We start from the raw sequence: 112,921 nt of genomic DNA, 5'->3' as shown, positions 1-112,921 counted from the left end.
AGCAACACGGCTGAAACCTCCGCGCCCTAGTGACGGCACATTGGCCGGGCATCCGATAGGCCCCGGCGATGGAATATGCCGCAGCCGCCGGACACCGTCCGGCCTGGATAGCCGCGTAGGCCGATGCCACCGTCCGGGCCGCCGAAGCGTAGGCGGCCGGAACATGCGCCATGGGGGCGTGCACAGCGAGGGATAGGGTGCCGTCGGTCGCGCAGGCGTCCGGCATGTGCTCTAGTCAGGCATGAACGAGAGTTCACCGATCCGCACCGACACGGCGCGCGCCTACCAGCCGGGCGAGGCGCCGGCGCGCGACGTCCGCACGCGGCGCTTCCGACCGATCCGCTGGCTCGTGATCCTGGCCCTGCTGGCGGGCGCGGGGGCGATCGTTCACCGCTGGTACGAGGCGCGCACCGAGAAGGCCGCCGAGCCGGCCACGGCCCACAAGGGCGGCGGCCGCGGCGGGCGGCATGGCGGCGGCGACATGGCGCAGGCGGTGGGCGTCGCCCCCGTGACGACCGGCGACATGCCGGTGGTGCTCCAGGGCCTCGGCACCGTGACGCCGCTCGCCACCGTGACGGTGAAGTCGCAGATCAGCGGCTACCTGATGGCGGTGAAGTTCCGCGAGGGCCAGACCGTCAAGGCCGGCGACGAGCTCGCCCTGGTCGATTCCCGGCCCTACGAGGCGCTGCTCGCCCAGTATCAGGGCCAGCTCGCCCGCGACCAGGCGCTGCTGCAGAACTCGAAGCTCGATCTGCAGCGCTACCAGACGCTGAACCGGCAGGATTCGATCTCGAAGCAGAACGTCGACACGCAAGCCGCCCTGGTCAAGCAGAACGAGGGCACCGTGGCGGCCGACCAGGCGCTGGTCGACCAGCAGAAGCTCAACATCGCCTACACCCACATCACCGCGCCGGTGGACGGGCGGGTCGGCCTGCGGCAGGTCGATCAGGGCAACTACATCTCGGCCGCCTCCACGGCGATCGTGGTGGTGACCCAGCTCCACCCGATCTCGGTGATCTTCACCCTGCCGGAGGACGACGTGGCCCGGGTGATGCGCCAGGTGCGGGCGGGAGCCAAGCTCGCGGTGCGCGCCTACGACCGGGGCGACGCCCACCAGATCGCGATCGGCACCCTCGACACCGTCGACAACCAGATCGACACGACCACCGGCACGGTGAAGCTGCGGGCGCAGTTCGACAACGCCGACGAGGAGCTGTTCCCGAACCAGTTCGTCAACGCCAAGCTCACCGTCGACACGGTGCGGGCCGCGACGCTGGTGCCGAATTCCGGCCTGCTGCAGGGCACGCCCGGCACCTACGTCTACCTGATGGATGGGGACAGCAAGGTCACGGTCCGGCCGATCAAGACCGGAGAGACCGACGGGACCAACACCGTCGTGGTCTCGGGCCTGAAGCCGGGCGACCGGATCGTCACCGACGGCACCGACCGGCTCAAGGACGGCGCCGAGGTCCGGATCACGGACGGCGCGCAGGCGGCGGGCGCGACCGGCGCGGTCACCGGGGCGGGCGACAAGCCCGGCGGAAAGCCGGCCGCCGGACCGGGCGGGGCGGCCGAGGCCGCCCCTCCGGCAGCGCCGGAGGGCGGCCGCCGGCACGGGCGCCGGTCGGCGCAGTGAGCCCGGCCAGGGCGCGCCTGCCATGAACCCGTCCCGCCTCTTCATCCTTCGTCCGGTCGCCACGACGCTGCTGATGCTGGCGATCCTGATCGTCGGCGGCGTCTCGTACCTGAACCTGCCGGTCTCGGCGCTGCCGGCCGTCGATTACCCGACGATCCAGGTCCAGACCTTCTATCCGGGCGCGAGCCCCGAGGTGATGACCTCCTCGGTCACGGCGCCGCTGGAGCGGCAGTTCGGCCAGCTCGCCAACCTCAACCAGATGACCTCGCAATCCTCGGCGGGCGCCTCGGTCATCACGCTGCAGTTCAACCTCGACCTGCCCCTCGACATCGCCGAGCAGCAGGTCCAGGCGGCGATCAACGCCGCCGGCAACCTGCTCCCCTCGGACCTGCCGGCGCCGCCGATCTACGCCAAGGTCAACCCGGCCGACGCCCCGGTGCTGACCCTGGCCCTCACGTCGAAGACCCTGCCGCTGACCCAGGTGCGCGACCTCGCGGAATCGCGGCTCGCCCAAAAGATCAGCCAGGTGGCCGGCGTCGGCCTGGTCAGCATCTCGGGAGGCCAGCGTCCGGCGATCCGGGTGCGGTTCAACGCCCGGGCGCTCGCCGCCTACGGGCTGAACATCGACGACCTGCGCACCACCATCACCAACCTCAACGTCAACACCCCCAAGGGCTCGATCGACGGGCCGAAGCAATCCTACGCGATCAACGCCAACGACCAGATCCGCGACCCGAAGGCCTACAACGCGGCGATCATCGCGTATCGCAACGGCGCCCCGGTGATGCTCTCGGAGGTCGCCGACGTGGTCGAGGGGCCGGAGAACACCAAGCTCGGCGCCTGGGCCGACACCACGCCCGCGGTCATCCTGAACATCCAGCGCCAGCCGGGCGCCAACGTCATCGCCACGGTCGACAAGATCAAGGCGCTGCTGCCGCAGATGCAGGCGAGCCTGCCGACCTCCGTCGCGGTGGCGCCGCTCACCGACCGCACCACCACGATCCGGGCCTCCGTGGAGGACGTGCAGTTCGAGCTGGGGCTTGCGATCGCGCTGGTCGTGCTGGTGATCTTCCTGTTCCTGCGCAGCCTGTCGGCGACGCTGATCCCGAGCCTGTCGGTGCCCCTGTCGCTGATCGGCGCCCTGTCGGTGATGGACCTGTACGGCTTCTCCCTCGACAACCTGTCGCTGATGGCCCTGACCATCGCGACCGGCTTCGTGGTCGACGACGCCATCGTGGTGATCGAGAACATCGCCCGCCACGTGGAGGCCGGCGATTCGCCCCTGGAGGCGTCCCTGAAGGGGTCGCGCGAGATCGGCTTCACCATCATCTCGCTCACCGTCTCGCTGATCGCGGTGCTGATCCCGCTGCTGTTCATGGGCGACGTGGTCGGGCGCCTGTTCCACGAATTCGCCATCACGCTGGCCGCAACCATCGTGATCTCCGCGGTCGTGTCGCTGACCCTGGTGCCGATGCTGTGCGCGCGCCTGCTCAAGCACGCGCCCGAGGCCAAAATCCGCCGCCGCGAGGGCGTGTTCGCGCGCGCCGGGCGGCGCGCCACCGACGGTACGATCGCCGCCTACGGCCGGGCGCTCCGGGTGGTGCTGAACCATCAGGGCCTGACCCTGCTGGTGGCGCTGGGCACCCTAGTGCTGACCGTCTACCTGTTCGTGGTTATCCCCAAGGGCTTCTTCCCGGTCCAGGATACCGGGGTGATCCAGGGCATCACGCAGGCGGACCAGTCCGTCTCCTACGCGGCCATGGCCGAGCGCCAGCAGCGGATGGCCGCGCTGATCCTGAAGGACCCGGACGTCGCCAGCCTGTCCTCGTTCATCGGGGTCGACGGCCAGAACGTCACGCTCAATTCCGGCCGGATGCTGATCAACCTCAAGCCGCGCGACCAGCGGACGGACTCGGCCGGCGCGATCATCCGACGGATCACGGAGGCGGCCCGGGCCGAGCCCGGCATGCGCCTGTACATGCAGCCGGTCCAGGACCTGACCATCGACACCGCGGTCTCGGCGACCCAGTACCAGCTCATCCTGGAGACCCCGAACCTCAACGATTTCGAGACCTGGGTTCCGCGCTTCACCGAAGCCCTGGCGAAATCCCCGGTGGTGGCCGACGTCGCGAGCGACCACCAGGCGCAGGGGCTCGCCGCCTACGTCACCATCGACCGTCCCACCGCCGGCCGCTACGGCATCACCCCGGCGACCATCGACAACGCCCTCTACGACGCCTTCGGCCAACGGATCATCTCGACCATCTTCACCCAGTCCAACCAGTACCGGGTGATCCTGGAGGCCGACCCGAACCTGCACACCACCCTGCGCAGCCTCGACACGATCTACCTGCCGTCCTCGACGGCCACCAACGGCCAGGTGCCGCTCTCCGCGGTGGCGCGGATCAGCGAGCGGCGGGCGCCCCTGCTGATCTCGCATCTCGGTCAGTTCCCGGCCACCACGGTGTCGTTCAACCTCGCCCCCGGCGCGGCCCTCGGGCAGGCCGTGGAGGCGATCGAGCAGGCCAAGGCCGCGATCGACCTGCCGCCCTCGTTCCGGGTGGTGCCGCAGGGCTCGGTCTTCGCGTTCCAGTCGGCGCTCAGCAACGAGCTGTTCCTGGTGCTCGCGGCGATCATCACCGTCTACATCGTGCTGGGCGTGCTCTACGAGAGCTTCATCCACCCGATCACGATCCTGTCGACCCTGCCGTCGGCCGGGATCGGGGCGCTGCTCGGCCTGATGCTGTTCGGCCTGTCCCTCGACATCATCGCGGTGATCGGCATCGTGCTCTTGATCGGCATCGTGAAGAAGAACGCGATCATGATGATCGACTTCGCGCTGCAGGCCGAGCGCGAGGACGGGCTCGATCCCCGGGAGGCGATCTTCCAGGCCTGCCTGCTGCGCTTCCGCCCGATCCTGATGACGACGCTGGCCGCCCTGTTCGCGGCGGTGCCGCTGATCCTCGGCACCGGCGTCGGCTCGGAGCTGCGCCAGCCGCTCGGCATCTGTATCGCCGGCGGCCTGATCGTCAGCCAGGTGCTGACCCTGTTCACGACCCCGGTGATCTATCTGGCCTTCGATCGGCTGGAGCGCCGGATCGCCGGGCGGCGGGGGCCCGCCCTCGAAAGCGGCGAGGCGGTACCATGAGGGGCCGGGACGATTCCGCGCCTCTCCCCCCCCCCTCTGCGGGGGAGGGTGGCCCCCGAAGGGGGTCGGGAGAGGGGAGCGACGGTGCAGGATGTGGCTCACTCCGTGCCGACGGGCGCCGCTTCGAAGCGATCTCGCCCCGCCTGCGCACCTTCGCGAAAGGCCAGCGCCGCGAGCGGACCCGTGCGGAGGATCTCTTCTGGCAGCAGGTGCGTGCCGGGCGCTTTCACGGACTCAAGTTCAGACCGCAAGTTCCGATCCCGCCCTATATCGCCGATTTCCTCTGTGCTTCCGCACGATTGATCGTCGAGCTGGACGGTGAACCGCACGAGACCGACGCGCGTCGTCGCCGTGACGCGCAGCGCGATGCGTGGCTGAAAAGCCGGGGCTTCGAGGTCCTGCGCTTCCCGAACGATCTCGTGCTCAGCAATCTCGGTCTGGTCCTCGACAGGGTCGGCGAGGCCGTCGAGGCGCGCGCCCTATCCCTCCCCCCTCTGCGGGGGAGGGTGGCCCCCGAAGGCGGTCGGGAGAGGGGAGCAACGGTGCAGGATCCGGCTATGGCCTTCATAAAGGCTGCGACCCATCCTGAAGCCGCGTCCCCTCTCCCGACCCCTGCTGACGCAGGGGCCACCCTCCCCCGCAGCGGGGGGAGGGAGATGCGCGGAGCCGGTTGCGCCTCTTCCGACAAGCACGCAGCGCTCCGCCAGGACCACCACGGGAGGCACCGCCCGTGAACATCTCCGAGCCGTTCATCCGCCGGCCGGTCGCGACCACGCTGCTCACGATCGGCGTGCTGCTCGCCGGCCTGTTCGCGTTCCTGAAGCTGCCGGTGGCGCCGCTGCCGCAGATCGACTTCCCGGTCATCCTGGTCCAGGCCCAGATGCCGGGCGGCTCGCCCGAGACCATGGCGACCACCGTGGCGGCCCCCCTGGAGCGGCGGCTCGGCGCCATCGCGGACGTCAACGAGATGACGTCCACGAACTCGCTCGGCTCCACCCGGATCGTGCTGCTGTTCGGCCTGAACCGGGACATCGACGGCGCGGCGCGCGACGTCCAGGCGGCGATCAACGCGGCGCGCGCCGACCTGCCGGCCTCGCTCCGGCAGAACCCGACCTACCGGAAGTTCAACCCCGCCGACACGCCGATCATCATTCTCGGCATGACCTCGGACACGCTGACCCGCGGCCAGGTCTACGATTCGGCCGCCACCGTGGTGCAGCAGAAGCTGTCGCAGCTGCCCGGCGTCGGCAACGTCGATATCGGCGGCTCGTCCCTGCCGGCGGTACGGGTGGAGCTCGATCCCACCGCCCTGTTCAACTACGGCATCGGCCTGGAGGGCATCCGGGCGGCGCTCGCCTCGGCCAACGCCAACTCGCCCAAGGGCGAGATCGACGCCGGCGGCCGGCGCTACCAGCTCTACGCCAACGACCAGGGCCGCAAGGCCGAGGATTACCGCGACATCATCGTGGCCTACCGCAACGGCGCCGCGGTGAAGCTCACGGATGTGGGCGAAGTGCTCGACGGCGTCGAGGACAAGCGCAACCTCGGCATCGTCAACGGCAAGGCCGGCGTGCTGCTGTTCGTCTACAAGCAGCCCGGCGCCAACGTGGTCGAGACCATCGACGCGGTGAAGAAGGCGCTGCCGCAGCTCACCGCGGCGCTGCCCGGCGGCATCGACATCAAGCTCACCGGCGACCGCAGCGCCACGATCCGGGCATCGCTCGCGGCCACCGAGGAGACCCTGCTGGTTGCGGTCGGCCTCGTGATCCTGGTGGTGTTCGCCTTCCTGCGCTCCGGCCGGGCGACCCTGATCCCCGCGGTGGCGGTGCCGATCTCGATCATCGGCACCTTCTCGGCGATGTACCTGCTCGGCTACTCGCTCAACATCCTGTCGCTCACGGCCCTGATCATCGGCACCGGCTTCGTGGTCGACGACGCCATCGTGGTGCTGGAGAACGTCCAGCGCCACATCGAGGACGGCAAGTCCCGGTTGCAGGCGGCACTGATCGGCGCCCGGGAGGTCGGCTTCACGGTGATCTCGATGAGCCTGTCGCTCATCGCGGTGTTCCTGCCGATCCTGCTGATGGGCGGCCTGATCGGACGGATCTTCCAGGAATTCTCCGTCACCCTGTCGCTGTCGATCCTGATTTCCTTGGTCCTTTCACTGACCACGACGCCGATGATGTGCGCCCGCCTTTTGCGGGCCGAGGGGCACGGGCGCGCGGCGGGACGCCGGCCGAACATCCTGATCCGCGGCTTGGAGGGCGGCTTCTCCTGGCTGCTCGACGCCTATGCCCGGACTCTGTCGGTGGCGCTCGCCCATCCGCGGCTGGTGCTGCTGAGCCTGCTCGCCACCGTGGGGCTCAACGTCTACCTCTACATCATCGTGCCGAAGGGGTTCTTCCCCGAGCAGGATACCGGCCAGATGATGGGCGGCGTCCAGGCCGACCAGCGCATCTCGTTCCAGTCCATGGAGACCAAGCTCCGGCAGGCCACCACCATCGTGGGCGCGGATCCGGCGGTGGAGAGCGTCGTCGGATTCACGGGCGGCCGCGGCACCAACTCGGCCAACGTGTTCATCGGGCTCAAGCCCATCGGCGAGCGGGCGCCGATCTCGGCCGTCATGGCGCGGCTCCGGCCGAAGCTCGCCCAGGTCGCGGGCGCGCGCCTCTACGTCTTCCCGCGCCAGGACCTGCAGATGGGCGGCCGCCAGAGCTTCGCCCAGTACCAGTACACCCTCCAGGGCGACACCGCCGAGGAGCTGTTCGCCGCCGCCCCGAAGCTGGTCGCCGCCCTCCAGAAGGACCCGACCTTCGCGGACGTCACCTCCGACCAGCAGGAGGGCGGGCTGGAGACCCGGGTGGTGATCGACCGCGCCACCGCGTTCCGGTACGGCATCACCCCGAATAAGATCGACAACACCCTGTACGACGCCTTCGGCCAACGCCAGGTCTCGACCATCTACAACCCCCTGAACCAGTACCACGTCGTGATGGAGATCGCCCCGCGCTACCTGGAATCCCCCGAGACGCTGAAGCAGATCTTCGTCTCGACCTCCGGGGGCAACGCGCCGGGCGCGGCCATCACCAACGCGGTGGCCGGCACCGTCGCGGCGGCGGGCGGCGTCAACACCAACGCGGCCACCGGCACCAGCAGCCCGGGCAGCGGCGCCGCGTCCTCCACGGGGGCCACGACCGCCACGGGGGCGGTCGGCGGCGCGTCCACCGGAGCCGCCGCGGCCGCCACCAGCACGGCCGATGCCGCTTCGAACGCCGCCGCGATCGCCTCCGACTCCGCCCGCAACGCCTCCTCCAACGCCATCGCGGCGAGCAAGGGCGGTGCCTCCTCGAGCGCGCCGGTCTCGGCCGCCAAGGAGACCATGGTGCCGCTCTCGGCCTTCGCCCGGATCGAGCCGGGCAGCGCCCCCGTCCAGGTGAGCCACCAGGGCCTGTTCGTCGCCACGACGATCTCGTTCAACCTCGCACCGGGCAAGAGCCTGTCGGACGCCACCGCGGCGATCGACCGGGCGATGGCGTCCCTGCGGCTGCCGGCGACGATCCACGGCGAGTATGCCGGCGCGGCCAAGAACTACGTGGCTTCGGCCTCGCGCCAGCCGCTGCTGATCCTGGCCGCGATCCTGGCGGTCTACGCGGTGCTGGGCATCCTGTACGAGAGCTTCGTGCACCCGCTGACGATCCTCTCGACCCTGCCGTCGGCCGGCGTCGGCGCGGTGCTGGCCCTGCTGGTGACCGGCACCGAATTCACCATCATCGCGCTGATCGCGGTGTTCCTGCTCATCGGCATCGTGAAGAAGAACGCGATCATGATGATCGACGTGGCGCTGGACGCCGAGCGGACCCGGGGGGCGAATCCCGTGGATGCGATCCGCGAGGCCTGTCTCGTGCGCTTCCGGCCGATCATGATGACCACGCTCGCCGCCATGCTGGGGGCCGTGCCGCTGATCCTGGCCACCGGCGAGGGGGCCGAGCTGCGCCGGCCCCTGGGCATCGCCATCGTGGGCGGATTGATCGTGAGCCAGATCCTGACCCTGTACACCACCCCCGTCGTCTACCTGACCCTCGACCGCCTCCGGCACCGGGTGCTCGCCCGCCGCCGCGGCGCCGGGCCCGGCGGCGCAGCGGCATTGCCGGCCGGAGAGTGATGCGTTCGTTTTCACGTGAAACACCGGCGGCCCCCACGCGCGCGCCTATGTCTTCGGGTTCTGCGGGCTCCCCTCACGCGTCGTCGACCGGTGAGGGGCAGGTCCCCTTTCCCGCACGGGAGGGGGGGACCGCTGTGGCCCGCTCGCTGCTGACGGAAGAGCGTCTTCCTTACGCAGAGGGGGGAGGGAGACGCGCCCGTAGCCTCGGGCTGCGCCATATCCTTCTCCTTCCTCTCATCCCGGCTCTGGCGGGCTGCGTCGTCGGCCCCGACTATGCCCGGCCCTCGGTCGAGACCCCGCTCGCCTACCGGGAGGGCGGCAAGCGGGAGGACAGCGCGGCTGTCGTGGCGGCGCGCAAGAAGGGCTGGCGCGAGGCCCGGCCCAACGACGCGGCGGAGCGCGGCGACTGGTGGCGGGTGTTCAAGGACCCGACCCTCGACCGCCTGATCCGCCTCGTGGATGTCGACAACCAGTCCCTCCGGCAGGCGGTGGCGAATTACCGGCAAGCCCGGGCCCTGGTCGCCTCGGCCCAGGCCGCCCTGTACCCGACCGTTGTCGGCGCCCCGAGCATCACCCGGACCGGCAGCGGCAACACCGCGCGCACCAGCGCCGCGCTGCTCGGACAGGCGAGTTGGGAACTCGACCTGTTCGGCGGCACCCGCCGGAACATCGAGAGCGAGGCGGCGCTGGCCCAAGCCGACGCCGCCACGATCGCCGCGACCCGGCTGACCATCCAGGCCGAGGTCGCGGCCGACTACCTGACCGTGCGCTACGCCGACGCCCTCCAGAGGGTGCTCGACGAGAACGTCGCGAACTTCAAGAAGACGCTCGGCATCACCGAGAACCAGTACGCGGCCGGGGTCGCGGCCCGCTCGGACGTGATCACGGCGCAGACCCAGGTCCAGACCATCGAGGCCCAGGCCATCGCGATCCGGCTGACCCGGGTACAGTACGTCAACGCCATCGCGACCCTGATCGGGCGACCGCCCTCGGAAGTGTCGATCCCGGTGGCCGGCATCGGCCGCAACCCGCCCACCGTGCCGGTCGGGATCCCGTCCGACCTGCTCGAGCGGCGGCCGGATGTTGCCCAGGCCGAGCGCCTGGTTCAGGGCCAGAGCGAGCGGATCGGCGTCGCGGTCGCCGCTTTCTACCCCACGGTGACGATCTCGGCCCAGGGCGGCATCTCGGGTCTGACCCGCAACGGCCTGTTCTCGGCCGCCAACCAGGTCTGGTCGGCGACCGCCGCGGGGACCGAGGTCCTGTTCGACGGCGGCGCCCGCACGGCGGCGGTGCGCTCGGCCGAAGCCGGCTACGACGCGGCGGTGGCCAATTACCGGCAGGTGGTGCTCGCCGCCCTGGCGGAGGTCGAGAACCAGATGGCGGCCCTGCGCATCCTCGGCCTGCAGCAGAGTGCCCAGGACGCGGCGGTCGAATCGTCCCGCAGGGCCGTGGAGATCACCCTCAACGAGTACCGGGCCGGCACGCAGAACTTCACCACGGTGGTGACCGCGCAGGGCCTGCTCGTGAGCAACGAGATCAACGCCCTCCAGGTCCGGCTCAACCGCTTCACCGCGGCGGTCACGCTGATCCGGGCGCTGGGCGGCGGCTGGGACGTCCGCGCCCTGCCGAGCGATGCCGAACTGAAGGGTCCGACCCTGCCGATCGACCGGGGCGGCCAGGCCGTCCGCCCGGACGAGTGAGGCGCACGATCCCGGACCCTGATGTGGGGCTTTGCCCAGGTATCAGGGGCTCCGCGCCCGTGCACCGCCGAAGGGCTGAGCCCTTCGGGATCCCGGATCAGCCGTGTTCCGCGTGTCCCGGGCAGGGCTGCACCTCCACCGTGACGTGGCTCAAACCGCGCACCCCGGCGAGCCGGGCCTTGTAGTGCGCGGGCGGCTGCGGGTTGTCGCTGACGAGCGCGATCACCGCGGCGCGGTGGCCCGGACCGACCTGCCAGAGGTGCAGGTCGCTCACCCGGTCGCCCTCCGTCTCCAGGCGGGCGCGGATGTCGGCCGTTGCGGCCGGGGACGGCCGGGCATCGAGCAGCACGAGGCCCGCCGTGCGCAGGAGGGTCCAGGACCAGGCCAGGATCACCACCGTGCCGACCAGGCCCATGGCCGGATCGAGCCAGGCGAGGCCGAGATAGCGCCCGCCCAGCAGGGCGGCGATCGCCAGGACCGAGGTCAGCGCATCGGCCATCACGTGGATGTAGGCGGCACGGAAGTTGGTGTCGTGGCCGCCATGACCATGACCGCCATGACCATGACCGCCATGGCTGTGGCCGCCCTGGGCGTGGCCGTGATCCCCGTGATCGTCGTGGTCGTCGTGCAGGAGCCAGACGCTGGCGAGGTTCACCACGAGGCCGAGGACGGCGATCGGGATGGCCGACCCGAAGCCGATCGGCGCCGGGTGGAGCAGCCGGACGAGGCTCTCGGCGCCGATCAGCAGGGCGATCAGGCCCAGGATGACCGCGCTGGCGAAGGCCGCCAGATCCCCGAACTTGCCGGTGCCGAAGCTGAATCGCGGATCCTCTGCGTGGCGCCGGGCGAAGCGGTAGGCCAGGGCCGCGATGCCGAGCGCCGCCGCATGGGTCGACATGTGCCAGCCGTCGGCGACCAGCGCCATCGAGCCGTACCAGGTGCCGCCGACGATCTCGACCACCATCGTGGCCGCGGTCAGCGCCACCACCGCCCAGGTCCGGCGCGCGTGCCGGTCATGACGGTCTCCCAGGAACACGTGGCCGTGGCTCCAGGGTTCGAGGGAGTGGGTATGCATGCGCGATTCTCCACCGCTGTCCGATCGCAGCAGCATAGAGAGACGCTGCCGGAACGGGCATTGCTACCGGTGGGTTGTCACGCCGATTTGCTGCAGTGCAGCCCGAAAGGAGCCAGGCATGGCCGAGCAGACGATAGCCCTCAAGGACGATGCGGCCAGCGGCACCAAGCCGGCGCCGCCCTGCACGCTGGTGATCTTCGGGGCCGGCGGCGACCTGACCAAGCGCCTCCTGATGCCCTCGCTCTACAACCTCGCCGGGGCCGGGCTCCTGCCGGAGGGTTTCTCCATCCTGGGCGTCGATCATTCCGACGGCACCGACGAGTCCCTCCGGGACAATCTCACCCAGACCCTGGAGGCGTTCAGCAAGGATCCGACCTCGGAGTTCCACGCCGACCACATCGACCCCAAGAGCTGGGGCTTCATCCGCGACCGGCTGCACTACCTGAAGGGCGATTTCGAGAAGCCCGAGACCTTCGCGGCGGTCAAAGACAAGGTGAAGGGCAGCGCGGTGTTCTACTGCGCGGTGGCGGCCCGGTTCTTCGGCACGATCGTGGACGGCCTCGGCCAGGCCGGCCTGCTCAAGCAGGAGGACGGCGACTTCCGCCGGGTGGTGATCGAGAAGCCGTTCGGCTCGGATCTCGCCTCGGCCCGGGAACTCAACGCCCGGATCCTGAAGCAGGCCGACGAGAGCCAGTTCTACCGCATCGACCACTTCCTGGGTAAGGAGACGGTCCAGTCGATCATGGCGTTCCGCTTCGCCAACGGCCTCCTCGAGCCGGTCTGGCGGCGGGAATACATCGACAGCATCCAGATCACCGCGGCCGAGACCGTGGGCGTCGAGGAGCGCGGCGGCTTCTACGAGCCGACCGGGGCGCTCCGGGACATGGTGCCCAACCACATGTTCCAGCTGCTCTGCATGGTCGCCATGGAGCCGCCGAACTCGTTCGGCGCCGAGGCGGTGCGCTCGGAGAAAGCCAAGCTCGCCCAGGCCGTCCAGCCGATCCCCCCGGAGGACGCGGTGCGCGGCCAGTACACGGCGGGCACCTCCGAGGGGCGCGACGTGCCGGGCTACCGCGACGAGCCGCACGTCGCCAAGGACTCGGTCACCGAGACCTACATCGCCCTCAAGCTCAACATCGAGAACTGGCGCTGGGCCGGCGTGCCGTTCTACGTCCGCACCGGAAAGCGCATGACCGGGCGGCGCACCGAGATCGCCGTGTTGTTCAAGCCGGCCCCGTTCAAGATGTTCGAGGACACCCCGAACGCCGACCTCGGACCCACGGTGATGCGGATCATGATCGACCCGGACCATGGGGTCGGCACCGAGTTCAACGTGAAGGTCCCGGGCCCGGAGATGAAGATCGGCCGGGTGAGCGCCGCGTTCCGCTACAAGGACTTCTTCGCCGACCAGCCGAATGTCGGCTACGAGACCCTGCTGTACGATTGCATGATCGGCGACGCGACCCTGTTCCAGCGGGCCGACAACATCGAGGCCGGCTGGTCGGCGGTGGATCCGCTGCTCCAGGGCTGGCCGCAGGCGGACGTGAAGCCCTATCCGGCCGGCAGCACCGGGCCCAAGGAGGCGGACGACCTCCTGGCCCGGGACGGCCGCCACTGGCTGGGTCTCGACGGCAAGACGGATTGAGGACCGCACAGCCATGCCGGATCCGACGGCCACGTCATCGGATCCGGTCGTTTTCGAGTTGGCCGCGACGTGTCGCCCTCCGACCGTCATGGAGATGTTCCGTCGAACAAAGGGGCGGCGACTTTGGGCGCGGCGACATTCACCTTTCCGGTCGATAAACCCTGACGAATGAATTCTCCCAGGTCGCACAGATCGCGACCATAATGGCGCGAAGCTCCTGCGTGACGTCATGCAGGCATACGTCAGGCCGCAGCGGGACGAGATCGAGCATGACGCTTGGTTGCGCCGGCAGGTTCAGATTGGACTGGATTCTGCCAATAGGGGCCGTGTGATCCCCGCCGAGGGCGTGGAAGCGCGGTTAGCTGCCGGGCGGGCAGCCACACGGCAACGGCTCGATTCCAAGACCAGCGGCTGCCATCGCGCCCGATGAGCGGTTCGCCGAGACGACCGCCCGCTTGGTGGATCGTCCCGCTCTCGGGCGTCCGGGCCGTGTCGCCGGCACACGCGATCTGATCGTCATCGCCGGTACATCATCGTCTACGACGTCGAAGATGTTTCCGTTCGAATGCTCCGGGTCTTGCACGCCGCTCTGCAAGGGCCGCCTCGGTCGCGTTGAGCGTCCGAGACCGAAGCCGATATCCGAAGCGATCTCAGCGTCGCTTGAACGGCAGCATCGCGGCCACGGCGAGCGCGTCGACCCGGTTGTTCAGCGGGTCGCTGGCATGGCCCTTGACCCAATGCCACGCCACCTCGTGGCGGGCGTTGGCCGTGTCGATCCGGCGCCAGAGATCCTCGTTCTTCACCGGCTTCTTGTCGGCGGTGCGCCAGCCCCGGGCCTTCCAGTTGTGGATCCAGCTGGTGATGCCCTGGCGCAGGTACTGCGAGTCCGTGAACAGGTCGACCCGGCAGGGGCGCTTGAGCGCCTCCAGGGACTCGATCGCCGCCAGGATCTCCATGCGGTTGTTGGTGGTGTGCGCCTCGCCGCCCGAGAGCTCCTTCTGGGTATCGCCGAAGATCAGGATCGCGCCCCAGCCGCCCGGGCCTGGATTCCCCGAGCAGGCGCCGTCCGTGTAGATCTTCACCCGCATGGGCTCGGTTGCGGTCTCGGTCGTCTCGGTGCTCATCCGTCCCTCAGGCCTGCCGCCCGTAATCCCGCGCGTCCCGCGCCTGGCGATGGAAGGTGAGCCGACGATCGAACTCCCGCGGGTCCTTGGGCTTCACCAGGGCGCCGGGCGGCACGTTCAGCCAATCGACCAGACGGGTCAGCATGAAGCGGAGCGCGGCGCCCCGGCACAGGATCGGCAGCGCCGCGACCTCGGCGGATTCCAGCGGCCGCACCGCTTCGTAGCCGGCAATCAACGCCGCGGCCATGTCCCGGTGGAAGGTACCGTCGGCCTCGAAGCACCAGGCGTTGAGGCAGACCGCGAGGTCGTACGCGAACGCGTCCGTGCAGGCGAAGTAGAAGTCGATCAGCCCGGAGAGGCTGTCGCCGATGAAGAATACGTTGTCGGTGAACAGATCCGCGTGGATCACCCCGCCCGGCAGGTTCTGGGGCCAGGCGGCTTCCAGCCGTGCGAGGTCGGCGCGGGTGCGCTCCGCCAGGCCCGGCGCCACCGAATCGGCCTGGGCCTCGGCCTGCGCGAAGAGCGGACGCCAGGACGCCACCGACAGGCTGTTCTCGCGCACCATCGCGAAATCGGCGCCGGCCGCGTGCAGCTCGGCGAGGGCCCGGCCGAGTTCCCGGCAATGCCCGACGCCGGGTGTCTTGACCGAGACACCCTCGAGGAAGCTGACGATGGCGGCCGGCCGACCGCAGAGCTCCCCGAGCGCCGTGCCGGCTCGGTCCCGCACAGGCTGCGGACAGGCGAGGCCGCGCGCGGAGAGGTGCTCCATCAGCCCGATGAAGAACGGCAGGTCCCCCGCCCGCACCCGCTTCTCGTAGAGGGTCAGGATGTAGCAGCCCTGGGTGGTCTGCAGGAAGAAATTGGAATTCTCGACACCCTCGGCGATGCCCTTGAAGGAGAGCAGGCTGCCGATGGAATAGGCGGACAGGAACTCGGAGAGCGCCGCGTCGGATACCTCGGTGTAGACGGCCACGTGTTCGCGCTCGGGTTTCTTCTTGGGCGTTTCAGGATCGTCGAAGGATCGCACAGCGACCCGACGGACCCGGTTTTCCGACCCGCTGCCTCATCCTGAGGTGCTGCGGAGCGGCTTCGAAGGAGCGCTCCAGACGGCCGCACGATCCCTGGAGGTCTCCTTCGAGCCCTCCGGTACACCCCATCACCTCGGGATGAAGGGGTTGGACGGGATAGGCCCCCTCCTGGGTCGGGGGCGGGATCCTGGCGCGGCCTACTCGGCCGCTTCGCTGCGCAGCTCGCGCGGCAGCGGGAAGACCATGTCCTCGACCACGGTCGAGACGGTGTCGACGATCACGTCGTAGCGCGCGGCGAAGGCCTCGATGATCTCCTCGACCAGCACCTCGGGGGCCGAGGCGCCGGCGGTGAGGCCGAGCTTGCGGATGCCCTCGAAGGCCGGCCAGTCGATCTCCTCGGCGCGCAGCACGAGGCGGGTGATCGGGCAGCCGACGCGCTCGGCGACCTCGCGCAGGCGCTGGGAGTTCGAGGAGTTCGAGGAGCCGACCACGATCAGGGCGTCCACCAGCGGGGCCACCTGCTTCACCGCCTCCTGGCGGTTGGTGGTGGCGTAGCAGATGTCGTCCTTGTGCGGCCCGGTGATGTTCGGGAACTTCTTCTTGAGCGCTTCGACGATGTGGCGGGTGTCGTCGACCGACAGGGTCGTCTGGGTGACCCAGGCGAGGTTGTTGGGATTCTCGGGCGTCAGGGCCTGGATCTGGTCCAGATCCTCCACCAGGGTGATCGAGCCCTTGGGCAGCTGGCCCATGGTGCCCACCACCTCGGGATGGCCGGAATGGCCGACCAGCAGCACGTGGCGGCCGCGCTTGTGGTGGATCTCGGCCTCGCGGTGGACCTTGGTGACCAGCGGACAGGTGGCGTCGATGGTCGTGAGCCCGCGGGAATCGGCGTTGGCCGGCACGGTCTTGGCCACGCCGTGGGCGGAGAAGATCACCGGGGCGCCGCTGTCGGGTACCTCGTCGAGTTCGCGGACGAACACCGCGCCCTTCCGCTTCAGGCTCTCGACCACGTACTTGTTGTGGACGATCTCATGGCGGACGTAGACGGGCGGCCCGTAGAGGGCGAGAGCCCGCTCGACCACGTCGATGGCCCGCACCACGCCGGCGCAGAAGCCGCGTGGGGCACAGAGCAGGATCTCCAGCGGCGGCTTGCCGGTGGTGCCCTGAGCGGGCGCGAGGGACGCGAGGTCTGCGGTCATGGTGTCGATGTGGCGAGGGCGGGGCTGTCCTGTCAACGGTCCTGGACTGCGAACCGGGCAGGAAGACGACCGCGGAGCGTCCCTGTAGCACGTTTGCCGCGCGTTTTGGACCCGGGGTGCCCGGATCCTCGACCTAGAGCCGGCGGATCCCGGTCACCGCCCCGAAACTGTTCTCCCGGATCCGGGCCACCGCGCCGGCCAGCGGCTCCGCCGCCACCGCCATGTGGTGGCCGTTGGCGTGGATCAGCGTCTCGGAGTCGCGCATCAGCCCGACATGGCCGCGCCAGAACACGAAGTCGCCCCGGCGCAATCCGTCGAGGGCGAGCGGCAGCGCCCGGCCCAGGGCCCGCTCCTGCATGTCGGCGTCGCGCGGGCAGGGGAGGCCGGCGGCGTCGAGGCAGAACTGCACGAGACCCGAGCAATCGAGCCCCAGGCTGGTACGGCCGCCCCAGAGATAGGGAATCCCTGCGAGCCGCTCGGCCGTGGCCGCGTAGTCGGGCTCGTGCTGCGCCAGCGGGGCGCAGTGGCGCGCGAAGACGTAGCCGCCGGGGGTCTCGAAATAGGCCCCGGCCTCGCCGGTGACGACGAGGCGCGCGCCGAGGCTGAGATGGGCGCGCACCGGCCGCTTCAGGTCGGGCTCGGGATACAGGAAGGTGCGCACCGCCGTGACCCTGTGGGTCGGCTCGGGTGCGGCGGGGCCGAGGCAATCGGCCGGCAGGTAGCCGACATAGCCGTCCCGGACGAGTTGCACGAAGGCGAACCCATCCTGTTCGGCGTAGAGGTCCACGGCGTCGCCGAGCAGCGCCTCGGTGTCGAGCCCGGCCTCCGCCGACGGCGCCCGGCGCAACGGCGCCGCCGGCGCCACGACCCGCCGCGGGGCGGCGGCGACGAAGCGCTCCGCCGTGACCAGGCCGCGCAACCGGATGTCGGCGATGTCCGGACGGGCCGGGGTGAGGCGGGGATCGAGTGATTCGGCCATGGCGCGCGAGCCTAGCGCATCGTCCGGGGGACCGGATCCCGGCCGATGCGCGCGGCCTCGGGTTTCCGCTCATCCCGGAGGTTCGGCCCACCCGTCGGCACGAGGCTCCGGACGGTCTCCGCCCGGTCCGGGACGGGGATCGCGATCCCCCCTTGGCACCCCGCGCGGGCCCGCGTTATTATGCCGCAGCGCAGCGCCGACCGGCGCGCGGATGATGTTCGCCCTGTGGAGCGGGGGTAACGGCGTGCCGTATGCGGTATTCCAGCCCAAGACATGTTCCCCGGACGGGCAGCCGCCGATTATGATGCACTGCACAACCGGCGCGGAAGGCGCTATGTCTGTTCGATGATGACCGCGAGTCGCCCCGTGAAGAAGACGCAGAAGAGCTTCGCCGACCTGCCGCCGATCCGCGTGCGCCGCGAGCCGCCCACGGTGAACGAGGCGGTCGCCGCCGCCCAGGACCTGGCCGACGATGTCGAGCAGCAGGTCGAGATCGCCGCGGGCCTGATCGGGCTTCCGGTCGACGAGGTCCGCCCGCACGTCCTGGCGGCCAAGAAGGCCAAGCCGGAGCGGATGCCGGAGCGGATCCTGACCCATGCCAGCCCCAGCCGGGCGCCCCGCACCGTGGTGGTCGAGCGTCGCACCCGCCCGACCGTGGTGATCGAGCGCCGCACCCGTCCGCTTGCCCCGCCGCGCTGACAGGGCCGGCGCCACCCCACCGTGCGGGCGTCGGCGCGGCGGCTTCAGCCCCGCGCGACGCAAAGTCCCCGACCATCAATCTGCGGTCTGGACCGACCAGGTGGCGTGGCGGATGCCCGGCGCCTTGGCGAGATCGGCCGTGACCGCATCCAGCTCGCTCGCCTTGACGGCGCTGGCCGTCAGCGTCGCGACCACGTCGACCGCGCCCCCGCCGCGCTCCTCGACCTCGACGTTGCTGACCGGATAGTTCGCCGCCTCCAGGCGCTCGACCAGCAGGTCCTGGGCGGGGCCGGCCTCGCCGGGCGCGGTGGTCACCTGGACCTCGTAGGTCGCCTCGGTGGAGGATTCGCGGATCGGGGCGCGGTTGATGGCGTTCACCAGGGGCCGGAGCGCCGTGTTGCAGGTCAGCACCGTGACGGTGACGAACACCGCCTCCAGCGGCAGGTCGGCGCCGCAGAACGCCCCCACGGCGGCGGAGCACCACAGGGTGGCGGCCGTGTTGAGGCCGCGCACGTTCATCCCCTCCTTCATGATCACGCCGGCGCCCAGGAAGCCGATGCCGGAGATCACGTAGGCCACCGTGCGGACCCCGCCGTCCGGGCCGGTCAGCCGCATGCCGAGATCGACGAAGGCCGAGGCGCCGATCGCCACCAGCACCGCGGTGCGCAGGCCGGCGGTGCGCTGCCGGTACTGCCGCTCGGCCCCGATCGCCGTGCCGAGCACGAAGGCGACGATCAGGCCGATGGCGGATTTGAATTCCTCGGGGATGGCGGCGTAGCTGGTCATGGCGGTCTCTTGCGAGGCGAGAGGTGACGAAACCGTGACATCATGGCCGGCTCGGCGCGCCGTCCGGGATAGCGGATCCGGGACGGCGCACCAGGCCCTTGGTTTTGCATCACCTTTTCCCGGAATCCGGCAACCGGCCCCCGGGATGACGCTCGGCACGGACCGAAGGCGGAACCGGCCGGGATTGACGGCCCCACCGGGCAGCGGGCACACCGGCCTCAACCTGAGGATCCCTCATGAATACGGGACCCGGGCCGAGGAGACGTGCAGGATGCAGGACACGGCCCCCGTGGCGGGTGTATTTCTCCGCGCCCGAGCGTTCTTCGCATGAGTGACGCCCTCGCCGAACGCCGTCCCGGAGCCGAACCGGACGCGGCCCTGCACGGGCGGGTCCTGGCCCTGCGCGACGGGTTGGAACGCGGCCTGATCGGCAGCGCCGGCCTGGTCGAGCGCCTGCTGATCGGTCTGCTCACCGGCGGCCACCTCCTGATCGAGGGCGCGCCGGGCCTCGCCAAGACCCGCGCGGTCAAGCGGCTGGCCGACGGGCTCGACGGCTCGTTCGCACGCATCCAGTGCACCCCGGACCTGATGCCGGCCGACCTCACCGGCACCACCGTCTGGCGCCAGGACAGCAGCAGCTTCGAGTTCCTGCAGGGACCCCTGTTCCACGCCCTCGTGCTGGTGGACGAGGTCAACCGGGCGCCGCCCAAGGTGCAGTCGGCCCTGCTCGAGGCGATGGCCGAGGGGCAGATCACGGTCTCCGGGCAGACCCACCCGCTCGCCGACCCGTTCATGGTCGTGGCGACCCAGAACCCGATCGAGCATGCCGGCACCTTCCCGCTTCCGGAGGCGCAGCTCGACCGCTTCCTGCTGCACGTCGTGGTCGAGATGCCCGACGAGGCCACCGAGCGGGCGATCCTCGACCTCGTGGAGGGCGAGATGACCCACCATGTCGAGGCCATGCCGGTGCGCCTGTCGCTGGCCGACGTGCGCGCCGCCCGGGAGGCGGCTCTGGCCACCTACGTGTCGCCGGCGCTCAAGGATTACCTGGTCCGCCTGGTGGCGGCGACCCGCACCGATGCGGCGGCGCCGGACCTGCGGGCGATGATCGAGCACCCGGCCTCGCCGCGCGGCACGCTCGCGCTGATGATGGCGGGCAAGGCCCGGGCCTGGCTGCGCGGCCGGGACCACGTCACCCCGGAGGACGTCACCGAACTCGCCCGGGACGCGCTCTCCCACCGCATCGGCCTGACCTGGCGCGCGGCCGCCGAAGGCAAGACCGCCCGCGGCCTGGTCGGCGAGCTGGTGCAGCGGGTCCGGGCGCTCTGAGGGTGTTCGGGTTTCTGAACGCGCGGCGCCCGAGCCCGTCCCCCGCAAGCGGGGACGGGACAGGTGTGGGTTCCGTCCGCATGGCCGAGTCCCGAGAAAACGGCGTCCATCTCTCGGGTGAGGCCCTGATGGGCCTGCGCCACTTGGCCCGGCGGGGCGCGGCGCCGGCGACCCGGACGCTCGCCGGCCTGCCCGGCGGCATCGTCACCAAGCGGCGCGGGCGCGGTTCCGAGCCGGAGGACGTGCGGCTCTGGTCCGAGGGCGACGACCGCCGGTTCATCGACCGCAACGCCACCGCGCGCACCGGGCAGCTGCACGTGCGCACCCATCACGACGAGCGCGACCGCGCCGTGGTGCTGCTCGCCGATTTCCGGCCCTCGATGCTGTTCGGCACCCGCCGGGCCCTGCGCTCGGTGGCCGCCGCCGAGGCCCTGGCGCTGCTCGGCTGGCGGGTGGCGGCCGATGGCGGCCGGGTCGGCCTCGCGGTGGCGGCCTCGGGGGGGCAGACGGTGCTGCGCCCGGCCGGCGGCGAGCGCGCCATGATCGCGGTGACCGGCGCCCTGGCCCAGGCGCATGCGGACGCCCTCGCGGCGGCCGGCGCCGCCGGGTCCGACGCACCCCTGGAGCCGACCCTCGGGCTCGCCCGCAGCCTGCTGCCCGCCGGCGGACACCTGGTCGTCGCCAGCGCCCTCGACGCCCCCGGCCCGGGCTTCGACGAGACGCTGACCCTGCTGGCCGAGCGGGTCGCGATCCGGCTGATCCTGGTGAGCGACGCCTTCGAGCGCGCCCGCCCGCCGGGCTTCTATCCCTTCGCGTTGGCGGATGGCCGGCGCGGCACCGCGCTCCCGACGGCGCTGCCGGGTGAGACCGCCGAGGCGCGGCTGGCCGATTATGCCCGCCGGGGCATCGCGGGGGTGCGCCTCGACGTCGAGGCCGGCCCGGAGGCCTACGCGCCGCTGATGGAGCGCCTCGATGCGGTGCTGTGAGGCTCGGGGCTCGTCCCGACAGATGGGTGCCGGCTTGCGGACCGAGACGAGGCGCAGACGAAACCCTGCCGCGTCGCCGCGTCTCCCACATCCGGGCCCGGCGCGATGAACCCCGTCGAGATCGCCCCGAGCCTCGACCAGCTCCGCGGCCTGCACCTGCCGGGGGGCGCCGCCGGGGCGGTGCAGGGGGAGGTCGTCGCGGCGGCGGCCTTGGGCTTCCTCGCCGCCCTGCTGGTCGGGCTCGTCCGCTACCTGCGCGGACGGGCCCGGGCGAGCCTGCGCCGGGCGGCGCTCGCCGAGCTCGCCGGCACCCGCGGCCTCGATCCGGCTTCCCGTCTCGTGGCGCAGGCGCGCCTGCTGCGCCGCCTCGCCCGGACGCTCGCGGGGGACGCCGCCGCCCGGGAGACCGGCGCGGCCTGGGCCGCCCGCCTCGACACGCTCCTGGCCACCGACTTCTTCACGCGCGGATCCGGCCGGGTCCTGGCCGACGGGCTGTACCGGCGCCAGGAACCCGACCTCGACGGGCTCGACGCCGAGCTGGGACGCCTGATCGGACGGTTGCGGACATGAGCGGCCTCCTCCCCGCCTGGCTCACGGCGCAGCTCTCGGCCTTCGACCTCGCGGCGCCCTGGATCCTGTTCGCCTTGCCGCTACCGCTGCTGGCCGCCCGCCTGCTCCCGGCCGAGACGGAGGGCGGCAGCGGCGCCCTGCTGGTGCCCGGGACCCTGGTCGGCACCGCCCGCTCCGGCGCCGACCTCGCCGCCCGCGGCCGCCGCCGGGCCGCCCTGGTCTGGACCCTCTGGGCCGCCCTGGTGGTGGCGCTCTCCGGGCCCCGCCTGGTGATGCCGGCCGCGGCCCTGCCGGCTTCCGGCCGTGAGATCATGATCGCCATGGACCTGTCCGGCTCGATGGAGCGCCGCGATTTCACGCTGGACGGCGAGACCGTGAACCGGCTCACCGCGGTCAAGCGCGTCGGCACCGACTTCATCCGGCGCCGGGCCGGGGACCGGATCGGCCTCGTGATCTTCGCCGACCAGGCCTACGTCGCCGCCGCCCCGAGCTTCGACACCGCGGCGGTCGCCCGCGCCCTCGACGAGGCGACCATCGGCATCAGCGGCCGTTCCACCGGCATCGGCGACGGCCTCGGACTGGCCCTGCGCCGGCTCGACCCGAAGGACCCCGGGCCGCGTGCCGACGGCCTGGCGGCGCCCTCCGCGAAGGCCGTGATCCTGCTCTCGGACGGCGCCAACAATGCCGGCCAGACCGCCCCCAAGGACGTGGCCGCCCTGGCCAAGGAGCTGGGCATCAGGGTCTACACGATCGCGCTCGGCCCCCGGGACATGGCCGATGCCGACGGCGAGCAGGACGTGGTCGACACCGAGACCCTGCGCGACATGGCCCAGGCCAGCGGCGGCGAAGCGTTCCGGGTCCGCACCACCGAGGATCTCGTCCGGGTCGCCGACGCGATCGACAGGCTGGAGGGCGGCCGCGCCCTCGCGCCCCCCCTGCCGCTGCGCCGGGATTTTTGGCCCTGGCCGGCGGCCCTGGCGCTCGCCGCCGCCGCGGCCCTGCTGGCGACCCGGAGGGGCGTATGATGCGTCCGAATACGGCCTCCCCAACCCACACCCTCTTCCTGAGGTGCCGCGTCGGCGGCCTCGAAGGAGGGCTCCAGCCAGCCGCACGATCCCTGGAAACCTCCTTCGAGGCCTCCGCTGCGCTTCGGCACCTCAGGATGAGGATGTGGGCGGCAGGACAGCCCGCATGAGCGCCCTCGGCGCCTTCGCGTTCCTGCGCCCCTGGTGGTTCCTGGCGATCCCGGTCGTGGCGCTGCTGGCGCTCCGCGCCGCCTGGCGGGCGGCGCCGCTCGGCGATTGGGGGCGGGCGGTCGATCCGGCCCTCATGGCCCATCTCGCCCGCGCCGGAGCCGTGATCGGCGGACGGCGGCAGGCGAACCGGGCCGCCGCCCTGGCCGCCGGGGCGATCGCGCTGGCGCTGACCGGCCCCGCGGTGGAGCGCGCCGATACGGCGACCTTCCGCAATCTCGACGCGACCGTGATCGTCCTGGACCTCTCCCGCTCGGTCACCGAGGGTGGGAACCTCCAGGGCGTCCGCCAGGCCGCCGCCGCGATCGCCGAGGCCGCCGGCACCCGGGCCGTGTCGCTCGTCGTCTATGCCGGCGACGCCTATCTCGCCGCCTCGCCGACCACCGATCGGGACAGCTTCGGCACGACCCTGTTCGCCCTCGATGCCGACACCGTGCCGGACCGCGGCAGCCATCCCGAGCGCGGGCTGGCGCTGGCCCGCCGGACGCTGGCGGAGGCCGACGTCGTCGCGGCGGACGTGGTGCTGATCAGCGACGGCGACGGCATCGGCGAGGCCGCCAACCGGGAAGCCCGCGCTCTGGCCGATCGCGGCTGGCGCCTCCAGGCCCTGTTCGTCCCCGCCGACAAGCCGCTGCCGCCGGGTGCCCCGAAGCCCGACCGGGCCGCCCTCGACGCGCTGGTCCGGGCCGGCGGCGGGGGCGTCGCCGACATCACCGAGCCCGGCCCGGTGCTCGACGCGGTCGGGGCGGGGACCGCCCAGCACCTCGCGGCCGGTGGCTACGGCGTGCTCGCCTACGCGGATCTCGGCCGCTGGCTGCTGCTGCTCGCAGCCCTGCCGGCCCTGGTCCTGTTCCGCAGGAGCGCGTGATGGAGCGGTTCTTGTCCAGGACCGGTCTCGCAGTCCCGATCCGCGCCGGCCTTCCCCCGGGCTGGCGGCGGTTCGCCCGGATGGCCGGGCTGGCGCTGGCCGGCCTCGGGCTCGTGGCTCTGCTCGCCGTCTCGCAGCCCCGCACCGGGTTCGGGCGGCTGCTGATGGCGCTCGGCCTGCCCGGGCTCGCCGCCGACCTGATCGTCGATCCGGCCTGGCGCGCCGCCGCCCTGTACCAGGCCGGCCGCTACGGCGAGGCGATCGCGCTGTTCCGCAACGGCGGAAAACGGGCCCGCTACAACCTCGGCAACGCCCTGGCGCGAGCGGGCGATTTCGAGGGCGCGCTCGCCGCCTACGACGAGGCCCTGCGCTTCGACCCGCGCGACGCCGACGCGCAGGCCAACCGCTCCCTGGTCGCCCGGATGGTCGCCGAGGTGATCGACCGCGGCCCCGGCGGCGGCATCGCCAACGGCACCGCGCAATACGGCGCCCGCTACAACAACACCGCCAACCAGGACCAGAACAACGACATCAACGCCGCCTCCAGCGGCGAGGGCCTGGCCGGCAACAAGGAGTCAAACGCCAGCGCGTCCCTGCCCGGCAACAGCAAGGTCGCCCGCCGCGGCAAGGCCGAGCAGCAATCGATCGACGCCGGCAAGGGCCAGGCCCGGGGCTCGGCCGGCGACGCGGCCGGGCGCGGCCGCACCGGCGGCGGTGCGGCCATGGTCGCGGAGGCGCCCGAGCGCGAGGTCCGCCGGGTGACCAAGAGCTTCGAGGCCCACGAGATCCGCCCCGACCGGCTCTGGCTCCAGACCCTGCCGGACGATCCCGGCCGCTTCCTCAAGCTGCGCCTGCGCGCCGAGCAGACCCGCCGGGTCGAAGCCGGCACCGCCATCCCGGCCGGGAGCAATCCGTGGTAGTGTTTTGGGACTTTTTCCGCCCGCGTCTGACTCCCCTGGCGCGCTGCCGGATGGCCACGTTACCGGATGCGGAGCGGGTCCCCTCTCCCGTACGGAAGAGGGAGCTCGTCGTGGCCTGCGCAACGCGATGTGAGCGTGCAGCAGCCGGCAGCCGGAAGCGACAGAGCCGCCTCCTGCTCCTGGCGCTCGCGCTCCTCGCCCCCCTTCCGGCGCAGGCCGAGATCGAGCCCGGCGACCTGACCCTCACGGTCACCGCGGAGTTCAACGGCAACAGCCCGCCCTTCGCCCGCGAGATGGTGCTGTTGAAGATCCATGGGGTCTACAAGCAGCCGATCCTGCTGGAGGAGGTCGTCCAGCCCACCCTCGCCAACTTCTCCTGGACGCAGCTCGGCCGCGACCATTGGAGCAAGACAAAGCTTCCGGACGGCCAGAGCGCCATCGCGTTCGACCGCACCGTGGCGGTGTTCCCGCACCACGCGGGCGACTTCATCCTCGAGCCCTTCACCCATAAGCTGACGGTCAACGACTTCGGAGAGCGGCGGATCGTCGAGGTGCGCTCGAAGCCGATCCCGTTCCCGGTGGCGGCCTGGACCGCCGCCGGAGGCGGCCCGGACGTCAAGGAACCCTGGTGGCTGCCCGCCCGCGACGTGGCGGTCACCGATTCCTGGAGCCCGGACCCCGAGACCGTGAAGCTCGGCGAGACCACCCGGCGGATCGTCACCTTGGAGGTCCAGGGCATGGTCGCCGAGGGCCTGCCGCCCCGGCCGGTGATGCGCACCCGGGGCATCCTCACCTTCGCCGGCCCGGTCACCCGCGAGACCCTGCTGACGCCCTCCGGGCCGGTGGCCCGGGCGACCTACCAGTGGGACGTGCGGCCCGGCGTGCCCGAGGTGATCCCCCTCGACGCCATCGCGATCCCGTGGTTCGACACCAACACCCGCACCATGCGCGAGGCCGAGATCCCGGCCCGGCAGATCGGCGGCGGCCTGCCCGACCGGGAGGGCGACCGGGCGCCGCCCCCGGTGCCGTCCCCGCTGGTCGCGGCCGCCGCGGCGCTCGCGGCCTTCGGCCTGGGGCTGGCCCTGATCGGGTACGGCGCGGGCCGGCCGCGCCTGCGCCTGTCCGGTACCGCCCGCCGGGCCCTGAACCGGGCCGCCCGCGCGGGCGATCCGACCGGGTTCCGCGCAGCCCTGGAGGCCGCCCGCCGGGAGTCGCCGGAACTCGCCCGGACCTGGCAGGCCCGGCCCGATCTCGCGGCGCGGCTCGCCGCCCTCGACCGGGCGGTGTTCGGCACCGCGGGCGCCCCCGTCCCGGACCTGCCGGCCCTGGCCCGGGCGCTGTCGCGGCCCGAATTCTCGGCGGGCGCGCCCGGTCCGGACCGGTTGGCCCCGCTCGACGGGCCGGCGGCCTGATCCGGGCTTCGGCGGCCCCTGCATAGCGTCCGGGCAGGTACGCTTCTTGTGCAACGGCTCAAGTTCTGAGCACGCATCAATGTTTTGCACCGTCTTGCGGGACCTGATTTCGCTTCGTAGTCTTTGCTATCCCAACAACAAAGACTTGATTCGAAACAACAGGGAGGACGCCATGACACGCGCCAATGACGTCAAGGACCGGTTCCGCGCCCGGCTGCAGGATGCCGACGCCCGCAGCAACGACTTCCGCCGGAAGCTGCTGGAGGAGGGCAACCGCGCCCTCGAGCCGGTGGTCGGCGTCCTGAGCCTGATGGCGGAAGTGCTCAACGAGGAGGACAACGTCCACGGCAGCATCACCGGCCTCGAGGCCAAGATCGACCAGGACAACTTCATCAGCCTGTGCGCCAAGCTGCGCGGGACCGACACCGAGCAGAAGATCAAGATCAAGTACGGCCCCGAGCTCGGCGGCAGCAACACCATCTCGGTCTCGGGCCTCAATCAGCGCTACAACGAGCGCCTGGTCCCGGGCGCGACCGGCGCCGCCCTCGGCCGCAGCGTCGGCAGCGACATCCACCTGGACGAGCATCGCGGGACCGACCTGGCCGAGGTGGTCCGCGAAGTCGTCGAGGATTTCTACGCGGCCCAGATCGAGCAGCGCAGCCACTTCGCCGCCGTGCAGTAACGCGACCGCTGATCGTGCGGCGGGGAGCCGGATTCCCCTCGGCCCCGTCCTCGGCTAATCCTGCCCGGGATGGGGATGGGGCTCCCCGATAACCGCCCGGCCGTCGCCAGGCCGGGCTGATGGCTCCTACCGCACGGGCGGCTCCGGACGTCCGCGGTGGGGCCGCGCGCCCGACGCCGCGAAGCGGACGTGACGGCATCGCCCGACCGAACAGGAAGGGCCGGCATGATCAACACCCTCATCGTCATCCTCGGGGCCGGGCTCGGCGGCGGGGCCCGCCACGGGGTCAACGTCGCGGTCACCCGTCTGCTGCCGGGCTTCGGGTTTCCCCTCGCCACGATCGTCATCAACGTGCTCGGCTCGTTCCTGATGGGCGTGCTGGCCGAGAGCTTCGCCCTGCGCGGGGCGGCCGGACACCCGGCGCGGCTGTTCCTGACCACCGGGGTGCTGGGCGGCTTCACCACCTTCTCGACCTTCTCGCTGGACGCGATCAGCCTATACGAGCGCGGCCATCTGGCCGCCGCGGCCCTCTACGTGACGGTCTCGGTGGCGGCCGGTCTGCTCGGCCTGCTGGCCGGCATCGCCCTGATGCGGACGGTTCTCAGCGGTGGCTGAAAATGGTCATGGTTTCGAAAGGTCTACGACCTTTTTCCGGGTCCAGGGCAGAGCTCTGGTATCCCGGGGCTGCGCCCCAATCCCCGCCAAAGGGCTGAGCCCTTCGGAACCCCGGACTTGCCTCAGTCGGCGATGAACTTCAGGCGGTGGTCGCGGTAGAGGTCGACGATCGCCGCGGCGGTCTCCTCGATCGAGCGACGGGTCACGTCGATGGTCGGCCAGCGGTTCTTGGTGAACAGCCGGCGCGACATGGTGATCTCGTCGGCCACCGCCGAGCGGTCGACATACATCGAGGATTCGTCGGCGTTGAGGCTCGACAGTCGGTTCTGACGGATCTGCACGATCCGCTCGGGCGAGGCGAACAGGCCGACCACCAGGGGCTTGCGCGCCCGCTCGATCGCCGGCGGCAGCGGCATGCCGGGCACCAGCGGCAGGTTCGTGGTCTTGAGCCCGCGGTTGGCGAGGTAGATCGAGGTCGGTGTCTTCGAGGTCCGGCTGACCCCAAGCAGGATCACGTCGGCATCCTCCAGGTCCTCCGGCAGGTTGCCGTCGTCGTGGGCCAGCGTGAAGTTCATCGCGTCGATGCGCTTGAAATACTCCGCGTTGAGCATGTGCTGGGCGCCCGGCCGGGCCGTGGTCTCGGCCCCGAGATAGGCGCGCAGCAGGTCGTGGACCGGCCGCAGCACCGACAGGCAGGGGGAGCTGGTCTCGCGGGCGACCTCTTCGAGCCGCTCGCCCAGGTCGCCGCCCACCAGGGTGTAGAGCACCAGGCCCGGCGCCGCCCGGATCTCCGAGATCACCCGGTCGAGCTGCGCCGCCGAGCGCACCAGCGGATAGACGTGCTCGATCGCCGAGACGCCCTCGTACTGCGCGGCCGCCGCCCGGCCGACGTTGATCAGCGTCTCACCGGTGGAGTCGGACACGAGGTGAAGGTGGAAGTAGCTCCGGCCCATCGGGTCGCCTTCGTCTCGCCGGGGGCGTTATCCACTGCCGGCCGCTAGGGAGTCGATGAGTGTGGATAGGATGCGGCTTCGGGCAGGTCCAGGGCGAAGGGGCCGCGCCTTATCGACTCCGCCGTTCACAGGTACGCCGTCGAGGCGCGCGGAATCCGGGCGCCTGGGAGAATCCGGGACGCAACAGGGGCGCGTACCGGACTCGGCGTTCGCAAGCCGCTGTTGGACTTGGCCGTTCTCGCAACATGGAGCGAATCCTTTAAAGCCTCGTTAACGGCGCGGCGGCGGGGACGGCCTGTGGATCCGATTGCACCATCGTGTTGAGGCCCCCCAATAGAAAAAACAGAGTCCTAGAATCTCTCTTTTCTTTTCGAGAGGGGCCTGTGTGGGGATCCGGCGCGCCTCGACTCGACAGGACGGCCGCTGACGGGCATGCGGAATGACGGGGACGGAATGGGAGCGACGATGACGGGGACGGAGCGCGGGTCCGGAGGCAAGTCCGAGCGGGCGGTGCTGCGCGTCCTCGAGGGCGAGGCGATCGGGCCGCCCCCCGCCTGGATGATGCGCCAGGCCGGCCGCTACCTGCCGGAATACCGGGCGAGCCGGGCCGAGGCCGGGTCCTTCCTCGACCTCTGCTACAGCCCGGACTTCGCCGTCGAGGTGACCCTGCAGCCGATCCGCCGGTTCGGCTTCGACGCGGCGATCCTGTTCTCGGACATCCTGGTCGTCCCCCACGCGCTGGGCCAGGACGTGCGCTTCGTCGAGGGCGAGGGCCCGCGCCTCGATCCCCTAGACGGCCGCGACGCCTTCGGGCGGCTGCGCGAGGCCGGCGATCCGGCGATTTTTTCGCACCTAGCCCCGGTCTTCGAGACGGTGAGGCGGCTGCGTGCCGAACTGCCCGGCGAGACCACCCTGCTCGGCTTCTGCGGCGCGCCCTGGACGGTGGCGAGCTACATGATCGGCGGGCGCGGCACCCCGGACCTCGCCCCCGCCCGGGCGCTGGCCGAGGGCGACACCGCCTTGGTCGACACCCTGATCGACCGCCTCGTGACGGTGCAGACCGAGTATCTCGTCCGCCAGCTCGAGGCCGGCGCCGACGCGGTGCAGATCTTCGAATCCCATGCCGGCACCCTGCCGCGCGCCGTGCCGGCCTCCGAGAATATCGTGGAGCCGGTGGGCGACGTGACCGAGAGCGCCCTGCCGGACGACGCGGCCGTGGACGCCCTGACGCGCTGGTCGCTCCGTCCGATCGCCCGGATGATCGCGGGCGTCCGTGCACGGGTCCCGCACGCCAAGATCATCGTGTTCGCCCGCGGCTCGGGCCTCGACGGCCATGCCCGGGTGGTGCCGGAGACCGGCGCCGACGCCGTGGGCGTGGATTGGGCGGTGGACCTGAAGGCCCTGCGCCGGCACGTGCCGGCCACGATGGTGACCCAGGGCAACCTGCATCCCGATACGCTGATCGCCGGCGGCGACGCCCTCGATGCCGGGGTCGACGCGGTGCTGGAGGCCACCGCCGGCCTGCCGCACATCTTCAACCTCGGCCACGGCATCACCCCGCAGACGCCGGTCGCCCATGTCGAGCGCATGCTCGCGCGGCTGCGCCGGTAGAGCCCGTGCTGTACGAATGGATCAAGGCCGGGCACGTCATCAGCCTGATCGCCTGGATGGCGGGCATGCTCTACCTGCCCCGGCTGTTCGTCTACCACGCGAGCCTGCCGCCGGGCTCGGAGGCGCAATCCGCGACCTTCAAGGTGATGGAGCGGCGCCTGCTCAAGGCGATCATGAACCCGGCCCTGATCGCCACCTGGGCGTTCGGGCTGGTGCTGGCCTGGATGAGCGGCTTCTACGCGAGCCCCTGGCTTCAGGCGAAGTTTGTGCTGGTGCTGGCGATGTCGGGCATCCACGGCTGGCTCGGCCGGATGGTCAAGGATTTCGCCGCCGACCGGAACACCCGCGGGCACAGGTTCTACCGGGTGCTCAACGAGGTGCCGACCCTCCTGCTGATCGGCATCGTCATCCTGGCGGTGGTCAAGCCGGGCTTCTGATCCCGGGATCCTGTGATCCGGGGTCCGTTGCGCCGTCGGGGCCGGAGCCTTTCACCGGCCGGGCCGTTGGGGGCCATGACCAAGCTATTCGCCCTCCTGCTGCCGATGGCGCTCCTCGCCGCCGCCCCCGCCCGGGCCGCGAGCTTCGCCTGCGACAAGGCCGAGACCCCCGACGAGAGGGCGATCTGCGGGCATCTCCCGCTTAACGACATGGATGTCGAGATGGCGACCCGGTTCGCCATCCTGAAGGATGTCCTGCCGATGGGCGGCCAGACCAAGCTGCGCGACGACCAGGAGGACTGGCTCAAGGAGCGCCACGCCTGCGGCGCCGACCTCGCCTGCCTGCGCGGCCTCTACGAGACCCGGTTGAAGGTGCTGCGCGGAGTGCTGGCGGAATTCGCCAAGCAGGGACCGCAATAGAAGCAGGGGCCGCAGCAGACGTTGTGTCGCCGGTTTGACGATCCTCGCACCGCAGGGCCGATCGATCCCGGCGTTCATGCGCGTGCGTGAACTCATCGCCGCCCGACCCAGGGTCTCGTCCGCGGGCGGGAAAATCCTCTCCGGCGTCGGGGTGGCGGGTCGGTTTTGCGGTCGCTCGGCGGGGTGATCCGCCGCCGAGCGGGAGACACGGCCGGTGCAGGCGAGAGTCAGGACGTCCGCGAGCCGGTCGGCACCATGGAGGGCGTTCTAGAGCCGGGCCAGCAGCCGCTCCGCCAGCGGGTTCTCGGCCGCGAAGGCGTAGTCGACCCGCCGGACCGTCACGGCCCGGGCGCCGGCCTCGACCAGGGCGCCCGCGAGCGCGAACACCGCGCCCTCGGGGCAGCGCATCACGATCTCGCCGTCGCCCCCGCGCGGGGCACCGTAGGGCAATTCGGCCTCGTGCAGGCCCGCGATCGTGGCGAGGTCGATCGCGCCGCTCTCCGGCAGGGCCGCCCGGACCTCCCGGGTGGTGCGGGCGCGCTCCTCGGCGGCGATGCGGCCGAGCACGGTGCGCAAAGCCGTCCGCTGGTCCTCGCCCCAGGGCGCCTTCAGCGAGGCGACCAGGTTGGCCTCGGAGCGCAGGATGATGCCGTCGTCTAGCACCTTCAGGGCGTTGGCGCTGAGCGTCGCGCCCGTGGTGGTGATGTCGACCACGATCTCGGCGGAGCCGGCGGCCGGCGCACCCTCGGTGGCCCCCAGGCTCTCGACGATCCGGTAATCGGCCACGCCCTTCTCGGCGAAGAACCGGCGGGTCAGGTTCACGTACTTGGTCGCAACCCGCAGGCGGCGGCCGTGGCGGGTGCGCATCAGCGCCGCGACCTCGTCGAGGTCGGACATCGCCCGCACGTCGATCCAGGCCTGGGGCACCGCCACCACCACGGTGGCGTTGCCGAAGCCGAGCGGGGTCAGGAGTTCGACCTGGCCGCGCACGTCCGGCAGGGTCTCGCGGATCAGGTCTTCGCCGGTCACCCCGAGATGGGCGGCGCCTGAGGCGAGCTGCGCCGCGATCTCCGAGGCCGAGAGGTAGCGGACCTCGACCCCCGGCACGCCGACGAGCTTGCCGCGGTAGTCGCGGGCGCCGGCACCCTGGGCGAGCCGCAGGCCGGCGCGGCCGAAGAACGCGCTGGCGTTCTCCTGGAGGCGTCCCTTGGACGGGACGGCGAGGATCAGCGGCATGGCGCCCGGTTCCGAGGGGGTCATCGGCCGGCTCCCGCCACGCGCTCGACCCAGAAGGTGCAGCCCACCGCGGGCAGGGGCGCCGGGCTGCCGAGATGCCCGAGCAGGCCGTCGTAGCGGCCGCCGCCGACCAGCATCGGGCCGTCGCCCTCGTTCACCTCGAAGATGAAGCCGGTGTAGTAGTCGAGGTTGCGGGCGAAGCCGCCCTGGAAGCGGAACCGCTCGATCGGCAGGCCGCGCGCCGCGATGAAGCCGGTACGCTCCTCGAACAGGTCGAGGGCGGCCGAGAGCGCGTCGTGGCGCAGGCCCGCATCGGCGACCAGCGCCCGCAGGTCGCGTGCGGCGGCGTCCGGATGGCCGGCGATGGCCCGGTAGCGGTCGAGCACGGCGCGGTTCTCGGGGTTGAGCCCGGCCCCGCCATTGGCCTGCGCGGCCGCCTTGCCGAGGAAACGCTCGGCGATCTCGCCGGCGCTGCGCCCACCCACCGCCGAGATGCCCGCGATGGCGAGCACGTCCTCCACGAAGGCGCGCACGCCCCGCGGGTCCTGGCCCTGGATCGCGGCGAGCAGGCCGGCATGGGGATCCTCGGGCCGGGCGCCCTCGCCGCCATTGGTGACGTCGTCGAGGGATCGCCCGGCGGCGAGCGCCCGCAGGGTCCGGCGCTTGGCCGCCGGCGGCACCGCCAGCCCGTCGAGCAGAGCCACGGTCAGACCCATATCGCCGAGCCGCACCGCGGGGTCGGTCCGGCCGAACAGCGCGAGGCCTTCGAGCGCCAGCCCCAGCACCTCGGCATCGGCGGCCGGGGTGTCGGTGCGGCCAATCGATTCGATGCCGGCCTGGAAGAACTCGTCCGGCTCGTCGGCGGCCAACCGGAAGACCGGGCCGCAATAGCTGTAATCGGCCGCCCGGCCATCGGCCTGGGCCCGGTGCAGGCGGCAGACGGGGATCGTGAATTCCGGCCGCAGGCACAGCTCGGTCCCGGCCGCGTCCTGGGTGACGAAGATGCGCCGGCGGATGTCCTCGCCGGACAGTTCCAGGAACGGCTCCACCGGCTGCAGAACCGGCGGCGTCACCGGGTGGTAGCCGGCCGCACTCAGATGCGCGAGCAGGCGCGTCCGCGCCGCGTCGCCCGCCCCCGTCTCACCGGCCTCCGGTCGTGTCATGGTGTCCATCCTCGCGGGCGCTCTGTAGCAACCGCAATCGCGCTTGGCGACACACACGCGCACCCGACCGGCGCGACGGTGTACGCAGGCCTGCCCGGACGGGGCGGGGTGCGTTTCCTCAGAGCGGCCGGGCGCTGCCGAGCCGGGCGCCCCGCGGGCGTCGTCCGGACTTGCGGCGGGTCAGCGTGGCCATGGCGGGGGCACCCGCGATCCCGGCGCTGAGCACCGGAGTGCTGCCGGTCCCCGGGGTGGCGACCGCGGTGGCGCTCGGCAGCCGGTCGGGCACCGAGCGGCCCGCCCAGGCCGAGGCCGGCGCGGCGAGCATCAGCGCGGCCGACAGGATCAGGGTCTTGGCCAGCATCCCCGGGTCTCCCAGCCGGTCCCGTCGCGGGTCCGACCGGGGACAACGCGGCCGGACCCGCCGCGTTCGATGCCGCGAGCGGACCAGCCTCAGCGCGCGCCGTCGACGCGCATACCGGTTCGGCGCAAGCGGGCGCGCTGAACCGGGGAACGGCCCTAAACGGCCGGAAAGTGCCGGGCCAGCACGGCGCGGACCTGCGCCACCATGTCGGCCTCGGGGCAGGAGACCTGCGCCGGGCGCGCGGCCTTCCACTCGGCGTTGCTGCCGATGCTCTCGGCCGCCCGCGCACCCTCGATCAGATCCTTGATCTGGACCTCGCCGGCCAGGCGCTCGTTCGAGCCCTGGATGATCGCCGCCGGGGCGCGGCGCCGGTCGGCATACTTCATCTGCGCCTTCATGCCGGCGGAGCCGAGATAGAGCTCGGCCCGGATGCCGTCGGCCCGCAGCAGCGCGACCAGCCGCTGGTAATCGGCCATGTTCTCGCGGTCGAGGACCAGCACCACCACCGGGCCGGGGGTCTCGGTGCCGGCGAGCAGCGGGCTCTTCACCAGCTGCAACGCCGAGAACAGCCGCGAGACGCCGATGGAGAAGCCGGTGGCCGGCACCGGCTCGGCCCGGAACCGCCCGACCAGGCCGTCGTAGCGGCCGCCGCCGGCCACCGAGCCGAAGCGCACGGTCTGGCCGTCCTCGTTGGTGACCGGGAAGGTCAACTCGGCCTCGTAGACCGGGCCGGTGTAGTATTCGAGCCCGCGCACCACGCTCGGATCGGCGCGGATCACGTCGTGGCCGTAACCGGCGGCGGCGCAGAGCCGCATGATCGCGTGCAATTCGGCGATGCCCTCGCGGCCGGTCTCGGACCCGCCCACCGCCTCGTGCCAGCCGGCGAAGAACTTCTCCCAGAAGGCCATCCGGTCGGCGCCGTCGCCGGCATCGGCCTGGAACGACACGTAGGCCAGGATCCGGGACACCGCATCGGCGTCGAGGCCCGCGCCCTTGGTGAAGTCGCCGCTCTCGTCCTTGCGGCCCGCGCCCAGGAGGTCGCGCACGCCGTCGACGCCGAGCCGGTCGAGCTTGTCGATCGCCCGCAGGACGGTCAGGCGCTGGCCGGCCTTGTCGGGGCCGGCGAGCCCGATCGCCTCCATGACGCCGTCGAGCACCTTGCGGTTGTTGACCTTGACCACGTACTGGCCGCCGAGCCCGAGCCGGTCCAGCGTGTCGGCCATCAGCATGCAGGTCTCGGCATCGGCCGCGACGCTGCCGGCGCCGACGATGTCGGCGTCGAACTGCATGAACTGGCGGAAGCGGCCGGGGCCCGGCTTCTCGTTGCGGAACACGAAGCCGGCGCGGTAGCTGCGGTAGGGTTTCGGCAGCGCGTCGTAGTTCTCGGCCACAAACCGGGCCAGCGGCGCGGTCAGGTCGTAGCGTAGGCTGAGCCAGGCCTCGTCGTCGTCCTGGAACGAGAACACGCCGGCATTCGGCCGGTCGAGGTCGGGCAGGAACTTGCCCAGCGCCTCGGTGTACTCGACGAACGGCGTCTCCAGGGCCTCGAAGCCGTAGAGCTCGAAGCTCTTGCGGATCGTCTCCAGCATCCGCCCCTGCGCGGCGATCTCGTCGGCGCGGCGGTCGACGAAGCCGCGGGGCAGGCGGGGTTTCAGGATTTCGGCCCGGCTCTCGGCCTTCGCGGTTTCGGGCTTGGACATGTGAACGCGTTCGCTTCCCGCGGACCCGGAGCCCGGGTCCGGTGTGAGTCGTCCCCGGCGCGGCGGGGATCCTGGGGCCGGGCTCTAGAGCATGACGGGCGAAAGGGGAATTCGGTTTCCGGCCGGCTCGCTCGGCCGCTCGTGCCGAGCCGCCCTGGAGCATCGTTCCGAAAGGTGGCCGCCGGCTCCCGCCTTCGAGGGCGCTCCTGCGCGTCGCCACGCCCGGGTGAGGGGGCGGGTGGGAACGCCCGTCAAACCGTCGAAGAATTCAGTACGGCGCCGTCAGCTTGATCCAGAGCAGGACCGCCAGGCTGATGACGGCGATCGGCATCTGCAGGGGGCGCAGGCGGGCATGGGCGAGCGGCACCTGCCCGGCGCGCGCCGCGATCGGATCCAGGATCCCGATCGCGGCGTAGCCCAGGATCAGCATGGCCAGCGCCGGCACCGCCTTGCCCATCACGGCCGAGAACAGGCTGAACAGGCCGAGCCCGTACAGGATCAGCATCGTCACGATCTGCGCGAGATGCGGGCCGCCCTCGGTGCGGAAGCTGACGCCCCGGTGGACGCCGGCCAGGAACAGCAGGATCGAGGCGGCGTACAGCAGGGTGAACAGGGCCACGAGGTAATCGAGGGGTTGGCCGTTCAGCCACCAGGTCGCGGCGGCGCCGACCGCGATCGGCACCATCGGGCCGAAGCCGAAGACGAGGTCGAGCCACGGGATCCGGCGCGGCTCGTGCGCGGTGATGGTGCGTCCGGTAGCGTCGTCGCGCATGTCTATGGGGCCGGGCTCTCGGGTTGACGGTTTGCTGCGCTGCGGCGCCGGGACGGGGAACGGCCCCACGGGAACGCGGTTCCGTGCAGAGCGCATTAGCGCCGCCGTGCCGGTTTCGCGAGGTCCGGCGTGCGGAGGCGGTGTTCAACTGATCGTGGCGGGTGGGTTCGGGCCATCGGAATCCGGCCTCCCGAACGACGACGGTCCAGCGCATCGTGCCGGGTACCGGAACCGGCGCGATGCGCTCTAACCTCGAGCAAGAGTGTCTTTTTCCCAAAGCCGGAGGCCACCGGTCGGAACGACGCTTTGGGCTTCAGCGCCGCGCCGCATCCGGGGCGACGTGAATCCGGTGGTTCCTGCGGGGGAGAGCGGTGCGGGTGCAGCAGCCCCGTCCCGCGGCGAGGCGGGCCCGTCGTCACCGATCTCGCGCGCCCCGGACCAATCCCGATCCATCAGCCCCTTGAGTGCAGTGGAAAAACGCGTTACTTTTGCTTTGCCCTCATCACAAGGTCAGCGCCGCAGCGCGCCCGTGAGCCGCGAGGGTCCTGCCGTACACGGTCCAGCCAAGACGATCTTCGGGCCCCTCGCTGTTCCAGCGCGGCCCGCTCTCCGGCGCCCATCCCCCGGGTTGCTTGGCGCAGAACCGGCCCTCCCACCTTCTTCGTCGGTTGCAAGACACCCCATGACGCCACATCCCGACGCCTTCGCCGACCCCCTGGCCGATCCCGAGACCGCGGATGCGGCCGACGCGCCCGCCACCCCGGGGACCGTCGCCGCCCTCGAGGGCGTGCGCGAGGTCAAGCTGTTCGATCTCAAGGCCAAGACGCCGACCGACCTGATTGCGTTCGCCGAGGAGGTCGAGGTCGAGAACGCCTCGACCATGCGCAAGCAGGAGCTGATGTTCGCCATCCTGAAGCAGCTCGCTGCCAAGGAGGTCGAGATCATCGGCGCCGGCACCGTCGAGGTGCTGCAGGACGGCTTCGGCTTCCTGCGCTCGAACGACTCGAACTACCTGCCGGGCCCGGACGACATCTACATCTCGCCGACCCAGATCCGGCGCTTCGGCCTGCGCACCGGCGACACCGTCGAGGGCCCGATCCGCGGCCCCAAGGACGGCGAGCGCTACTTCGCGCTCCTGAAGGTCAACACGATCAACTTCGAGAACCCGGAGAAGATCAAGCACAAGGTCCACTTCGACAACCTGACGCCGCTGTTCCCGACCAAGCGGTTCAAGCTGGAGCTCGAGAATCCGACCAAGAAGGATTTCTCGCCCCGGATCATCGACATCGTCGCGCCGATCGGAAAGGGCCAGCGCGCCCTGATCGTGGCGCCGCCGCGCACCGGCAAGACCGTGCTGATGCAGAACATCGCGCAGTCGATCACCCTCAACCACCCGGAATGCTACCTCATCGTGCTGCTCATCGACGAGCGCCCCGAGGAGGTCACCGACATGATCCGCTCGGTGAAGGGCGAGGTCATCGCCTCGACCTTCGACGAGCCGGCCACCCGCCACGTGCAGGTCGCCGAGATGGTGATCGAGAAGGCCAAGCGCCTGGTGGAGCACGGCCGCGACGTCGTCATCCTGCTCGACTCGATCACCCGGCTCGGCCGCGCCTACAACACCGTGGTGCCGTCCTCCGGCAAGGTGCTGACCGGCGGCGTCGACGCCAACGCCCTGCAGCGGCCCAAGCGCTTCTTCGGTGCCGCCCGCAACATCGAGGAGGGCGGCTCGCTCTCGATCATCGCCACCGCGCTGATCGACACCGGCTCGCGCATGGACGAGGTGATCTTCGAGGAGTTCAAGGGCACCGGCAACTCGGAGATCATCCTGGACCGCAAGGTCTCGGACAAGCGCATCTTCCCGGCGATCGACATCACCCGCTCCGGCACCCGCAAGGAGGAGCTGCTGGTCCCGCCGGACGCCCTCAAGAAGACCTACGTGCTGCGCCGCATCCTGAACCCGATGGGCGTCACCGACGCGATCGAGTTCCTCATGGACAAGCTGCGCCAGACCAAGAGCAACGGCGACTTCTTCGACTCGATGAACACCTGATCGGGTCCCGGACCCTGTCTCGAGGGCTCCGGTCCTGAATCCCACCAAAGGGCTCGGCCCTTTGGAAACGAAAGGTCGGCGTTGACCTTCTCCTAACCGGCCGCTGCCATGGTCGGCCCTGGGAGCCAGGTTGCGTATCGGCTCCGCGACAGCCCCGCCGGCCGGTTCATCCCGGCGGCGGGGCTCGTCGCAGCCTTGCTTCGCAAGCGCGATCCGTGACACTGGCGCGATGCCCCGCTCGCCCTGGCTCCGTCCGGACCCGCTCCTCCTCGCCTCCACCAGCCCGACCCGACGCCTCCTGCTGGAGAGCGCGGCCCTGCCGGTCGAGACCGCCGCCCCCGATGTCGACGAGCGCGCGGTCGAGGCGTCGAGCCAGGACCTGTCGCCGCCCGACCTCGCGCTGCGCCTCGCCCGCGCCAAGGCCGACGCGGTGGCCGCCCGCCATCCCGGTCGGGTCGTCCTCGGCGCCGACCAGGTGCTCGAGCTCGACGGCACGGTCTTCCACAAGCCCCGGGATGCCGACGAGGCCCGGGCCCAGCTCGCCCGCCTGGCCGGCCGCACCCACGCCCTGCATTCCGCGGTGGCGCTGGCCGGCGCCCTCGACGACGGCTTCGTGGAGACCGCCCGGCTGACGATCCGCCCCCTCGATGCCCGGGCGATCGCGGCCTATGTGGCGTGTGCCGGCGAGGACAGGGTCCGCGCCAGCGTCGGCGGCTACCAGCTCGAAGGACCGGGCATCCACCTGTTCGAATCGGTCGCCGGCGACCACAGCACCGTGTTGGGCCTGCCGCTGCTGCCGCTGCTCACGCGCTTGCGTGACGCCGGTTACCTGGATTTCTAGAGCATCGTTCCGAAAGGCGGCCGCCTTTCGGAAAAAGTCGATGCGCCGGGCCAGGCTGGGTTTCCAAAGGGCTCAGCCCTTTGGCAGGGTTCCGGGGCGGAGCCCGGAGCCTTGCGGGGCACCGCCCCGGAACCCGCAAAAGGCCCCGGACCTTTTGAAACCATGATCCAACGGAGCACCGTCTTGGCCGGGCACGATCATTCCCACGGATCCCATTCCCACGGCGGCCACGGGGGCCATGGCGGCCACGCTCACGCGCCGAAGAATTTCGGGCCGGCCTTCGCGATCGGGATCGTGCTCAACACCGGTTTCGTGGTGGTCGAGGCGGCCTACGGCTATCTCAGCAACTCGATGTCCCTGATGGCCGATGCCGGCCACAACCTCTCGGACGTGCTGGGCCTGGGCGCCGCCTGGATCGCCGCCATCCTGGTGCGCCGCCGGGCCAGCGCCCGCTTCACCTACGGCTATCGCGGCTCGTCGATCCTGGCGGCCCTGTTCAACGCGGTGTTCCTGCTGATCGCCATGGGGGCGGTGATCTGGGAGGCCCTGGTCCGGCTGGTCCATCCGGAGCCGGTGGCCGGGACCATCGTGATGGTGGTGGCCGCCATCGGGATCCTGATCAACGGCGTCACCGCCTGGCTGTTCGCCAGCGGCGCCAAGGGCGACATCAACATCCGCGGCGCCTTCCTGCACATGGCGGCCGACGCCGCGATCTCGGCCGGGGTCGTGGTCGCCGGCCTGGTGATCCAGCTCACCGGGCTCAGTTGGCTCGATCCCGCGGTCAGCCTCGCCATCGCGGGCCTCGTGGTCTGGGCGACCTGGGGGCTCCTGCGCGACAGCGTGGCGATGTCGCTGGACGCGGTGCCGCCGGAGATCTCCCCGGAGGCGGTGACCGGCTTCCTGCGCGAGCGTCCCGGCGTGGTCGACCTCCACGACCTGCACATCTGGCCGATGAGCACCACCAGCGTCGCCCTGACGGTCCACCTGGTGATCGCCGAGGATCACCCGGCGCACCGGATGCCCGGCAACGGCTTCCTGGCGGAGACCACCGAGGGCCTGCGGACGCGCTTCGGCATCGGCCACGTCACGATGCAGATCGAGGCGGCCGGCGGCCCGGCCTGCCGGCTCGCCGAGGCGTGCGCCGCGTGAGCGCGGCCCCGATCCCCCGGGCCTTCGTGGTCGGCCACCCGATCGCGCATTCGCGCTCGCCGCTGATCCACGGCTACTGGCTCGGCCAGCACGGCATCCCGGGCTCCTACGAGCGCCTGGACGTCGCCCCGGCGGCGTTCCCGGACTTCCTCCGGGCGCTGCCGGATTCCGGTTTCCGGGGCGGCAACGTCACGATCCCCCACAAGGAGGCGGCCTTCGCGCTGGCCGACACCCTGACGCCGCGGGCGAAAACGATCGGCGCGGTGAACACCTTGGTGGTCGAGCCCGACGGTCGGATCCGCGGCGACAACACCGATGCGCCGGGCTTCTGCGCCCATCTCGACCACAGCCTCGGGGCCGGATGGCCGGAGCGGGCCGGCGGCACGGCCGTGGTGCTGGGCGCCGGCGGCGCGGCCCGGGCGATCGTGGTCGGCCTCGCCGAGAACGGTGTCCGCCGGATCCTGATTGCCAACCGCACCCGCACCCGCGCCGAGACCCTGGCGGCCCTGGCACCAGGGGTGGGCGCGGCGCTCGACTGGAACGACCTGCCCGACGCGCTGGCCGGGGCGGGGCTCGTGGTCAACACCACCTCGCTCGGCATGAAGGGGCAGCCACCCCTCGACCTCGACCTCACCCCGCTGCCGGCAACCGCCGCGGTGGCCGACATCGTCTATGCCCCGCTGGAGACGGACCTGCTCGCGGCGGCGCGGCGGCGCGGGCTGGCCGCGGTCGACGGTCTCGGCATGCTGCTGCACCAGGCGGTGCCGGGCTTCGAGGCCTGGTTCGGCCTGCGCCCGGCCGTCACCCCGGGCCTGCGCGACCGGATCGTGGCGGATCTCGCCGGATGACGCAGGGGCGCCCCGCCAGCCGTCCCGTCATCCTCGGCCTGACCGGCTCGATCGGCATGGGCAAGTCGGCCACCGCCACGATGTTTTCGGCGCTCGGCGTGCCGGTCCACGATGCCGACGCCGCCGTCCATGCCCTCTACGGCCCGGGCGGCGAGGCCGCCGCGGCGATAGGGGCCGCCTTTCCCGGCGTGCTCGACCCGCAGGGCGGCGTCGACCGTGCCCGCCTGCGCGACGCGGTGCTCGGCAACGCCGACCGGATGGCGGCGCTCGAACGCCTCGTCCATCCGCTGGTCCGGGCGGCCAGCACGGCGTTCCTGGCCCGGCACGCGGCCGCGCCGCTGGTCGTCCTCGACATCCCGCTGCTCTACGAGACCGGGGGCGAGGGCCGCTGCGACGCGGTCGCGGTGGTCAGCGCCCCCCCCGAGGTGCAGCGCGCCCGGGTGCTGGCCCGTCCCGGCATGACCGCCGACGCCTTCGAGGCGATCCGCGCCAAGCAGATGCCCGACGCCGAGAAGCGGGCCCGGGCCGATTTCGTCATCGACACCAGCCGGGGCTTTCCCGCCGCCGAGGCCGAGGTGGCCCGGATCGTGGCCGCGCTGACGGAGCGCGGTGCGTCGGGACACCCGGCCCACCGGTGACACGGCCCCGCGACGGCATATCTCCCGGTCGATGATCCGGACGCGGGATGGACGACGATGCGGTGTCTCGAACAGATCGGTGAGGCCGCAGGAGCCCGCGCCGTCGCGTCCAGGATCCTCGTCGCGGCGCTGATCCTGCCGCTGCTCGCGGCCGGTCCGGCCCAGGCGTACTATGGCGGTGCCTGCCCGCCGCCGAAGAAACTCGCGGCCGGCGCCTGCGTCACCGCCTGCCCGGGCGGGTACGAGGATCGCGGGCGCGACTGCGTGTACCGCAACCAGTCCCGCTGACCATTCTGTCCTACCCATCGCCCATGAGGCTGACGCCTCCTGGGCCCCGGGCCCCGGGCGTCGGCGACCGAGGGCCGTGACGAGTCGAGGCTTCCGGCCGTCGGTCTCACACCCACCCGATCCGCGCGAAAAACCCCGCGATCTCGGCCGCGGCCCGGTCGGGATCCTCCCGGTGGGGGAAGTGGCCGACATCCGGGAACGGCGCCAAATCGAGGTTCGAGAACGTCTCACCGAGGTGGTCGGTCCAGGCATAGGGGAAGATCGGGTCGTGCTCCGCCCAGCGCACGCAGGTCGGCACGGCGATCGGCGGCAGGGGCGGGGCCTCGCCCTTCAGCATCGCGATCCGACCGGCATGGGCCGCCCGGTAATGCGCGAAGCCGCCCGCGAGGTTTCCGGGCTTCCAGAACGTGTCCGTGAAGGCGTCCAGCACGGGATCGAACGCGTCCTTGCGGTGCGACCAGTGCCGCAGGAAGTGGCCGATATAGGCAGCGCAGCTCTCGCGGCTCGCGCCGACCAGCGCCAAGGCCAGGTCCATCTGGTTGAAGGACTGGTACCAGATCTCGCTGAGCCGGTCCGGCTCCCCGAGGCGGGGCCCGATCCCGGGATAGACGAAGTCGAACAGGAACAGGCCGGCGCATCGTTCCGGGTGGGCGCGGGCGAGCGCCTGGATCACGGCCCCGCCGACATCGTGGCCGACGATGCCGGCGCGTTCGAGGCCGAGCGCGTCCAGCAGCGCCGCCATGTCGGCGGCCTGCTCGGGTGGTCCGAAGGCGCCCCCGGGCTTGTCGCTGTCGCCGAAGCCGCGCAGGTCCGGGGCGATCAGGGTGTGGCGCGCCCTGAGCCGCGCCATCACGGGCTCCCAGGTCAGCCAGAATTCCGGCCAGCCGTGGAGCAGAAGCAGCGGCGTGCCCGTGCCGCAGCGCGCGACATGCAGGTCCGCGCCGTTTACCCGGATCGTCAGGTGCTCGATGCCGTCCATCGTCCCTCCATCACGGCCCGGCGCGCCAGCATCTTCGCCTGCAGGCGGCTGCGCCGGGCGGCGATCACCGTGCCGTTGATCTCGCCGCCGAACAGGAACATCGCGGCCAGCCAGTACAGGAACACCAGGAACACCATCGCGGTGGCCAGGCCCCCGTAGGTCGACGCGTAGGCGTTCGAGAAGCGGTCGAGATAATAGCCGAAGCCGAGGCCGGCGAAGAACCACAGGACCAGCGTCACCGCGATCCCCGGCAGCACCGACAGGATCGAGCGCCGGCCGGCGGCCACGAACTTGTGGGCGATGATCAGCACCACCGCGAGCAGCAGTGCCGTGACGGCGATCCGCCCGATCGCCACCGTGAGGCTCAAGGGCTCCAGCCCGGGCGCGACCAGCACGACGTTGCGCCAGATCAGCGGACCCAGCACCACCAGCAGCGCGAAGGCCAGCATCGCGAAGGCGCCGCAGATCACGTAGCCGATCGATTCGAGCCTGGTCAGCCACCACGGCCGGCTCTCCCGCAACCCGTAGGCGCGGTTGAGGCCGACCCGCAGGCTCTCGACACCGGAGGACGAGAAGTACAGGGCGAACAGGGCGCCCAGCGTCAGCACGCCGCTGCGCTGCTCGGTGAGCACCCGGTGGACCTCGCCGACGATCGGCTTGGCGATCTCCCGGGGCCAGGCGTCGAAGATCAGGACGCCGGCCTCGTCGGCGAGCGACTGCGTGCCGAACAGGCCGGCCAGCGCCGCGAGCAGGATCAGGAACGGGAACAGGGAGGTCAGGGTCGAGAGCGCGATGTGGCTGGCGATCGCCCACCCGTCATGGGAGACGAAGCGCTGTGCCGCGAGGCCCGAGACCTGAAATCCGTTGCGGAGTGCGTTCACGGGTGTCCAACGATCCTCGTGGCCGGGCCGCCGATGAAGGACGCCCGGGCCGGCCCGTCAACGCCGCCCGACCGGTCCCGTTCGCAGTCCCACTGCCGGCCCCATCCCTGGGCCCGTTCCAGGCCCCGTTCCAGACCCCTTGCGCGGTCCCTTGCGCGGTCCCTTGCGCGGCCCGGACATGCGGGTCTCGGGGCCACCCGTGCGGGCCGATCGGATCGCGGGAGCCGGCGGGCCCGATTTCTGTTGCGACTCGCTTACCCGATGCGCCTTGATACAGCCATGCTTACGTCCGCTCCACGTCCGGCGCTCGCCGCCGGAGCCCTGCCGGTCCTGTTCGTTCCGATCTGGGCGACCGGCTTTATCTCCGCCCGGGCGGTGATCCCGCACGCCGATCCGCTGGGCTTCACGGCGGTCCGGTTCACCGGGGTCGCCCTGGTGCTGGCGCTGATCGCCGTGGCGTCCCGGGCGCGCTGGCCCGGGACCCGGGCGGGCTGGCGCGATCCGATGGTGGCCGGCTTCCTGATGCAGGGGATCTACCTGTCGGGGGTGTTCTGGGCGGTGAGCCGGGGGCTGCCGGCCGGGATCGCCGCCCTGGTCGGCAGCCTGCAGCCGCTGCTGACCGCGCTGCTGGCGGGTCCGCTGCTCGGCGAGCGGGTCGGCGGCCGGCGGGCGCTCGGGATCCTGCTGGGCTTTGCCGGTGCCGGCCTGGTGCTCGCGCCGAAGCTCGGCGCCGCCGACCCGTCCGGGATCCCGCCGGTGGCCCTTGCGGTCAGCCTCGTGGCGGTCCTGGCCCTGACGCTGGGCACCCTCTGGCAGAAGCGCACCGGCGGCGGCGGCGACCTCCTGGCCAACGCGACGCTGCAATTCGTGGGCGGGATGGCCTGCGCGATCCCGCTGGCGCTCGCCTTCGGCCATGCGACGATCGACCCCGTGGCGCCGCTCTGGCTCGGGCTCGCCTGGGCGATCCTGGTCAACTCGGTGGCCGGGATCCTGCTGCTGCTGGCGCTGATCCGGCAGGGCGCGGTGGCGGGCGTCGCGGCCCTGTTCTTCCTGGTACCGCCGGTGGCGGCTGTGCTGGGCTACCTGCTGTTCGGCGAGGTGCTCACCGCCGTGCAGGGCGCCGGGATGGCGGTGGCGGCGGTGGGCGTCGCGGTGGCGAGCCGGGCCTGAATCGTCCGACCTGCGACCGAAGGCCCGGAAACCCTTCACGGCCTCGCGGCTTGATGCGCGGGCCGTTCCGGCCCCGCACCGTGCGAGGCGAGAATGAACCAGGACAAGCCCCGCGAGATCCGCCTCGCCCTCGATGCGATCCCCCTCGGCGGCAAGGCCGAGGGCAAGGCGGGTGAGGACGCGGTGCTGTTCGTGCGCGACGCGGATGGCGTGCGCGCCTTCCAGGCCAAGTGCCCGCATCTCGGAGCTCCGCTCGCCAAGGGCGAGATCTGCGGCAGCCGACTCTACTGCCCGTGGCACAAGGCGGCCTTCGCGATCGCCGACGGCAGCGTCGAGGAACCGCCGGCCCTCGAATCGCTCACCCGCTACCCCGTCCGGATCGAGGGCGGCGAGGCGGTGGCGACGCTGACCCCCGAGCCCGCCCCGGCCAAGCGCGCCGGGACGACCGTCGGGGCGGTCCTGATCGTCGGGACCGGTGCGGCGGCGGTCGCCTGCGTCACCACGCTCCGGCGCGAGGGCTTTTCCGGCACGATCACCATGATCGGCCACGAGGTCCAGGAGCCCTACGACCGGACCAAGCTCTCCAAGCAGTTCCTGGCGAAGCCGACGCCCCCCGAGGCGATGCTGCTGGAGCCGGATTTCGCCGCCGCACATCGGGTCGAGCGGATCGCGGCCGAGGCAACCCGGATCGACCCGGCGACCCGGAGCGTCACCCTGGCGGATGGTCGGGTTCTCACCGGCGACGCGCTGTTGATCGCCACGGGCAGCCGCGCGGTGAGGCCGGATTTCGAGGGGGTTGACCGCGACGGGGTCATGACGCTCCGCAGCCTCGACGACGCGGTGCGGCTCAGCGACGCGGCGGAGCAGGCCAGGCGCGTGGTGGTGATCGGGGCGGGCTTCATCGGCCTGGAGGCGGCGGCCTTCCTGACCAAGCGCGGCCTGTCCGTCACCGTCCTGTCGCGTGAGGAGATCCCCTTCGCCAAGCGCTTCGGCGAGGCGGTGGGGACAGCGCTGAAACGCTACCATGCCGGCAACGGCGTGACCTTCGTGACGGGATGCGTCGCGCGGATCGTCGGCGATGAATCCGTCGCGGCGGTCGAGATCGAGGACGGCACACGGCTGCCCGCCGATCTCGTGGTGATCGGCGCCGGCGCTGCGCCGGAGACCGCGATCGTCGCCGGAGCGGAGCCGGACGCGCAGGGGGGCCTCGCCGTCGGCACCGACCTCAAGCTCGCCGACGGGGTCTGGGTCGCGGGCGACATCGCGGCCTTCCCAGAGCATGGCAGCCGGCTCACCGCCCGCATCGAGCACTGGCGGCTCGCGCAGCAGCACGGCACCCACGTGGCGAGGGCGATCCTCGGAGCGACGGATGCGTTCTCCGGCACGCCGTTCTTCTGGAGCAATCAAGGGGACAAGCGCCTGGATTACGGCGGCTACGCGCCGGATTTCGACCGGGTCATCCTGCAGGGCGATCCGGCGGCGCTGGACTTCATCGCCTACTATGTCCGCGAGAACCGGGCGGTGGCAGCCTGCAGCATCGGGCGCAACCCGGCCTTCACGGCGTTCCTGCACCTGCTCGGCGAGGACCGCGTGCCGAGCCCGGAAGCGATTGAGGCCGGCGCGGATCTCCCCGCCCTGGCGTGATGCTTGTTTCGCCGCGGGCCCTCGGGGGACGCGCGTCGAAGAGACCCAGGACGGGCGAGGCCGCTTGGCGTAGCGATACCAGATCAGGTCGCCGTCACGCGGACGGAACCAGTTCCGGCGGCTCCATCTTTCGGTAGAACGCCGCCCGCCGTCCGAGAAGCTGGGCCATCCTGGGAGGCATCATGAATTCCATCGTCGTCGTGGCCCTGATCTGTGCCGCCTCCGTCCAGACTCCGGATTGTTCGCGCGAGACCGCCTTGGACGTGATCACCGGCCCGGCCCACACGCTTCAAGAATGCCTGATCCAGGGACCCGTGCTGGCGGCCAATGCCGGTTTCAAGGGCGAGGACGGCGCCTATGTGAAGACCCGCTGCGAACAGAAGCACTGAACCGGACGCGTTCCCGACGGACAGGCCCGCGGATGATCAGTCTCCAGCGCGGGGCCCCGTCTCGGGCCGGGCCGGCTTGAACTGCGAAGGGCTGCGCGTCGAGCGGTCCACCGCCGTCTTCAACTTGAGTTCAAGACGCGGCAAATGAAATCTGCTTCGGCCCCGGCGCCGGACGGGTTAGAAGTCATGATCCAATAAAACGCCACGCGAGCCAAAACCATGTCCGCATCCCCCGTTATCCAGACCGAGCCGCAGGACGTCGTCAGCCTCGTCAAGGCAGCCGGCGAGAGCGCGAAGGCCCTCCTGTCGGAAGCCACGCGCCGGGTCCGCACGCGCATCCTCGGGACGGACGGGCGGATCGATGCCGGCAAGCTCGAGGCGCAGCAGCATGCCGCCCACGGGCTCGCGTGGCTCGCGACCTACGCGGAGGCGGTGGCCGAACTCGGCGGCTATGCCGAGCGTCTCCAGGCCGAGGGCCGGTTCGGCGAGACCGAGACGCTGCTCGTGCGGATCGGCGCGGGCGAGTACCTCGACCAGCTGTTCTCCGGCATCCCGATGAGCCAGGGCGAGATGGTCCGCCCGGTCGGCTCGCTGGGCCTGTCGGCCAAGGAAGTCGCGCAGTACCGCACCGACGCGGTCGAGACCCTGATCGCCGAGGGCAACACCCTGGAGCACCGCGCCGCCCTGGTGGCGCTGATGCGTGAGGGCGGCGGCTCCGCCACGGTGGGTGCCTCGGGCCTCGACGAGGACATGGAGGCGATCCGCTCCGAGATGCGCCGCTTCGGCAAGGCCGAGGTGGTCGAGCAGGCGCATGAGTGGCACCTGAAGAACGAATACATCCCCATGGAGGTCGTCACCAAGATGGCCGAGCTGGGCGTGTTCGGCCTGACCATCCCGGAGGAATACGGCGGCATGGGCCTGCCCAAGACCGCGATGTGCGTGGTCTCGGAGGAGCTGTCCCGGGCCTATATCGGCGTCGGCTCGCTCGGCACCCGCTCGGAGATCGCCGCCGAACTGATCCTGTGCGGCGGCACCGAGGAGCAGAAGCACCGCTTCCTGCCCAAGATCGCCTCGGGCGATATTTTGCCGACCGCCGTGTTCACCGAGCCGAATACCGGCTCGGACCTTGCCTCGCTTCGCACCAAGGCGGTGAAGGAGGGCGAGGTCTGGAAGATAACCGGCAACAAGACCTGGATCACCCACCCGGTCCGGGCCGACATCATGACCGTGCTGGTGCGGACCAAGCCCGAGGAGAAGGGCCATCGCGGCCTCTCGATGCTGATCGCCGAGAAGCCCCGGGGCACGGACGAAGAGCCGTTCCCGCTCCAGGGCCTGTCCGGCGGCGAGATCGAGGTGCTCGGCTACCGCGGCATGAAGGAGTACGAGCTGGCCTTCGAGGAACTGGAGGTTCCGGCCGCGAACCTGCTCGGCGAGGTCGAGGGCAAGGGCTTCGCCCAGCTGATGCAGACCTTCGAGTCGGCCCGGATCCAGACCGCGGCCCGGGCCATCGGCGTTGCCCAGTCGGCCCTCGACGTGGCCCTGCGCTACGCCGAGGACCGGGTCCAGTTCGGCAAGGCGCTGGTCAGCTTCCCGCGGGTCGCCGACAAGCTCGCCATGATGGCGGTGGAGATCAACATCGCCCGCCAGCTCACCTACTTCTCGGCTCGCGAGAAGGATGCCGGCAAGCGCTGTGACCTGGAGGCCGGGATGGCCAAGCTGCTGGGCGCCCGGGTCGCCTGGGCGGCCGCCGACAACGCGCTCCAGATCCACGGCGGCAACGGCTTCGCGCTGGAATACCCGGTCAGCCGGATCCTGTGCGACGCCCGCATCCTGTCGATCTTCGAGGGCGCGGCCGAGATCCAGGCCCAGGTCATCGCCCGGCGGCTGCTCGAGGCCGCGTAAAGATTGCGGCCCCCGCACACGGTCCGGGACCGTGTGCGGGGGCCTGGCACAGCCCGAGTGCATCGGGGGTCTGCCCCGATAGCCCCGCCCCGAGGGCTGAAACCCTCGGGAACCCGCTACTTGGTGATCTTCACCGAGACCGGGTCGCTCGACGGGAACGTCTCCTCGAGGGCGTCGTCGAGGCGCTCGTCCAGCTTCTCCTGCTTGTTCTCGGGATTGGCCTTGTCGCCCGGCTTGGCGCTGCCCTGCTGGAAGCCCGGCTTGGTCTCGTTCTTCAGCGTCTGGTCGTCGGCCATGTCTGTCGCTCGTCGGTGAGGAGTGCACGCTGGGTGCCTGTGCGCATCAACGCGACGGGCCCCCGGTGTTTCCGATCTTTCCCCCGGCGGCGGCCGCATTCGACCCGGGCGTCCCCGGATCAGGCGGTGGCGACCGCGCGGCCCGGCTGCCGGCGCGCGATCCGGCCCGGCGCGACGGCCTCCCGCATCACCGTTTCGTAGACGCTGGTCAGCCGATCCAGATGGACGTCCGGGGTCAGCGGCGCGGTCCAGTAGCGGCCATGCGCGGCCCGGCCCATCCGGGCGGCGAGGTCGTCGTCGGACAGGCGGCGCAGGTGGGCGGCAAGCGCGTCGGGATCGCCCGAGCGGAACCAGAAGCCGGTCTCCCCGTCGACCACCGCTTCCCGGCCCGCGCAGGCATCGCTGACGACCACCGGCGTGCCGCAGGCCAGGGCCTCGTAGACGGTGAGCGGTTGGCCCTCGTACCAGACGCTCGGGAAGACCAGCGCCCGCGCCTGCCGCATCAGCGCCTGCACGGCGGCGGAGTCGCGCCAGCCCAGCATCACCGCCTCGGGATAGCGGGCGGCGAGGTCGGCCCGCTCGGAGCCGTCGCCCACGAACACCGCCCGCACCCCGGCCCGCCGGGCGGCCTCCGCGAAGATCGGCGCGCCCTTCTCGGTGGAGATCCGGCCGACGAACAGGAAGTCCCCCGGCGGCCCCGCCTGGACCAGCGCCTGGTCCACGGCGATCGGGTTGTCGACCCGGTGGAACCGGGTGCCGGCGGGCAGCAGCGGCCGGACCACGCTCTCCTGCAGGTCGCTGATCGTGATCACGTGGGCGAACAGCTCGGGCAACCGGGCGACATGCGCGAGCCCGGCATGGCGGACCATCCGGGCGACCTTGCGCGGGTAGCTGCGGGCGTCGCAGTTCGCCAGGATGCAGGAGGCCGACATCGGCACCCGGTGGCAGATCTTCTGCTCCGGATAGGCGTAGAACCCCCCGGTCGGGCAGACCAGGAAGAACTCGTGCATCGTGTAGAGGCAGGGCAGCCCGGAGGCCCGCAGGGCCGGGCCGATGGCGGGCGACAGTGCCTTGGCGAAGGCGTGGACATGGACCAGCGTGTCGCGCGGATCGCAGGCGGCGAGCTCGGCCGCCAGCGCCCGGGCCGCCGCCCCGTTCCAGATCGCCTGGGCCGCGAAGGCCAATTTGCTCCGCGCCGTGGTGACGTCGTCCTGTTCCAGGCAAACCACCCGGATTCCGGCGCGCTCCAGCCGCGGATCGATCGGGCCCACGGCCGCGAACAGGCTGACGCGGAAACCCCGGGCGGCGAGACCGAGGGCGGATTCGATCGCGACCTTGGCTTGGCCGCCGTTGATCGCGGCGTGATCGGCGACGAGGACGACGTGCACGTCAGGAACTCTGCCGCTCTCTTTTCGGAGCGTAAGTCTGTAACGAGCGGCGGTTGATCCTCCGTAAACCGGCTTGGACTTATCATTGCGGCAGGCCCTGCCGAGACAATGCATGCATGTCGTGATCCTCGCCGAGTTCGCGACCGCCAGCGGCGGGGCGGAGAAGGTCGCCCTGGAATCCGCCCGCGGGCTCGCCGAGGCCGGCTTGGCGGTGACCTACATCCAGGCGATCCGAGGTCCGGTCGATCCCCTGCTGGACCATCCGGGCATTGACCGGATCGAGCTCGGCCTGCCCGACATCTGGACCCTGGGCGGCGTCCGGGCGGCGGCCACCGGGATCTGGCATGCGGCCGCGGCGCGCGCCCTGGAGGCGGCGTTCCGGCACCTGCCGGCGGCGCCGGATTGCCTCCACCTGCATCAGTGGACCCGCACCATGTCGCCGGCGATCTTCCCGGTCCTGTCCCGGCTCGGCGTGCCGGTGGTCGTCACCCTGCACGATTACGCCATGGCCTGCCCGAACGGGGTCTATTACCGGTTCGACCGGGCCGAGCCCTGCGGGCTGGCGCCGCTGTCGCCGGCGTGCCTCGCCGCGCCCTGCGACCCCCGCAGCCGGGTTCACAAGCTCGTGCGCGTCGCCCGCGCGGGGGCGCTCCGGCAGGCGCTGCACGGGCGTCCGATCCACGTCGTCCACGTCTGCGACGCCAGCCGGCGGCGGCTCGGCGACCTGCTCGGCGGCTACGCGCTCACCCATCACCGCGTCGACAACCCGGTCCGGGTCGCGGACGGGCCGCCGGCCGACCCCGCCCGGGGCGACGCCATCGCGTATGTCGGCCGCCTGACTCGGGAGAAGGGGGCCGACCTCGTGGCGGACGCCGCCCGGGCGGCGGGGCTGACCGCCCTGTTCGTCGGCGCCGGCCCCCTGGAGGCGGAACTGCGCGCCCGGCCCGGCGTCGAGGTGGTCGGATGGCAGGCGCCCGATGCCGTCTGGGCCCTGCTGCGCGGACGCGCCCGGGCGCTCGCCGCCCCGTCGCGCTGGTACGAGACCGGGCCGCTCACCGTCTACGAGGCCCTGGCGGCCGGCATCCCGGTGGTCGCCTCCGACCGGTCCGGGGCCGCCGAGAAGGTCCGGGACGGGCGGACCGGCTTCGTGGTCGCCCCCGAGATCGAGCCCCTGACGGCGGCGTTCTCGGCCCTGCGGGACGATACCCGCGCCCGGACCCTCGGGGACAACGCCTGGGCCCGGTTCCGGGCCGAGCCGATGACCCTCGCAACCCACGCCGCCGCGCTGCGCGCGCTCTACGCCGGCCTCGTGGGAAGCGGCGCGGGTGCGCTGCACCATGCCGGTGGAGCCGCACGGTCCGCCTAGCGGCCGGCCGTGCCGGATCGACGACCCCTCGATCAGTCTCTGCCCCGGGCGCTGCGGCTATAGACAGCGGACAGCTTTGATATAGAGAGGCATCGCGCCGAGCCGATCATGACGAAACGCTCGGTAACGAACGGCGGAGCCGCCGAGCTTTGTCATTGACCGACGCGTTGCCGGCGCAGCGATCCGAACACTGCCGTTTGGCCGCCAGTCTGCACTTTATCGACGTTTCCGTCCCGGCCCGGAACCGCAGATCGGCAGTTGACTTCTTGTTGCAGTGCAACATATAGAAGCGCGTCACCGCGGACGCAGATCGGCGTCCCACCCCGAGACAGCGTGTGCTGGAGACTTCGATGCAGACCCCGAACTTCGAGATCCCGACCGAGATGCGCGACTTCGCCGAGAAGAGTGTCGACCAGGCGCGCAACGCCGTCGGGACCCTGATGTCGAACGCCATGAAGGCGGCCGAGCAGGCCCAGGTCTCGGGCCAGACCCTCCAGTCGACCATGACGGCGGCGGTCTCGAAGGGTTTCGAGCACGCGCAGAACAACGCCAACGCGACCTTCGACTTCGCCCAGAAGTTGGCCCGCACCAAGGACCTGCGCGAGGCGTTCGAGCTGCAGTCCGAGTTCGTCCGCAGCCAGTTCGCCGCCCTTCAGGCCCAGGCCAAGGATTTCGGCGCCCTCGCGCAGCAGAACGTCGCCCGCTAAAGCGCTTGCCGCCGGAGTGGATACCGGTTCGGCGTAAGCGAGCGCGTTGCTCTCAGACACGGCTCCGTCCGCTCCGGCGGACGGAGCGCGGCGGTGCCAGGTCCGACAGGGCGGGCACCGCTGGATCGTCCAGACCCGAGCCCATCAGACCCAGGCGGTCCTCCCCTCCCGGCCGGCGCTCCGTCAGGGGGCCCGACGCAAACGAGGAGACGATCCGCCATGGGCAAGCCGCGTCGACCCAGGAGGCCCCGCTTCACCTGGAACCCGCAGCTCGGCGTCGAGCCGGGTACGGCCGCACCTGCGACCGATACGGCCATCCCGGCGGATGCCGTGTCCAAGGCCACGGAGACCGGTGTCTCTCCGAGCCGGGAGGCCGCCGAGCCGAGCGCGCCGGCCGCGTTGCCGGTGGCCGCCTTCGTCCCGCCCGTCACGGTCGAGCCCGCTCCGACCGGCGCCGCGGAGCCTCCGGCCAAGGGCACGTCCTATCGTCCAGGGAGCGACGGCATCGGCACGACGATCGCCCAGTACATGCAGGGCGAGGGCGAGGCCGCACTGGCGCATATCCGCGCGCTGTCGCAAGCCGGCTCACCGACCGAGCTGATCCGCCTCCAGATGGGCGAGGTCCAGCGCGCCGCCGACGCCTCCCTGACCTGCTGGAGCGCCGTGTTCCGCCAGGCGAGCCGCCTCGTCGCGTTCCGCTGACGGCACGGGTGCGGGCTTGATGCGATCAGGCCGGCGACAGCGTCGATACGAGGCGCTCGCTCACACCGAACCGAGATCGCTTGGGCGGCGACCGCTCCGGCCCCGCCCACCTCGCCGAAGGACCTGAATGGACATGATGTCCAATCCGTCCCTTCCCGAGGTAAGGTCCTGCGAGCCTGGCAGGCAGCCGACGCCAAGCAGGACTTCGGTCGGCTGGTCGATGCGGCCAAGGACGGCCCCCAGTTGCTGCTCCGGCATGCCGAGCCCGTGGGGGTCGTGCCGTCGATGGAGCATCACGAGCGCCTGGGGACCCAAGCCGACGCCGCGTTCGCGGACTTCCTGCTCGCGTCGCCGCTCGAAGAGGCGGATTTCGACAAGGACGTCGGCCTGAGCCTGTCCGGTGACTGAGCCGCCGGCCGGCTGGATCGTAGACACGAACGTGATCTCGCGACCGTCCGCGACGAAGGACGATCCGGATCCGCCGGCCTCGCGCTGGATCCGGCGCAACGCCCATCCGATCCGGATCAGCGCCGTGACCATCGCGGAGATTCGCCGTGGGCTCGCGTTGGAGACCTTGCGGATCGAGCGCTTGAAAGACCCGCGGGCCCGACGACGCGACCAAGCCGTCCTCGACATCAAGGCGGACTGGTACGGACATTTGCGATCCCGCTTCGCCGACCGCATCGTTTCGATCGACGCCGACGTGGCCGAACGTTGGGCCGACGTCTCGGTCCGGTTTCCCTCCATCCGTGATGGGGACAAGGCGATCCTGGCTTCGGCGCTCGTCCATCGCTACGGGATCGCGACGCGCAATCGTTCGGACTTCAAGGCCTCGTCGGTGCCGCTGGTGGATCCGTTCGACCCGGCTACGCGGTGGGACGACGATCCGGGGCCCGACCGACCCCCATCCGGGTCATTGATCGATGTCACCCCGTGATCCGGCGCTGAACCCAGGACCGCCACATTCGGGTTGTCCATCGCGGCAACCCGCCAGGTCGCACCCGCAACCATCGATTAACCACGATCATCCTATGCCTGGGTGGAGGGCACGGGAGATGAATCCGGACCGATGCCGAGCTGTGCGCACCTGATCCGTTCCGCCTTGTACCGCCTCTGCCTCGCCGCGACGCTGGCGGCGACGCCGGTCGTGGCCCAGAACGGCGACAAGCCGACCAATCCGCCCACCGGGCCGGCGCCCGCGGTCGCCATCGGGGCGGATCTCGCCAGCCAGGCCGGCACCACGCGGCTCACCCTGACGCTGTCGCGGGCCGTGGAGGCGCGCGGCTTCGTGATGGAGCGGCCCGACCGGGCGGTGATCGATCTGCCCGAGGTCAACTTCCAGCTCGATTCCGGGGCCGGGCGCCGCCGCGAGGGCGTGGTCCAATCGTTCCGCTACGGGTTGTTCGCCCCCGGCCGCTCCCGGGTCGTGATCGATCTGGCCGCCCCGGCCGCGATCGGGCGGATCGAGACCGTGACCCGGGCCCGGGACGGTGCGGTGCTGCTGACGATCCCGCTCCAGCGGGTCGAGCGCGAGGCCTTCCGCAAGGCCGCCGCCGCCAGCGATCCGGCCCCCGCCCAGGCACGCAGCGCCCCGCCCGAGCCCGCCGACCAGCGCCCGCTGATCATGGTCGATGCCGGGCATGGCGGCACCGATCCCGGGGCGATCGCGGTGGGCGGGGTGTTCGAGAAGGACATCGTGTTCGGCTTCGCGCAGGCGCTGGTCGGGAAGCTCGAAGCCGGGGGCCGCTACCGGGTCCGGATGACCCGCGACCGGGACGTGTTCGTGCCGCTCGCCGAACGCGTGCGCATCGCCCGCGAGGCCAAGGCCGACCTGTTCGTGTCGATCCACGCGGATTCGATTTCGGCGGCCCCGCAGGTGCGGGGCGCCACGATCTACACCAACGCCGAGAAGGCCACCGACATCGAATCCGCCAAGCTCGCCGAGCGCGAGAACCGGGCCGACGCGGCGGCCGGCGCCGACGCCGCCGAGGCGCCCCCGGACATCGCCGACATCCTGCAGGAGCTGACCCTGCGCGAGACCCGCGGCTTCTCGTCGGGCTTCGCCCGCACGCTGATGGGCCAGCTCGCCCCGGTCATGGAGATGAGCGCCAAGCCCCACCGGGAGGCACGCTTCATGGTGCTGCGCTCCCCGGACGTTCCGAGCGTGCTGGTGGAACTCGGCTATCTGTCGAGCAAGCGCGACCTGGAGATGCTGCAATCGCCCGAGTGGCGGGCGGGCGTCACCGGCTCCATGGCCAAGGCGATCGACCAGTTCTTCGGCAACCGCGCGACGCTCAGGCCCGCGCTGATCACGCGACGGTCGGCCGCCGTCGCCCCAGTTTTACCATAGAGTAAGTGTCGATACGGGACGTCCGAACGCCCCGTCGCACCGCCGTTGAACCGGTAATCCGAGGGGGCTTCACGGGAGCGTCCGGGAGCCGACCGCGTCGAGAATCGACGCCCGTGCCGGATGAGCCGAACCCGGCAGGCGGCCGGGCCAGCGACGAGCGGAACACCGGATGCGTCTGATCCTTCGTTTCTTCGGGATCCTGTTCAGCGCCGCCGCGGTGCTGTTCGTGGTCGGCGCCGCGGCCGGCGGGTACTTCTATTGGAAGTACAGCCAGGACCTGCCCGACCACGCCGCGCTCGCCAATTACGAGCCGCCGGTGATGACCCGCATTCACGCGTCGGACGGCTCGCTGCTCGCCGAGTATGCCCGCGAGCGCCGGCTGTACCTGCCGATCCAGGCGATGCCGAAGATCGTGGTCGCGGCCTTCCTGTCGGCCGAGGACAAGAACTTCTACAAGCACGGCGGCATCGATCCCGAGGGGATCGTGCGCGCGTTCCTGACCAACGCCAAGTCGGGCAAGCGCCAGGGCGCCTCGACCATCACCCAGCAGGTCGCCAAGAATTTCCTGCTGTCGTCCGAGCAGACCTACGACCGCAAGATCCGCGAGGCGCTGCTCGCCCTGCGGATCGAGGCGGCCTACTCCAAGGACAAGATCCTTGAGCTGTATCTGAACGAGATCTTTTTGGGCACCATCGTGCCCGGCCGCAACCTGCACGGCGTGGCGGCGGCCGCGCTGGATTACTTCGGCAAGTCGGTCCACGAATTGACCATCAACGAGGCCGCCTACCTCGCCGCGCTGCCGAAGGGCCCGAACAACTACCACCCCTACCGCAAGACCCAGGCGGCCCTGGACCGCCGCAACGAGATCATCCGCCTGATGGCGGAGAACAGCTACATCACCAAGGAAGAGGCGGATTCCGCCAAGAAGATGCCGCTCGGGGTCAACCCGCGGGTTGCCTTCCCGAACGCCGCCAACGCCAACTACTTCACCGAGGAGGTCCGGCGCGAGATCTCCGAGCGCTACGGCGAGAAGAAGCTCTACGAGGGCGGCCTCTCGGTGCGCGCCACCCTCGACCCGAAGATGCAGGCCTGGGCCCGCAAGGCCCTGGTCGACGGCCTGGTGCGCTACGACCAGGCCCATGGCTGGCGCGGCGCCGTCACCAAGGTCGACCTGACCGGACGCGACTGGGGCATGGCTGCCGCCGAGGTGCCGGCGCTCGGCGACGTGGCGCCGTGGCGGCTCGCCGTGGTGCTCGGCAACGGCGGCGGCGGCGTGCAGGTCGGCCTCCAGCCCCGGCGCGAGGCTTCGGGCCAGGTCGGCAAGGACCGCGAGACCGGCGTGATCACCCCGGACGGCATGCGCTGGGCCGGCCGCCCCAACCTCCAGCCCGGCGACATGGTCTATGTCGAGGCGATCGACGGCGGGCGCGGGCAGTACCGCCTGCGCCAGAAGCCCGAGGTGTCCGGCGCCATCGTGGCGATGGACCCGAATACCGGCCGCGTCCACGCGATGGTCGGCGGCTTCTCGTACGACGAATCCGAGTTCAACCGGGCCACCCAGGCGATGCGCCAGCCCGGCTCCTCGTTCAAGCCGATCGTCTACTCGGCGGCGCTCGACAACGGCTACACGCCCGCCTCGATCGTGCAGGACACGCCGATCACCATCGAGGGCGGCCCCGGCCAGGAAGCCTGGACGCCCTCGAACTACGACGGCAAGTCCGGCGGCCCGCACACCCTGCGGTACGGGATCGAGCATTCGAAGAACCTGATGACGGTCCGGCTCGCCAAGGATGTCGGCATGCCGCTCATCGCCGAGTACGCCCGCCGCTTCGGCGTCTACGACGACCTGCTGCCGGTTCTGCCGATGTCGCTCGGCGCCGGCGAGACCACGGTCATGCGCATGGTCACGGCCTACTCGATGCTCGCCAATGGCGGGCGCCGCATCCGGCCGACCCTGATCGACCGCATCCAGGACCGCATCGGCGAGACCATCTACCGGCACGACAACCGCAAGTGCATCGGCTGCGACGCCGAGAAATGGTCGGGCCAGGACGAGCCGAAGCTGGTGGACGATTCCGAGCAGGTGCTCGACCCGCTCACCGCCTACCAGATGGTCTCGATCATGGAGGGCGTCGTCCAGCGCGGCACCGCGACCCTGCTGAAGCAGATCGGCAAGCCGCTCGCCGGCAAGACCGGCACCACCAACGACGCCAAGGACGCGTGGTTCGTGGGCTTCTCGCCGGATCTCGCGGTCGGCATCTATATCGGCTTCGACAAGCCGCGCTCGCTCGGTGACCGTGCCACCGGCGGCGGCTTGGCGGCCCCGATCGCCCTCGAGTTCCTGAAGGTCGCCCTCAAGGACAAGCCGCCGACCCCGTTCCGCGTGCCCCCGGGGATCAAGCTGATACGCGTGAACCTCGGCTCCGGCACCCGCGCCGGCTCGGGGGAGGGCGCCGGCACGATCCTGGAGGCCTTCAAGCCGGGCACCGCGCCGCCCGATTCCTACGTCGCCCCGGCCCAGAGCGCTGCCCCCGCTTCGGTCCCGGCGGACCCCGACCGGGCCGCCCAGGCCGGCGGGCTCTACTGAGGGCCGGAAGCGGGATCTGACCCACCGGGTCATTCCGGGGTGCCGCAGGCGAACCCGGAACCCATAACCGCCGACGGTGCGAGGTCTTGATCTGTCGGCGGTTATGGATCCCGGGTTCCGCTTCGCGGCCCCGGGATCCCAAACTCGGGTGCGGTGCCGGCTGCTGATCCCTCCAAGACAGAAAAAAGCCGCCCGGTTGGGGGCGGCTTGGGAGAGTCATCAGGGAGGCATCAAACAGAGCGGACGGAACCGTCCAACTCGATATCCAGAACTCTGGATGTCTCTTTATGCCCCGTGAACCTTAATCGCCGGTTAAAGATCGGTCTTGCGCCCGAAACTCAGGCGGCGAGACTGTCGAAGAGACCGCGTCCGTCGGTGCCGCCGATCAGGCCTTCGACGAAGTTCTCCGGGTGCGGCATCATCCCGAGGACGTTGCCGCCCTCCGAGTAGACGCCCGCGATGGCGTTGAGGGAGCCGTTGCGGTTGGCCTCGACCGTGATCGTGCCGGCGGCGTCGCAGTACCGGAAGGCCACGCGGCCCTCGCCCTCGATCCGCGCCAGTGTGTCGGGGTCGGCGAAGTAATTGCCCTCGCCATGCGCGACGCAGACGTCGATGACCTGCCCCTGTTTGTAGGCGCTGGTGAAGCGCGTGTCGGTGCGCTCGACCCGCAGCGTCTGGCGGTGGCAGATGAAGCGCCGGTTGACGTTGCGCATCAGGACCCCCGGCAGGAGGCCGGACTCGCACAGGATCTGGAAGCCGTTGCAGATGCCGAGCACGAGGCCGCCCCGGGCCGCATGCGCCCGCACCGCGTCCATGGCGGCCGCGCGTCCCGCGATCGCGCCGCAGCGCAGGTAGTCGCCGTACGAGAAGCCGCCCGGCAGGACGGCGAGGTCGGTCCCGGCCGGCAGATCCGGATCGGCGTGCCAGACCATGCTGACCCGTGCGCCCGACAGGCGCAGCGCCCGGGCGACGTCGCTCTCGCGATTCGAACCCGGAAAGACGACGACCGCAGCGTGCATCAGAGGATCTCGATCGCGTAGTTCTCGACGACGGTGTTGGCGAGCAGCTTCTCGCAGGCCGTCCGCAGGGTGGCCTCGGCGGCCGCGCCGTCGGCGGCGGAGACCTCGAGGTCGAACACCTTGCCCTGCCGGACGCTGTCGACGCCTTCGACGCCCAGCGACCGGAGCGCGGCCTCGATCGCCTTGCCCTGCGGGTCCAGCACACCGGTCTTCAGGGTGACGATGATACGGGCTTTCATGGATCTTCCGGTCTCACGCGCAGCCGAAAACGTGGGCGCGACCCGCGGCGTCGTTACACGGGCGGCCATCGCGCGTTCCCTAGCAGGAAGGCCGCCGGCCTGTCGAACGCCGTGTCGGACGGACGGGGCGGCTAGCGGGGCGTGGCCCGGGTGCGGATCGGCTCGATGCTGGTCGCCCGGCGCCAGAGCTGGAGCATGATCCAGGCGGCGAACAGGCTGAACAGACCCATCAGCACGTGGCCGACCCGGTCGCCCAGGTCGAACAGGCCGGCGAGCGCCCAGCCGGCCGCGATGGCGACGGCGAACACCTCGGTGCCGACGAGGACCATCATGCTCACGATGGTGATGGCGTTGCGCCCGTTCACGAGACCCGTCTCCCGGTCGATTGCGAGGCCCCGAAACGAAATGATCCCGGGACCCGCGCAGCTAGCCCAGAGGCGAGGGGCTATGCAACCGCGGGAGCCGGGATCGTCCGGTCCCTGACGTCAGCGCGGCGCGCGCTTGGCCAGGATCCGCTGCAGGGTCCGGCGGTGCATGTTCAGGCGCCGGGCGGTCTCGCTGACGTTGCGGCTGCACAGTTCGTAGACCCGCTGGATGTGCTCCCAGCGGACACGGTCCGCCGACATCGGGTTCTCGGGCGGGTCCGCCCGCTCGCCCGGCTGCGCCATCAGCGTGCCGTGGATCTCGTCGGCGTCGGCGGGCTTGGCGAGGTAGTCGAACGCGCCGAGCTTCACCGCCGTGACGGCGGTCGCGATGTTGCCGTAGCCGGTCAGGATCACGCCCCGCGCCTCGGGGCGGCGCTCCTTGAGGCGGGCGATCACGTCGAGGCCGTTGCCGTCGCCGAGCCGCATGTCGATCACCGCGAAGGCGGGGGGGCGAGCCTCGACGGCTGAGACGCCGTCGGCCACGCTGTCGGCGACCTGGACGTGGTAGCCGCGGCTTTCCATGGCCCGGGCGAGCCGCGTCGAGAACGGCTTGTCGTCGTCCACGATCAGCAGGCTGCGATCGGTGAAGGCGGCGAGGGGATCGGCTTCGTTGATCACGGCAGGATCGATCGCTGTCGTGGTCCCGGGCTGCGTCAGCATCCGGTACTCCTTTCGGGTTTTCGTGAGGGCGTTATTCGGTCAGTTCTTGGTCTGATCCTCATATAGGGACGACATCGCCCGGGGGCAGGGGCGCGTGGATATTGAGTTCCGGCGAATGACGCGGGGCTGCCCCCCGCTCGAAGATGTGGCGGGCCCAGGAGACGCGCACGATCGCCCCATGGGCCTCAGGTGCCGAGACGTTCATCAGCGCGATCTGGGCGCCCGAGCGCTCGATCAGGGTCTTGGCGATGAACAAACCGAGGCCGAGGCCGGCCCCGACGGTCCCGCCGGTCTGCGCGCGGTCGGCGCTGCGGGTGGTTACGTAGGGCTCGCCCGCCCGCAGCAGGACCTCGCTGGAAAAACCCGGACCGTCGTCGCGGATCTCGATCCAGACGCGCTCCTGGGTCCAGCGGCCTTCCACGGTGACGCGCGAATCGGCGAAGTCGACCGCATTGTCGAGGATGTTGGCCAAGCCGAACATCACCCCGGGGTTGCGGCGGCAGGCGGGCTCCGGGCCTTCGCCCAGGCTGGAGATGTCGAGCACGGCGCCAAGCGCGCGCTGGGGCGCCACCAGCTCCTCGACGAGATGGCTGAACGTCACCGTCTCCAGGAAGCCGACGCCGTCGCCGTCGAGGGACGTGAGCTTGCCCAGGATGCCTCGGCAGCGGTCGACCTGCTCGCGCAGCAGGTTCAAATCCTCGGCCACCGCCGGCGAGGCGGTCGGCCCGAGCTGGCGGATCAGCTCCTTGGTCACCAGCATGATCGTCCCGAGGGGCGTGCCCAATTCGTGGGCAGCCGCCGCCGCGAGACCGTCGAGCTGCGACAGGTGCTGCTCCCGGGCCAGCACAAGTTCGGTGGCCGCCAGGGCCTGGGCGAGGAGCCGCGTCTCCTCGGCGACCCGCCACGCGTAGACGCCCGTGAAGGCGGTCCCGAGCAGGATCGCGGTCCAGACCCCCGAGACGTACAGGAACGGCAACTCGATCCGCCCGTCCGAGAACCAGGGCAGGGGCCGGTGCACCAGGGCGAGCAGCGTCGCCAGCCCCACGGCGAGCAGGCCGAGCGCCAGGGTCCGCTCCGGCGGCAGCGCCGTCGCGGAGATCAGCACGGGGGCGAGGAACAGCAGCGAGAACGGGTTCTGCAGGCCGCCGGTGAGGAACAGCAGCGCTGCGAGCTGCACGATGTCGAAGGCCAGCAGCAGGGCTGCGGAATCGTCGCTCAGTCGGTAGCTCGCCGGGAAGCGGATGCGCAGGGCCAGGTTCAGCCAGGACGAGGTGGCGATCACCAGGAAGCACCAGCCGAACGGCAGCGCCAGGCCCAGGCCGAACTGCGCCCCGACCACGGCGGCGCTCTGGCCGGTGATGGCGAGCCAGCGCAGGCGGACGAAGGTGTCCAGCCGGAGGTGCCGGGCGTTGCGGACGAGGCCGTTGAGATTGCTGTCGGGCATGCGTGCATCGATGCAGCGCCGGGTGAATCCTCACCGACGCAGAGCTTGGGCAGACGTGCGGCCCCGTCGAGCCGACGGGGTCGTGACGGGCAAGTCGCCCCGGGGCGCGGATGTTCCGCGATCGTTCAGGGTGGAACCTTAGGCTGTCACCGCGGGTTGCGTCAGGCTTTTCGCCCGTCGGCGCTCCGCCGGCAGTCCCGGGACGCGAGGTGGCGATGCTTCTGGCTTACGCGATGTTCGAGGGCGCCCGCGCCATGATGGCGCCGGCCCGGCTCGCCGCCGACCTGACCCGCCACGCGCTCCAGATGCCCGGCAATCCCCTGGCCTACGGACCCTATGCCCGGGCGGTCAGCGCGGGCTGCGAGATGTTCGAGCGCGCCACCCGCCGCTACGGCAAGCCGGCCTTCGGGTTCACCGAGACGCTGATCGACGGCGCAGCGGTCCCGGTCAGCGAGCGGGTCGTCTGGGAGCGGCCGTTCTGCCGGCTGGTGGCGTTCGAGCGGGCCTTCCTGACCCCGCCCGCCGAGCCGGAGCCGAAGCTGCTCATCGTCGCGCCGATGTCGGGGCACTACGCCACGCTGCTGCGCGGCACCGTGGAGGCGATGCTGCCGAACCACCGGGTCTACATCACCGACTGGAACGATGCCCGGATGGTGCCGCTCGCGGCGGGGCGCTTCGATCTCGACACCTACATCGACTACCTGCAGGAGATGTTCGCGCTGCTCGGGCCGGACCTGCACATCATGGCGGTGTGCCAGCCGGCGGTGCCGGTCCTGGCTGCGGTGGCGCTGATGGAGAGCAAGGACGGCCAAGGGGAGGGCGACCCGGCGGTGCCGGCTTCCATGACCCTGATGGGCGGCCCGATCGACACCCGCCGCTCGCCCACGGCGGTGAACTGCCTCGCCCAGGAGCGCGGCCAGACCTGGTTCGAGCGCAACACGATCAGCCTGGTGCCGCCGATCTTCCCGGGGGCCTGGCGCCGGGTCTATCCCGGCTTCCTGCAGCTGTCGGGCTTCATGGCGATGAACCTCGACCGCCACGTCACCGCCCATTCCGACATGTTCGACCACCTGGTGAAGGGCGACGGCGACTCGGCCGAGAAGCACCGGGACTTCTACGACGAGTACCTCGCAGTGATGGACCTGACCGCGGAATACTACCTGCAGACCGTTCAGACGGTCTTCGTCGACCATGACCTGCCGACGGGCCGGATGCGTCACCGCGGCACCCCGGTCGATCTCGGGGCGATCCGCCGCTGCGCCATCCTGGCGGTGGAGGGCGAGAACGACGACATCTCCGGGGTCGGCCAGACCAAGGCGGCCCTCGACCTGACGCCGAACCTGCCCGAATCCCGCAAGGCGTACCATCTCCAGGCCGGCGTCGGGCATTACGGGGTGTTCAACGGCTCCCGCTACCGCACCGTCATCGCACCGCGGATCGCCGCCTTCATCCGCGCCCAGCAGGCGGAAGCCCGGACGCGCGGATTGCATCTGCGCCAGGTGGGCTGACGAAAGGTCCGATCTCGAAAGGTCCGAGACCGTTCGCGGGTCCAGGGCGGAGCCGGTTTCCCGGGGCCTCCGCCGGAAGGCGGCGAGCCCACTGAAATCCCGCTTCCGATCCCGCGATCCCGCCGTGCATGGCCGGCGCGCGCTGCATTTTGAATTCTCTTCCACCCACGGTGGCGCGAGGCTTGCGAGGTCGTCGGCGTGAGCACGATGACCGCCGATCCTCCACCGCCCCTCCGCGTCCCCGGCCGGACTCCATCCAGCTGGATGAGGCCGTGCGCGAACAGGATGCGGATAACTGGAATTCGATCCCCCAAAACCGTCTTGCGGTAGCAGGGAACTGGCGCATGTTGCTGATCGTGTGAAAATCCAGCTTCCCCCGGCCGCGATACACGGCCGGGTCCTTCCGTCGACCGATTCACAGACGCACCCGGAGTGCGGGCCGGTGGCCGGGATCGAGATCCCGCCGGCCAGGGAGATCACGATGGACCGCAGGACGTTCCTCAAGGGCTCGGCCGCACTCGGGCTGGCCGCCCCGCAGGTCGCGATGCCGGCCGTGGCGCAGGGCGCCAAGGTGCTGCGCTTCGTGCCCCAGGCGAACCTCGCCAATTTCGATCCGATCTGGGGCACGCAATACGTGGTGCGCAATGCCGGCACCCTCGTGTGGGACATGCTGTACGGCGTCGACGCGCAGCTGAAGCCGCAGCGCCAGATGGTCGAATCCGAGGAGGTCTCCGGCGATCAGCTGACCTGGACCTTCCGGCTGCGGCCCGGCCAGACCTTCCACGACGGCGAGCCGGTGCTGGCCAAGGACGTGGTGGCGAGCCTCGGACGCTGGATGGCCCGGGACCCGATCGGCCTGATGATCCGGGGCATCCAGGACGACCTCGCCGCGGTCGACGACCGGACGTTCCGCTGGCGCCTGAAGAAGCCGTTTCCGAAGCTCCTCTACGCGCTCGGCAAGACCAACGCCCCGATGGCCCTGATCATGCCGGAGCGGATCGCCAAGACCGACCCGTTCACGCAGATCACCGAGTATGTCGGCTCCGGCCCGATGACCTTCGTGCGCAACGAATGGGTGCCGGGCGCGCGGGCCGTGTTCCAGAAATTCGCCGGCTACAAGCCCCGCGAGGAGCCGAATTCGTGGCTGGCGGGCGGCAAGCACATCCTGGTCGACCGGGTCGAATGGGTGATCATGCCGGACGCGGCCACCGCCTCGGCGGCCCTGCAGAAGGGCGAGGTCGACTGGTGGGAGAACCCCATCTCCGACCTCGTGCCGCTCCTGCGCAAGAACGCCAACCTCAACGTCGACATCGCCGACCCGCTGGGCAATGTCGGGTCGTTCCGGATGAACCACCTGCATCCGCCCTTCGACAACCCGAAGATCCGCCAGGCCGTCATGACCGCCATGAGCCAGGAGGATTACATGCGGGCGATCGTCGGCGACGACGACACCTTATGGAAGACGCTGCCGGGCTTCTTCACGCCGGGCACGCCGCTCTACACCGAGGCGGGCGGGGGCAGCGTCGGAAAGGGTGACATCAAGCTCGGCCAGAAGCTGCTGAAGGAAGCCGGCTACAAGGGCGAGCCCGTCGTCTGCGTGGTGGCGCAGGACCAGGGGATCACCAAGGCGCAGGGCGACATCACCGCCGACCTGCTGAAGCAGATGGGCTTCAACGTCGACTTCGTCGCCACCGACTGGGGCACCACCGGCACCCGCCGGGCGTCCAAGGCGCCGCCGTCCCAGGGCGGCTGGAACATGTTCCACACCTGGCACGCGGGCGCCGACTGCATCAATCCGGCGGGCTATCCCGCGGTCCGGGCCAGCGGCGACAAGGCCTGGTTCGGCTGGCCCAACGTCCCGCCCGTGGAGGCCGCCATCGCCGAGTGGTTCGACGCGGCCGATCCGGCCGCCGAGAAGGCCGCCATCGACAAGGTCAACGCCGCCGCCTGCGAGGGCGTGGTCTACGTGCCGACCGGGTTCTTCCTCGGCTACCAGGCCTGGCGCAAGAACGTCTCGGGCATCGTGAAGGGGCCGATCCCGTTCACCTGGGGCGTGTCGAAGGCCTGAGGCCAGGAGGCGTCCCATGCTCGGCTATATCGGCAGGCGCATCCTGGCCACCATCCCGGTGATGGCGGTGGTCGGCTTGTTCGTCTTCAGCCTCCTCTACTTCGCCCCCGGCGATCCGGCCGCGATCATCGCGGGCGATCAGGCGACACCGGACGACGTCGCGCGCATCCGCGCCTCGCTCGGCCTCGACCGGCCGTTCCTGGTCCGGTTCGGCGAATGGTCCTGGCAGATCCTGCACGGGGACCTCGGCACCTCGATCTTCACCAACCTGCCGGTCACCACGATGATCGGGCAGCGGGTGCAGCCGACCGTCTCGCTGATGCTCGTCACCCTGATCCTGGCCGTCGTGGTCGCGGTGCCGCTCGGCGTCGTGGCGGCCTGGAAGGCCGGCAGCCTGATCGACCGCCTGGTCATGGGGCTCGCCGTGATGGGCTTCTCGGTGCCGGTCTTCGTGGTCGGCTACGTGCTGGCCTACGTGTTCGCCCTCGAACTCGGCTGGCTGCCGGTGCAGGGCTACACGCCGATCGAGCAGGGCCTGTGGCCGTGGTTCGCGAACCTGATCCTGCCCGCGGTGACGCTGGGCCTCGTCTACATCGCGCTGATCGCCCGGGTGACGCGGGCGACCATGCTGGACGTGCTGCAGCAGGATTACGTGCGCACCGCCCGGGCCAAGGGGCTGGCGCAGGGGCCGGTGCTGTTCATCCATGCCCTCAAGAACGCCGCGGTGCCGATCGTCACCGTGATCGGCATCGGCATCGCGCTGCTGATCGGCGGCGCCGTCGTCACCGAGACGGTGTTCGCGATTCCCGGCCTCGGCCGCCTCACGGTCGATGCGATCCTGCGGCGCGATTACCCGGTCATCCAGGGCGTCGTCCTGCTGTTCAGCTTCGTCTACGTGCTGGTGAACCTCGCCATCGACCTGTTCTACACCTTGCTCGACCCGAGGATCCGCTATTGACCGCGACCGTCGCGCCTCTCTCCGGTCCGTCGCGCGCCGCGGACCCGTCGCTCAAGGGCCCGCCGCACAAGGGGCCGCCCCCCGCGGGGCTCGCCGTCGCCACGCCGCTGCCGGACGTGATCCCGGCCCGCAAGCGCCGGGGCCGGGTCTGGACCTATGTGCGCCGCAACCCGACCATCGTGGCCGGCGGGGGCCTGCTCCTCGTCGTGTTCCTGATGGCGGTGCTCGCGCCCTATCTCGGCACCGTCGATCCCACCGCCCTGGCGCCGGCCAAGCGCACCCGCGTGCCCTCGGCCCAGTACTGGTTCGGCACCGACATGCTCGGCCGGGACATCTATTCGCGGGTGGTCTACGGCGCCCGGGTCTCGCTGCTGGTCGGCTTTTCCGTGGCGCTCCTCGCCTCGGTGGCGGGGCTCGCGGTCGGACTCGTCTCCGGGATGGTGCGCTGGCTCGACGGCATCGTCATGCGGATCGTGGACGGCATGATGTCGATCCCGCCGATCCTACTGGCCATCACCCTGATGGCGCTCACCCGCGGCTCGGTCCAGAACGTGATCGTGGCGATCACCATCGCGGAGATCCCCCGGGTCGCCCGGTTGGTCCGGGGCGTCGTGCTGTCCTTGCGCGAGCAGCCCTATGTCGAGGCCGCCGTGACCACGGGCACGCGCATGCCGGCGATCATCTGGCGCCACATCCTGCCCAACACCCTGGCGCCCATGACCGTGCAGGCGACCTACATCTGCGCCTCCGCGATGATCACCGAGGCGATCCTGTCGTTCATCGGCGCGGGCGTGCCGCCGTCGACGCCGTCCTGGGGCAACATCATGGCCGAGGGCCGGGCCCTCTGGCAGGTGAAGTTCTACATCATCCTGTTCCCGGCGATCTTCCTGTCCATGACGGTGCTCGCGGTGAACCTCGTCGGCGACGGCCTGCGCGACGCCCTCGACCCCCGCATGGCCAAAGACGCGTGAGGACCAGCAGCGTGAGCGGCACCCCCCTCCTGTCGATCGAGAGCCTGCAGGTCCACTTCCGCACCCCCGACGGGGTGAACCGGGCGGTGGACGGCGTGTCCTTCGCCATTCAGGCGGGTGAGACCCTGGCGATCGTCGGCGAATCCGGCTGCGGCAAGTCGGTCACCGCGATGTCGATCCTGCGCCTCCTGCCCGAGCCGCCGGCCAGCATCGCCGGCGCCATCCGGTTCGAGGGGACGAATCTCCTCGATCTGCCGACCCGCGCGATGCGCAAGATCCGCGGCAACGACATCAGCGTCATCTTCCAGGAGCCGATGACCAGCCTGAACCCGGTGCTGACGGTGGGCCGCCAGATCGGCGAGACCCTGCGGCTGCACCAGGGCCTGAGCCGGCGCGAGGCCGAGGCCCGGGCCGTGGAGATGCTGACGCTGGTCGGCATCCCCGAGCCCGGGCGCCGGGTGCGGGAATACCCGCACCAGCTCTCGGGCGGCATGCGCCAGCGGGTGATGATCGCCATCGCGCTCGCCTGCTCGCCCAAGCTCCTGATCGCCGACGAGCCGACCACGGCGCTCGACGTGACCATCCAGGCCCAGATCCTCGACCTGATGCGCGACCTGAAGCATCGCGTCGGCGCCGCGATCATGCTGATCACCCACGATCTCGGCGTGGTCGCCGAGGTCGCCGACCGGGTGGTGGTGATGTATGCCGGCCGGAAGGTCGAGGAGGCCTCGGTCCGTGACCTGTTCCGGGCGCCGCGCCATCCCTACACCCGCGGCCTGATGGGGGCCGTGCCCAAGCTCGGCGCTGTCGAGCACGGCGCCACCGAGCGGCTCGCCGAGATTCCCGGCATGGTCCCGAGCCTGAAGCAGCGGATCGAGGGCTGTGTCTTCGCCGGACGCTGCCCGGACGTGACCGACCTGTGCCGCGCCTACGCCCCGGCCCTGGAGCCGAAGGCCCCCGCGCATCTCGCCGCCTGTCACTACGCGCCCAAGGACGCCCTCGCGGCATGAGCGTCACCCCCGCGCCCACATCCCGCACCCTGCTGGAGGTCAATGACCTCAAGAAACACTTTTCCCTCGGCGGCGGCCTGTTCGGCCGGTCGACCCGGGTGCTCAAGGCGGTGGACGGCCTGTCCTTCACGGTGGACCGGGGCGAGACCCTGTCGCTGGTCGGCGAATCCGGCTGCGGCAAGTCCACGGTCGCCAAGGCGCTGATGCGCCTCTACACGCCGACCGCCGGGCAGGTGGTGCTGGCCGGCCGGCGCATCGACGACCTCTCGGCCGGCACCCTGCGGCCCCTGCGCCGGCGGATGCAGATGGTGTTCCAGGACCCGTTCTCGTCCCTCAACCCGCGGATGCGGGTGCGGGCGATCCTGGCCGAGCCGATCCGCAATTTCGGGCTGGCCAAGGGCTCGGCCGACATCGAGGCGAAGCTCGCGGCCCTGATGGAGCGGGTCGGCCTGCCGCGCGAGGCGTTGGGGCGCTGGCCCCACGAGTTCTCCGGCGGCCAGCGCCAGCGCATCGGCATCGCCCGGGCGCTCGCCGCCGAGCCGGACCTGATCATCTGCGACGAGGCGGTCTCGGCGCTCGACGTCTCGGTGAAGGCCCAGATCGTCAACCTGCTGCGCGACCTGCAGCGCGAGCTCGACCTCGCGATGCTGTTCATCTCGCACGACCTCGCCATCGTGGAGCACATGACCCACCGGGTGGCGGTGATGTATCTCGGCAAGATCGTCGAGATCGGCCCGCGGCGGGCGCTGTTCCTGGCCCCGAAGCACCCCTACACCCAGGCCCTGCTCTCGGCGGTGCCGATCCCCGAGCCCGGGGCCGGGCGCACCCGCATCGTGCTCAAGGGCGACGTCCCGAGCCCGATCAATCCGCCCGCCGGCTGCCGCTTCCACACCCGCTGCCCGCAGGCCTTCGAACGCTGCCGGGTCGAGGAGCCCCGCCTCGATCCGGTGGGCGCCGGCCACTTGGCCGCCTGCCACCTCAACGACGACGCGTCCGCACCGGCGGTCGCGGCCTGACACGATCCCGGAGACAGCCGTGCCGCACGACCTCATCCTCAAGGGTGCGCGGATCATCGACCCGTCCCAGAACCACGACGGGATCGGCGACGTCGCCTTCGCGCAGGGCCGGGTCTCGGGCTTCGGCCGCGATCTCGTCGCGGGCCCGGGCACGCAGGTGCGCGCGATGGCGGGCGCGATCGTCACGCCCGGGCTGATCGACCTGCACACCCACGTCTACTGGGGCGGTACCTCGCTGGGCATCGACGCCGACGCGTTCTGCCGGACCTCCGGGGTGACGACCTCGGTCGATACCGGCAGTGCCGGGCCCGGCAACTTTTCCGGATTTCGCACCCACGTCATCGACCGCTCGGAGGCGCGGATCCTGGCCTACCTGCACGTCTCCTTCGCCGGCATCTTCGGCTTCTCGAAGACCATCATGGTCGGCGAGAGCGAGGATCCGCGGCTGATGGCGCCCCGCGAGGCCGTGGAGGTGGTCGAGGCCAACCGGGACGTCATCGTCGGCATCAAGGTCCGGGTCGGGCGCCACGCCTCCGGCGACCAGGGCACCGCGCCCCTCGACATCGCCCTGCAGGTCGCGGAGGAGACCGGCCTGCCGCTGATGGCCCATATCGACGAGCCGCCGCCGAGCTACGAGGCGGTGCTGGCCATGCTGCGCCCCGGCGACGTGCTGACCCACGCCTTCCGGCCGTTCCCGAATTCCCCGATCACCGCCCAGGGCGCCGTGAAGCCCGCCCTGCGGGAGGCCCGGGCGCGCGGCGTGCTGTTCGATATCGGCCACGGCAAAGGCTCGTTCGCGTTCAAGACCGCCCGCGCCATGCTGGCGGGGGGCTTCCTGCCGGACACGATCTCGTCCGACGTGCACCAGCTCTGCATCGACGGGCCGGCCTTCGATCAGGTCACCACCATGTCCAAGATGCTCTGCCTCGGCATGAGTCTGCGCGACGTCGTCGCCGCCTCCACGGTCAACGCCGCGGTGGCGCTCAAGCGCATGGAATACGGGACCCTGAAGGTCGGGGCGCTCGGCGATGCCACCGTACTGTCGGTCCGGGACGGCGCGTTCGACTACGTGGACACGCGGGGCGAGCACATGACCGGCGCCCAGCGGATCGTGTCGGAGGGCGTGGTGCTGCGGGGTCGATGGTGGCACCCGGTTTGAGATGGGGACGATGCGGTTTTCCGCCGAAGGGCTCGCAGGCCGCCGTCCTTGGGAGCGGAGGACCATCGATCGAGCGCGCCTGGGAGCCGTACGAAACAGAACCTCCAGCGCCGCGTCCGAACCGGCATAAGCGGCCGATTCCACACCCGCGCAGTCGCTCAAGACCGACGCAACGAGCGGGTTCAACCGGACAGCAATCCTAGTTTATTAAGAATGCACCGCTTTACAGCCTCGCCGCATCGATCCTACACTTTCCCGTGAGGTCCGGACCATCGCCGGACGATCAGCGACACGCGGCTCAAGCCGCGGCGCCAGGGAGGATGGATGGATACGGGTCAGCCTCTGCTGGAGGTCGACGGCGTCACGCTCCGCTACAAGACGCCCGAGCACCTCGTCACGGCCACCTACCGGGTGAGCTTCCGGATCTGGCCCGGGGACCGGTTCGTCCTGCTCGGACCCTCCGGGTGCGGGAAGTCGACCCTGCTCAAGGCGGTGGGCGGCTACATGGCCCCCACCGAGGGAGAGATCCGGCTGAAAGGCCGCCCGGTGATCGAGCCCGGCCCCGACCGGATGATGGTGTTCCAGGAATTCGACCAGCTGCTGCCGTGGAAGACGGTCCGGCAGAACGTGGTCTTCGCCCTCGAAGCCTCGGGCCGGCTGAAGGGACGGGAGGCGCTGGAGCGGGCGAACCTCTACATCGACAAGGTCAACCTGACGAAGTTCGCCGACAGCTACCCGCACACCCTGTCGGGCGGCATGAAGCAGCGCGTCGCCATCGCCCGCGGCATGGCGATGGAGCCCGACATCCTGCTGATGGACGAGCCGTTCGCGGCGCTCGACGCGCTCACCCGGCGGCGCATGCAGGACGAGCTGCTGATGCTCTGGGAGGAGACGCGCTTCACGGTGCTGTTCGTGACGCACTCGATCCCCGAGGCGATCAAGGTCGGCTCGCGCATCCTGCTGCTCTCGCCCCATCCGGGCGAGGTCAAGGCCGAGCTCAACAGCGCGGCAACCCCGGAGGCGGCGCTGCGGCTCGAGAACCGCATCCAGCAGATGCTCTTTTCGGAAGAGATCCAGGAGGCGGAGAATGTCTAGCGCGCGCGTGTTGACCGGCGCTCCCCTGACGGTGCCGCCGCGCCCCGCCGCCACGGATCCGGCCCGCCCCGAGATCGTGCGGGAGACCGGCCACGCCCACGGCGCCCCGGTTGTGGAGAAGCCGCTCTCGGCGTTCGAGCGCCTCTACAACCAAGCCTGGCTGCGCAAGATCCTGATCCTCGTCCTGCTGGCGGGGATCTGGGAGGCCTACGGGCGCTACCTCGACAACGACCTCCTGTTCCCGACCTTCTCGGCCACCATGGAGGCGTTCTTCCGGGCGGTCGCCGACGGGACGCTGCCGGCCCGGGCCTGGAGCTCGCTGAAGGTGCTGCTGATGGGCTACGCCGCCGGCGTCCTCCTGGCGACCCTGCTCACCGGCATCGCCATCGCGTCGCGGATCGGGACCGACCTCCTCGAGACCCTGACGTCGATGTTCAACCCGCTGCCGGCGATCGCGCTGCTGCCGCTGGCGCTGATCTGGTTCGGGCTCGGCAACGGCAGCCTGATCTTCGTCCTGGTCCACTCGGTGACCTGGGCGATCGCGCTCAACACCCATTCGGGCTTCCTGTCGGTGAGCCGGACGCTCACGATGGTCGGGCGCAATTACGGGCTGTCGGGCCCGCGGCTGATCGGCAAGATCCTGATCCCGGCCGCGTTCCCGTCGATCCTCACCGGCCTGAAGGTCGGCTGGGCCTTCGCGTGGCGCACGCTGATCGCGGCCGAGCTGGTGTTCGGCGTCAGCTCCGGGGCGGGCGGGCTCGGCTGGTTCATCTTCGAGAACAAGAACATGCTCGACATCCCGAACGTGTTCGCCGGGCTGCTCACCGTGATCCTGATCGGCCTCGTGGTGGAGAACCTGATCTTCCAGACGATCGAGCGGCGGACCATCCAGCGCTGGGGCATGCAGGCCTGATCCCCTGACGCCTGATCCCCTGACGCCTGATCCCCTGACGCCTGATCCTCAAGCGGCGCGGCTTCGGGTATGCCCCGCGGATCCTTCGCGGTGACCCGGAGCCTCGACCACCATGCCGACCCTGTCCCTCGCGGAGGCCCACGCGCTCGCGGCCGGCGCCTTCCGCCGCTGTGGCGCCGCCCCTGCCGCCGCCGACAGCACCGCCCGCGCGCTGGTCGCCGCGGAGGCGGACGGCCTGAAGGGCCATGGCCTGTCGCGGGTGCCGGGCTACGCCGCGCAGCTGCGCACCGGCAAGGTCGTGGGCGATGCCCGCGTGGTGATGAGCCGGCCCCGGCCGGGACTCCTGGCGATCGATGCCGGCAACGGCTTCGCCTACCCGGCGCTCGACGCGGCCCTGGCCGAGCTGCCGGATCTGGCACGCCGTCAGGGGATCGCGGCGGCCGGGATCCGCCGCTCGCATCATTGCGGGGCGGCCGGCCTGCCCGTCGAGGCGCTGGCCGAGGCCGGGTGCGTCGCGATCCTGTTCGCCAACACCCCCGCCGCCATGGCGCCCTGGGGCGGCAGCCGGGCGGTGTTCGGCACCAACCCGCTGGCCTTCGGCTGCCCGTTGCCCGGTCGGGCGCCCATCGTGATCGACCTCGCCCTGTCGAAGGTCGCCCGGGCCAGCATCGTCGGCGCGAAGCAGCGCGGCGAGGCGATCCCGGAGGGCTCGGCGCTCGATGCCGAGGGACGCCCGACCACCGATCCCGCCGCCGCCCTCGACGGCACGATGGCGCCGCTCGGCGACGCCAAGGGGACGGCGCTCGCCTTGATGGTGGAACTCCTGGCGGCCGGGCTCACCGGTGCCCGCTTCGCCGCCGAGGCCAGCTCGTTCCTCGACGCGGCGGGCGACCCGCCCGGCACCGGACAGCTGATCCTGGCGATCGACGCCACGGCCCTCGGCCCCGACGCCCCGGAGCGCTTCGCCGTCCTGGCGGCTTCGATCGAGGCGCAGGACGGCGCTCGCCTGCCGGGAAGCCGGCGCCTCGACCTGCGGGTCCGCGCCGCGCGGGACGGGCTGACGGTTCCGGACACCCTCGCGGCCGAGATCGAAGCGTTGGGGTGACGGCGATGCGGTGTTTCCCGTGAAACACGCACGCTGCGGGGCGAAGCGGTTCGGGCAAGGGAAAGTCTGATACACCGCCACGGCAGGGGCGCTCGAGACGGCCGGATCGCGGGGCGTCCGCGCAGGATCGCTCGGTATGCCGGGACGGCGGATGAAGGACGCGACGATGGCTCATCTCGACAGGCGCCGCGTTCTCCAGGGCGGCCTCGGCGCGCTGGCTGTTGCGGCGACGCCCTTGCGCGCCCGGGCTGAGGAGGTCGTGCTTCCCTTCGGCAACGGCACGCGCCCGCTGGTCGCCTATCCGGGCAAGCGCCCGCTTCTGCAGACCACGGCCCGGCCGCCCCAGCTGGAGACGCCGTTCGCGGTGTTCGACGAGGGGGCGATCACCCCCAACGACGCCTTCTTCGTCCGCTATCACCTGGCCGACATTCCCCTGGAGATCGACCCGGACACGTTCCGGCTCGGCGTCGCCGGCCACGTCGACCGGCCGCTCTCGCTGTCGCTCGCGGAGATCAAGGCGCTGCCGGGGCGGAGCGAGATCGTGGCGGTCAACCAATGCTCGGGGAACTCGCGCGGCTTCTTCGAGCCGCGCATGGCCGGCGGTCAGCTCGCCAACGGCGCCATGGGCTGCGCGCGCTGGACCGGCGTGCCGCTGAAGAGCGTGCTCGACCGCGCCGGGGTGAAGGCGGGCGCCGTGCAGGTCGCGTTCGACGGGATGGACGGGCCCGTCCTGCCCGAGACTCCGGACTTTGTGAAGGCGCTCGGCCTCGACCACGCCCGCGACGGCCAAGTGATGCTGGCCTGGGGCATGAACGGCGAAGACCTGCCCTGGCTCAACGGGTTTCCGCTGCGCCTCGTGGTGCCGGGCTTCTACGGCACCTACTGGGTCAAGCACCTGAACGCGATCACGGTGCGCGACACGCCGTTCGACGGCTTCTTCATGAAGAGCGCCTACCGCATCCCGGACAATGCCTGCGCCTGCACGGAGCCGGGCCAGGCCGCCAAAGCCACGGTGCCGATCGGCCGGCTCAACGTGCGGTCGTTCCTGACCAGTCTCGCCGACGGGGCGGACATCAAGGCCGGTCCGGTGCACGTGCGCGGCATCGCGTTCGACGGCGGCTCCGGGATCAAGACGGTCGCGGTGTCCACCGACGAGGGCCGGACCTGGACGCAGGCCGCCCTGGGCCAGGATTCGGGTCCCTACGCGTTCCGGCCCTGGTCGCTCACCCTCGACCTGGCCGCGGGCGCGCACAGCGTCCGGGTCCGGGCCATTGCCAACGACGGCAGCACGCAGCCGATGGACTCGCTCTGGAACCCGTCCGGGTACATGCGCAACGGCGTCGAGATCACCCGGGTCCGGGCGGCGTGAGGGGGAACGGGATGCGCGCGCTTTTGATCGGATCGATGATCGCCGGCCTTCTCGCCGGCACAGCCCTCTCGGCCCCGCGCCGCTACACGGTGCCGGATCCCACGGCCGAGTTGCGGGCCCCGAAGGACGGTGCGTCGGGTGGCCAGGCGCAGGGCTTCGCCGCAGCGCAGGCCAATTGCCAGACCTGCCACTCCGTCGATTACATCGCCACCCAGCCCCCGGGGCGGGGGAAGGCGTTCTGGGAGTCGGAGGTGACCAAGATGATCAAGGTCTACCACGCCCCGATCGACGAGGCGGACGGCCACGCGATCGCGGCCTACCTGGCGGACACGTATTGAGCGACGGCCGCGCCTCAGCGCAGCGTCACGGCCTGCGCGGCGTAGGACGCGACGCTCTGCACCACCGGCAGGTCGTAGGCGTAGATGCGGCCGGCCAGGATCGTCAGGGCGAGGGCCCAGAACACGGCACCACCGACCCTGCGCGCGGTCCGGTCGCCCGAAGCGGTCGGGCACGCCTCGGCCATGCCCGCGGCGACGGGCTCGCCAAAGGGGTCGAACGCCATCGTCGTCGACCGAGTATCCGGGGTGGTGCGCATGACGGTGAATGTCGCGCTCGGGACCCCGCGCCGCAATGGACGGGACTTCCGAAGTTTTCTCGCGCCGGAGAGCGTCCTTCTCTCTTGTGCGCTCGCGACAAACGTTTTCTTCCCTTTGCTCGGATGTCGACCGTGGAGCGACCGGCGTGAGCCCCAGATCATCGGCCCGGACGGGTGAAACCGGGACCACCGTGCGGGACGGGGCGACCACCTCCGTACTGCCGGGCATCGGCCTGTGCGCGGCGATCACCGCCCTGGCCATGGCCGCGCAGGCGCTCGAGGAGCGGGTTGCCGGCCATCCCTATGTCGAGGCCCTGGTGCTGGCGATCCTGATTGGGATCGCGATCCGCACCGCCTGGACGCCGGATGCCCGGTTTCGCACCGGCATCGCGTTCTCGGCGAAGCAACTCCTGGAGGTGGCCGTCGTGCTGCTGGGCGCCTCGCTGAGCCTCGGGGCGATCCTGGCCTCCGGTCCGGCGCTGCTGGCCGGCATCGTCGGCACCGTTGTGATCGGGATCGGCGCCAGCGTGGGGATCTGCCGGGCGCTCGGCCTGCCGCCCAGGATGGCGATCCTGGTGGCGTGCGGCAACGCGATCTGCGGCAACTCGGCCATCGCCGCGGTGGCGCCGGTGATCGGGGCGCAGCCCAAGGACATCGCGGCCGCCATCGCGTTCACCGCGGTGCTCGGCGTGCTGATGGTGCTCGGCTTGCCGCTGTTCGTGCCGCTCGCGGGCCTGAGCGACAACCAGTACGGCGTGCTGGCCGGGCTCACCGTCTACGCGGTCCCGCAGGTGCTGGCCGCGACCGTCCCGGTGAGCCTGCTCTCCACCCAGGTCGGCACCCTGGTCAAGCTCGTGCGCGTGCTGATGCTGGGACCGGTGGTGGTGGCGTTCTCACTGATCGCCCCGCGCCTGCCGCGGGAGGCCGGGCAGGACGCCGAGGCGGAATCGACCCGCGCGAAGGGCCGGCCCGGCCTGACCAAGCTGGTGCCGTGGTTCATCCTCGGCTTCCTGGTCCTGGCGACGTCCCGCTCCATAGGGCTGATCCCGGATGCGGCCGTCAAACCGCTGACGCAGCTCGCGGGCGTGCTCACGGTGCTGTCCATGGCGGCCCTCGGCCTCGGCGTCGATGTGCGGGTGCTCGCCCGGGTCGGAGGCCGGGTCACCCTGGCCGTGACCGCGTCGCTGGCCGTCCTCGTCGCGGTCAGCCTCGGCCTGATCCGCGGCCTGGGGATCGGTTGAGGGCGTGGACAAGCTTAAAATTGTGTTCTGAGTCTTGTATTTCGAATTCCTGCCGAATCTAAGCTTGGGTCCCGCAACAAAGCCGCCGGGCGTCTGAGTGGAAACACTCTGTCCAGACAGCGTTGTCTAGAGTGTCGGCATTAAAATGCTGCCGTTTCGGGCAATCGGCTGAACAGACCATCTTGACACTGCGATGGTTTTTGCTTTGGAACCAATGGGTCATCCACGAAAGCTTAGATCGGAACTCGCGCCGTGCCCGAAACGCATCCTGAGAGCAGCACCGAACTCGCCGTGCTGGTCGGCGACGTCGTCGCGGCTTACGTCTCGAACAACCCCGTCCCACCCACGTCCCTGCCGGCGTTGATCGCCAGCGTGCACGGCGCGCTGATCAACCTCGACCGCAAGGTGCCCGTCGAGGTCGCACCCGTGATCGAGCCGCCGACCGCGGCGCAGATCCGCAAGTCGGTCCAGCAGGACGGGATCGTCAGCTTCATCGACGGGCGGTCGTACAAGACGCTCAAGCGGCATCTCACCGCCCACGGCCTGACGCCGGAGCGGTATCGCGAGCGCTATAGCCTGCCGACGGATTACCCGATGACGGCGCCGGGCTACGCCGCGCAGCGCTCCGCCCTCGCCAAGGCGATCGGCCTCGGTGTTCCGGGCGCCCGCGCCGAGCAGCGCCGGACCGGCACGAACGGCTGATCGCCGGCGTTGACCAGGGTGCGCGTCAGCGCCTGCGGAACGGCAGCACGCGTGCGGTCATTCCGGGCAGGCGGGCGCTGGGCGGGCGGCCAAAGGTCTGGGCCCAGCTCAGGTAGATGATGCGGGCGCCGACGGCCACGGCGGCCACCTCCGGCGCGGGGGGGACGTGGCGTTCGCCGGTTGCCGGCCCGCGCGCGGCCCGTTGCGCCGATCCCTGGCGCCGGGACGGTTGCCCGTCCGGCAGGGACCGCCTGCGCGGGGACTGGGGCTTATCGGGCTTGGCTGAGAACGACACGTCAAATAGTCCCCGTCCGCGTTCGAGGCGCGAGCGGAGACGGACGGTTCGGTCGGCCGTAGGTCCGCCGGGGCGCTCGACCCTCGACAACGTGGCCATTCTACCGGATGGCCCGAAGCACGACAGACCGACTTCGTCCAAAAAACTTGTCTCTGTGTCCCACGGCATCCCGCGGCATCCATCGAAAGGCGACGGGACGGGCCTCGGGCGCCGCCCTGCGATGCGGGCCCGACGCGGCGCCTCGATGGGCCGCGGATAAGCGGAGGGCGGTGGACGCCCCCTCCCTCAACCCACGAAGCGCCGCTACGAAGCGCGGGCGCCCGGCACCGCGGCCAGGAGGCTGCGGGTGTAGGCGTGCTCCGGGGCCGCGAACAGGTCGGCGGTGGTGCGCATCTCCACGATGGCGCCGCGATGCATCACGGCGATCCGGTCGCAGATCGTGGCCGCCACCCGCAGGTCGTGGGTGATGAACAGCATCGCCAGCGACAGCCGCTGCTTCAGGTCCTCCAGCAGGTCCAGCACCTGGCGCTGGACCGAGACGTCGAGCGCGGAGACCGCCTCGTCGGCCACCAGCACGTCCGGTTCCATGGCGAGCGCCCGGGCGATGCCGATGCGCTGGCGCTGGCCGCCCGAGAAGGCGTTCGGGTAGCGGGCGGCCGCCTTCGGGTCGAGGCCGACGAGGTCGAGGAGGCTCCGGGTGCGCTCCCGCGCCTCCGCGGCCGGAACGCCGTGGGCGACCGGGCCCGCCATGATGATCTGCTCCACGGTGCGGCGCGGATTCAGCGAGGCGAACGGGTCCTGGAAGATCATCTGGATGCGGCTGCGCTGAGCGCGCAGGTCCGCACGCCGGAGCGCGGTGTAGTCGAGGCTGCCGAGCCGGACGGTGCCGCCGTCGGGCTCGATCAGCCGGATCGCGAGCCGCGCCGTGGTCGACTTGCCGGAGCCGGATTCGCCGACCAGCCCCAGGGTCTCGCCGCGCCGCACGTCGAAGGCGACCTCCTTGACCGCCGCGACCACCCGGGGGTTGCCGAACAGGCCGGCCTTGGTGGTGTAGGTCTTGGACAGCCCGATCACCGACAGGGCCACGGGGGAGGCCTGCACGCTGGCCCGCACCGGCGGGGTCAGGCTCGGCACCGCGGCGAGCAACGCCTTCGTGTAGGGGGCCTGGGGATCGCGCAGCACCGCCTCGGCGCTGCCCGATTCCACCAGCCGGCCGCGCTGGAGCACCGCCACGTGGTCGGCGATCTCCGCGACCACGCCGAAATCGTGGGTGATGAACAGGACGCTCATCCCGCGCTTGCGCTGCAACTCGCGGATCAGCTTCAGGATCTGGGCCTGGGTGGTGACGTCGAGCGCCGTGGTCGGCTCGTCGGCGACCAGGACCGACGGCTCCAGGGCGAGCGCCATGGCGATCATCGCGCGCTGCCGCTGGCCGCCGGAGAGCTGGTGCGGATAGGCCCGCACCGCCTCCTCGGGGTTGGACAGCCCGACCTCGGTCGCCAAGGCCACCGCCCGGGCCCGCCGCTCGGCCCGGGTGAGCAGGTTATGCGCCTCGAACATCTCGGCGATCTGGTCGCTGATGCGCATCACCGGGTTGAGCGCGGTCATCGGCTCCTGGAACACCATGGCGATCCGCCGGCCGCGCAGGGCGCGCCAGGCCGGCTCGTCCAGGCTCAGCAGGTCCCGTCCCTCGAACAGGATCGAACCGCCCTCGGGCTTGAGCGCCCGGGGCAGGAGGCCGGTGAGCGCGTAGGCGCTCATCGACTTGCCGGAGCCCGATTCCCCGACCACGCAGAGGATTTTGCCGGGCTCCAGGTCGAGGTTCAGGCCCTCGACGGCGTAGGGACGGTCGGCGCCCTTGGGGAGCGCGATCGTCAGGTCACGGATGCGGACGACCGGCTCGCTCATGGTTCAGCTCCTCGCGGCGCGGCGGCGCAGGATGTCCGGCCCGGCCTCGCCGAGATCCCAGAACAGCCCGGCCATGATCGCGAGGCCCTCGCGGGTGCTGGAGGCGAGCATGTGCTCGTCCGGCCCGTGCTGGCGGCAGGCCGGGTAGGAATGCGGCACCCACAGGGTCGGCAGCCCGAGGATCTCCGAGAAGGCGTCGTTCGGCAGCGAACCGCCGAGATTGGGCAGCAGGGCCGGTTTTTTTCCGGCGCTCGCCTCGATCGAGAGAAGCGCCCATTCCACCCAGGGGTCTTCCACCGGCAGCCGGGTCGCTTGAAAAACCTCCGAAGCCCGGGCCGGCCGGACCTCGATCATCGGAAAACCGTTGGCGTCGAGATGCGCGCGCACGTTCTGGATCAGGTTCTTCCAGTCGGTGCCGACCACGAAGCGCAGCTGCAGGGTCGCCTTGGCGTGGGGCGGCACCGCGTTGAGCGGTCCCTCCGGATCGCCGGTCTTGAAGGCGAGGACTTCCAGGGTGTTCCAGGCGAAGACCCGCTCGGCCGGGGTGAGCCCCGGCTCGCCCCAATCGGAATCGATCGTCGGGGCGGTCGGATCCTCGCCGACCCGGATGTCGCGGAGCGCCGTGCGCACGCCCTCGGGGATGGGCGGCGGCCGCAGGGCCTCGACCAGGATGCTGCCGCGGGCATCGACCATCGAGGCGATCGCCGAGGCCAGCACCGTGCCGGGGTTGCGCAGCAGGCCGCCCCAATTGCCGGAATGGTGCGGACCCTCGCGCAGGTTCAGGCTCAGTTCGAAATTGTAGGCGCCGCGGGAGCCCAGGAACAGGGTCGGGCGCTCGGCGCTGAGCCGCGGCCCGTCCGAGGCGATCAGCACGTCGGCGCGCAGGGCCTCCGCGTGCGCGCGGCAGAACGGACGCAGGCCCGGCGAGCCGGATTCCTCGCCCATCTCGATCAGCAGCTTCACGTTGAAGCCGAGGCGGCCGTCGCGCGCCGCGATCACCTGCTCCAGGGCCGCGAGGTTGAGGACGTGCTGGCCCTTGTTGTCGGCGGTGCCGCGCCCGTACCAGCGGTCGCCCTCGACCACGATCTCCCAGGGGCCCAGCCCCGTGCGCCACTGCTCGGGATAGCCCCGCACCGTGTCGCCGTGGCCGTAGATCAGCACGGTGGGGAGGTCCGGTCCCTCGTGCCGCTCGGCGATCAGGAACGGGCCGTGCACCCCGTCCGGATTGTCGTGTTTTTTGGGTGTCTCGAAGCCGAGGCGGGTGACGAGAGGGGTGATGAAGGTGTCGAGATAGGCGTGCAGGGCCGCCTCCTGGCCCGGCGCCTGGCTCTCGGTCGGGTAGGCGACCGCCTCCCGCAGGAGTGCGAGGAACGCCCCGGCGTCGAAGGTGTCGGTTGCGCGCGCGATGGCGTCGTCTCGCGTCATGGTGTGTTTCCCGTGAAACATTGCGGTTCTGGCCGGAATGGATCCCGCGCTGCCCGAGCCTGTCGGCCGGCCCGGGGCACTTCCGGACGTCTGGTCAGTGCCGGGCTTCGGGGGCGGTGATGTCGCGCAGGCCGTCGCCCAGGAGATTGATCGCCAGCACGAGGAAGAGGAGCGCCACGCCCGGGATGGTGATCACCCAGGGCTGGAAGAACATGTACTGCTTGCCCTCCGCGATCATCAGGCCCCAGGACGGCAGCGGCGGCTGCACCCCGAGCCCCAGGAACGACAGGGCGGCCTCGAGCAGGATCGCGTGCGCCATCTCCAGGGTCGCCACGACGATCAGCGCGTTGAGGATGTTGGGCAGGATCTCCTGCAGGATGATGCGCAGGTCGGTGAGGCCCGAAGCGCGGGCGGCCGAGACGAAATCCTGGTTGCGGATCTGCTGGGTGGCGGCCCGGGTCACCACGGCGAAGCGGTCCCAGAGCAGGAAGCCCAGCACCAGCACCACGACCTTGAGCGAGCCGCCGACCAGCGACGCCATGGCCAGCGCCACCAGCACCACGGGCATCGCCAGACGCGTGGTCACGATGTAGCTCACCACCGAATCGACCCAGCCGCCGAAATAGCCGGCGCAGAGGCCCAGCACCGTGCCGATCAGCCCGGAGATCAGCGCCGCCGAGATCCCGATCAACAGGGAGATCTGGCCGCCGTAGAGTAGGCGGCTGAGGTAGTCGCGCCCGAGCTTGTCGGTGCCGAGCGCGTGGTCCCAGGTCCCCTTGGCCTGCCAGATCGGCGGGATCAGGCGGCGCGAGACGTCCTGCGCATAAGGGTCGTGCGGGGCGATCAGCGGTGCGGCCAGCGCGGCCAGCACGATCACCCCGAGGATGCCGGCCCCGATCAGGAAGCCGGCGTGATGCAGGCCGCGCCGGAGCACGAGGCCGGTCGGCGAGCGCACCGGCGCCAGGGCGGCCGGCACCCCGACGTCTTGGGGGAAGGCGGGGGCGGCGAGCGCCGCCGTGTCGGGGGGCAGGCTCATGGGGCGAGCGTCCTCACGATTGGCGCAGGCGCGGATCGAGGAAGGCGTTCAGCAGGTCGGCCGCGAGCGTCAGGGCGATGTAGATCATCGCCAGAACCAGCACGATCGCCTGGACCACCGGGAAGTCGTTGCGGGCGATCGATTCCCAGGCGAGCTGGCCGAGCCCCTGGAGCGAGAACACCGCCTCGATCACGATCGAACCGCCGAGCATGAAGCCGAACTGCACCGCCGCCAGGGCGATCACCGGGATCACGGCGTTGCGCAGCGCATGCCGGACCAGGATCTTGCGCGTCGGCAGCCCCTTGGCCCGGGCGGTCCGGACGTAATCCGAGGCCAGCACCTCCAGCATGCCGTTGCGGGTGAGCCGCATCACCGCCGGCATGGCGTAGTAGCCGAGCGCCACCGCGGGCAGGACGAAGTTCTTCCAGCCGGTGTTGCCCGAGACCGGCAGCCAGCGGAGGTTGACCGAGAAGATCAGGATCAGGGTCAGCCCGAACCAGAAACTCGGCATCGCCTGGCCCAGCACCGAGACCGACAGGGCGAGCCGGTCGATCCAGGTATCGCGGCGGACGGCGGCGATCACCCCGAGCGGCACCGCCACGAACAGGGCCACCGCGAGCGCGATGATCCCGAGATAGAGCGTGATCGGCAGGCGGGCGGCGAGCAAGTCGATCACCCGCTCGCGGAAGTAGAAGGAATTGCCGAAATCGAGGTGCAGCGCCCGCCAACCCCAGGCGAGGAACTGGGTCAGCAGAGGCTGGTCCAGGCCGTAATCCTTGCGGATCTGCACGATCTGGGGCCCGGTGGCCTCCGGCCCGCCAATCGCCGTGGCGAGGTCGCCGGAGAGGTGGAGCAGCATGAAGCTCGCCACCGAGACCGTGAAGGCCACCGCCAGGGCGACCAGGATGCGCCGGAGCGTGAAGGCCAGCACGCGAGCGGCCTACTTCCAGGACGCCGCGTAGAAGCGCGGCACCTCATCCGGCTGGGCGGTGAAGTTCAGGTCCGACGTGAAGGCGTAGTTGGTGGCGTACGAGAACATCGGCAGGGCGTAGGCCTGGGCGGCGATCCGCTGGAGCGCCTTGGCGTAGGCGGCCTTGCGCTTGTCCGGGTCGGTGGAGCCGTCACCCTCCTGCAGGTCGGCGATCACCTGCGGATCCTTGGTCAGGTCCTCCTCGCCGCCGCGGAAGAAGACCCCGTCGAAGGCCGAGACGTCGTAGACCGAGAACGAGCCCCAGGTCTGATAGCCGATCGAGACCTTGCCGCTCCGCAGGGCATCCCGGAACGCGGCGTAGCGCAGGTAGTTGAGCCGGACCTTGATGCCGACCGCCCCGAGATAGCCGATCACCGCCTCGGCGTAGTCCCGCTCGCGATAGGCGCCGAGGTCGATCTCGAACCCGTTCGCGTAGCCCGCTTCCTTGAGCAGGGCCTTGGCCTTGGCCGGGTCGTAGGGGTAGCGCATCACCCCCTGGTCGTTGCAGCCGAACTGATCGACGAAGCACAGCGCGTTCATCACCCGCGAGGCGCCGCGCACGAGGTTATCGACCATCGCCTTGCGGTCGATGGCGTAGGAGATCGCCTGCCGGACCCGCACGTCCTTGAGCGGCGAGTTCTCCTTGGCGCGGCCGAGCGTGTCGAACTGCAGGAAGCCGACCCGCATGGTCTCGGAGTTGAGCACGGTGACGTTGGGCGCGGCGCGCAGCTGTTCGGCCTGGTCGCTCGGCACCCGCCAGATCCAGTCGACACCCCCGGTCATCAGCTCGGCCATCCGGCTCTCGCCGTCCGGGATGACCCGGAACTGCAGCTTGCCGATCTTCGGCGTCCCGAGCGGGCTGCCCGACCAATACTTGGCGAAGCGCTCCATGGAGACGCCGCGCCCGCTATCGACCTTGGTGATCCTGTACGGGCCGCTGCCGATCGGCGCCTTGGCGAAGCCGTCGAGGCCGACCTTCTTGAAGTAGGAGGCCGGGAAGATCGGCATGGGCCCGGCGAGGTATTCCAGTGCCGCCGGGAACGGCGCCTTGAGGTGGATCCGGGCGCTGTGCGGGCCGGTGACCTCCACCGACTTCATCCAGTCGACGTTCTGGCGGGTGACCGTGCGGGCCTCGGGCGTCAGCATGAAGTTGAACGTGAAGGCGACGTCCTCGGGCCCGAGCGGGTCGCCGTTGTGGAAGGTCACGCCCTCGCGGATCGTCAGGTCCAGGGTGGTGTCGTCGGCCCAGGTCCAGGCGGTGGCGAGCATCGGCTTGTAGGTGCCGTCCGCGGGGTCGCGCCACAGCAGCGTGTCCCAGCAGTTGCGGGCCAGGATGACGCCCTCGCGGGCGCTGTTGTGATAGGGGCTGACGTTCTCGGGCTCGCTGTCGGAGGCGTAGACCAGGGTGTCGTCGGCCTTGCCGGCCAGGGCCGGGCTCGCCGCGACCAGTGCGATCAGGGAAGCCGCCAGCGACGCGGTGAGGGTGATCGTCCGTACCGGCATGTCGATTCCGTCTCCGACGACGACGGGCAGGATGTCGGGGAGGATCTCCGCGACTGCCGCCTTTTTCACCCTGCGATGATGTTGTGCATCTGGGATCGCAACAAGTAGAATTTGGCGAGCGGTGCGTTGCCATCTGGGCAACGGATATGCGCCATAAGTGATATCGAGGCAGGATAATGCAGACGACAGGGCTGCGCTACTTCCTGGCCGTGGCCCGCACCGGCTCGATCGCGGCGGCCTCGGCCCAGCTGAACGTCGCCGCCTCGGCGATCAGCCGGCAGATCGGCAACCTGGAGGCCGAACTCGACTGCGTGCTGTTCGAGCGGCGCCCGCGCGGCATGGTGCCGAGCCCGGCGGGCGAGCTCCTGGCCCAGCACGCGCACCAGATGCTGATCCGGTCCGAGCAGGTCGTCACCGAGATCCGGGAGCTGGAAGGCCTCGCCCGCGGCCTGATCCGGGTGGCGAGTTCCGAGGGGTTTTCGCTCGACATCGTGCCGAGCACCGTGGCGTCCTTCCACGCGGCGCATCCGGGCCTGCGCTTCGAGGTGACCGTGCTGCCCCCCGCCCAGGTGACCCAGATCGTGGCCGCCGGCGAGGCCGACCTCGGCATCACCTTCGCACTCGCGCCGTCCACCCAGGTCGAGGTGCTGTATGACGAACAGGTCGACATGCTGGTGCTCGCCGCCCCGGACCATCCCCTGGCGCGGGCGAAGGTGGTGCAGCTGTCCGAGTTGCCGAACTATCCCATCGCCCTGCCGACCCGGGACACGACCCTGCGGCAGGTGTTCGACGCCGCCTGCCTGCAGGAGGGCATCGTGATCGAGCCGGTCCTGACCGCCAACAACCTGGCCACCCAACTGCCGTTCGTGCGCAGATCCCGCGGTCTCGCGCTGATGTCGGCGCTCTCGATGCGCACGCCGCTGGACCTGAACGCCCTGGTCAGCCTGCCGATCCGCGCCCAGGCGAGCCTCTCGCGGAACATCCAGATCCAGGCGATGCGCGACCGGCGTCTGCCCCGGGCGGTGCGGGGCTTTTTGCGCCAGCTCCTGGACGCGCTGCCGCCGCCGGCAGGTTCTGCTTAGAGCCGTGCCCGATCGCGTTGCAATCAAGCACGGCTCTAAGTTCTTGTTTTGCCGCGTTCTCTTGAGTCGAACCGGTCTCCACTTCGTCGGAGAACGCTCGAGGCCGCCGCGTCAGGCGCCGCCGCGGCCCGACGCGATGGCGCAGCTATGGTCCATCACGTCCTCCGCGCTGGCGCTCGGCGCCCGGTAGGCCAGGAGCAGAAAACCCGGCTCGGGATCGCCCGGCGGCGTGGCGAGTGCCGCGAAGCTCGTCCGGTGCAGGTCCGGCCGGGGACCCGGCAGGGTGCGCAGGGCCGCGAACGGGTTGAAGCGCTCGGCCTCGGCTTCCGGCACCCGCATCGCGTGGTAGCGGTCCCCGGCGAGCGGCACCGGGAAGCGAGTCCAGGTCCCGCGGATCTGGCGGCCATGCGCCTTCACGGCGGCCAGCACGCTGGGCTTCAGGCAGTCGAGGTGGATGTGGAGCTGGTCCTGGCTCCGCCCCCGGGCCGAATTGACCGCCAGCCCCACGGCCTCGGGCGGCAGCTTGCCCTTGAGGGCGTCCGACACGAACGGGCGCGCGGCCAGCGCCGCCCGCCAATAGGCGGCACCCCGCTTCCCGCGCAGGACCGGGGCCTCCAGGCCGGCGGTGGTGTCGGTTGGCATCACCACGATGTGGGTCGGCTCGCCGGGCGCGCGCAGAACCGCCGTGCCGGGGCGGTCCTTGTCGCCGAGATCCACCGAGAGGCACGGGAAGGTCCGGTCGGCGAGCCGCTTGGCGAGCACGCAGGTCTTCAGCGCGGCCCACAGGACGTCCCGGCTGGGATCGGGCGCCGCCGCGGCCGGCATCGCGAGCACGACGAGGAGGGCGGTGATCGGCGCACGGCGCATGGAACATCCCAGTGACGGCGCACCTCCGGGGCTGCCCGGTTCGCCGCGCTTGCGATAACCGATCCGGGACTGCGCCGGCAAAGCGTCCGACGCCCCAATGGGAGCCCGTGATGCCGACTGCGCTCACCCCGGAGATCGGCGCCCGCTTCGCCGCCGTCGCCCTCGGCCATCTCACCCGCGAATATCCCAACTCGCCCGGGCACGTCCTGGCGGGCCCGGAGGACGCGCGCACGCCCGCCGCGCTGCATCCGGTCTTCCACGGCAGCTACGATTGGCATTCCTGCGTCCACGGCACCTGGCTGCTGGCCCGGGTGCTGCGGCTGTTCCCGGACGGCGCGCAGGCCGGGGCGATCCGCGCGCATCTCGATGCCCAGCTAGTGCCCGAGAAGGTCGCCGGGGAATGCGCGTATTTCGCCGCGCCGGCCGCCCGGGGGGTCGAGCGGCCCTACGGCTGGGCCTGGCTCCTGAAGCTCGCCGACGCGCTGTCCCGCCTGCCCGAGCGCCGCTGGGCCGAGGCCCTGGCGCCGCTCACCGGCCTGATCGCGCAGCGCGTCCGGGACTTCCTGCCGATCGCCCCCTATCCGGTGCGGGTCGGCACACATTTCAACACAGCCTTCGCGCTGCGGCTGGCGGCCGACTACGCCGACGGGGCGCAGGACGCGGCCCTGTCCGGTCTGCTGCGAGCCACCGCCGAGCGCTGGTACGGGGCCGACGTGGATTGCCCCGCCTGGGGCGAACCGGGGGGCGACGACTTTCTGTCATCGGCGCTGATCGAGGCGGAATGCCTGCGCCGCCTCCTGCCGCCGGAGCGGTTCCGGCCCTGGTTCGACCGGTTCCTGCCGGACCTCGCCGCGGGGCGGCCCGCGACCCTGTTCCGGCCCGCCCGCGTGACCGACCGCAGCGACGGCAAGATCGCCCATCTCGACGGGCTGAACCTCAGCCGCGCCTGGTGCTTCCGGTCGCTCGCCGCCGCCCTGGGCGGGGACGATCCCCGCCGCCCGCGGCTCCAGGCCGCCGCGGAGGCGCATCTGGAGGCCGGCCTCCCGCACGTGACCGGCGACTACATGGGCGAGCACTGGCTCGCGTCCTTCGCGCTGCTGGCACTGGACACCGAGACGCAATCCGGCCAGCTCGCGGCTTAGGGCACCTGCCGCCGCAGCGGATGCCGGTTCGGCGTCCGCGAGCGTGCTGAATCATGGACCGAGAGCCGCTCCCCTCGGCGAGGCGATCGGAAACGGCTGCAAAGATGAGAGGTTTTTGAGAACCTTTTGCCGCAGGCGGCGTTGTTCCTCGCCGGCTGCACGCGCGACGCACAAAAAAGGACCGCCCCCGAAAGAGCGGTCCGAAGTCTTGGGAGGAAACGCCCACGAGGGGCAGCAGCGCGGCGACGCCATCGCCGTGCTGCATCGCGTCAACCGGAGAGCGGGGACCTTGTTCCCCGCCCGTCCCGGCGCTGGGTCGCCTCGTGGAGCACCTGGGCGAGCTGCTCGGCCGAATAGGGCTTCCGCACCAGCGTGAATCCGTGCGCGTCGTCGGTGGCCAGGACGTGGCTGTAGCCCGAGGTCAGGACCACCGGCAGCTCCGGGCGGGTGACCTGTAGGGCCCGGGCGAGGGCGACGCCGCCCATCCCGGGCATGACCACGTCCGAGAACACCGCATCGAAGCGATCCGGCGTCCGCTGCAGCTCGGCGAGGGCCTCCTCGGCGGATTTCGCCCAGATCGGCGCGTGGCCGAGATCCTCCAGGATCTGGGTGCAGAAGCGCCCGACCCCGAGATTGTCCTCCACGACGAGGATGCACAGGCTCCGCTGCGGCTCCGGCTCGCGGCGGTCGTCGCGGCCCGGATCGGCCACCTCCACGGGGGCGTCGACCTGCGGCAGGTACAGGGTGAAGCGCGTGCCGCTCCCGGGCAGGCTCGCCACGTCGATATCGCCGCCCGACTGCTTGGCGAATCCGATGACCTGGCTGAGCCCCAGCCCGGTCCCCTTGCCGATCTCCTTGGTGGTGAAGAACGGCTCGAAGATCCGGCCGAGATCCGGTGCCGGAATGCCGGTGCCGGTATCGACCACCATCACGGCCACGAACGGTCCCCGGGCGCCGGCATGGCCGCGGATCGGCGGCATCGGGCGGCCGCTCTCGAGGTGCAGGGTCAGGCTGCCTTCCCCGTCCATCGCGTCGCGGGCATTCACCGCCATGTTGATCAGCGCGGTCTCGAACTGGCTCTCGTCCGCCCGCACGAAGCAGGGCGTGCCCGGCAGCTCGGTCTCCACGCGGATGCGCGCGCCCGTGACCGAATCGAGCATGTCGGAGATGCTGCGCAGCCGGGCGCAGATGTCGAACACCTGGGGCTTGAGCGCCTGGCGCCGGGCGAAGGCCAGGAGCTGCCCGGTGAGCTTGGCCGCCCGGTCGACCGTGTCCGAGACCGCGTCGAGGTAGCGGCGCCTGCGCTCCTCGGCGAGTTCCGGCCGGCGCAGGAACTCGACCGACGAGCGGATGATGGTCAGCAGGTTGTTGAAGTCGTGGGCGACGCCGCCGGTAAGCTGGCCGATCGCCTCCAGCTTCTGCGATTGCCGCAAGGCTTCCTCGGCCTGGCGCTGCTCCGTGATGTCGCGCCCGAAGCCGTAGAACAGCCCGTCCTCCGGGACGACGGTCCAGAGCACCCGCCGCCGGTCGCCGTCGCGGGTCGTGCAGGCCAGTTCCACATCCTCCACCCGCTGGTCCTCGCAGAGGGGCTTCAGCGCCTCGCGCGCCGCCTCGCGGTCCGTGAGGGCGATGAAATCCAGGGCGGTCCGGCCCAGCGTCTCGTCCTCGGACCAGCCGAGCGCCCGGCTCCAGGACGGATTGACCGACTGGACCTGCCCGTCCTTGTCCGAGACGATCTTCAGGACCGGCGACAGGGTCCAGACCCGGTCGCGGTCCCGGGTCTGGGCGGCGACCTGCGCCTCCAGGCGCTCGGCGCGGGACTGCAGCAGCGCCTCGTCCCGGTGCCGGGCCATCGCGGCGGCCCGGGCCTCCAGCAGGTCCATGAGGGTCCGGGCGAGGGCCTCGAGGACGAAGACCTGCGGCCCGGTCAGGCTGCGCGGTTCGCGGTCGAGGACGCTGAGCGTGCCGATCGGCCAGCCGTCCGGGGTCACGAGCCGGACGCCGGCGAAGAAGCGCAGGCCCGGTTCGCCCGCGATCGGCCCGCAATCCGTCAGCACCAGCGCGCCGTCCCGGCTCAGGGTCTCGAGGCCGAGGCCGGTCTCGATGGGCCGGTCCGGCGCGTCGTGGCCGAACGCGGCCTTGGTCCAGTGCCGGTCGGCATCCGCGAAGGTGATCCGCGCCATCGTGGTGCCGCAGGACGCAGCCGCGATCTGCGCGATCTCGTCGAAGGCGGGCTCGGGCGCGGTGTCGAGGATGGCATAGCCGCGCAGAGCCGCGAGGCGCTGGGGATGATGGCGTTCGAAGCCGGACGGGCAGGACATGGTCTCGTTCCGCGACACGGCTGCGTCATATCCCACGGCAACGACCCTCCCAAATCGGATCGATCAACCACAGCTTGACGGCTTGGTGAGCCGGCCCTTCCTACAACGCGTAGCTTCGGGTTTGAGGCAGGTCCGACCGATGCAGATCGCCGCGTCGCCGGGTGCTGGGCGCCGTGGCCGCGGACCGATGGTTTGCGATGCGCAGTATCGTCGCACGGCGTATCGATGGCGGAGGCAGCGAGTTGCTTCGTCAGATCATCGCACCGAAAGATGGTTCCCTCCCTTCTGAACACGATGTCGCGAAGCTTAAAAGACCTGGCGCGCCGCCCCGGCGATCGGGTGCGGGACGACGCGCTGGGCTCGTCATGACCGGAGCAGGTGTGGACCTCAGACTCAACGATATCGCCTGGGGCACGCGCGGCGATCCGGTTGCGGCGGCCCGCGCGGTCGCGGCCGATGCGGCGCGTCGGGCGGGACGCCACGACCACGACGGCGGCTTTCCGGCCGAGGATGTCGCGGAACTCGCCCGGGTGGGGCTGCTGGCCGCGCCGGTGCCCCATCGCGCGGGCGGCGCCGGTCTCGGCGAGGAGCCGGACGGGGCGATTCTCCAGGCCGTGCTCACCCATGTCGGGTCCGGCAGCCTCGCGCTGGGGCGCGTGTACGAGGGCCATGTCAACGCGGTGCAGCTCGTCGCCCGCTATGCCGACGGCGAGGCGCGCAGCGCCTTGCTGGCCGATGCCGTCCAGGGCCATCTGTTCGGGGTCTGGAACACCGAGCCGCCGGGCGAAGGCCTCAAGATCGACGCCACCGGAGGCGCCCCGACCTTGCGGGGCGTGAAGACCTTCGCGTCGGGGGCGGGGTTCGTGACCCGCGCCCTCGTGACCGCGCAGCCCGACGCGCCCGGGTCGCAGATGATCGTCGTCGCCCTCGAGCCCGGCGAGCGGGCGGATCTGTCGGCTTGGCGCGCGCAGGGGATGCGGGCCTCGGCGACCGGCACCGTGGATTTCACCGGGCTCGGCGCCGACCGCTTCACGCCCGTGGGCGCGCCCGACGACTATCAGGTGCAGCCGCATTTCTCGGGGGGGGCCTGGCGCTTCCTCGCGGTGCAGCTCGGCGGCCTGGAGGCGCTGCTCGACGCGTGGCGCGGCCATCTCGTCGCCACCGGCCGCGGCGAGGACCCGCACCAGCTCGCCCGCCTCGGCGAGGGCGTGATCGCGGCCGAGACCGCGCGCCTCTGGGTGGCGCGGGCCGCCGCGATCGTGGGCGAGGAGGGCGATCCGGACGGGATCATCGCCTACGTGAACCTCGCCCGCCTCGCGGTGGAACGCGCCGGGCTCGACCTGCTGGAACGGGCGCAGCGCTCGGTCGGGCTGCAGGGCTTCCTGCGCGACCACCCGCTGGAGCGCTTGACCCGGGATCTCGCGACCTACCTGCGCCAGCCCGGCCCCGACCGGGCGCTGACCGAGGGCGCCCGCCACGTGCTGCGCGACGCGCGGGCGAGTGGCGACCTCTGGTCGGGCGAGGCCTGAACCCGGAACGCCCGGATTCGAGACGCAAGCGTTTTCAAATGCGGCATCGCGTCTGTGAATCCGGGGCCGGCAGCCGGGAGCCCTCACGGCCAGCCAGCGTTTGCAGCATCCGGGACAGGTTCGGATCAGCATGGCCAAGCGCAGGACGAAGACGGTCGCCCACCAGGAGACCGAGGACGCGCCGCTGATGCCCACGGGGGCGCTGGCGGTGGCACTGCTGGATCTGGCCGAGGACGCGGCCCCGCTGGTCCACGTGGCCCGGGATGCCCGGCGGCTGGAGGAGCTGGCCGCGACGCTCAAGGCCCTCGATCCCGACATCCGGGTCGCCGTCTACCCGGAATGGGATTGCCTGCCGCTCGACCACGCCTCGCCGTCGCGGGCCACGATGGGCGCCCGGGCTGCCGTGATGCGCTGGCTGACCGACCGCGACGCCCTGCCGGACTTCGTGCTGACCACGGCTCCGGCACTGATCCAGCGGGTGCCTCCGCCGGAGACCTGGGCCGACGCCCGGGTGACGTTCCGGGTCGGCGACCCACTCGACGTCGCCGCCGTGATGGCCGGCCTCAAGCGCCTCGGCTACATCCTCGACGAGCGGGTCGACGAGCCCGGCGAGATCGCCGTCCGGGGTCGCACCGTCGAGGTGTTTCCGGCGGCCGCCCCGCGGCCCTGCCGGATCGAGCACGCGGACGGGCGCGTCACCGCGATCCGCTCCTACGATCCGATCTCGCAGCGCTCCGTCGCCGAAGTCGCGGATCTGGTGATCGACCCGGCCACCGAGATCGTCCTCGCCCCGGATTCCGGCCAGAGCTTCGAGCCCTTCACCGGGCAGGAGCACCGCCTGGAACGCTACTATCCGCGTCTCGTCACCCTGCTCGATTACGTGCCGGGGGCCCGCCTGGTCGTCGAGGACGGGACGCAGGCCCGGGTCGACGCCTTCTACGAGCAGATGGAGGAAGCCGGCGCCCGCCGGGCGCCCCGCGGCGGCCGCGCCGAGGGCGGCGACGGTCTCTACCTCGCGCCGAAGGCGTGGCGGGCCGTCGTGGCCGAGCTGACCCGGGCGGTGGCCACCGACGCGGCGGGTGAGCCGCTCGGGGTCCCGGTCTTCGCCCGGGAGCGGCGGCCCGAGGCGGCCTTCGCCAAGGCGATGCGCGAGCGGCTGAAGGCGGGCGACGTCGTCGTGCTGGCGGGCTCGCGCCAGCCGCTCCGGCGCCTCGTGCGCCAGGCCGGCAAGATCGCCGAGCGCCCGGTCCGGCTGATCGACGGCTGGTCCGACCTCTCCGACGCGGCGCCGGGCGACATTCTCGCCCTGGAGGCGCCGATCGGCGCCGGTTTCAAGGTCCAGGGGCGGGGCGCGACGGTGTTCGCCGCCGCCGACCTGTTCGGGCCGGACGCCGCGGTGTCCGGCACCGCCCGGGCGATCCTGCCGATGGGCGAGGTCGACCTGCGCCCCGGCGACGTCGCGGTCGACCGCGACCACGGCCTGTGCGTGTTCGAGGGGCTGGAGCCCGTGTCGAACCCGCTGGGCGTCGGCGCGGAGGACGAGCCCTCCGAGGCCTTGCGGCTGCGCTTTGCCGGCGACGCGATCCTGATGGTGCCGGTCACCCAGGCCGACCGGATCTGGCGTTACGGCCCGGAGCCCGACGCGGTCACCCTCGACAAGCTCGACGGCGGGACCTGGGCCCGCCGCCGCCTCCAGGCCGAGGCCACCATGGCCCGGACCGCCCGGGTGATGCTGGAGGCCGCCCGCGCCCGCCGGGATACCGAGGGCCCCGTCCTGGCGCCGCCGTCCCGCGACATGGAGCGCTTCGCCGCCGGCTTCGGCTTCGCCCCGACCCCCGATCAGGCCGCCGCGGTGGACGCGCTGATGGCCGACCTCGCCTCCGGGCGTCCGATGGATCGGCTGGTCTGCGGCGATGTCGGCTTCGGCAAGACCGAGGTCGCGCTGCGGGCCCTGGCGGCGACGGTTTTTGCCGGCAAACAGGCGGCGCTCATCGCCCCCACTACGGTCCTGGCCCGCCAGCACGTCGAGACCCTGCGCCGCCGGTTCGGACGGTTCGGCATCGAGGTCGCGCAGCTCTCGCGCCTGGTCTCCCCGGCCGAGGCCAAGCGGGTGAAGGCCGGTCTCGCGGACGGTTCGATCCGGCTCGTGGTCGGAACGCAGGCGCTGGCCGCCCGCGGCGTGGGCTTCGCCGATCTCGGCCTGACGGTGATCGACGAGGAGCAGCGTTTCGGCGCCAAGATGAAGGCGGACCTGCGCCGCCTCGCCGAGGGCGGGCACGTGCTGACGCTCACCGCCACCCCGATCCCGCGCACGCTCCAGGCGGCGCTCGTCGGCCTGCAGAGCCTCAGCGTGATCGCCACGCCCCCGGTGATGCGCCAGCCGGTCCGGACCGTGGTGGCGCCCTTCGATGCCGACGCGGTGCGCGAGGCCCTGATCCGCGAGCATCGCCGCGGCGGCCAGAGCTTCGTCGTCTGCCCGCGCATCGAGGATATCGGCCCCATGGCCGAGCGCCTGCGCGGCCTCGTGCCGGGCCTGAACGTGCTGGTGGCGCACGGGGACCTGAAGCCGTCGGCGATGGACGAGGTCATGGTCCGCTTCGCCGACGGGGACGGTGACGTCCTGCTCGCCACCGCCATCGTGGAGAGCGGGCTCGACGTGCCCCGGGCCAACACCATGCTGGTCTGGGAGGCCGCCCGGTTCGGCTTGGCGCAGCTCCACCAGTTGCGCGGCCGGGTCGGCCGCGGCCAGCGGCGCGGGGTCGTCCACCTGCTCAGCGATCCGGCCGCGCCGCCGGCGCCCGCTGCCCTCCAGCGCCTGCGCGCCCTGGAGGCCCTGGACCGGCTGGGTGCCGGCTTCGCGGTCAGCGCCCGCGACCTCGACCTCCGCGGGGCCGGCGATCTCGTCGGCGAGGATCAGGCCGGCCACGCCAAGCTCGTCGGGCTCGGCCTCTATCAGCACCTGCTGCAGCTGGCGCTGACCGCCGCCAAGGGTGAGCCGGCCGAGGATTGGAGCCCGGAGATCGAGATCGGGCTGCCGAGCCGGATCCCGGCGGATTACGTGCCCGAGCCCGAGATCCGCCTGAGCCTCTACACCCGGCTGCTGCGCCTGCGCGACGGCGAGGCGATCGAGGCCTTGTCCGGCGAGGTCGAGGATCGCTTCGGCGCAGCCCCGGCGCCGGTCCTGGCCCTGTTCACCCTGGCGCGGCTGCGCGCCGCCTGTTGCGGGCTGGGCGTGGCCCGGCTCAGCGGCGGTCCCCAGGGTGTCGCGGCCGACATCCGGTCCGACCGGCCATTGCCGCCGATGCCGGCCGAGGACGGGATCATCCTGCGCCAGGGCCGCGTGGTCTGGCGGCACGCCTGTGCCGACGCGCAGGCGCGGGCCGCGTTGGCGGCCGACCTCCTCGACCGCATCCGGGCCGCCCGGGAGCGGGCCGCTTGAGCCTGGTCCACGCCCGGGCTGCGCTCACGCGTTTGTGAGGGCTGCCCGGACCGGACCGGTACAATCGTATCAGTGACAGCAGGGCTGCCGGTGCCCATCTGCGGCGGGCTACACTCCGACCGAGCGCCCCGTGCCACCCGGTGGTGCGCCGGCCCGGTCGGGTCCCGACGTTGTACCGGGGTCTCTTGCCCTTTCGTCTCCGGTACGGCCGCACGGCCGGGCGCCCATGACCCCGTGCAAGGCGGGTGCCCGGCCTGTCGTCCGCCGATGTCCGGCGGGGCAATCGGCGTGATCCGGAGTTGACCGGCGCCGTCCGGTCGGGCCTTCTCGCGCAGAACGGGAGGCGCCCCGAGTCCGCTGGAATTTCTCCGCGACTCTGCGCCGGCCCGGGCCGATCAAGGGAGGCACCATGCACGTCACGATTGAGCAGGCCGAGCGGGCAATCGCCGCGGCGCGGGCGAAGGCGAAGGAGCTGGACACCCAGATGTGCATCGCGGTGGTCGATTCCGGCGGCAACCTGAAGGCGTTCCATCGCATGGACGACGCCTGGGTCGGCTCGATCGACATCGCCCACAAGAAGGCCAAGACCTCGGTGTTCTTCGGCATGATGACCGGCCAGATCGGCCAGCTGTCCCAGCCGGGCGGTCCGCTCTACGGCATCGAGCATTCCAACGACGGGCTGATCACCTTCCCGGGTGGGATCCCGATCGTCGATGCTGACGGTGTCATGTCGGGCGCGATCGGCGTCAGCGGGTCGACGGTGGAGAACGATCACGCCGTGGCGGAGGCCGGCGCCAAGGCGATCGGCCGGACCGAGCTTCCCGCCCATCCCTGGCGCACCTGAACCCGCCCTACGGCTCCCGCTGCGCGAGCGCCCGGCCGATCCCGAGCAGCAGCATGCTCGAGATCAGCCGGAGCTGCGGGTTGCCGTAGCGCTCCAGCGCCGAGTGGACCCGGATGCAGTTGTCGGCGGCCGCCTCCAGGTGCTTGACCTCGATCGGAGGCTTGACCTGGATCGGGTTGCCGTCCCGCCCCGGCGGGGTGCCGCCGTACAGGTCCGTGACGTCGATGTAGGCGCCGCGCCCACGCAGCGCCCCCGTGGTGTCGGGGGCCAGCCGGCCGCGGGTGAGGATCCAGCGGACGTCGCCGGTCTGGCTCAGGACGCGAAACTCCAGCGAGACCGGGCCGCCGGTCCGGCGCACCTTGCGGATCTCGTCGAAGACCCAGCCGCGATCCTCGGGATGGACACGTCCCAGGGCGACGTCGAGCGGCAAAGGCTTGCCGGCAAAGCCCTCGTTCCCGGACAGCAATGCGGCCGCGCCCGCGTCGAGGACCGATCGGCCGGCGGAGACATCCGTATCCCAGGTACCGACGAAACCCGCATCCTGCAGGGCGGAGGCCGCCATGGACGCCAATGCCATTCCATCCCCCAAACCTGGTTGCGGCCCGCCCATCCCCGGGACAGCCGGCAGCCGCGTGCGACACTTGCAACCGACAAGCACTTAGGCAACGGATCGATCCAAATCGTCCATGCCCCGCGCCCTGACATGTCGTCACGGGTCTCCGGCCCCGGCTCGACAGCGGCGGGGATCAAGCCTGAGCGCCTGAAGCTGCATTCGCAGTGCACAAACCCGGCGTAAAGCTTTTCATGGCGCAGTCTGTCCGTCACCGAACGCGCGGGCATTGCTGCGATGAGCGTGCCGACGGCGCGGATACCGTGTCGGCCCAGGACTTTCGATGCGCAGATACATTTTCAGAGCGATACGCCGGGACCCGGACGGGATGCTTGGCCCGGACCTGTACCGGCAGACCTTCGAGGCCGCCGACGACGCGGGCGCGGTGGCGGCGGCCAAGCGGATCGATCTCGATCTGGCCGCGCTCGGCGCCAACGCGGTCTACGTCTCGGCCGCGGACGGACGGGCGATCTGGAGCCTGCACGCCCAGGATTTCCCGGATCCGAGCCTCTGAGGACCGGTCGGCGACGGAGACCGGAGCCGGGGGGATGTCCCCCGACCCTGCTGGTGCCGGGCGGGATCACGGCCTAACGTCGCGGACGCCGGTACGGGGTCGGCCGGGGCGCGCGCGGGACCGCATCGCTATGGATCGCACCAACCTCCCGCTCTCGCAGGACCGCCTCTGGGACAACCTGATGGCGCTCGCCCGGATCGGCGCGCTTCCCAACGGCGGCAACGACCGGCAGACCCTGACCGATCGGGACGCCGAGGGGCGCACCCTGTTCCGGCGCTGGGGCGAGGCGGTCGGGCTGACCCTGACGGTGGACCGGATCGGCAACATGGTCTTCCACCGGCCGGGGCGGGACCCGGGCCGGAAGCCCGTCGCCATCGGCAGCCATCTCGACACCCAGCCCACCGGCGGCAAGTTCGACGGTCCGCTGGGCGTGCTCGCCGGGCTGGAGATCATGCGCGCCCTGCACGAGGCCGGGATCGAGACCGAGGCGCCGCTCCTGCTGATCAACTGGTGCAACGAGGAGGGCTCGCGCTTCGCGCCGCCCATGAGCGGCAGCGGCGTCGCCATGGGGATCGTCTCCGAGGCCGACGTTATGGCGACCCGGGATCTCGCCGGCCACGTGTTCGGTGAAGAGCTGCGCCGGATCGGCTGGCAGGGGGACGCGGATCCGGCGGATCTTCGCGGGCTCGGCGCGTATTTCGAACTGCACATCGAGCAGGGCAAGCGCCTGGAGGATGCCGGCCTCACCATCGGCGTGGTCGACCGGGCGCTCGCCCAGATCTGGTACGAGCTGACCGTGCTGGGCGAGGAGGCCCATGCCGGCAGCCCCATGGCCGGCCGGCGGGACGCCATGATGGCCGCCGCCGCGCTGATCGGCTCGCTCGAGGCGATCGCCCGGGACGCGGTCGGCCCCGAGGGCGAGCGCGGCCGCGCCACCGTGGGGGTCCTGAAAGCCGAGCCCGCGAGCCGCAACATCACCCCGGGCCGGGTCTGGTTCAGCCTCGACACCCGCCACGGCGACTCCGGTCAGCTGGAGGCGATGCGGGAGCGGATTCTGGCCCGGGCCGACGCGCTCGCCGCCGAGCGGGGCGTCGCGATCCGGGTGGAGGAGTTCTGGCGCGCGCCGCTCACCCCGTTCGACCCGGTCCTGGTGGACCGCGTCCAGGCCGCGGCCGAGGCGCGGGGCCATGCCTGGACCCGGATGCCGACCGCGATCTATCACGACGCCGTCTATTGCGCCCGGACGGTGCCGGCGGCCCTGGTGTTCTGCCCGTGCCACGGCGGCATCAGCCACAATGAGGCCGAGAGCATCACGCCGGATTGGGCCCGGGCCGGCATGGAGGTGCTGGCCGACGCCGTGCTGGCCACGGCCGGCATCGCGCGTTCCTGAGGAGGCTGGTTCGGCATGCCCGACGACGACAACGTCATCCGCCCGACCTTCGGCGCGCCTCGCCCCGCACCGCCGGAGCGGACGGAGCCCGAGCCCGATCAGCCGCCGCTACGCCTGTTCGGCGCGGCCGCGGGCCACCGGGTCGGCCTGATCCGCGATCCGGCCGCTCAGGAAGGCGACGTGTTCCGGATCGTGGTCGGCCCGGAGGACGAGCACGCCGTCGAGACGGTGGCGCTGCTGCCGGCCGCCGGCGATGCGGAGGGCGAGGCGGAGCGGATCGGCTTCGCGATCCTGCGGGCGCTGGAGGTGGTCGAGGGCGCGGTCTGAACCGGAAGCCCGCGCGGCGGGACGGTCAGACGACCGGCTTGGGCTTGATGATCGGCGAGCGCGTCAGGCTCTGGATCTCGCGGCCGGGCCGTCCGGCCTTAAGGGCAATCTCCTCTTCCTGCTCGGCGATGATCTGCCGGGCCGGCTCGTCGCCGTCCAGGCCGCCGAGGATCTCGGCCGGCACACGGCGGTTCGAAGCTCGGGAGCCGTCCTCGAAGACGACGTCGAACAGAATGAAGCCCCGTTCCTGGGGTCTCGACTTGATGCGCTTAGCCATAGGTGCTGATACGCCACCGCGATCCCGCGCGGCAGGGGGCACCGGCGCGCAGGGGGTTGCGCCGCGCGCAGCGCCGAACCTGCCCGCGGCCCCGCTCTCGCCGTGATCTTTCGTGCCGACGGTCCCCGACCGACCGCACCGCCAATCGAGGAAACGTCCGTGATACCCTGGGTTCATCTCGACACCGGAGCCGTCCCGGGGGGCGGTACCGACCTGCGCCTGATGCAGCGCGGCGACGAATTCTCGATCCTGGCCGACACCATCGAGCTGATGAACAACCGCCGCAGCGGCTCCGAGGCGGCGCTCGCCGCGATGACCTGCGAGCGGCTGAAGGACCGGCCCCGGCCCCGGATGCTGATCGGCGGCCTCGGCATGGGCTTCACCCTGCGGGCGGCCCTGGAGGGCCTCGGCCCGGATGCGCGGGTCGTGGTCGCCGAGCTGGTGCCGGCCGTGATCGCCTGGGCCCGCGGCCCGCTCGCCCACGTCTTCGCCGATTGCCTGGACGACCCCCGGGTCGACGTGCAGGAAGCCGACGTGAACCGCCTGATCCAGGCGGGGCCGGGCCAGTACGACGCCATCCTGCTCGATGTCGACAACGGCCCGGAAGGGCTGATGCGCCGCTCGAACGACCGGCTCTACGACAATTGGGGCCTCAAGCGGGCCCGCTGGGCGTTGCGGCCGGGCGGCATCCTGGCCGTCTGGTCCGGCGCTCCGGACCGGAAGTTCAAGGCCCGCCTGCAGCGCTCCGGCTTCGCGGTCGAGGAGGCCCGGGTCCATGCCAGCGGCCGCGGCAGTGGGCCCAAGCACGTGGTCTGGCTCGGCACCCGCACCGACGCCCCGGCCGAGCCGTCCCGGTCCGAGGCCGGTCGCGAGAAGATGGCCCGGTAAGAGTCCGGCTGCCGCCCACGGTCGCACCCCCTGGGCCGGCGCAGGGGAGTTCGCACATGCGAGGCATGGGTGCGAATGGCGGGCATCTCTACACGGTTGAGGTCAGGCCGAGCCGGCACGACCCGGGCCGTTTCACGTGGGCGATCCGGGACCGCGGCAAGCTGGTTCGGGGATCGTACCGCCCGCACGCCTCCGAGGGTGTGGCCCGCGCAGTCGCCCTGGCCGAGGTCGAGCGGCTGATCGGGCACGACGAGCCTCAGAACGACGGCTGATCAGCGTCTCGTCATGATCTGAGTGCATGCTTGTGGATCGGTCGGGTGTCGCTCATGCATAAGCAAACGGCTCCCGGTCGGTTGCATGCCGCAATGCGGTAGCCTATCTGTGCAGTGCGGGATGGCGATGGCGTCGCGATCCCGCTGCCCTTCTTGGGCGTTTCCTCCCTAGACTTCGGGCCGCTCCTTCGGGAGTGGCCTTTTTTTCTGTCCTGTATCCTCTTTTTCAGTCCCGTCCCCGTGGCGGCGGACAGCGATCCGGACTTTGAAGCTCCGGCCGGAGGTTTCGGCCAAGCGGAACCATGACCTTGGCTGTTCGTTTTGCCGTCATGGAACACTATAGATCCACCCTTGCGACGACTGCGATCGCCGTATTCGGCTTGGTCGTGGCGGCCCATACTCTTCATCCGGGCAATTACGAGGCGCAGCAGCGCCCGGTCCGGACTGTCGCAGCGCAGGCTGCTCCATCGGGTTGGGCGGATCCGCCGGCCCGGCTGGCCAGCCCCGGCAAGTCCGACCTCCCCGCAGCGGAGAACGGTCGTGCGCCCGCCCCCGACCTGCTGGCGCCGCGATTGGCCGCCGCATTGCCGCCGGGTGCCATCGCGGCTCCGGCGCTGCCGAGCGAGATGGTCGCCCCCGCCGAAAAAGCTCGGAAGACGGTGGTGGCACACCGGTCGAAGGTGGCGGATCGCAGCCCCCGCCGGACGGCCCGCCTGCGCAACGCCGGCCTGGCCCGCACGGCAGCCGTCGAGCCGATGACCGCACCATCGGCGCCCGCGCCGGCGCCCAGGAAAATCGATCCGATCGGCGATCTGATCCGCGGCCTCGGCCTTGGCCGCGAGGGCTGACCGCCCCGCGCCCTACTGGACGTGGATGGTCAGCTTCATCTTCGGGTGGATGCCGCACTGGATGACGAAATCCCCCGCTTCCGCCAGGACCAGCCGGGTCTCGGTGCCGGGTTCCTGATCGCCCGCATCGAACGAGAACCGGTCCGCCTCGATGAAGGCGTGGTGTGTCTGGCTGGAATCCTCGTTGCGCAGGGTGATCGTATCGCCGCGCCGCAGGAACAGGTCGGTCGGCACGTAATGGCGTCCCTTCTGCAGCACGACGCGGGTCGTGCTCGACAGCATCGCCCAGGCCGCGGGCGGTGCGGCGCACAGACCCGCCAGAACCAGCGTTCCGACGAGGAGCAAGGGCCGGAGGCGCCGGTTGCGAAGGGGCATGTTGGGTGTCCGCTGGGTACTGGATACGCCCGGGCAGGGGATTGAGGCGGGATCGACCGCCGAGCGGCCCGGGCTGCCGCGAAGCGCCATGGTGCGCCGAGGTCCTGAACACCCCGCTAAGCCAGACCGTAAGATTGTCCCGATCGTTCAGTCAATAAGGCGCCGATATTTAGTCTCTACAAGTCTTGATTGTATTGATCGCTAGAGTGCGTCTCCCCAGCATCTGGACCGCAGGCCGTCAGCGCCTCGCGTACATGGTCCCGGAAGACCTGGACCCGTGCCGGCAGGTCGCGCCCGGCCAGCGTCACGGCGCGCAGGACCCCGCCGCGGCTGGCCCAGGGGGCCAGCACGCGCACGAGCTGGCCCGCCGCGACAGCCCGGGCGGCCACGAGGCTCGGGATATGGCCGATCCCGGCCCCTGCCAGGGTCAGGCGGTGGACGGTCGCGAAGTCGCTGACCCGGATGGCCGGGCTCATGACGACCTGCTCGGACTGGCCGCGCCCATCGGTGAGGGGCAGGGCCCCCGAGCCCAGCCGCTCCCGGGACAGGATCAGGTCGTGGCCGTGCAGCCCGGCCAGGTCGGCCGGCGCGGGGCGGCGCAGCAGGTAGGCGGGCGCGGCGTAGAGGCCGACCGCCAGGGTCGCCAGGACGACCGCCCGGTAGCCGGTCTCCTCCGCGCCGCCCAGCCGCAGGGCGAGGTCGATCCGGTTGGCCGCCAGGTCGAGGCGGGCATCGGTGTTCAGCATCTCGACCGTGATCTGCGGATAGGCCGCCCGGAAGCTCGCGACGATCTCGGGCATCACCTCGATCCCGAAATCGATGGAGGTGGTCATCCGCAGGTGCCCGGCCGGCACCGTCCGGGCGTCGCGGGCGGTCTCGGCGGCCTCGTCGAGCAGGGCCAGGCTCTCGTGGGCCTTGGCGTAGAACGCCAGGCCCTCCGCGGTGGGCGAGACCGCCCGGGAGGTTCGGGCCATCAGCCGGGTGCCGAGCGCCCGTTCCAGCCGGGAGAGGCGACGGCTGACGCTGCCCTTGGTTTCCCGCAGGCTCGCGGCCGCGGCCGTGACGGTGCCGAGATCGACGACCGTGCAGAAGGCGCGCACGTCGTCGAGTCCGCCCTGGAAGGTTTCCGTTCTCGCAACCATGGGGTTCCGGATAGCAGGCTCAACCGCGGCCGTGAACGGGTCTACAGCGCTGCTGCGGCGCACCGAATCGCGCATGATCGTCGCCTGTAGGAGACACCCTTGAAGTCGATTCTCGCCTCCGGCCTTCTAGCCGTCCTGGTCGCCACCCCGGTCCTGGTCGCCACTCCGGTCCTGGTCGCCACCCCGGTCCTGGCCCAGACCCCGCCGACCCGTGACCCGGCCCAGATCCAGGCCGGCACCTACGCGGTCGATCCCAACCACACCCAGGTCGGCTGGCGGGTCTCCCATATGGGCTTCTCGAACTATGCCGGCGGCTTCTCGGACGTGTCCGGGACCCTCGATCTGCAGCCCAAGAACCCGGCGGCCGCGAAGCTGTCGATCAAGATCCCGGTCGCCTCGGTGACCACGACCAGCGCCAAGCTCACGGACGAGCTGAAGGGCGACCAGTGGCTCGACGCGGGCAAGTTCCCCGAGATGACCTTCGTGTCCACCAAGGTCACGCCCGAGGGCAAGGACAAGGCGAAGGTGGCAGGCAACCTCACGCTGCACGGCGTGACCAAGCCGGTGACGCTGGACGTCACCCTGGTCGGGGCCGGCGTGAACCCGCTGAGCAAGAAGGTCACGGTCGGGTTCGACGCCACCGGCACGGTCAAGCGCTCCGAGTTCGGGGTGAAGACCTACCTGCCGCTCATCGGCGACGACCTGCACCTGACCATCGCGGGCGCCTTCGAGCGTCAGGACTGACCCGGACCGACGGGACGGGAGGATGGCGATGGCATGGGTCGCATCGGCGCGGCGCTACTCCGCGGTGGCCATCCTGCTGCACTGGGCGAGCGCGCTGGGCGTGCTCGCCCTGATCGGCATGGGCCTGACCATGACGCATGCCGGGCTGGCGCCGATGCGCCTGTTCCCGCTCTACCAGTGGCACAAGTCGGTCGGGATCACCGTGCTGGTCCTGACCGGCCTGCGCCTCGCCTGGCGGCTGTTCCACCGGCCGCCCCCGCACCCGGCGGGCATGCCGGCCCGCGAGCGCCGGGCGGCGGGAGCGGCCCATGCCATCCTGTACGGGCTCCTGATCGGGCTGCCGCTCACCGGCTGGGCGGTGGTCTCGCTCTCGCCGTTCAACATCCCGACGGTGCTGTACGGGCTCGTACCCTGGCCGCACCTGCCGCTGGCCCCGCTGCTGACCGACCCGGCGGGGGCGGAGGGGGCCGTCAAGCTGCTGCACGCCTACGGGGCGTGGTTCCTGACGGCGTTGCTCGTGCTGCACGTGGCGGCCGCGCTGCGCCACCATCTCATCCTGCGGGACGGCGTACTGGCACGGATGCTGCCGGGCCGCGCCGCCGCGCTGCCTCCCGAAACCCTGGACTCGACCCGATGACGCTGCGTCTCGCGTGCCTCGCCCTGTGCCTGTCGGCCGCCCTCCCGGGGGCCGTGCGGCCGGCCGCCTCCGCCGAGTGGGCGGTGGATCCGGCCAAGAGTGCGATCCGGTTCTCGGGGGTGCAGGTCGGGACCCCGTTCTCGGGACGCTTCGAGCGCTTCGACGCCCGGGTGGCGTTCGACCCTGCCAAGCCCGAGGCCGGCCGCGCCACAGTGCTGGTCGATCTCGGCAGCGCCCGGACCGGCGATGCCCAGCGCGACGCGGCTCTGCCGCAGAGGGACTGGTTCGACGTGACCAGCGCCAGCCACGCGCGCTTCGAGGCCACCCGCTTCGTCGACAAGGGCCGGGGCGACTACGAGGCGGTCGGCGACCTGACCATCCGGGGCATGACGCGTCCGCTGACTCTGCCTTTCCACCTGGCGCTCGAAGGGGACCAAGCGCATGCGACCGGGCATGCCGGCCTCGTCCGCACCGATTTCGGCGTCGGCCAGGGCGCCTGGGCCTCCGGACAATGGGTCGCCCTCGCCGTCGGGGTCGATATCGAGCTGGTCGCCACGGCAAAGCCCGCCGCTGGGGCCGACGGGCACTGACCGGTCCCGTCGCTGCCTACGTCCCCGGCTGGTCCTCGGAACCGGTGCCCAGCGCCCGCTGCACCATCACGCTGTCCGACCAGCGGCCGTATTTGAAGCCCACCGCCTTCAGGTAGCCGACCTGGACGAAGCCGCAGGTCTCGTGAAGGCGGAGGGACGCGGCGTTCTGCGCGTCGATGTAGCCGATCATCTGGCGGTAGCCGCCGGCCGCGCAGGCCTCGATCAGGGCCGGCAGGAGGCGGCGCCCGATCCCGGCATGGAGGTGGTCGGGATGCACGTAGATCGAGTGCTTGAGCGTGTAGCGATAAGCCGGACGCTTCCGGAACGGCACCGCGTAGGCGTAGCCCGCCACCTGGCCGCCGCGCTCGGCGACGAGGTGGGGCAGGCGCTTCTTGCGCATGGTCTTGCGCCGGCGCTTCAGGTCGTCGGGCAGCAGGCGCGCTTCGTCGTCGAATTCGGCGACGTTGCCGACGCCCTTGCCGATATGGTGCTCGTAGATCGCCACCATCGCCTCGACATCCGCGTCCGAGGAGGCGCGGATGATGATGTCCGGGCTCGGCCGCGCCGGGATCGGGGCGCCCTCTTCGGGCTCGATCTCCATCAGGCGCCGTCCCGCACGACGTAGGTGTGGAAGCGGATCCGCCCGTCCGGCTCGACCTCGCGGTAGACCCCCTGGATCTCGGCCTCGAAGCCGGGGAACAGGTTGGCCGAGGCCTCGAACATCTTGAAATAGTCGAGCATCGGCTTGGCCCTGTCGTCCAGGCGCTCGCCCGGCAGGACGGTGCCGATGCCCGGCGGGTAGACCAGCATCAGGGTCGAGGCGATGCGCCCCTCGGCCTCGGCGATCGGCACGTAATCGACCTTGTTGCGGGTCAGCATCTGGGCGGCGCGCTTGGGCGGCATCACCATCTCGGGCAGGTGTTCGGGGGCGAATTGCCGACGCTGGAGCATGGAGGTGTTGGCCTCCCGGTGGAAGGCGTGGAACTCGGCGCAGAGGTCGCGCAGGCGCACGCCCCGGTAGCGGTTGGGCCGGCGGTTGACGAATTCCGGCATCGCATCCTCGAGCGGCACGTTGTCGTCGTGGTGCCGCTTGAACGCGACGAGGCCGGAGATCAGGGTTCCGGCCTTGGACGACTCGACGCCCGGCGTCAGCAGGAAGAGCAGCGAGTTCAGGTCGTTCTTCTCGGCCACGATCCGGTTCTCGCGCAGGTACTGCGCGACGATCGGGGCCGGCACGCCGTGGTCGGCATAGGCCCCGGTCCGTCGGTCGAAGCCCGGGGTGAGCACCGTGAGCTTGTTCGGGTCGGTGATCGCGTAGCCCGGCGCCACATGGGTGAACCCGTGCCAGCGGGCACCGGGCTTCAGTTCCCAGTGCCGCGGGTCGGCGGCGAGCTCGTCGGTGGGCACCTTCTCCCACGGCACCTCGGCCCCGTCGGCGTTGGTGGTCACGTCCGGCACGAACGGGTCGAAGAACCAGCGCCGCAGTGGATCGGCCTCGTTCTCCTCGAACTCCCGACGGATCGCCCGGACCTTCTTGCGCCATTCGATCCCGAGCCGGATCGTGTCGTCCCACAGGATCATGCCCGAGCGGCCCTTCATCATCTGGGCGCCGACATCGAGGGAGGCGAAGAGCGGGTAGAACGGCGAGGTCGAGGCGTGGACCAGGAAGCTCTCGTTGAGGCGCTTGTGCTCCACGCGCCGGGTCTGGCCGCGGATATGGCCGTCGCGGGTGTGGATCTGCGAGGCCTGTGAGAAGCTCGCCAGCTGCTTGTGGGTCGATTGCGTGGCGACGATGCCCGGCGAAGTCTCGTCGAGGCCGGTGAGTCCCATGGCGAAGCGGCGCGCGAAGAGCGGGTGGAACTTCATGAAGCCCGCCCAGGCCTCGTCGAACAGGATGTAGTCGCAGAGGTGGCCGATCCGCTCCAGGATCTCCTGCGCGTCGTAGATCGTGCCGTCATAGGTGCATTGCTCGATCACCGCGACCCGGAACGGCCGCTCCCGGCGCCAGGCCTCAGGGTCGGTGACCAGCGGGTTGGCGCGGATCTTTTCCCGGATCCGGGTCTCGTCCAGGGCCTCGTGATAGATCGGACCGATCAAGCCGAAGGCGTTCCGGTCCGTCTCCAGGAAGATCGGGATGCCGCCGCCCAGGAACAGGGCGCCGTGATGGGCCGCCTTGTGGTTGTTGCGGTCGAACAGAACGAGGTCGTCCTCGGCCACCAGCGAGGACAGGACGATCTTGTTGGAGGCCGAGGTGCCGTTGAGGACGAAGTAGGTCTTCTCCGCCCCGAAGATCTTGGCGGCCTCCTTCTGGGCCTTGAGCGCGGGCCCTTCGTGGGTCAGCAGGTCGCCGAGGTCGAGCACCGAATTGTCGAGGTCGTCGCGAAAGATCGCCTCGCCGAGGTGCTCCACGAAGATCCGGCCGATGGGTGAGCGGTTGTAGAAGATGCCGCCGTTGTGCCCCGGGCAGGTCCAGAGCTGGTTGCCCTTCTCGGCATAGTCCACGAGCGCGCCGAAGAACGGCGTCTTCAGGGTCTCGGCATATTGCGTCACCCGGCTGACCAGGCCGCGGGCGATGAATTCCGGCGTCTCTTCCGCCAGGAAGATGTAGCCGTCGATGAAGTCCAGGAGCTCGACCGGGATGTCCTCCAGCCGCTTGCGGCGGACCATGATGACGATCGGCATCTCCAGGCCGCGCTTGCGCATCATGTCAATGAGCGCGGCGGCCTTGCCGTCGAGACCGCGCTTGCCCCAGTCGACCACCATGCAGCCGATGGCGGCATCGGTCTGCACGGCGATCGCCGCGTCCTCGACCCGCCGGGCCCGCACCACCTCGAAGCCGCGATTCTCCACCGCCGCCACGATCTGGGCGACGCGCGCGCCCTCCAGGTCGTCCGGATCGAAGGCGGGGGCGCACATCAGAACCGTGAAGCGACGGTGGAAATCCATAGGGCCTCTCAAAGCCTCGTAAGCAGCGAGTGGCTTTCTGGCCCATCTGCGACGTTTGCATGACGGTGAGGCGGATCGCGGCTGAAACCGGACGGAATCGGCGAACTCAGGCGCCGATCGCGCTACCGATCACCTGGGCCATCGGCCTGATGGCGATCCCCAGGGCGGCCAGGTCGGACCGCACCCGCGCGGCCATCGCGACCGCGCCCGGTGTGTCGCCGTGGACGCAGATGCTGTCGATTCGGGCCGGGATGCGTCGCCCGGACAGGCACGTGATGGCGCGGTCCTCAATCATCCGCACCACGCGCTCCGCCGCCTCGGCCGGATCGTGCAGGACCGCGCCCGGGTGCGTGCGCGAGACCAGGTTGCCGGTCTCGGCGTAAGCCCGGTCGGCGTAGATCTCGCGCGCCAGCGGCAAACCGAGCCGCTCGCCGGCCCGCTCGGTCTCGAGGCCGGGCATGACCACGAAGATCAGGTCGCGGTCCAGCGTCCGGATCGCCCGGGCCACCGCCAGGGCGAGATCCGCGTCCGCGTTGGCGATGTTGCCCAGCGCCCCGTGGGTCTTCACGTGCCGCACCGGGCAGCCGGCATCCTGGGCCAGCGCCAGGAGGGCGCCGACCTGATAGAGCACGACCTTCTCGACATCGGCCGGGCGCTCGCCGTGGATCGGGCGCCGGCCGAAGCCCCAGAGATCGAGGAAGCCCGGATGCGCCCCGGCCTGGACCCCGGCGCGGGCGGCGAGCGTCAGGGTCTCGTGCATGACCAGCGGGTCGCCGGCGTGGAACCCGCAGGCGATGTTGGCCGAACTGGCGATCGCCAGCATCCCGGCATCGTCGCCGAGGCGGTAGACGCCGAAACCCTCGCCCATGTCGCAGTTCAGGTCGACGATCATCGAGGTCCCTCGCGTGCGCAGCGGTTGCGCGCATTCAAGGGTCGGACCAGTTGCCCGCCGCCGCCTCCGAGGCGGGAGCCACCTCTCTACTGAAGCGGGTACCGGCTCAGGATGTCCTCGGTCCGCTGGACGGTCTTGTCGTACCTGCAGGCATACAGCGCCCCGGTGGTGCCGCTGCCGTTGTTCCACTCGCTGAAAGTGAGATCGCCGCAATCGGCGTCCCGGAAGGCGATCCAGGCGCGCTGGGCCGCCGTGAACTGGGCCTTCCAGGTCGCCTTGGCGTCCAGCGGGCGGTCGTCCTGTTCGATGACCGACAGGGCCTTCTTGTAGGCGGCGTTGAGCTTCGCGTCGGCCGCCTCGAGGGCCTTGTGCAGGCAGGTTTGGGTCTCTGGCGTCGAGGTCGCGGCCCGGCACAGCTTGGCCGAAGGCTGGTCGGCCCGGGCGCTCGCGAAGGGGAGCACGCAGGTGCAGAGCGCGGCGAGGGCAAGGATCCCGGACGAGCCGGCCACGGTGAAGGGATTCGAGGGCATCGCGGTCTCCCCGGAGGCGAATCACGCCGGCGCGGATGCGCGGCCGGACCGCGGAACGCTGGCCGGAAAGGCATGAACACTTCTTTTTCATGCGGAACGCCCGGGCTGCCGGACTGGGCACGGCTCGATCTCGGCCTGCACCACGCCACGGTGCTCGACGGTCGCCGGACGACGTTCCGGGCCAATGTGCTGAACGCCACCGGGACGCGGTACTGGACCGGGGTCGCTGCATTCGACACCGTCTTCCAGGGCGGCCCGCGCACCTCCCTGCTGTCGATGTCGGTCGACCTGTAGGCATCCGAGGGCGCGACCTCCTGCCCCGGCGGCGATGTTTCACGGGAAACACTGTCTTAAGTCTGCCGGCCCGAACCTGTGGCCCGGATGCCGTCGCCTTCCCGTGCGTCGCGCGCTAGCACGGCCGGGCATGACGGCATCGAACACGACATCCACTTGGCGTGACCAGAAGAACGCCAAGGCCCAGGCCCGACTGGAGCGGGCCCTGCCCGCGATCTTCCCGCCGCCAATCCTGCACCATGCGCTGACGCGGCCGCTGATCCCGCCGACTCCGCGCCTGGCGGTGGAGAGCTACTGGCGCAACCACATCCTGCGGGCCGACCGGCTGGCCCGGGCCCTGGCCGCGCGCTCGGGGACGCCGGAGGGCTGGACCTGGCAGCTCGGCGAGGGCGGCGCCGGCGGCCGCCCGGCGAGCTTCCGGATCCCGCCCGCCCCGTTCCGCGAGCCGGCCTTCGCCCGCGGCCGCGGCGCCTGCTGCATCTGCGGCCAGCCGGTCTACCGGTTCGGCTGGCACCGCGACCTCTGGGGGCAGGGCGTGCCCAACGGTAAGGCCGCCTGGCACACCGCCTGTGTCGCCGCCTGGAAGTTCTGGATCGCGCCGCACGAGCAGGTCCGCGTCCTGAAGCGCCATCAGGGGCATCGCTGCAAGGCCTCCGGTAAGCGGCTGCTGCGCACCGCGGAGGTGGACCACGCCGTGCCGCTCTACCGGGTCTGGCGCGAGCACCGCGACGCGCCCTGGCCGGAGCTGCTCGGCTACTGGGGCGCGCCGAACCTGCAGGTCGTCAACCGGACCGCCCACGTCCTGAAATGCCGGGACGAGGCGGCCGAGCGCTCGCAGACCCTGCGCCTCTCCCGGTACCGGGTCGTCGAGGACGAGTCCGGGTTCAGCGTGATCGAGGAGGAGTGAGCCGCCGGCTCAGCCGCGCGTCACCGCCTCCAGGCCGTGGGACAGGTCGGCCAGCAGGTCGTCCACGGCTTCCAGGCCGATCGAGAGGCGCAGCAGCCCGTCGGTGATGCCCGCGATGGCACGCGCCTCGGGATCCATCGCCGCATGCGTCATGGTCGGCGGGTGCGCGATCAGGCTCTCGACCCCACCCAGCGATTCGGCCAGCGTGAACACCCGCAGGGTGTCCACCAGGGTCTTCACCGCAGCGCGGCCATCGACGAGCTCGAAACTCAGCATGGCGCCGAACCCGGCCTGCTGCGCCTTGGCGATGGCGTGGCCCGGGTGGGACGCCAAGCCCGGGTAATGGACACGGCTCACGGCCGGATGCGCATCCAGGAAGGCCGCGAGCTGGGCGGCGTTCTGTTGCTGGCGCTCCACCCGGACGAACAGGGTGCGGATGCCGCGCAGGGTCAGGTAGGCGTCGAGCGGCGAGCCGGTGACCCCGATCGTGTTCGCCCAGGCCGCGAGGTCGTCGCCGACCGAGGCCTCGGCGGCGATCACGGCCCCGCCGATCACGTCCGAATGGCCGTTGAGGAACTTGGTCGTGGAGTGGACGACGAGATCCGCCCCGAGGGCGATCGGCCGCTGCAGCGCCGGCGACAGGAAGGTGTTGTCGACCACGGCCAGGGCGCCGACCGCCTTGGCCGCATGGGTGACGCGGCGGACATCCACGACCCGCATCAGCGGATTGCTCGGGGTCTCGATCAGCACGACCTTGGGTGTCTGAGCCAGCGCTGCGGCCAGGGCGTCCGGGTCGGTCTGGTCGACGAACAGCACCCGGTACTGCCCGCGGGCGGCGCGGAGGCTGAGCAGCCGGTGCGTCCCGCCGTAGCAATCATGCGGCGCGACCAGCAGGTCGCCGGGACACAGGCTCGACAGGGCGAGATCGATGGCCGCCATGCCGCTCGACACCATGACGGCCCTGGCGCCGCCTTCGAGCTTGGCGATGGTGTCGGCGAGCTGGTCGCGGGTGGGGTTGCCGAGCCGCGAGTAATCGTAGGGCCCGGGTTGCTCGAAGGCGGGAAACTTGAAGGTCGTCGAGAGGTGGATCGGCGCGATCACGGCGCCGAAGGACGTATCCTGGGCCACCCCGTTGGTCGCCGCGATCGTGCGGGCATCGAGTCCCTCTGGCATCGGCTTGTCTTTCCTGCGCCGAAATTCGGACCGGCGCGCATGGCCGGCGGGTCGTCAGCGCGTTCTTTATGCCGAACGGAATAGGCTTTCAAGAGAACGAGCCGCGCGCCACCCGAGCGAACATATCCGGGGCCGGGCAGGAGGCCGCTCCGTCTCCGGCGCGTCTCCGGTTTGCCGATACCCGGTGGCGCGGAGCCGTGGCGCCGTCACGGCAGGAATTCCAGCCGGGACAGCAGCCGGTTGCCGCCCACGGCTTCGCCGACGGCCACGCTGCAGGTCATGCCCGCCGCGAGCGTCACCCCCGGCGGCACCGCGTCGATATGGATCCGGACGGGAATGCGTTGCGCCAGCCGCACCCAGGGGAAGACCGGGTTGACGGTCGGCAGGCCGAGATGGTCGCGGCTCTCGTTGGCATCGGCAATGCCGTGCCCGATGCTCTCCACGTGCCCGGAGAGGGGCGGCTCGAAACCCATCAGGCGGATCTCGGCGCGCGCGCCGATCGCGATCCGGGACAGCTTGGTCTCCTCGAAATACGCGTTGATCCAGAATCCCTCCGCATCGATCACCGAGACGCGGGTCGTGCCGGTCGTCGCATAATCTCCCGGCCGCAGCCGGAGGTTGGTGACGTAGCCGTCCACAGGTGCCCTGATCGTGGTGCGGTCGAGGTTGACCTCGGCGACCTGGGCGGCGGCGACCGCGGCGTCGTGATCCGCACGCGCGATCGCCGCCATACCGTTGGCCTGCTCGACCGCTTCGGAGGCCACGACACCCGGGCTCAGCTGGTTGCGCCGGCGTGCCGCTGCGGTTTTCAGCGCCGCGTCCTCGCGCCAGGCCAGGACCACGGCTTGTGCGCTGTCGAGCGCCAGCCGGAAGCGGTGCGGATCGATGACGTAGAGGATGTCGCCCCGATGGACGAACTGGTTGTCGACGGCGCGCACGTCGACGACCGTACCCGAGACCTCGGGGGTGACCCGCACCATCTCGGCGCTGACTCGCCCGTCGCGCGTCCAGGGCGCGAGCATGTAGGTACGCCACAGCGCGGCGAGCAGCAGCACCGTCG

The 112,921-nt window shown here is 71.1% G+C and carries 106 protein-coding genes and 1 riboswitch (2 of these 107 cut by a window edge); of the genes, 67 read left to right on the top strand and 39 right to left on the bottom strand.

Translation table 11 applies throughout. The features are described from left to right. From ACYQPG_RS03605 to ACYQPG_RS03580, 6 genes are all read left to right on the top strand, one after another. Positions 1-30 carry the end of a hypothetical protein gene (locus tag ACYQPG_RS03605; protein ID WP_461230269.1) on the top strand. It extends 150 nt beyond the left edge of the window, so only the last 30 of its 180 coding nucleotides appear in the window; its start codon lies off the left edge, out of view; it ends in the stop codon at positions 28-30. Positions 31-241: 211 nt separating this feature from the next. After that, a complete protein-coding gene (locus ACYQPG_RS03600; RefSeq protein ID WP_461230268.1) occupies positions 242-1,636 on the top strand; it encodes an MdtA/MuxA family multidrug efflux RND transporter periplasmic adaptor subunit in 1,395 nt (464 codons plus the stop codon). A gap of 22 nt (positions 1,637-1,658) precedes the next feature. After that, positions 1,659-4,784 carry an MdtB/MuxB family multidrug efflux RND transporter permease subunit gene (locus ACYQPG_RS03595; protein ID WP_419828703.1) on the top strand — a complete coding sequence of 1,042 codons (3,126 nt, stop codon included), beginning with the start codon at positions 1,659-1,661 and terminating at the stop codon, positions 4,782-4,784. After that, on the top strand, positions 4,781-5,518 hold the full coding sequence (locus tag ACYQPG_RS03590) for an endonuclease domain-containing protein (protein WP_419828702.1): 738 nt from the start codon (positions 4,781-4,783) through the stop codon (positions 5,516-5,518). The genes ACYQPG_RS03595 and ACYQPG_RS03590 overlap by 4 nt, the downstream gene beginning before the upstream one ends. Continuing rightward, a complete protein-coding gene (locus ACYQPG_RS03585; protein ID WP_461230267.1) occupies positions 5,515-8,946 on the top strand; it encodes an efflux RND transporter permease subunit in 3,432 nt (1,143 codons plus the stop codon). The genes ACYQPG_RS03590 and ACYQPG_RS03585 overlap by 4 nt, the downstream gene beginning before the upstream one ends. 209 nt (positions 8,947-9,155) lie before the next feature. Beyond that, positions 9,156-10,646 (top strand): efflux transporter outer membrane subunit, encoded by a 1,491-nt coding sequence (locus tag ACYQPG_RS03580; RefSeq protein WP_461232414.1) that lies wholly within the window; start codon positions 9,156-9,158, stop codon positions 10,644-10,646. A 97-nt stretch (positions 10,647-10,743) separates the two neighbouring features. Here the strand turns inward: ACYQPG_RS03580 and dmeF are convergent, their stop codons facing one another. Then, a complete protein-coding gene (gene dmeF, locus ACYQPG_RS03575) occupies positions 10,744-11,721 on the bottom strand; it encodes a CDF family Co(II)/Ni(II) efflux transporter DmeF (RefSeq protein ID WP_461230266.1) in 978 nt (325 codons plus the stop codon). A gap of 118 nt (positions 11,722-11,839) precedes the next feature. Between dmeF and zwf the strand changes: the two genes are divergently transcribed. Further along, the gene (gene zwf, locus ACYQPG_RS03570) at positions 11,840-13,366 is read left to right on the top strand and encodes a glucose-6-phosphate dehydrogenase (protein ID WP_147910045.1); all 1,527 of its coding nucleotides are present in this window, start codon (positions 11,840-11,842) and stop codon (positions 13,364-13,366) included. A 650-nt stretch (positions 13,367-14,016) separates the two neighbouring features. Here the strand turns inward: zwf and rnhA are convergent. From rnhA to ACYQPG_RS03550, 4 genes are all read right to left on the bottom strand, one after another. Continuing rightward, positions 14,017-14,490, bottom strand: a complete 474-nt coding sequence (gene rnhA / locus ACYQPG_RS03565) for a ribonuclease HI (protein WP_147855113.1) — start codon at positions 14,488-14,490, stop codon at positions 14,017-14,019. Between the two features lie 7 nt (positions 14,491-14,497). After that, entirely contained in the window at positions 14,498-15,463 is a 966-nt protein-coding gene (gene thrB, locus ACYQPG_RS03560; RefSeq protein WP_147940986.1) for a homoserine kinase, read from the bottom strand. 252 nt (positions 15,464-15,715) lie between these two features. Continuing rightward, positions 15,716-16,717: a 4-hydroxy-3-methylbut-2-enyl diphosphate reductase gene (gene ispH, locus ACYQPG_RS03555; protein WP_147855115.1), complete on the bottom strand. Its 1,002-nt coding sequence runs from the start codon at positions 16,715-16,717 to the stop codon at positions 15,716-15,718. A 133-nt stretch (positions 16,718-16,850) separates the two neighbouring features. Next, complete coding sequence (locus ACYQPG_RS03550; protein WP_461230265.1) at positions 16,851-17,696, bottom strand: C40 family peptidase; 846 nt, start codon at positions 17,694-17,696, stop codon at positions 16,851-16,853. A 366-nt stretch (positions 17,697-18,062) separates the two neighbouring features. Between ACYQPG_RS03550 and ACYQPG_RS03545 the strand changes: the two genes are divergently transcribed. Then, on the top strand, positions 18,063-18,395 hold the full coding sequence (locus ACYQPG_RS03545; RefSeq protein WP_246692098.1) for a hypothetical protein: 333 nt from the start codon (positions 18,063-18,065) through the stop codon (positions 18,393-18,395). A gap of 75 nt (positions 18,396-18,470) precedes the next feature. Here the strand turns inward: ACYQPG_RS03545 and ACYQPG_RS03540 are convergent, their stop codons facing one another. Beyond that, complete coding sequence (locus ACYQPG_RS03540) at positions 18,471-19,181, bottom strand: MgtC/SapB family protein (RefSeq protein WP_147857001.1); 711 nt, start codon at positions 19,179-19,181, stop codon at positions 18,471-18,473. A 327-nt stretch (positions 19,182-19,508) separates the two neighbouring features. Here ACYQPG_RS03540 and ACYQPG_RS03535 point away from each other — a divergent pair, with 327 nt between their 5' ends. The 9 genes from ACYQPG_RS03535 (at position 19,509) to crcB (ending at position 27,816) form a co-directional block, all read left to right on the top strand. After that, positions 19,509-20,510 (top strand): AAA family ATPase, encoded by a 1,002-nt coding sequence (locus ACYQPG_RS03535; protein WP_461230264.1) that lies wholly within the window; start codon positions 19,509-19,511, stop codon positions 20,508-20,510. 128 nt (positions 20,511-20,638) lie between these two features. After that, positions 20,639-21,496 (top strand): DUF58 domain-containing protein, encoded by an 858-nt coding sequence (locus tag ACYQPG_RS03530; protein WP_419829972.1) that lies wholly within the window; start codon positions 20,639-20,641, stop codon positions 21,494-21,496. Positions 21,497-21,601: 105 nt separating this feature from the next. Next, a complete protein-coding gene (locus ACYQPG_RS03525) occupies positions 21,602-22,066 on the top strand; it encodes a DUF4381 family protein (protein ID WP_147909098.1) in 465 nt (154 codons plus the stop codon). Next, the gene (locus ACYQPG_RS03520) at positions 22,063-23,091 is read left to right on the top strand and encodes a VWA domain-containing protein (RefSeq protein ID WP_461230263.1); all 1,029 of its coding nucleotides are present in this window, start codon (positions 22,063-22,065) and stop codon (positions 23,089-23,091) included. The genes ACYQPG_RS03525 and ACYQPG_RS03520 overlap by 4 nt, the downstream gene beginning before the upstream one ends. 166 nt (positions 23,092-23,257) lie before the next feature. Continuing rightward, positions 23,258-24,187: a VWA domain-containing protein gene (locus tag ACYQPG_RS03515; RefSeq protein WP_461230262.1), complete on the top strand. Its 930-nt coding sequence runs from the start codon at positions 23,258-23,260 to the stop codon at positions 24,185-24,187. Beyond that, positions 24,187-25,107 carry a tetratricopeptide repeat protein gene (locus ACYQPG_RS03510; RefSeq protein WP_147909095.1) on the top strand — a complete coding sequence of 307 codons (921 nt, stop codon included), beginning with the start codon at positions 24,187-24,189 and terminating at the stop codon, positions 25,105-25,107. Before ACYQPG_RS03515 ends, ACYQPG_RS03510 begins: the two co-directional genes overlap by 1 nt. Continuing rightward, complete coding sequence (locus tag ACYQPG_RS03505; RefSeq protein WP_461230261.1) at positions 25,101-26,519, top strand: hypothetical protein; 1,419 nt, start codon at positions 25,101-25,103, stop codon at positions 26,517-26,519. Before ACYQPG_RS03510 ends, ACYQPG_RS03505 begins: the two co-directional genes overlap by 7 nt. 172 nt (positions 26,520-26,691) lie before the next feature. Further along, positions 26,692-27,201 (top strand): hypothetical protein, encoded by a 510-nt coding sequence (locus ACYQPG_RS03500; protein WP_147909093.1) that lies wholly within the window; start codon positions 26,692-26,694, stop codon positions 27,199-27,201. Between the two features lie 62 nt (positions 27,202-27,263). Beyond that, positions 27,264-27,337, top strand: a riboswitch (Fluoride riboswitch). A gap of 89 nt (positions 27,338-27,426) precedes the next feature. Next, positions 27,427-27,816, top strand: a complete 390-nt coding sequence (gene crcB / locus ACYQPG_RS03495) for a fluoride efflux transporter CrcB (RefSeq protein WP_147909092.1) — start codon at positions 27,427-27,429, stop codon at positions 27,814-27,816. A 122-nt stretch (positions 27,817-27,938) separates the two neighbouring features. Here the strand turns inward: crcB and ACYQPG_RS03490 are convergent, their stop codons facing one another. After that, positions 27,939-28,769, bottom strand: coding sequence for a pyruvate, water dikinase regulatory protein (locus tag ACYQPG_RS03490; RefSeq protein ID WP_147909091.1), 831 nt, complete (start codon positions 28,767-28,769; stop codon positions 27,939-27,941). A 453-nt stretch (positions 28,770-29,222) separates the two neighbouring features. Between ACYQPG_RS03490 and ACYQPG_RS03485 the strand changes: the two genes are divergently transcribed. The 3 genes from ACYQPG_RS03485 (at position 29,223) to ACYQPG_RS03475 (ending at position 31,237) form a co-directional block, all read left to right on the top strand. Continuing rightward, entirely contained in the window at positions 29,223-30,380 is a 1,158-nt protein-coding gene (locus tag ACYQPG_RS03485) for a uroporphyrinogen decarboxylase (RefSeq protein WP_147909090.1), read from the top strand. Positions 30,381-30,385: 5 nt separating this feature from the next. Beyond that, positions 30,386-30,817: a protoporphyrinogen oxidase HemJ gene (hemJ, locus tag ACYQPG_RS03480; RefSeq protein ID WP_461230258.1), complete on the top strand. Its 432-nt coding sequence runs from the start codon at positions 30,386-30,388 to the stop codon at positions 30,815-30,817. A 75-nt stretch (positions 30,818-30,892) separates the two neighbouring features. Then, positions 30,893-31,237, top strand: a complete 345-nt coding sequence (locus ACYQPG_RS03475; protein ID WP_147909088.1) for a lysozyme inhibitor LprI family protein — start codon at positions 30,893-30,895, stop codon at positions 31,235-31,237. Between the two features lie 267 nt (positions 31,238-31,504). Here the strand turns inward: ACYQPG_RS03475 and hisG are convergent, their stop codons facing one another. From hisG to ACYQPG_RS03450, 5 genes are all read right to left on the bottom strand, one after another. Then, entirely contained in the window at positions 31,505-32,497 is a 993-nt protein-coding gene (hisG, locus tag ACYQPG_RS03470; protein WP_147909087.1) for an ATP phosphoribosyltransferase, read from the bottom strand. After that, a complete protein-coding gene (locus ACYQPG_RS03465) occupies positions 32,494-33,636 on the bottom strand; it encodes an ATP phosphoribosyltransferase regulatory subunit (RefSeq protein WP_147898692.1) in 1,143 nt (380 codons plus the stop codon). The genes hisG and ACYQPG_RS03465 overlap by 4 nt, the downstream gene beginning before the upstream one ends. A 118-nt stretch (positions 33,637-33,754) precedes the next feature. Beyond that, on the bottom strand, positions 33,755-33,997 hold the full coding sequence (locus ACYQPG_RS03460) for a hypothetical protein (protein WP_461230256.1): 243 nt from the start codon (positions 33,995-33,997) through the stop codon (positions 33,755-33,757). A gap of 155 nt (positions 33,998-34,152) precedes the next feature. Continuing rightward, positions 34,153-35,697 (bottom strand): histidine--tRNA ligase, encoded by a 1,545-nt coding sequence (gene hisS / locus ACYQPG_RS03455; RefSeq protein WP_147939258.1) that lies wholly within the window; start codon positions 35,695-35,697, stop codon positions 34,153-34,155. 268 nt (positions 35,698-35,965) lie between these two features. Then, complete coding sequence (locus ACYQPG_RS03450) at positions 35,966-36,469, bottom strand: DUF3429 domain-containing protein (protein ID WP_147909084.1); 504 nt, start codon at positions 36,467-36,469, stop codon at positions 35,966-35,968. 682 nt (positions 36,470-37,151) lie between these two features. On the opposite strand from ACYQPG_RS03450, the gene rho reads away from it, so the two are divergent. The 6 genes from rho to ACYQPG_RS03420 all read left to right on the top strand — a co-directional run bounded on the left by rho (position 37,152) and on the right by ACYQPG_RS03420 (position 42,286). Then, positions 37,152-38,522 (top strand): transcription termination factor Rho, encoded by a 1,371-nt coding sequence (rho, locus tag ACYQPG_RS03445; RefSeq protein WP_147909083.1) that lies wholly within the window; start codon positions 37,152-37,154, stop codon positions 38,520-38,522. Positions 38,523-38,751: 229 nt separating this feature from the next. Then, positions 38,752-39,363, top strand: coding sequence for a Maf family protein (locus ACYQPG_RS03440; RefSeq protein WP_461230255.1), 612 nt, complete (start codon positions 38,752-38,754; stop codon positions 39,361-39,363). A 162-nt stretch (positions 39,364-39,525) separates the two neighbouring features. Next, positions 39,526-40,512, top strand: coding sequence for a cation diffusion facilitator family transporter (locus tag ACYQPG_RS03435; protein WP_187193487.1), 987 nt, complete (start codon positions 39,526-39,528; stop codon positions 40,510-40,512). Further along, entirely contained in the window at positions 40,509-41,360 is an 852-nt protein-coding gene (locus tag ACYQPG_RS03430) for a shikimate dehydrogenase (RefSeq protein WP_147939260.1), read from the top strand. The genes ACYQPG_RS03435 and ACYQPG_RS03430 overlap by 4 nt, the downstream gene beginning before the upstream one ends. Next, complete coding sequence (gene coaE, locus ACYQPG_RS03425) at positions 41,357-41,998, top strand: dephospho-CoA kinase (protein WP_147909080.1); 642 nt, start codon at positions 41,357-41,359, stop codon at positions 41,996-41,998. Before ACYQPG_RS03430 ends, coaE begins: the two co-directional genes overlap by 4 nt. 57 nt (positions 41,999-42,055) lie before the next feature. Further along, positions 42,056-42,286, top strand: coding sequence for a hypothetical protein (locus ACYQPG_RS03420; protein ID WP_147909079.1), 231 nt, complete (start codon positions 42,056-42,058; stop codon positions 42,284-42,286). Between the two features lie 106 nt (positions 42,287-42,392). On the opposite strand, the gene ACYQPG_RS03415 is transcribed toward ACYQPG_RS03420, so the two are convergent. Next, positions 42,393-43,265: an alpha/beta fold hydrolase gene (locus ACYQPG_RS03415; protein WP_187193486.1), complete on the bottom strand. Its 873-nt coding sequence runs from the start codon at positions 43,263-43,265 to the stop codon at positions 42,393-42,395. Beyond that, positions 43,244-44,146, bottom strand: coding sequence for a YihY/virulence factor BrkB family protein (locus ACYQPG_RS03410; protein ID WP_147909078.1), 903 nt, complete (start codon positions 44,144-44,146; stop codon positions 43,244-43,246). The genes ACYQPG_RS03415 and ACYQPG_RS03410 overlap by 22 nt, the downstream gene beginning before the upstream one ends. 279 nt (positions 44,147-44,425) lie before the next feature. Here ACYQPG_RS03410 and ACYQPG_RS03405 point away from each other — a divergent pair, with 279 nt between their 5' ends. The 4 genes from ACYQPG_RS03405 to ACYQPG_RS03390 all read left to right on the top strand — a co-directional run bounded on the left by ACYQPG_RS03405 (position 44,426) and on the right by ACYQPG_RS03390 (position 49,251). Beyond that, positions 44,426-45,316 carry a DMT family transporter gene (locus tag ACYQPG_RS03405; RefSeq protein WP_461230253.1) on the top strand — a complete coding sequence of 297 codons (891 nt, stop codon included), beginning with the start codon at positions 44,426-44,428 and terminating at the stop codon, positions 45,314-45,316. Between the two features lie 93 nt (positions 45,317-45,409). After that, positions 45,410-46,960 (top strand): FAD-dependent oxidoreductase, encoded by a 1,551-nt coding sequence (locus tag ACYQPG_RS03400; protein WP_461230252.1) that lies wholly within the window; start codon positions 45,410-45,412, stop codon positions 46,958-46,960. 182 nt (positions 46,961-47,142) lie between these two features. Continuing rightward, a complete protein-coding gene (locus tag ACYQPG_RS03395; RefSeq protein ID WP_147909075.1) occupies positions 47,143-47,349 on the top strand; it encodes a hypothetical protein in 207 nt (68 codons plus the stop codon). A 219-nt stretch (positions 47,350-47,568) separates the two neighbouring features. Beyond that, entirely contained in the window at positions 47,569-49,251 is a 1,683-nt protein-coding gene (locus ACYQPG_RS03390; protein ID WP_147909074.1) for an acyl-CoA dehydrogenase family protein, read from the top strand. 116 nt (positions 49,252-49,367) lie between these two features. Here ACYQPG_RS03390 and ACYQPG_RS03385 read toward each other — a convergent pair whose 3' ends face one another. Then, positions 49,368-49,547 carry a hypothetical protein gene (locus ACYQPG_RS03385; RefSeq protein WP_147909073.1) on the bottom strand — a complete coding sequence of 60 codons (180 nt, stop codon included), beginning with the start codon at positions 49,545-49,547 and terminating at the stop codon, positions 49,368-49,370. Between the two features lie 119 nt (positions 49,548-49,666). Continuing rightward, on the bottom strand, positions 49,667-50,935 hold the full coding sequence (locus ACYQPG_RS03380) for a glycosyltransferase family 4 protein (RefSeq protein ID WP_461230249.1): 1,269 nt from the start codon (positions 50,933-50,935) through the stop codon (positions 49,667-49,669). 112 nt (positions 50,936-51,047) lie between these two features. On the opposite strand from ACYQPG_RS03380, the gene ACYQPG_RS03375 reads away from it, so the two are divergent. The 7 genes from ACYQPG_RS03375 to ACYQPG_RS03345 all read left to right on the top strand — a co-directional run bounded on the left by ACYQPG_RS03375 (position 51,048) and on the right by ACYQPG_RS03345 (position 58,647). Beyond that, positions 51,048-52,301, top strand: a complete 1,254-nt coding sequence (locus ACYQPG_RS03375) for a glycosyltransferase (RefSeq protein ID WP_461230248.1) — start codon at positions 51,048-51,050, stop codon at positions 52,299-52,301. Between the two features lie 350 nt (positions 52,302-52,651). Further along, a complete protein-coding gene (locus ACYQPG_RS03370; RefSeq protein ID WP_147909070.1) occupies positions 52,652-53,008 on the top strand; it encodes a phasin in 357 nt (118 codons plus the stop codon). Between the two features lie 219 nt (positions 53,009-53,227). Continuing rightward, the gene (locus tag ACYQPG_RS03365; RefSeq protein ID WP_461230246.1) at positions 53,228-53,710 is read left to right on the top strand and encodes a hypothetical protein; all 483 of its coding nucleotides are present in this window, start codon (positions 53,228-53,230) and stop codon (positions 53,708-53,710) included. A 24-nt stretch (positions 53,711-53,734) separates the two neighbouring features. Then, positions 53,735-54,118 (top strand): type II toxin-antitoxin system Phd/YefM family antitoxin, encoded by a 384-nt coding sequence (locus tag ACYQPG_RS03360; RefSeq protein ID WP_147909068.1) that lies wholly within the window; start codon positions 53,735-53,737, stop codon positions 54,116-54,118. Continuing rightward, positions 54,111-54,647: a PIN domain-containing protein gene (locus tag ACYQPG_RS03355; RefSeq protein ID WP_419828690.1), complete on the top strand. Its 537-nt coding sequence runs from the start codon at positions 54,111-54,113 to the stop codon at positions 54,645-54,647. The genes ACYQPG_RS03360 and ACYQPG_RS03355 overlap by 8 nt, the downstream gene beginning before the upstream one ends. Before the next feature lie 132 nt (positions 54,648-54,779). Continuing rightward, positions 54,780-56,060: an N-acetylmuramoyl-L-alanine amidase gene (locus tag ACYQPG_RS03350; RefSeq protein WP_419828689.1), complete on the top strand. Its 1,281-nt coding sequence runs from the start codon at positions 54,780-54,782 to the stop codon at positions 56,058-56,060. A gap of 169 nt (positions 56,061-56,229) precedes the next feature. Beyond that, complete coding sequence (locus ACYQPG_RS03345) at positions 56,230-58,647, top strand: penicillin-binding protein 1A (protein WP_147909487.1); 2,418 nt, start codon at positions 56,230-56,232, stop codon at positions 58,645-58,647. 338 nt (positions 58,648-58,985) lie between these two features. On the opposite strand, the gene purQ is transcribed toward ACYQPG_RS03345, so the two are convergent. The 5 genes from purQ to ACYQPG_RS03320 form a co-directional block, all read right to left on the bottom strand. After that, positions 58,986-59,666 carry a phosphoribosylformylglycinamidine synthase subunit PurQ gene (gene purQ / locus ACYQPG_RS03340; protein ID WP_419828688.1) on the bottom strand — a complete coding sequence of 227 codons (681 nt, stop codon included), beginning with the start codon at positions 59,664-59,666 and terminating at the stop codon, positions 58,986-58,988. Further along, positions 59,666-59,905 carry a phosphoribosylformylglycinamidine synthase subunit PurS gene (purS, locus tag ACYQPG_RS03335; RefSeq protein WP_147939271.1) on the bottom strand — a complete coding sequence of 80 codons (240 nt, stop codon included), beginning with the start codon at positions 59,903-59,905 and terminating at the stop codon, positions 59,666-59,668. Before purS ends, purQ begins: the two co-directional genes overlap by 1 nt. Before the next feature lie 131 nt (positions 59,906-60,036). Next, on the bottom strand, positions 60,037-60,270 hold the full coding sequence (locus ACYQPG_RS03330) for a hypothetical protein (protein WP_147854731.1): 234 nt from the start codon (positions 60,268-60,270) through the stop codon (positions 60,037-60,039). Positions 60,271-60,390: 120 nt separating this feature from the next. Continuing rightward, positions 60,391-60,990 (bottom strand): ActR/PrrA/RegA family redox response regulator transcription factor, encoded by a 600-nt coding sequence (locus ACYQPG_RS03325; protein WP_147854732.1) that lies wholly within the window; start codon positions 60,988-60,990, stop codon positions 60,391-60,393. Positions 60,991-61,048: 58 nt separating this feature from the next. Further along, complete coding sequence (locus ACYQPG_RS03320) at positions 61,049-62,434, bottom strand: ActS/PrrB/RegB family redox-sensitive histidine kinase (protein ID WP_147909484.1); 1,386 nt, start codon at positions 62,432-62,434, stop codon at positions 61,049-61,051. A 215-nt stretch (positions 62,435-62,649) separates the two neighbouring features. On the opposite strand from ACYQPG_RS03320, the gene ACYQPG_RS03315 reads away from it, so the two are divergent. The 12 genes from ACYQPG_RS03315 (at position 62,650) to sorB (ending at position 75,944) form a co-directional block, all read left to right on the top strand. Continuing rightward, positions 62,650-63,942 (top strand): polyhydroxyalkanoate depolymerase, encoded by a 1,293-nt coding sequence (locus ACYQPG_RS03315; protein WP_419828687.1) that lies wholly within the window; start codon positions 62,650-62,652, stop codon positions 63,940-63,942. Between the two features lie 481 nt (positions 63,943-64,423). Beyond that, entirely contained in the window at positions 64,424-66,010 is a 1,587-nt protein-coding gene (locus ACYQPG_RS03310) for an ABC transporter substrate-binding protein (RefSeq protein WP_461230245.1), read from the top strand. A 16-nt stretch (positions 66,011-66,026) separates the two neighbouring features. Next, positions 66,027-66,968, top strand: coding sequence for an ABC transporter permease (locus ACYQPG_RS03305; protein WP_147909481.1), 942 nt, complete (start codon positions 66,027-66,029; stop codon positions 66,966-66,968). After that, the gene (locus tag ACYQPG_RS03300) at positions 66,965-67,939 is read left to right on the top strand and encodes an ABC transporter permease (RefSeq protein ID WP_419828686.1); all 975 of its coding nucleotides are present in this window, start codon (positions 66,965-66,967) and stop codon (positions 67,937-67,939) included. The genes ACYQPG_RS03305 and ACYQPG_RS03300 overlap by 4 nt, the downstream gene beginning before the upstream one ends. A gap of 11 nt (positions 67,940-67,950) precedes the next feature. After that, entirely contained in the window at positions 67,951-68,949 is a 999-nt protein-coding gene (locus tag ACYQPG_RS03295) for an ABC transporter ATP-binding protein (RefSeq protein WP_147909480.1), read from the top strand. Next, entirely contained in the window at positions 68,946-69,965 is a 1,020-nt protein-coding gene (locus ACYQPG_RS03290) for an ABC transporter ATP-binding protein (RefSeq protein WP_419828685.1), read from the top strand. Before ACYQPG_RS03295 ends, ACYQPG_RS03290 begins: the two co-directional genes overlap by 4 nt. A 19-nt stretch (positions 69,966-69,984) precedes the next feature. Further along, on the top strand, positions 69,985-71,124 hold the full coding sequence (locus ACYQPG_RS03285) for an amidohydrolase/deacetylase family metallohydrolase (protein WP_147939275.1): 1,140 nt from the start codon (positions 69,985-69,987) through the stop codon (positions 71,122-71,124). A 324-nt stretch (positions 71,125-71,448) separates the two neighbouring features. Continuing rightward, entirely contained in the window at positions 71,449-72,219 is a 771-nt protein-coding gene (locus tag ACYQPG_RS03280; protein ID WP_461230244.1) for an ABC transporter ATP-binding protein, read from the top strand. Then, on the top strand, positions 72,212-73,132 hold the full coding sequence (locus tag ACYQPG_RS03275) for an ABC transporter permease (protein ID WP_147909477.1): 921 nt from the start codon (positions 72,212-72,214) through the stop codon (positions 73,130-73,132). Before ACYQPG_RS03280 ends, ACYQPG_RS03275 begins: the two co-directional genes overlap by 8 nt. Positions 73,133-73,244: 112 nt before the next feature. Further along, positions 73,245-74,237 (top strand): Ldh family oxidoreductase, encoded by a 993-nt coding sequence (locus ACYQPG_RS03270; protein WP_461230243.1) that lies wholly within the window; start codon positions 73,245-73,247, stop codon positions 74,235-74,237. 166 nt (positions 74,238-74,403) lie between these two features. After that, on the top strand, positions 74,404-75,606 hold the full coding sequence (sorA, locus tag ACYQPG_RS03265; RefSeq protein WP_461232411.1) for a SorA family sulfite dehydrogenase catalytic subunit: 1,203 nt from the start codon (positions 74,404-74,406) through the stop codon (positions 75,604-75,606). A gap of 11 nt (positions 75,607-75,617) precedes the next feature. Beyond that, positions 75,618-75,944 (top strand): SorB family sulfite dehydrogenase c-type cytochrome subunit, encoded by a 327-nt coding sequence (gene sorB / locus ACYQPG_RS03260; protein ID WP_147939277.1) that lies wholly within the window; start codon positions 75,618-75,620, stop codon positions 75,942-75,944. Between the two features lie 14 nt (positions 75,945-75,958). Here the strand turns inward: sorB and ACYQPG_RS03255 are convergent, their stop codons facing one another. Continuing rightward, positions 75,959-76,168: a hypothetical protein gene (locus ACYQPG_RS03255; RefSeq protein ID WP_461230242.1), complete on the bottom strand. Its 210-nt coding sequence runs from the start codon at positions 76,166-76,168 to the stop codon at positions 75,959-75,961. Positions 76,169-76,392: 224 nt separating this feature from the next. Here ACYQPG_RS03255 and ACYQPG_RS03250 point away from each other — a divergent pair, with 224 nt between their 5' ends. Then, on the top strand, positions 76,393-77,442 hold the full coding sequence (locus ACYQPG_RS03250) for a YeiH family protein (RefSeq protein ID WP_147909489.1): 1,050 nt from the start codon (positions 76,393-76,395) through the stop codon (positions 77,440-77,442). Positions 77,443-77,694: 252 nt separating this feature from the next. After that, positions 77,695-78,144, top strand: a complete 450-nt coding sequence (locus ACYQPG_RS03245) for a Ros/MucR family transcriptional regulator (RefSeq protein WP_147909473.1) — start codon at positions 77,695-77,697, stop codon at positions 78,142-78,144. Positions 78,145-78,742: 598 nt separating this feature from the next. On the opposite strand, the gene ACYQPG_RS03240 is transcribed toward ACYQPG_RS03245, so the two are convergent. The 5 genes from ACYQPG_RS03240 to ACYQPG_RS03220 form a co-directional block, all read right to left on the bottom strand. Next, entirely contained in the window at positions 78,743-80,347 is a 1,605-nt protein-coding gene (locus ACYQPG_RS03240; RefSeq protein WP_461230241.1) for a dipeptide ABC transporter ATP-binding protein, read from the bottom strand. Positions 80,348-80,350: 3 nt separating this feature from the next. Then, positions 80,351-81,772, bottom strand: coding sequence for a M20 family metallopeptidase (locus tag ACYQPG_RS03235; protein WP_461230240.1), 1,422 nt, complete (start codon positions 81,770-81,772; stop codon positions 80,351-80,353). 94 nt (positions 81,773-81,866) lie between these two features. Then, positions 81,867-82,808 (bottom strand): ABC transporter permease, encoded by a 942-nt coding sequence (locus tag ACYQPG_RS03230; RefSeq protein WP_461230239.1) that lies wholly within the window; start codon positions 82,806-82,808, stop codon positions 81,867-81,869. Between the two features lie 13 nt (positions 82,809-82,821). Then, the gene (locus tag ACYQPG_RS03225; protein ID WP_147909217.1) at positions 82,822-83,739 is read right to left on the bottom strand and encodes an ABC transporter permease; all 918 of its coding nucleotides are present in this window, start codon (positions 83,737-83,739) and stop codon (positions 82,822-82,824) included. A gap of 9 nt (positions 83,740-83,748) precedes the next feature. Then, positions 83,749-85,281, bottom strand: a complete 1,533-nt coding sequence (locus ACYQPG_RS03220) for an ABC transporter substrate-binding protein (RefSeq protein WP_419829970.1) — start codon at positions 85,279-85,281, stop codon at positions 83,749-83,751. A 176-nt stretch (positions 85,282-85,457) separates the two neighbouring features. On the opposite strand from ACYQPG_RS03220, the gene ACYQPG_RS03215 reads away from it, so the two are divergent. After that, complete coding sequence (locus tag ACYQPG_RS03215; RefSeq protein WP_461230237.1) at positions 85,458-86,363, top strand: LysR family transcriptional regulator; 906 nt, start codon at positions 85,458-85,460, stop codon at positions 86,361-86,363. Positions 86,364-86,474: 111 nt separating this feature from the next. On the opposite strand, the gene ACYQPG_RS03210 is transcribed toward ACYQPG_RS03215, so the two are convergent. Further along, on the bottom strand, positions 86,475-87,230 hold the full coding sequence (locus ACYQPG_RS03210) for a CDP-diacylglycerol diphosphatase (protein WP_147909219.1): 756 nt from the start codon (positions 87,228-87,230) through the stop codon (positions 86,475-86,477). 110 nt (positions 87,231-87,340) lie between these two features. Between ACYQPG_RS03210 and ACYQPG_RS03205 the strand changes: the two genes are divergently transcribed. Beyond that, positions 87,341-88,372 (top strand): DUF2891 domain-containing protein, encoded by a 1,032-nt coding sequence (locus tag ACYQPG_RS03205; RefSeq protein ID WP_461230236.1) that lies wholly within the window; start codon positions 87,341-87,343, stop codon positions 88,370-88,372. A gap of 269 nt (positions 88,373-88,641) precedes the next feature. Here the strand turns inward: ACYQPG_RS03205 and ACYQPG_RS03200 are convergent, their stop codons facing one another. Next, on the bottom strand, positions 88,642-90,693 hold the full coding sequence (locus ACYQPG_RS03200) for a hybrid sensor histidine kinase/response regulator (RefSeq protein WP_461230235.1): 2,052 nt from the start codon (positions 90,691-90,693) through the stop codon (positions 88,642-88,644). A gap of 380 nt (positions 90,694-91,073) precedes the next feature. Here ACYQPG_RS03200 and ACYQPG_RS03195 point away from each other — a divergent pair, with 380 nt between their 5' ends. From ACYQPG_RS03195 to ACYQPG_RS03185, 3 genes are all read left to right on the top strand, one after another. Continuing rightward, positions 91,074-92,222: an acyl-CoA dehydrogenase family protein gene (locus ACYQPG_RS03195; protein ID WP_461230234.1), complete on the top strand. Its 1,149-nt coding sequence runs from the start codon at positions 91,074-91,076 to the stop codon at positions 92,220-92,222. A gap of 130 nt (positions 92,223-92,352) precedes the next feature. Then, the gene (locus tag ACYQPG_RS03190) at positions 92,353-95,661 is read left to right on the top strand and encodes a DEAD/DEAH box helicase (RefSeq protein WP_461230233.1); all 3,309 of its coding nucleotides are present in this window, start codon (positions 92,353-92,355) and stop codon (positions 95,659-95,661) included. 409 nt (positions 95,662-96,070) lie between these two features. After that, positions 96,071-96,505, top strand: coding sequence for a GlcG/HbpS family heme-binding protein (locus ACYQPG_RS03185; RefSeq protein ID WP_147856263.1), 435 nt, complete (start codon positions 96,071-96,073; stop codon positions 96,503-96,505). Positions 96,506-96,512: 7 nt separating this feature from the next. Here ACYQPG_RS03185 and ACYQPG_RS03180 read toward each other — a convergent pair whose 3' ends face one another. Next, entirely contained in the window at positions 96,513-97,067 is a 555-nt protein-coding gene (locus tag ACYQPG_RS03180) for a PAS domain-containing protein (RefSeq protein ID WP_461230232.1), read from the bottom strand. 376 nt (positions 97,068-97,443) lie between these two features. On the opposite strand from ACYQPG_RS03180, the gene ACYQPG_RS03175 reads away from it, so the two are divergent. The 3 genes from ACYQPG_RS03175 to ACYQPG_RS03165 all read left to right on the top strand — a co-directional run bounded on the left by ACYQPG_RS03175 (position 97,444) and on the right by ACYQPG_RS03165 (position 99,346). After that, a complete protein-coding gene (locus ACYQPG_RS03175) occupies positions 97,444-97,629 on the top strand; it encodes a hypothetical protein (RefSeq protein WP_147856265.1) in 186 nt (61 codons plus the stop codon). A gap of 130 nt (positions 97,630-97,759) precedes the next feature. Further along, a complete protein-coding gene (locus ACYQPG_RS03170) occupies positions 97,760-99,019 on the top strand; it encodes an allantoate amidohydrolase (RefSeq protein ID WP_461230231.1) in 1,260 nt (419 codons plus the stop codon). A 15-nt stretch (positions 99,020-99,034) separates the two neighbouring features. Beyond that, entirely contained in the window at positions 99,035-99,346 is a 312-nt protein-coding gene (locus ACYQPG_RS03165; protein WP_147909223.1) for a hypothetical protein, read from the top strand. 25 nt (positions 99,347-99,371) lie between these two features. Here ACYQPG_RS03165 and ACYQPG_RS03160 read toward each other — a convergent pair whose 3' ends face one another. Beyond that, a complete protein-coding gene (locus ACYQPG_RS03160; RefSeq protein WP_147856268.1) occupies positions 99,372-99,623 on the bottom strand; it encodes a hypothetical protein in 252 nt (83 codons plus the stop codon). A 159-nt stretch (positions 99,624-99,782) separates the two neighbouring features. Between ACYQPG_RS03160 and ACYQPG_RS03155 the strand changes: the two genes are divergently transcribed. The 3 genes from ACYQPG_RS03155 to ACYQPG_RS03145 all read left to right on the top strand — a co-directional run bounded on the left by ACYQPG_RS03155 (position 99,783) and on the right by ACYQPG_RS03145 (position 101,631). Continuing rightward, positions 99,783-100,511 carry a spermidine synthase gene (locus ACYQPG_RS03155; RefSeq protein WP_461230230.1) on the top strand — a complete coding sequence of 243 codons (729 nt, stop codon included), beginning with the start codon at positions 99,783-99,785 and terminating at the stop codon, positions 100,509-100,511. Positions 100,512-100,567: 56 nt separating this feature from the next. After that, positions 100,568-100,783: a hypothetical protein gene (locus tag ACYQPG_RS03150; protein ID WP_378995658.1), complete on the top strand. Its 216-nt coding sequence runs from the start codon at positions 100,568-100,570 to the stop codon at positions 100,781-100,783. Positions 100,784-101,112: 329 nt separating this feature from the next. Then, positions 101,113-101,631, top strand: coding sequence for a hypothetical protein (locus tag ACYQPG_RS03145; RefSeq protein ID WP_461230228.1), 519 nt, complete (start codon positions 101,113-101,115; stop codon positions 101,629-101,631). Between the two features lie 12 nt (positions 101,632-101,643). Here the strand turns inward: ACYQPG_RS03145 and ACYQPG_RS03140 are convergent, their stop codons facing one another. After that, positions 101,644-102,006, bottom strand: coding sequence for a cupredoxin domain-containing protein (locus tag ACYQPG_RS03140; RefSeq protein WP_147909226.1), 363 nt, complete (start codon positions 102,004-102,006; stop codon positions 101,644-101,646). 176 nt (positions 102,007-102,182) lie between these two features. Beyond that, positions 102,183-103,148 carry a LysR family transcriptional regulator gene (locus ACYQPG_RS03135; protein ID WP_147940410.1) on the bottom strand — a complete coding sequence of 322 codons (966 nt, stop codon included), beginning with the start codon at positions 103,146-103,148 and terminating at the stop codon, positions 102,183-102,185. A gap of 99 nt (positions 103,149-103,247) precedes the next feature. Here ACYQPG_RS03135 and ACYQPG_RS03130 point away from each other — a divergent pair, with 99 nt between their 5' ends. Genes ACYQPG_RS03130 through ACYQPG_RS03120 form a run of 3 tightly spaced genes read left to right on the top strand, consistent with a single transcriptional unit; the run spans position 103,248 to position 105,119 of the window. Further along, positions 103,248-103,892 (top strand): YceI family protein, encoded by a 645-nt coding sequence (locus ACYQPG_RS03130; RefSeq protein ID WP_187193483.1) that lies wholly within the window; start codon positions 103,248-103,250, stop codon positions 103,890-103,892. A gap of 28 nt (positions 103,893-103,920) precedes the next feature. Continuing rightward, positions 103,921-104,529: a cytochrome b gene (locus tag ACYQPG_RS03125; protein ID WP_147909228.1), complete on the top strand. Its 609-nt coding sequence runs from the start codon at positions 103,921-103,923 to the stop codon at positions 104,527-104,529. Continuing rightward, a complete protein-coding gene (locus tag ACYQPG_RS03120) occupies positions 104,526-105,119 on the top strand; it encodes a YceI family protein (RefSeq protein WP_461230227.1) in 594 nt (197 codons plus the stop codon). The genes ACYQPG_RS03125 and ACYQPG_RS03120 overlap by 4 nt, the downstream gene beginning before the upstream one ends. Positions 105,120-105,135: 16 nt before the next feature. On the opposite strand, the gene ACYQPG_RS03115 is transcribed toward ACYQPG_RS03120, so the two are convergent. The 4 genes from ACYQPG_RS03115 to ACYQPG_RS03100 all read right to left on the bottom strand — a co-directional run bounded on the left by ACYQPG_RS03115 (position 105,136) and on the right by ACYQPG_RS03100 (position 109,487). Beyond that, positions 105,136-105,720, bottom strand: a complete 585-nt coding sequence (locus tag ACYQPG_RS03115; protein ID WP_147909230.1) for a GNAT family N-acetyltransferase — start codon at positions 105,718-105,720, stop codon at positions 105,136-105,138. Beyond that, positions 105,720-108,065: an Orn/Lys/Arg family decarboxylase gene (locus ACYQPG_RS03110; protein WP_147909231.1), complete on the bottom strand. Its 2,346-nt coding sequence runs from the start codon at positions 108,063-108,065 to the stop codon at positions 105,720-105,722. The genes ACYQPG_RS03115 and ACYQPG_RS03110 overlap by 1 nt, the downstream gene beginning before the upstream one ends. Before the next feature lie 106 nt (positions 108,066-108,171). Then, positions 108,172-108,957, bottom strand: coding sequence for a LamB/YcsF family protein (locus tag ACYQPG_RS03105; RefSeq protein ID WP_461230226.1), 786 nt, complete (start codon positions 108,955-108,957; stop codon positions 108,172-108,174). A gap of 86 nt (positions 108,958-109,043) precedes the next feature. After that, on the bottom strand, positions 109,044-109,487 hold the full coding sequence (locus ACYQPG_RS03100; protein WP_419828676.1) for a lysozyme inhibitor LprI family protein: 444 nt from the start codon (positions 109,485-109,487) through the stop codon (positions 109,044-109,046). A gap of 72 nt (positions 109,488-109,559) precedes the next feature. Between ACYQPG_RS03100 and ACYQPG_RS03095 the strand changes: the two genes are divergently transcribed. Then, on the top strand, positions 109,560-109,781 hold the full coding sequence (locus ACYQPG_RS03095; protein ID WP_419828675.1) for a ferric siderophore receptor protein: 222 nt from the start codon (positions 109,560-109,562) through the stop codon (positions 109,779-109,781). A gap of 130 nt (positions 109,782-109,911) precedes the next feature. After that, positions 109,912-110,688 carry a hypothetical protein gene (locus ACYQPG_RS03090; protein ID WP_419828674.1) on the top strand — a complete coding sequence of 259 codons (777 nt, stop codon included), beginning with the start codon at positions 109,912-109,914 and terminating at the stop codon, positions 110,686-110,688. A gap of 9 nt (positions 110,689-110,697) precedes the next feature. On the opposite strand, the gene metB is transcribed toward ACYQPG_RS03090, so the two are convergent. Together metB and ACYQPG_RS03080 are read right to left on the bottom strand one after the other, a co-directional pair. Next, positions 110,698-111,861 (bottom strand): cystathionine gamma-synthase, encoded by a 1,164-nt coding sequence (gene metB, locus ACYQPG_RS03085; RefSeq protein WP_461230225.1) that lies wholly within the window; start codon positions 111,859-111,861, stop codon positions 110,698-110,700. Between the two features lie 206 nt (positions 111,862-112,067). Then, a protein-coding gene (locus tag ACYQPG_RS03080; RefSeq protein WP_461230224.1) for an efflux RND transporter periplasmic adaptor subunit crosses the window boundary here: on the bottom strand, positions 112,068-112,921 show its 3' portion. The gene runs 64 nt beyond the window's last position; 854 of the gene's 918 nt are visible here — the last part of the coding sequence; its start codon lies beyond the right edge, outside the window; the stop codon is at positions 112,068-112,070.

This window comes from Methylobacterium sp. CM6246 (genome assembly GCF_054818005.1).
Note: the sequence above shows the minus strand (reverse complement) of the source record. Positions and strands in the feature narration are given on the sequence as shown.

Bases quoted from the DNA above. Each gene is read 5' to 3' on its own strand.
- ACYQPG_RS03600 (WP_461230268.1), top strand. From the start codon at position 242: ATGAACGAGAGTTCACCGATCCGCACCGACACGGCGCGCGCCTACCAG.
- ACYQPG_RS03595 (WP_419828703.1), top strand. From the start codon at position 1,659: ATGAACCCGTCCCGCCTCTTCATCCTTCGTCCGGTCGCCACGACGCTG.
- ACYQPG_RS03590 (WP_419828702.1), top strand. From the start codon at position 4,781: ATGAGGGGCCGGGACGATTCCGCGCCTCTCCCCCCCCCCTCTGCGGGG.
- dmeF (WP_461230266.1), bottom strand. From the start codon at position 11,721: ATGCATACCCACTCCCTCGAACCCTGGAGCCACGGCCACGTGTTCCTG.
- zwf (WP_147910045.1), top strand. From the start codon at position 11,840: ATGGCCGAGCAGACGATAGCCCTCAAGGACGATGCGGCCAGCGGCACC.
- rnhA (WP_147855113.1), bottom strand. From the start codon at position 14,490: ATGAGCACCGAGACGACCGAGACCGCAACCGAGCCCATGCGGGTGAAG.
- ispH (WP_147855115.1), bottom strand. From the start codon at position 16,717: ATGACCGCAGACCTCGCGTCCCTCGCGCCCGCTCAGGGCACCACCGGC.
- ACYQPG_RS03550 (WP_461230265.1), bottom strand. From the start codon at position 17,696: ATGGCCGAATCACTCGATCCCCGCCTCACCCCGGCCCGTCCGGACATC.
- ACYQPG_RS03540 (WP_147857001.1), bottom strand. From the start codon at position 19,181: ATGACCAGCTACGCCGCCATCCCCGAGGAATTCAAATCCGCCATCGGC.
- ACYQPG_RS03535 (WP_461230264.1), top strand. From the start codon at position 19,509: ATGAGTGACGCCCTCGCCGAACGCCGTCCCGGAGCCGAACCGGACGCG.
- ACYQPG_RS03530 (WP_419829972.1), top strand. From the start codon at position 20,639: ATGGGCCTGCGCCACTTGGCCCGGCGGGGCGCGGCGCCGGCGACCCGG.
- ACYQPG_RS03525 (WP_147909098.1), top strand. From the start codon at position 21,602: ATGAACCCCGTCGAGATCGCCCCGAGCCTCGACCAGCTCCGCGGCCTG.
- ACYQPG_RS03520 (WP_461230263.1), top strand. From the start codon at position 22,063: ATGAGCGGCCTCCTCCCCGCCTGGCTCACGGCGCAGCTCTCGGCCTTC.
- ACYQPG_RS03515 (WP_461230262.1), top strand. From the start codon at position 23,258: ATGAGCGCCCTCGGCGCCTTCGCGTTCCTGCGCCCCTGGTGGTTCCTG.
- ACYQPG_RS03510 (WP_147909095.1), top strand. From the start codon at position 24,187: ATGGAGCGGTTCTTGTCCAGGACCGGTCTCGCAGTCCCGATCCGCGCC.
- ACYQPG_RS03500 (WP_147909093.1), top strand. From the start codon at position 26,692: ATGACACGCGCCAATGACGTCAAGGACCGGTTCCGCGCCCGGCTGCAG.
- crcB (WP_147909092.1), top strand. From the start codon at position 27,427: ATGATCAACACCCTCATCGTCATCCTCGGGGCCGGGCTCGGCGGCGGG.
- ACYQPG_RS03490 (WP_147909091.1), bottom strand. From the start codon at position 28,769: ATGGGCCGGAGCTACTTCCACCTTCACCTCGTGTCCGACTCCACCGGT.
- ACYQPG_RS03485 (WP_147909090.1), top strand. From the start codon at position 29,223: ATGGGAGCGACGATGACGGGGACGGAGCGCGGGTCCGGAGGCAAGTCC.
- ACYQPG_RS03475 (WP_147909088.1), top strand. From the start codon at position 30,893: ATGACCAAGCTATTCGCCCTCCTGCTGCCGATGGCGCTCCTCGCCGCC.
- hisG (WP_147909087.1), bottom strand. From the start codon at position 32,497: ATGACCCCCTCGGAACCGGGCGCCATGCCGCTGATCCTCGCCGTCCCG.
- ACYQPG_RS03465 (WP_147898692.1), bottom strand. From the start codon at position 33,636: ATGACACGACCGGAGGCCGGTGAGACGGGGGCGGGCGACGCGGCGCGG.
- ACYQPG_RS03460 (WP_461230256.1), bottom strand. From the start codon at position 33,997: ATGCTGGCCAAGACCCTGATCCTGTCGGCCGCGCTGATGCTCGCCGCG.
- hisS (WP_147939258.1), bottom strand. From the start codon at position 35,697: ATGTCCAAGCCCGAAACCGCGAAGGCCGAGAGCCGGGCCGAAATCCTG.
- ACYQPG_RS03450 (WP_147909084.1), bottom strand. From the start codon at position 36,469: ATGCGCGACGACGCTACCGGACGCACCATCACCGCGCACGAGCCGCGC.
- rho (WP_147909083.1), top strand. From the start codon at position 37,152: ATGACGCCACATCCCGACGCCTTCGCCGACCCCCTGGCCGATCCCGAG.
- ACYQPG_RS03440 (WP_461230255.1), top strand. From the start codon at position 38,752: ATGCCCCGCTCGCCCTGGCTCCGTCCGGACCCGCTCCTCCTCGCCTCC.
- ACYQPG_RS03435 (WP_187193487.1), top strand. From the start codon at position 39,526: ATGATCCAACGGAGCACCGTCTTGGCCGGGCACGATCATTCCCACGGA.
- coaE (WP_147909080.1), top strand. From the start codon at position 41,357: ATGACGCAGGGGCGCCCCGCCAGCCGTCCCGTCATCCTCGGCCTGACC.
- ACYQPG_RS03420 (WP_147909079.1), top strand. From the start codon at position 42,056: ATGCGGTGTCTCGAACAGATCGGTGAGGCCGCAGGAGCCCGCGCCGTC.
- ACYQPG_RS03415 (WP_187193486.1), bottom strand. From the start codon at position 43,265: ATGGACGGCATCGAGCACCTGACGATCCGGGTAAACGGCGCGGACCTG.
- ACYQPG_RS03405 (WP_461230253.1), top strand. From the start codon at position 44,426: ATGCTTACGTCCGCTCCACGTCCGGCGCTCGCCGCCGGAGCCCTGCCG.
- ACYQPG_RS03400 (WP_461230252.1), top strand. From the start codon at position 45,410: ATGAACCAGGACAAGCCCCGCGAGATCCGCCTCGCCCTCGATGCGATC.
- ACYQPG_RS03395 (WP_147909075.1), top strand. From the start codon at position 47,143: ATGAATTCCATCGTCGTCGTGGCCCTGATCTGTGCCGCCTCCGTCCAG.
- ACYQPG_RS03390 (WP_147909074.1), top strand. From the start codon at position 47,569: ATGTCCGCATCCCCCGTTATCCAGACCGAGCCGCAGGACGTCGTCAGC.
- ACYQPG_RS03385 (WP_147909073.1), bottom strand. From the start codon at position 49,547: ATGGCCGACGACCAGACGCTGAAGAACGAGACCAAGCCGGGCTTCCAG.
- ACYQPG_RS03375 (WP_461230248.1), top strand. From the start codon at position 51,048: ATGCATGTCGTGATCCTCGCCGAGTTCGCGACCGCCAGCGGCGGGGCG.
- ACYQPG_RS03370 (WP_147909070.1), top strand. From the start codon at position 52,652: ATGCAGACCCCGAACTTCGAGATCCCGACCGAGATGCGCGACTTCGCC.
- ACYQPG_RS03365 (WP_461230246.1), top strand. From the start codon at position 53,228: ATGGGCAAGCCGCGTCGACCCAGGAGGCCCCGCTTCACCTGGAACCCG.
- ACYQPG_RS03350 (WP_419828689.1), top strand. From the start codon at position 54,780: ATGCCGAGCTGTGCGCACCTGATCCGTTCCGCCTTGTACCGCCTCTGC.
- ACYQPG_RS03345 (WP_147909487.1), top strand. From the start codon at position 56,230: ATGCGTCTGATCCTTCGTTTCTTCGGGATCCTGTTCAGCGCCGCCGCG.
- purQ (WP_419828688.1), bottom strand. From the start codon at position 59,666: ATGCACGCTGCGGTCGTCGTCTTTCCGGGTTCGAATCGCGAGAGCGAC.
- purS (WP_147939271.1), bottom strand. From the start codon at position 59,905: ATGAAAGCCCGTATCATCGTCACCCTGAAGACCGGTGTGCTGGACCCG.
- ACYQPG_RS03325 (WP_147854732.1), bottom strand. From the start codon at position 60,990: ATGCTGACGCAGCCCGGGACCACGACAGCGATCGATCCTGCCGTGATC.
- ACYQPG_RS03320 (WP_147909484.1), bottom strand. From the start codon at position 62,434: ATGCCCGACAGCAATCTCAACGGCCTCGTCCGCAACGCCCGGCACCTC.
- ACYQPG_RS03315 (WP_419828687.1), top strand. From the start codon at position 62,650: ATGCTTCTGGCTTACGCGATGTTCGAGGGCGCCCGCGCCATGATGGCG.
- ACYQPG_RS03310 (WP_461230245.1), top strand. From the start codon at position 64,424: ATGGACCGCAGGACGTTCCTCAAGGGCTCGGCCGCACTCGGGCTGGCC.
- ACYQPG_RS03305 (WP_147909481.1), top strand. From the start codon at position 66,027: ATGCTCGGCTATATCGGCAGGCGCATCCTGGCCACCATCCCGGTGATG.
- ACYQPG_RS03290 (WP_419828685.1), top strand. From the start codon at position 68,946: ATGAGCGTCACCCCCGCGCCCACATCCCGCACCCTGCTGGAGGTCAAT.
- ACYQPG_RS03280 (WP_461230244.1), top strand. From the start codon at position 71,449: ATGGATACGGGTCAGCCTCTGCTGGAGGTCGACGGCGTCACGCTCCGC.
- ACYQPG_RS03275 (WP_147909477.1), top strand. From the start codon at position 72,212: ATGTCTAGCGCGCGCGTGTTGACCGGCGCTCCCCTGACGGTGCCGCCG.
- ACYQPG_RS03270 (WP_461230243.1), top strand. From the start codon at position 73,245: ATGCCGACCCTGTCCCTCGCGGAGGCCCACGCGCTCGCGGCCGGCGCC.
- sorA (WP_461232411.1), top strand. From the start codon at position 74,404: ATGGCTCATCTCGACAGGCGCCGCGTTCTCCAGGGCGGCCTCGGCGCG.
- sorB (WP_147939277.1), top strand. From the start codon at position 75,618: ATGCGCGCGCTTTTGATCGGATCGATGATCGCCGGCCTTCTCGCCGGC.
- ACYQPG_RS03255 (WP_461230242.1), bottom strand. From the start codon at position 76,168: ATGGCGTTCGACCCCTTTGGCGAGCCCGTCGCCGCGGGCATGGCCGAG.
- ACYQPG_RS03240 (WP_461230241.1), bottom strand. From the start codon at position 80,347: ATGAGCGAGCCGGTCGTCCGCATCCGTGACCTGACGATCGCGCTCCCC.
- ACYQPG_RS03235 (WP_461230240.1), bottom strand. From the start codon at position 81,772: ATGACGCGAGACGACGCCATCGCGCGCGCAACCGACACCTTCGACGCC.
- ACYQPG_RS03230 (WP_461230239.1), bottom strand. From the start codon at position 82,808: ATGAGCCTGCCCCCCGACACGGCGGCGCTCGCCGCCCCCGCCTTCCCC.
- ACYQPG_RS03220 (WP_419829970.1), bottom strand. From the start codon at position 85,281: ATGCCGGTACGGACGATCACCCTCACCGCGTCGCTGGCGGCTTCCCTG.
- ACYQPG_RS03215 (WP_461230237.1), top strand. From the start codon at position 85,458: ATGCAGACGACAGGGCTGCGCTACTTCCTGGCCGTGGCCCGCACCGGC.
- ACYQPG_RS03210 (WP_147909219.1), bottom strand. From the start codon at position 87,230: ATGCGCCGTGCGCCGATCACCGCCCTCCTCGTCGTGCTCGCGATGCCG.
- ACYQPG_RS03205 (WP_461230236.1), top strand. From the start codon at position 87,341: ATGCCGACTGCGCTCACCCCGGAGATCGGCGCCCGCTTCGCCGCCGTC.
- ACYQPG_RS03200 (WP_461230235.1), bottom strand. From the start codon at position 90,693: ATGTCCTGCCCGTCCGGCTTCGAACGCCATCATCCCCAGCGCCTCGCG.
- ACYQPG_RS03190 (WP_461230233.1), top strand. From the start codon at position 92,353: ATGGCCAAGCGCAGGACGAAGACGGTCGCCCACCAGGAGACCGAGGAC.
- ACYQPG_RS03185 (WP_147856263.1), top strand. From the start codon at position 96,071: ATGCACGTCACGATTGAGCAGGCCGAGCGGGCAATCGCCGCGGCGCGG.
- ACYQPG_RS03180 (WP_461230232.1), bottom strand. From the start codon at position 97,067: ATGGCGGCCTCCGCCCTGCAGGATGCGGGTTTCGTCGGTACCTGGGAT.
- ACYQPG_RS03175 (WP_147856265.1), top strand. From the start codon at position 97,444: ATGCTTGGCCCGGACCTGTACCGGCAGACCTTCGAGGCCGCCGACGAC.
- ACYQPG_RS03170 (WP_461230231.1), top strand. From the start codon at position 97,760: ATGGATCGCACCAACCTCCCGCTCTCGCAGGACCGCCTCTGGGACAAC.
- ACYQPG_RS03165 (WP_147909223.1), top strand. From the start codon at position 99,035: ATGCCCGACGACGACAACGTCATCCGCCCGACCTTCGGCGCGCCTCGC.
- ACYQPG_RS03160 (WP_147856268.1), bottom strand. From the start codon at position 99,623: ATGGCTAAGCGCATCAAGTCGAGACCCCAGGAACGGGGCTTCATTCTG.
- ACYQPG_RS03150 (WP_378995658.1), top strand. From the start codon at position 100,568: ATGCGAGGCATGGGTGCGAATGGCGGGCATCTCTACACGGTTGAGGTC.
- ACYQPG_RS03145 (WP_461230228.1), top strand. From the start codon at position 101,113: ATGGAACACTATAGATCCACCCTTGCGACGACTGCGATCGCCGTATTC.
- ACYQPG_RS03140 (WP_147909226.1), bottom strand. From the start codon at position 102,006: ATGCCCCTTCGCAACCGGCGCCTCCGGCCCTTGCTCCTCGTCGGAACG.
- ACYQPG_RS03135 (WP_147940410.1), bottom strand. From the start codon at position 103,148: ATGGTTGCGAGAACGGAAACCTTCCAGGGCGGACTCGACGACGTGCGC.
- ACYQPG_RS03125 (WP_147909228.1), top strand. From the start codon at position 103,921: ATGGCATGGGTCGCATCGGCGCGGCGCTACTCCGCGGTGGCCATCCTG.
- ACYQPG_RS03120 (WP_461230227.1), top strand. From the start codon at position 104,526: ATGACGCTGCGTCTCGCGTGCCTCGCCCTGTGCCTGTCGGCCGCCCTC.
- ACYQPG_RS03115 (WP_147909230.1), bottom strand. From the start codon at position 105,720: ATGGAGATCGAGCCCGAAGAGGGCGCCCCGATCCCGGCGCGGCCGAGC.
- ACYQPG_RS03110 (WP_147909231.1), bottom strand. From the start codon at position 108,065: ATGGATTTCCACCGTCGCTTCACGGTTCTGATGTGCGCCCCCGCCTTC.
- ACYQPG_RS03105 (WP_461230226.1), bottom strand. From the start codon at position 108,957: ATGATCGTCGACCTGAACTGCGACATGGGCGAGGGTTTCGGCGTCTAC.
- ACYQPG_RS03100 (WP_419828676.1), bottom strand. From the start codon at position 109,487: ATGCCCTCGAATCCCTTCACCGTGGCCGGCTCGTCCGGGATCCTTGCC.
- ACYQPG_RS03095 (WP_419828675.1), top strand. From the start codon at position 109,560: ATGAACACTTCTTTTTCATGCGGAACGCCCGGGCTGCCGGACTGGGCA.
- ACYQPG_RS03090 (WP_419828674.1), top strand. From the start codon at position 109,912: ATGACGGCATCGAACACGACATCCACTTGGCGTGACCAGAAGAACGCC.
- metB (WP_461230225.1), bottom strand. From the start codon at position 111,861: ATGCCAGAGGGACTCGATGCCCGCACGATCGCGGCGACCAACGGGGTG.